Source organism: Frankia sp. BMG5.60, assembly GCF_059428125.1.
The window spans coordinates 57,672-171,720 of record NZ_CM182091.1 but is presented as its reverse complement, the minus strand read 5'-3'; the positions used below and the strand labels follow the sequence as shown (position 1 = coordinate 171,720).

Genomic DNA, 114,049 nt, shown 5'->3' with positions numbered 1-114,049 from the left:
CCCGTGGGCGCCGAAGGTGCAGGCCCAGGTGCTGCTTGACACGGTGTTCGACTGGGCGGGGCCGCAGTCGACGGGGGCGCTGCTCGGCGTGGTGCTGCTCGGCGGGGCGCTCATCGGCCTGACCGCCCGGCCGGTCGGCCGCCGCGAGCTCGCGGTCAGGGTGACCGGCCGGGTGCCGGGCCGCTACCTGGCGGCGATCTGGCTGCTGCCGCTGGTGCTGGCGTACTTCGTGAACATGTTCGGCGGCAGCGCGTACGCCGAGCGGTACACCGGCATCGCCCTGCCGGCCTGCCTGCTGCTGGCCTCCCTGGGCATCGCCCAGCTTCCGGGCACGCGGTTGCGAGCGATCGTGCTCGTCGTGGCCGTGTTCAGCGGGCTGGTCGGCGGCTGGCAGCTCGCCCGCACCGAACGCACCCAGGCCGGGGAGATCGCCGGGCGGATCGTCGCGCTCGCCCGGCCGGGCGACGTGGTGGCCTACTGCCCCGACCAGCTCGGCCCGGCCGTGCACCGGGCGCTGGTCCGGCACGGCCCGCTGACAGTCCGCGAGATCGTGTACGCGGACAACACCGGCCCGGCGCTCGTCGACTGGGTCGACTACGCCGACCGGATGCAGCGGGCCAACGGCACGACGTTCGCCGCCGAGGTCAACGAACTCGCCGGCCCCGACCACGCGGTGCTGCTCGTTCGCGCCGACGGGTACCGGTTCCTGGAAGGCGCCTGCGCGGTGCTGTCCGACCAACTCGCGACCCTGCGCGACCGGACCGTCCAGGTCGAGCGGCGCGACCTCTACGAGGGCGCGTCGCTGGAACGTTTCTCCACCCTGCGCTGACCGGCACTGCGCTGACCGGCACTGCGCTGACCGGCGACGCCAGGCTCACCGGCGACAGCGGGCTCACCGGCGACGCCAGGCTCGGCGCTCCCCTGACCGGCGGCGCTCCCCTGACCGGCGGCGGCCTGGGCGGGCACGCCCGCGATCGGGCCGCCGCGGCCGGAACCGAGGGCCGCGGCGGCGAGGATCAGCAGGCCCATCGGCAGCGTGTAGTGGTTGAAGAACGTCTGCTTGTTCATCAGGTTTCCGGTCAGCAGGACCAGCGCGGCCCCGAGGCAGAACCCGGTGGCGTCGCCGCGCGCCCGCCAGGCGGCGGCGTACGCGGCGACCAGCGCCACCGCGGCCGGCGCGAAGCCGAGCGTGACCCCGAAGTGCGACGCCCAGCCCGGCACGGACAGGGAATGGGCGAGCACCCGGTAGTGCAGGTTCGTCCAGACGGCGTCGTCGACGAAGTCCCCGGGCCCGGCCAGCACCCACGGGACGACGAGCAGCGCGCCGGCGCCCGCGGCCACCACCGTGCGGCGCGGCCCGAACCGCGGCCAGGCCGCCGCGACCGGCAGCAGCAGGGCGATGTGCTGCTTGGTGGCCAGCGCGAGGGCGAGGGCGACGACCGCCGTGCGCCCGTGGCCGCCCCGGACGGCCAGCACCATGGCCGCGAGGCAGGCGACGAGCAGCGGCTCGGTCCACGACTGCTGCAACGCGTACATCGACTCGGGCAGGATCACGACCAGCAGCGGCAGCACGGCGACCGCGACCACCCTCCCGTCCGCGCCGCCCCGACCAGCACCGCCGCCCCGACCAGCACCGCCGGCACGGACCGCCCCGTCCCCGCCGCGCGGGCCGGTGGTGAGGCCGCGCGCGCAGATCGCCGCCACCGCGAGCGCCAGGAGCAGGCCGTAGCGGACGTCGCCGAGCAGCAGCCGCGGCGGTGCGAGCAGCACCGAGGTCAGCGGTAGGTAGGGGTAGACGTCGAACAGGCCGTCGACGGGGTAGGCGGCCCGGCTCTGCGCCCACTGCTGGCGGTACATGTCCGCGCCGTGCGCCAGCCCCGACGTGGAGACCTGCAGCAGGTGAAACACGTCGATGCGGGGCGCGGGCGCCGCCCGGATGGTGGCGACCCCCGCGGCTCCCGCCAGGCCGAGCACGACCCAGAACAGCGCGGGCGAGCCGAGCACCCGCCGCGCCGCCGCAGGACCCGCCGCCGCCGGTCTCCCGCGGGCCGGTTGTGCGGACAGCGCTGCCAGGACGGCGGCGGCGGCGAGCAGACCGGCGACGATCGCGAGCGCGTCGGCCACGGCGGCCAGCGGCCCGGCGGCGTAGTAGCGGGGATGGCGCACGATCGGGCCCAACCCGACGGTGATCGCGACGAGCAGCCAGCCACCGACCCATGCCCGCCCGCGGACGGCGGCGATGCCCGGGGACGCGGGCACGGCCTCCGAGGCAGCGATGGCATCCGAGGCAGCAGCAGTGGCGACAGCGGGGGTAGCCGGCGCGGGCCCGGAGGTTTCGGACAGCGGACGGTGACGGACGGTGGCGAGCGCGGCGCCGGCCGTGCCGACAAGGACGCCGGCCATCGCCCAGGCACCGTACCGGCCGTCCTTCGCCGCGATGCCCCAGGCGACGGCGCACCAGCCGACGAGGATCGCCGGCAGCGTCCGATACGGATGCGGGTCGACACCTTCGGGCCGTGCCGCGGCCGGCCGCCGCGGGCCGGATGCAGGCAAACCCATGCCCGCACGATGCCAGAGGCAGGCCGGGCAACGGCCGGCGGAGTCACCCGATGGCCGGGGGCACAGGGGGAATAGTCCGGATGTACCACGGATGATCGTGCCGGCGACCGCGAGGGGGTGCGGGCGGGTCACACCCGTCCGCATGCAAGACTTCCCCCCGAGGCCGGTCCCAGGGTCCGGCGCCCCCGATGGCCGATGCCTGGCATCCGGCCGCGGGAGTGACCATGAAGGTGTTTTGAGGAGAGGTCCGGCACAGTGACCGAAAAGCCAGAGGTAGTCGTCATCGGAGCCGGGCCGGCAGGTCTGTCCGCCGGCTGGGAGCTGGTGAAACGGGACGTGCCCGTGACGATTATCGAGGGTGACTCGGTCGTCGGCGGAATCAGCCGTACCGCGCAGCGGGACGGCTGGCGTTTCGACATCGGCGGCCACCGTTTCTTCACGAAGGTGCCCGAAGTCGAGAAGCTCTGGCACGAGATCCTGCCGGACGAGGACTTCCTGCTCCGGCCGCGATCGAGCCGCATCTACTACAACGGGAAGTTCTTCGACTACCCCCTGAAGGCGACGAACGCGCTCGGCGGGCTGGGCCTGGTGGAGGCGGCGCGCTGCATCGCCTCCTACGCCGCGGCCCGCGTGCGTCCGCCGGCCGACCAGAGCAACTACGAGAACTGGCTGGTTGCCCGCTTCGGCTGGCGGCTTTACCGCACGTTCTTCAAGACCTACACCGAGAAGCTGTGGGGCGTTCCGGTCAGCGAGATGCCCTCCGACTGGGCGGCGCAGCGCATCAAGAGCCTGTCCATGATGAACGCCATCGTGAACTCGGTGCTGCCCAAGCGGAACCAGACGGACATCACCTCCCTCATCGAGGAGTTCCAGTACCCCAAGTACGGGCCTGGAATGATGTGGGAGACCGCCACCGACAAGATCGTCAAGCAGGGCGGTCGGGTGGTCTTCGAGGAGAAGGTCCGCAAGATCCACCACGAGGGTGGTCGCGCGACCGGCGTCACCACCACGGTGACCGGCGGATACGGCCCGGGCGCCGGCGCGCCGGAGTCGTCGCGCACCGACATCGGCAGCGAGTACCAGTACTCCGCCGACGAGATCATCTCGTCGATGTCGTTCTCGTCGCTGGTCCGCGTGATGGACCCGCCGGTGCCCGACCACGTCCTGGCCGCGGCGAACGCGCTGAAGTACCGCGACTTCCTCACCGTCGCCCTCGTGGTGCCGGAGTCGGCCGGGTTCCCGGACAACTGGATCTACATCCACTCCCCCGCGGTCAAGGTCGGCCGGATCCAGAACTTCGCCTCCTGGTCGCCGTTCCTGGTGAAGGACGGGCGGACCTGTCTGGGGCTGGAGTACTTCGTCTTCGAGGGCGACGAGACGTGGAGCAGCTCGGACGAGGACCTCATCAAGCTCGCCACCAAGGAACTCGTCGAGCTCGGGCTCATCCGGGCGTCCCAGGTCGAGCAGGGGTTCGTCGTACGGATGCCGAAGGCGTACCCGTACTACGACATGCAGTACAAGAACAACGTCGATATCATTCGGGCCTGGCTGGCCGAGAACGCACCGAACGTGCATCCGGTCGGCCGTAACGGCATGCACCGCTACAACAACCAGGACCACTCGATGCTGACCGCCATGCTGACCGTCGAGAACATCGTCGACGGCACGAAGCATGACGTGTGGGAGGTCAACGTCGAGGAGGACTACCACGAGGAGGTGTCGTCGTCCGGCGGCGCGGCCAAGCGCTGACGCCCGGACCGACCTGCTGAGCGCGGCGGCGCGGCCCTCCGGAACATGCGGGTGGGCCGAGCCCTCCCGCCGGCGAAGGACCTGGCCGGGACCTTCGGTCGTCGGCGCGCGGCACCTGTCGGCGTGCCGTCGGCGGCCGACCCGGCCAGAATGCGGGACGGTACGCTCCGCGCCCACCCGGCGCGCCCTGGCGGCGGCTTCGGTGGCCAGCCCACCGCCCCGGCATGCAATCCGCGGTCTGCCCCCCGCGCCCGCCCGGCATCGCCGCGGCGCGGGAGCTGCCGCACGAGACCTGCACCGGGTGCGGACCTGCCTGGTCGGCCGGATCGTTGCCCGGCTGACCCCGCCGCACCGCGGGCAACGTGGACGGAAGGGACTGACCGTGACGGATGTCGCGGTCCGGCCGGCGGAGCAGCTCCCCGGGCCGGTCGACCAGGTCGGGGACGCGCCCGACCGCGCGGGGCGGATGTTCGCGGTGGTCGTGGGGGTGCTCGTGGCCGCCGCGGTCATCGTGCGCTTCACCGCCAACCAGGCGCTGTGGCTCGACGAGGCGCAGAGCGTCGCCATCGCGCGACTCCCCCTCGGCGGGCCGGGCGTGACCATGTGGGACGGCCTGCTGCAGGACGGCTCACCGCCGTTGTACTACCTGGTGCTGCACGGGTGGGTCGCCGTGTTCGGGGAGACCAACCTCGCCGTCCGGTCCCTGTCCGCCCTGATCAACATCGCTGCGGCGTGGCCGCTGTTCGTGCTGGGCCGCCGGGTGGTGAACGCCCGCGCGGCGAAGGTCACCGTCGTGCTGTACCTGACCTCGCCGTTCGCGCTGTACTTCGGCACCGAGACCCGGATGTACAGCCTGATCGTGCTGCTCACCGCGCTCGGCGGGCTCGCCCTGGAGCGGGTGCTGCGGGCACCGTCGGTGCGGTCGGTGATCGGCCTGTCCCTCGCCGCCGGCTGCCTGGCGCTGACCCACTACTGGTGCCTGTACCTGCTGCTCACCGTCGCCGTGTGGCTGATCGGGCTGCTCACCCTGCGCCCCTGGTACCGCGCTCGTCGCGCCCGCCAGCTCGGCGTGGCGTCGGCGACCGGAGCGGCGTCGCCTACGGCGCCGGAGTCGCCGACGGGGCTGGTATCGCCGACAGGGCTGGCGTCGCCGACAGGGCTGGTATCGCCGACAGGGCTGGTATCGCCGACAGGGCTGGGGCCGTCGCCGAGCGGACCGGTCTCCTCGATGGCGGGGACGGCATCCATGGCAAGGCCGGGAGTCGGGGCGGCCGACGGCGGCCCGGCGGCCCGCCCCGCTGGCGCGCGCAGCCATCGTTCGTCCGGCCGGTCCCCGTCGTCCGGCCGGTCCCCGTCGTCCGGCCGGTACCTGACGGCCCAACGGCGCGGGCCGGTCTACGGGCTGCTCGGCATCGTCGGCGGCGCGATCGTCTTCTCCCCGTGGCTGCCGAACTTCTTCGACCAGCTCGCCCACACCGGCACCCCCTGGGGCGAGCCGGCCAGCTACGCGGCGATCTCCCACGCCTACGGCCAGTGGGCCGGCGGACCGACGACCCTTGGCCGCCTGCTGCTGTTCCTCATCACGGGCCTGGCCGCCGCCGGGGTCGCGGGGCGCAGCCCCGGCGGCCGGTTCATCCTGATCGACCTGCGCGGTCTCGAACCGGGCCGCACGATGTTCTTCCTGGCGACGGGGACCCTCGTCGTCGCGGTGACGGCCGGCAAGCTCGTCGGCAACGCCTGGGCCGACCGGTACACGGCCACCGCCTTCGTCCCGTTCCTGCTCGTCATCGGCCTGGGTGCCACGGTCATCGGGGACCGGCGGGTGTTCCATGGGGTCGTCGCCGTCGCGGCCCTGGTCGGCCTGCTGGCCGGCACCACCGACATCCGGCGGGAACGGTCGCAGGCCGGCGAGGCCGCCCAGGTGCTCCAACGGCTCGCCCGACCCGGCGACGTCATGCTGGTCTGCCCCGACCAGCTCGGCCCGGGTCTCGCCCGCACCGTCCCGTCGTGGATGAAGGTGTACGTGGTGCCGACCTACGCGCCACCCGACCGGGTCGACTGGGTGGACTACGAGGATCGCAACAAGAAGGCCGACGGCCAGGCGATCGCACAGCGCGCGCTGACCGAGGCCGGCCCGCAGCACACCGTCTTCCTCGCCGGCTCCGGCTCCTACCGGACCTACGAGGAGCTGTGCACGCAGGTCCGCGGAGCCCTGCAGAACGCCCGCCCGCACGCGGACGAGGTCATGGAGCAGGGCCTGCCGGCGAAGGTGTACGAGAACTACTCGCTGCTGCGCTTCCAGGCGCAGTGACCACCGCACGGGGGACGTCCGCCCACCCCGGTCCGACGCCGGACTCGACCCCGGCGACCGGGACGGGGACGCCCCCCGTGCACGAAGCCACCGCCGTTCCCCTCGCCCCCGCCGCCCAGCACCATCCCGCGCCGCAGCACCATCCCGCGCCGCAGCACCATCCCGCGCCGCAGTACGACCCCGCCGGTCCGTACCACCCCGCCGCCGACCCGGATGACCCCGCCACCGGCCCGCACAGCCCCACCGGCCCGCACAGCCCCACCGGCCCGCAGAGCCCCACCGACCCGCATGACCCCGCCATCCAGCGGGACCGCGGCCGAGCCGCGTCCCGCCGGCGCGCCCCCTCCCGGCGCGGCGCCCCCTCTCGGCGAGGCGCCAGATCCCGGCGCGCCGGCGCGTCCCGCTGGGGTGCACTGACCCGCCGGGACGACCCCTGGTGCCTGCGGGAGGTCGTGCTCGCCTGGCTCGCCGCCCGTCTGGTCGTCGGCGCCGCCCTGGCGATGACGAGATTCATCGCCGACAACGCCCGCGGCGACCAGGGCGCCCGACTGCAGACCACCGACCTGCTCGGCTGGGACGCCGGCTGGTACAGGACGATCGCCGAGGTCGGCTACAGCGGCGCCGGCAACGAGAGCCGCCGCTTCTTCCCACTGCTGCCCACGCTGGTGCGGATCCTGTCCCACCTGCCGGGCGCCGGGAGTCATGTCGGCATCGTGCTGCTGCTGGTGGTCAACCTGTGCGCCCTCGGGTTCGCCCTGGCGCTGGTCCGCCTGGCCCGCCTCGAGGGACTCGGGTCGGACGCGACCTTCCGGCTGATCTGGCTCGCCGCCCTCGCGCCGCCCGCGTTCGTCCTGGTCATGGGATACGCCGAGGCGCTGGCCGGGCTGCTGGCAGTGGCGGTGTTCCTCGGCGCGCGCGGCCGCCGGTGGGAGCTCGCGGCCGCGGCCGGCCTGCTCGGCGGGCTGTGCCGGCCGCTCGGCGTGCTGCTGGCCGTCCCCGTCGCCGTGGAGGCGGCCCGCGGGCTGCCCTGGCCTGGTCTGCGTCGCCTCGGCCCCCCGCCGGACACCGCGGTGCACGGGGCGAGGCGGGCCACCGCAGTGAACGGGGCGGGGCGGGCCACCGCGGCGGGCGGGACCGAACGGGCCACCGCGGTGAACCGGGCCGGACGGGCCGCGTCGGCGAGCGGGGCCGAACGGGCCGCGTCGGCGGCCGGCATCGGCCGGTGGGACCTGCTACGCCGACTGGTGGCTGTGCTCGCGGCACCGGCCGGCGCCGCGATCTACGTGCTCTGGTCAGCCCGAACCTACGGCGACGGCCTGGCGCCGTTCACCCTCCAGCGCGACGAGGCCCGCCACGGCAGCACCGGCAACCCCCTGTCGGTGCTGTGGCACGCCGCCCGCGGGGCCTTCTCCGGCGAGCTGGGAACGGGCCTGCACGTGCCCTGGCTGCTGCTCGCCCTGGTGGCCCTGGTGGTGATGGCCCGGCGGTTGCCGGTCTCCTACGTGCTGTGGAGCGCGTTGGTGCTCGCGGCCGTGCTGACCGGCAGCAACCTCGACTCAGCGGAACGCTACGTGTACGGCGCCTTCCCGTTCCTGCTGGTCGCGGCGCTGGTCACCGCCCGCCGGGAGGTCTTCACGTTCGCGCTCGTCGCCTCGACCGCGGCGATGACGCTCTACGCCACGCTGGCCTTCACCCTCTCCTACGTCCCCTGAGGCCCGCTACGTCCCGAGGCCCGCTACGTCCCGGTGCGCTACGTGCCCCTGTGGCCGACGTTCCCCGAGGCGTTCTACGCGCTCTGAAGTCCCGCCCGCCGCTGATGCGCCGGCCAGCCCGCCGTGTCATGATCGGCAGGTCGGCACGAACCCGCAACAGCCGGGCCCCCAACGCGCCGTAGTCCCTTGCGGGAGGTAGCGGGACGGTTAACGTGGTGAGGCCGAACGGTGGCCCTGTCCCCCGCCGCAACGGGGCATCCGCACCTCACGCCCGTGCCCGTCGCGCCGTCCGCCACGTTCCATCGTCGGCGACGTCCCAACGTCGGCGACGTCCCATCGTCGGTGAAACGTCCCATCGTCCGCAAAGTCGAGGTCAGGTCGCTTTGGCTGGGGTCGAGCTGGAATACCAGAAGCTGTACATGCCGCCGGGCACGGACCGCCGGGCGGCCGTGCAGATTCTGACGATGCACGCCGAGTTCGGCGACTGGGAGCTGGAGCGCCTGCGCCTGTTCCCGGACGGGTCGCGCCGCGTCGTTCTGCGCCGCCGCCGGCGCCCGGGCGGTCTGCCCGGCTATCTGCCCACCTGACGCCGGTCAGCGGCCGACCTCGCGGCGGACCTGCGCGGGAGTGCGCACCTCCACGGCGTCCGGGGTGATCCCGTGGGTCTGCAGATGTCGCCCGGACAGCGCCCAGCCGGCCGGGACCGCCGGCGGGCCCGGCTGGCCGGCGTGGTCCGGGCCGGCGGGCTGGCCGAGGGACCAGACGTCGGCGCGGAACCACAGGTCGCGCCACCGGGCGTCCTCGTCGGCCCGCAACTGGACGAAGCGGCGGCGCAGGACCTGACGGGCGACCTGCGCCGCGGTACCCGGGCTGTGCTCGAAACCGCCCGACGGCTCCGTCCGGTCGGCCACCCACCGGCTGCCGTCCGAGCTGACCTGCACCAGGTAGGCGAAGGTGACCGAGGGGCGGTCCGCCTCGGCCTCGGCGGGCGGGCGCAGGCCGGAAGCGGACAGTGCGTCGTCGGTCACATCCACCATGATGTCACGCAGCGACCTCACCAATTACACGATGCGTGACGCTTCGCGGGGAACGGTCGGGAAAGTCCGCGCGATTCCCGCGTCGCGCGCCCTGGCCAGCCTCGGCTCGCCGGCACGCAGCCACGGGAACGCCGCCGGGCCGACGGCCAGGAGCCGTCGACGCCGACCCGGTCCCGACCCGGTCCCGACCCGGTCCCGCCCAGGTCCCACCGGGGCCAGGCGTCTCCCCCGGTTCGAGCAGGCCCGATGGTGGGGCACCGGACCGCCCCACCCTCTCTCCCACCGCCAAAAAAGCACTAATCATTACTCGGATACTGCTATGGTGTGCCCGAGCCGATCAGTGACGTGCGTCACTGAATGCCCTGCCCGATCATGTCCGAGTCGGTGGAGCGAGCATGGTAGATCACTTGAACTTCGTCCTCCTGGGCCTGGGGAACGGTGCCGTGTTCGCCGCCCTGGCGTTGGCACTCGTCGTGACCTACCGAAGCTCGGGAGTGCTCAACTTCGGCACCGGCGCCCTGTCGTTACACGCCGCGTACACCTACGCCCTGTTACGCGACGGGAAGGTCCTGGTGCCGATCCCCGGTCTGCCGGAGTCGATCGACCTGTCCGGGCCGGTCGGGCTCTGGCCGGCGATCATCATCACGGTCGTGTACGAGGCCGTGCTGGGCGCGCTGCTCTACGTGCTGGTGTTCCGCCCGCTGCGGGCCCACCTCGCCGTGGCCAAGGCGGTCGCCTCGCTCGGGATCATGGGCCTGTTCACCGGCGTCATCACCATGCAGGTCGGCGGCGACCAGATCCTGGTCGAGCCGATCCTGCCGCGCCACACCTGGCGGATGGGCGGCCTGCACCTGCTGTCCGACCGGTTCTGGTTCGTCGCCGTCATCGTGCTGATCGCCGCCGCCCTGGCCGCAGTCTACCGCTTCACCAGGTTCGGCACCGCCACCCGCGCCGCCGCCGAGACCGAGGTCGGAGCGCTCGTCAGCGGCCTGTCGCCGGACCTGATCGCGCTGGCCAACTGGATGATCAGCGCAGCCGTCGCGGGCGTCGCCGGCATCCTGATCGCCCCGTTGGTGCCGCTGGTACCCGGGACGTACACGCTGTTCATCGTCCCGGCCCTGGCCGCCGCCGTGCTCGGCCGGTTCTCCCTGCTCGCCCCCGCCGTCCTCGGCGGCATCGGCATCGGCGCGCTGCAGTCGGAGGCGGTTTACCTGCAGAGCCGGGCCGACTGGTTCCCCAGCAGCGGCGTCGCCGAGCTGATCCCGCTGGTGATCGTGCTCGCCGTGCTGGTCATCCAGGGCCGGCCGCTGCCGACCCGCGGCATGCTCCTGGAGCGGACGCTGGGCCGCGCGCCGCGCCCACGCTCGGCCTGGAAACCCGCCCTCGTTCTCGTGCCGCTCGCCGCCGTGGCGATCTACGTCGCGAACGACAGCTACCGCGGCGCGCTGATGGAGACGTTCATCGCCGGCGTGCTCGCGCTCTCGCTGGTCGTGGTGACCGGTTACGTCGGCCAGATCTCGCTCGCCCAGCTCACCCTGGCCGGCGCCGCCGGGTTCCTGCTGTCGACGTTCAGCCACGCCTGGCACATCCCGTTCCCGATCTCGCCGATCCTCGCCGCGCTCGGCGCCGCCGCCATCGGCGTGCTGGCCGGCCTGCCGGCGCTGCGGATCCGCGGCATGCTGGTCGCGGTCGTCACGCTGACGCTGGCGGTCGCGCTGGAGGCGATCTGGTTCCGCAACAACGACCTCAACGGCGGCACCGGCGGCGCCCCGATCGCGAACCCGTCGATCTTCGGCCTGGACCTCGGGATCGGCACCGGCAGGGCGTTCCCGCGCCCGGAGTTCGGGCTGCTGTGCCTCGCGGTGCTGACCACGGTCGCCATCGGCGTCGCCCACCTGCGGCGCAGCAGGCTCGGCTCGGCGATGCTGGCGGTCCGCGCCGACGAGCGGTCGGCCGCGGCGGCCGGGATCAGCGTGGTCCGGGTGAAGCTGCTCGGCTTCGCGATCGCGTCGTTCATCGCCGGCCTCGCCGGCTGCCTGACGGCCTACAAGCAGACCACCGTCACGTTCACCTCGTTCAGTGCCCTGCTCGGCCTCAGCGTCTTCACCACGGTCTTCCTGGCCGGGATCACCTCGGTGTCCGGAGGGCTGCTCGCCGGGGCGCTCGGGATCGGCGGCGTGTTCTTCGTCTTCCTGTCCCGGACGATCGACATCGGCGGGTGGTACGGCATCGTCAGCGGCCTCGGCCTGATTCTCGTCGTGATCCGCAACCCGGACGGCATCGTCGGCCCGGCGCACCTGGCGGCCGAGAAACGCCGCCGCAGCCGGCTGGCCGCCGGCCCGACCGCCCCGGCCCCCGCGACAGCCGATGACGGTCCGTCGGCGGACGGGGAGCGCGCTGCGGTCGGAGCACGGCTGTCCATCTCGGGGGTGGGCGTCACCTACGGCGGCGTGACCGCGCTGTCCGACATGACGATCGACGTGGCGCCCGGGACCATCGTCGGCGTGATCGGCCCGAACGGCGCGGGCAAGACCACGATGATGGACGCCACCTGCGGGTTCACCGCGGCGGCCGGCGAGATCACCCTGGCCGGGCAGCGGCTCGACGGCCTGCCGCCGCACCGCCGGGCCCGCCACGGGCTCGCGCGCACCTTCCAGGGTCTCAACCTCTACGAGGACCTCACCGTCGAGGAGAACCTGATGGCCGGCCAGCACGCCGCCCGCCCGGGTGCGCCGTCGCTGGACGAACTGCTCACCTCGCTCGGGCTGTGGGAGCAGCGCGGCCGGGGGGTCGGCGAGCTCTCGCAGGGCCAACGCCAGCTCGTCTCGATCGCTCGCGCCCTGGCCAGCGGGCCGCAGGTGCTGCTGCTGGACGAACCGGCCGCCGGGCTCGACCCGACGGAGAGCGCGTGGCTGGCGGTGCGGCTGCGGGCGGTGCGTGACCGCGGCGTGACGATCGTGCTCGTCGACCACGACATGCGCTTCGTCCTCGACCTGTGCGACACCATCCACGTCCTCGACTTCGGCCGGCAGATCGCCGGCGGTCCCCCGCCGGAGATCCGGGCCAACCCCAGGGTCGCCGAGGCCTACCTCGGCTCGATCCACGCGGTGAACCCGACCCACCCGGCGAACCCGACCCACCCGGCGAACTCGACCGGGCCGGCGAACTCGACCGGGCCGGCGAACTCGAACCACCCGGCGAAGGAGATGGCGTCATGACCGTGGCGCTGACCTGCGAGGGACTCTGCGTCGGCTACCAGCGCACGACGGTCGCCCGCGGCATCGGCATCTCCGTCGGCCGCAACGAGATCCTGGCCGTGCTGGGCCCAAACGGCGCCGGGAAGACCACCCTGCTGCTGACCCTCGCCGGATTCCTCGCGCCGACCGCCGGCTCGATCACCGTCGGCGGGAAGGACGTCAGGACCGGTTCGGCCCGCCGCATGAACCGCGCGGGCGTGGTGCTGGTGCCGGACACCCGGGCGCTGTTCACGAACCTGAGCACCGTGCAGAACATCTCGATCGCCGACAGGAAGGGCGGCGCGACGGTCAGCGGGGTCCTCGACCTGTTCCCGCAGCTACGCACCCGCGCCAAGGTCAGGGCCGGGATGCTCTCGGGCGGCGAGCAGCAGATGCTCGCGGTCGCCCGGGCGCTGGTCCAGGGGCCGCGGGTGCTCCTCATCGACGAGATGAGCATGGGCCTGGCCCCGATCATCGTCGAGCAGCTCATGCCGCTGGTCCGCACGGTCGCCGATGAGACCGGCACCGCGATCGTCCTCGTCGAGCAGCACGTCCACCTCGCTCTCGGCGTCGCCGACACCGCCATGGTCCTCGTGCACGGCGATGTCTCCCTGGCCGGCAAGGCCGCCGAGCTCCGCGACGACCCGGCCGCGCTCGAGGCGGCCTACCTCGGCGCGACCGGCGCGCCCGGCAACTCCGCCACCGACGACTCCGCCACCGACGACGAGGAGACCACCGCCCTACCGAGGAGCACCGAGAATCCGCCGGCATAGCGGGACCGCGATGGCGCGGTGACCCGGCGGCACGGCGAGGGAACCGGAAGAACGCCGGCTGACCTTCGACACGCATGTTCGTCAAACCAGCGGAGCATCGGGCCGGGCGACACCCGCAAGGTTCCGGCCGCACGTCTCCGCGCAACCAGCAGGAGGGTCATATGGACCTGTTACGTCCGGTTCGCCGGAGCGGCTGGCTGATCAGCGGCGTGCTGGCGCTTTCGCTGGCTGTCACGGCCTGTGGCGGCGGTGACAGCGGTGGCGGGTCCCGAGACGCCGCCGGGGGGACCCCGGTCGCCGAGGTCCTCGGCACGCCGAGGCCGGCCAAGGGCGAACCCGTGAGGATCGGACTCATCAGCGCGTCGGCATCGGACAGCATGCTGTCCGCGCAGTTCCAGCGGATCGAGCAGGGCATGCGGATGGCCCTGAAGTACACCAACGAGTACCGCGGCGGCATTGCCGGCCGCCCGGTCGAGCTGTTCGTCTGCCAGGGCGGCGAGACACCGGCCGGTACCCAGGACTGCGCCAACCAGATGGTCAACAGGAGCGTCTCGGCCGTCATCAGTCCGTTCACGGCGAACGGCGCCTCGGTGGTGCCCGTGCTGACCGCGGCGAAGATTCCCTACGTGTCACTGAGCGGCACCTCGTCCGAGGAGCTCACGACGCCGGGCGCGTTCTCGCTGACCGGCGGGTTCTCGGTGGGGCTGGCCGCGTTCGCCGCCTACGCCCACGAACACGGCGTCAAGAAGATGGCGATGCTCGCCATCGACGGACCGGCGGTCCTGCAGGCGGTCAACGGCATCGGCGGCATCGTCTTCAGGAACGCGGGCGTCGGCTTCCAGACCATTCCGGTACCGGTCGGCACCGCCGACATGACGCCGCAGATGCAGGCGGCGGTCAAGGGCGGCGCGGACGCGGTCAGCATGGTCGGCGACCTGACGTTCTGCACCTCCTGGCTGCAGGCCTACCAGACGCTCGCCCTCGACCTCCCGCGCTACATCATCAACACCTGCATCGATCCGACCACCCTGAAGGCCTACAAGTCGGTCCTCGCCGGCTCGGTGATGAGCGCGTCCGCGACCACCGACACCGCGACCCCGGATGCGACGCTCTACGGCGCGATCACCAGGACCTACGACTCGAAGGTCGACCCGGACCCGGCCGTCAGTGTGGGCCAGTCCACCGGCGTGATCACGCTGCTGTCCTTCGTCAACCTGTTCAAGGGCTTCACCGGCGACCCGACTCCCGCCGCCATCACCGCGCAGCTCAGGACCGCGAAGAACGTGCCCCTCTTCCTCGGCAACGGGACGACCTACACCTGCGACGGCAAGGCCGTCCCGATCCTGCCCGACGTCTGCTCCGCCGAGAGCCAGATCGGCACGGTCACCGAGGACGGGACGGTCAAGGACGCCGCGGTGGTCGAGACGACCAGGCTGTTCAAGCCCTGACCGCGCCGCCCGCGGGTGCCGGGGGGAGTGCCTGGCCTGGCGGGTCCCGGCGGCCTGAACCGCCCGGACCCGCCACCTGACGGCGCGTCGCGGGGTCCGGCCGGGTGGGCCGGCCCGGTTGCCGTCACTCGCCCCGCCCGACCGGCGCTCCGCTCCGTCGCGAAGCGTCCAGCAGGACCGGCCAGACCTCCGGGGCGACCTGGTAGGCCGGGTAGAACGTCACCCGGTCGTAGACGCCCGTCAGCTTCGCCCGTAGCTGCCTGCCGACCTCGTCGGGCGTGCCGACGACGGAGAACGCGCGCAGCACGTCGTCGTCGATGAGGTCGCCGAGCTCCGCCCACCGGCCCTGCTTCGTCAGCCGGGTGAGCTCGGGCTGCAGGTCGCCCCAGCCGTGCACGGTAGGCGGGCGTCGACGCGTAGAAGGCGATCTGGCCGCGGGTCCCGGCCGCCGCGGCGGCGAGTTCGGTCTCGTCGCGGCCGACGGTCACGAAGCTCGGCCCGGCGATGGTGAACCCGTCCAGTGCGCCCTCCCCGTCCGGCCCGGTCCTGCCGGCCTTCGCTCGGCCGCGGCGCAGGGCCGGGAGGGTGACCTCCTCGATGTAGCGGGAGGTGGTGAACGGGTGGATGAGGAAGCCGTCCGCGACCTCGCCGGCGACCTCCGTCATCAGCTCGTTGACGCCGGCGAGGTAGACCGGCGGCGGGCCGTAGGCGTGCGCCTTCGGCGAGAAGAACGGCGTCATCAGGGTGTGGGTGTAGAAGTCGCCGCGGAAGTCGAGCCTGGTGCCGTCCTGCCAGCAGGTCCAGATCGCGCGCATCGCCAGCACCAGCTCACGCATCCGCGCGGCCGGGCGCGACCAGGGCATCGAGAACCGGCGCTCGACGTGCGCCTTCACCTGCGAGCCCAGCCCGAGCACGAACCGGCCCTCGCTGGCCTGCGCCAGGTCGAAGCCGATGTTCGCCAGCGTCATCGGGGTGCGCGCGAACGCGATCGCGATCGACGTGCCGACCGTCGCGGCGCGGGTCGCGTTGATCGCCTGCAGCGACAGCAGGAACGGGTCGTGCTGGGTCTCGCCCACCCACAGCCCGCCGTAGCCGGCGTCCTCGAGCGTCCTGGCGGTGTCCGGGATGGTCCTCAGGTCGCCACCGAGATTCGAGTCGATCTTCACCGTTCTCCCTTTCGCGGACCGGGCGCGTGCTCAGCCGATGAGAAGGCGCCAGGTGGGCGGCTCGCCGTCGACCTCGCGGACGATCGCGCGGCGCTCCAGGACGCGCAGGTGGGCGAGCGCCTCGGCGAGGGCGGCGCGCTTCATGAAGCCTTCGATCCGGTCCCAGGGGCGGGACCAGGTCATCTGTCGGCAGACGTCCCAGGCAGTCGCGGTGCCGTCTGCGGCACGCAGGGCGGCGAGGACCTCACCGAACCGCTGGTCGTGGTGGTCGCGCAGCTCGGCGAGCCGGCCGGTCAGGTCTCCGAACCGGTGCTCGTGCGCGGGCAGCACCTCGGCGGCCGGGAAGGCGCCGGCGTCGTCGAGCTTGTCGAGCGAGGCCAGGTAGTCGCCGAGCGGATCCGCGTCCCCGACGGGCGAGAACGGGATGTTCGGGGTGATCCGCGGCAGCACGTGGTCGCCGGAGAGCAGCACCGAGTTGGCCGGCTCCCAGAAGCACAGGTGCCCCGGCGAGTGCCCGGGGGTCCAGACCGCCCGCAGGTCCCAGCCGGGGATGTCGGGCCGATCGCCGTCCGCCAGGAGCACGTCGGGCAGCGACGGCGCGGGCATCGGCCCCGGCGGGAGCACCACCCGATTGAGCGTCTCGATCTCGGCCGCCGGGGCTCCGGTGCGCGCCAGCAGCCGGTTCATGCCGGCGAGCATCTCGGCCGGCTCACGCGGGAACTGGTTCAGCAGCGCGGCGTCCGCGGGGTGCAGCGCCACCCAGGCCCCGGACTCCGCCCGGATGCGGCCGGCGAGGCCGTAGTGGTCCGGATGCATGTGGGTGGGCATGACGCCGCGGATGTCGCCGACCCGGTAGCCGGCGACGGCCAGACCCGCGCCGAGCGCGTCGAACGCCTCGGCGGTGTCCCAGCCCGAGTCGACGAGGTACCCGCCGGTGTCGGTTTCGAACAGGTAGACGAACACGTGCCGCAGGCCGGCGGTCGGCAGCGGTACCGGGATGCTCCACAGCCCGGGCCGCAGCCGCTCGACGGGTGGCGGCGCGATGCTGGGCGGCTGCGTCAGCGAGGTCATCGGTCCCGGCCCACCGCGGGCGGCAGGGGGACATGCGGGAACAGCTCGTGGAACGCGCCGATACGGATGCGCTCGCTGGCGACCGGGTCGACGCCGTCGAACAGCTCGTGCAGGGTCTTCTGGGTGTGACCGAAGGTGCCCTCGAAATGCGGGTAGTCACTGCCCCACAGGACGTTGCGCCAGCCCATCGCCACGTGCGCGGCGACGGCCGAGGCGTCGTGCTGGAAGGACGCGTAGACCTGGTCGAACAGGAACTCCGACGGCGGCCTGGACAGCACCGGGCGCACGGCGGCGCTGTGCTGGCGGTAACCCTCGTCCATCCGGTCGGCGATGAACGGGCCCCAGGTGGCGCCGCCCTCGGAGACGAGGACGCGCAGCTCGGGGTGGCGGTCGAGGGCGCCCGCGGCGATGAGCTGGGTGACGGCGCGCTGGCCGCCGTAGGTCGTCTCGACGTAGTTGAGCACGGCGCCGCCGCGGCCGCGGTAGTAGACACCGGTGCGCTCGGTCGGGTCGTGCGGCTCGGTGCCGATGTGGAAGCCGATGACCATGCCGGTCTCGGCGAACGCCGCCCACAGCGGGTCCCACTCCTCGTCGTTCCACAGCGGCCGGCCGAGCGGCGGGCGGGTCGGCAGGAAGCCGACGGCGAACCCGTCCGCGCTGGCGCGGCGGATCTCGGCGACCGCGTCGTCGACGTCGAGCAGCGGGATCGACGCCGCGCAGACGAACCGCGGCGAGGAGCGCTGGAAGTCCAGCGCGAACTCGTTGAGCGCCCGGACGCCGTAGCGGACGACCTTCGGCGTGCGGATGTTGAACGTCCAGATGCCGAGCGACGGGTAGATGACCTCCGCCCAGATGCCCTCGTCGTCGAGGTCGGTCAGGCGGTGCGCCGCGTCGTTGCCGCCCAGGGCGCGGCGCAGGAAGTCGTCCTCGGTGGAGTCGACCGGCCGGGCGTTGATCCCGAGACCCTTCTTCTTCGGCGCGCCCGGCGCCGGCCGCGGCATCTCCCGACGGAACTCCTGGCCGTCGATGTAGATCGTCTCGAACTCGCCGCCGGGGTCCTTCACGCTGCGCGGCAGCAACTCCTTCACGTCGTCCGGCAGGGACGAGAAGAGGTCCGGCGGCTCGATGATGTGCGAGTCGCCGGAGTTCGCCCAGATCTTGCCCTCGGTCACGTCGGCCATGGTTCCCGTCTCCTCCATGATCGCTGTCTCCTCTCCGGGCCGCGCCGAGTGTCGACGGGGCCCGTCCGTCAGACCTTGCGGTCGACGCCTGCCCACAGCTCCGCCCGGATGGCGGCCTTGGACAGCTTTCCGGTCTCGGTGCGGCGCAGCGCCGCGCGGAACTCGACGACCCGCGGGCACTTGTAGCTGGCGAGCCTCGACCGGCAGTAGGCGATGAGCTCGGCGGCCAGCGCATCGTCGGCCCGGACGCCCGGCTCGGGCTGGACGACGGCGCGGACCTGCTCACCCCACTCCACGTCGGGGGCGCCGACGACCGCGACGTCGGCGACGGCCGGATGGCCGAGCAGCGCCGCCTCGACCTCCGCCGGGTAGACGTTCGTGCCGCCGGTGATGATCATGTCCTTGGCCCGGTCGGACAGGAAGAGGAAGCCGTCGGCGTCCAGGTGGCCGATGTCGCCGATGGTGAACGCGGAGCCGCGGTACACCTGCTCGGTCTGCTCCGGGTCGTCGCGGTAGGCGAACGTCCGGGCGCCGGCGTCGATGTAGACGGTGCCTCGCTCGCCGGGGCCCAGGTCGTGGCCGTCGGCGTCGAGGATGCGGACCCGCACGCCGCGCACGGGCCGACCGACGGTGCCGGGCCGGGACAGCCAGTGGTGCGGCTTGGCGATGGTGGCGGCGCCCTCGGTCCCGCCGTAGGTCTCCCAGATGACCGGGCCCCACCAGGCGAACATCTGCTTCTTGACCTCCGGCGGGCACGGCGCAGCCGAGTGCACGATCACCTGGAGGCTGGACGGGTCGTAGCGGTCCCGGACGTCGTCGGGCAGGCGCAGCAGCCGGACGAACTGGGTGGGCACCATGTAGCCGGTGGTGACCCGGTACTTCTCGATCAGCCGGAGCGCCTCCTCCGGGTCGAACCTCCTCATGATCACCAGCGCCTGGCCGACCTGCAACGCGCCCATGAAGAAGCCCTGGCAGCCGCCGTGGTGCATGCCCGCGGAGATCAGGTGGGCGCCCTGCAACGGGAGGAACCGGAACGCCTGGCCGAACAGCTTCATCGAGTCGGCCAGGTCCGCCGGGTCGACGTCCGGCATCGACGACGCGTTGCGGGCGATCGCCTTGGGCTTGCCGGTCGTCCCCGACGTGTAGATCAGCGGCGTCCCGACCCGACGGTCGGCGGGCTTCGTCGTCGGGTGGCCGGCGACGAGGTCCTCCTGGCGGCGGTAGCCGGGCAGCTCGCCGCCGACGCTGACCAGCAGCGGCACCGAGACCACCCGGCCGGCGCGCTCGGCGTACTCGGTCGAGACGACCAGCGCCCTGGCCCCGGCGTGCGCGACGATCGCCTCGATCTCGGCCGCGGCCGCCATCGGGTTGAGCGTGGTGAGCCGCCAGCCGGTCTCGCTGGCCGCCAGCATCCAGACGATCATGTCGACGCCGTTGGGCAGGACGGCGGCCACCACGTCGCCGTAGGTGAGGCCGGCGGCCCGCCCCGCGTGCACCACCTGGTGCGCCCGGCCGGCGAGCTGCGCGTAGGACAGCACCTCGCCGGTGGGGCACGCGGCGATCGCGGGCTGGTCGGGATGGTTCTCGGCGATGTGCCACACGCCCAGTGGGCGGTCCCAGGGATGCTTCATCGGCCCACGCTTCCCGTCCCGGGTTCCAGCACCTGACACCCGGCTCTAAAAGAGGCTTATATTTACTCTACTAAAGGGTCGGTGGTCCGCGTCAACGGTTGCCGCGACCCACCTCGCCGGCCGGGCCCGTCCGGCGGCCGTGCCGGGGCCGGAACCAGCGATGAGTTGCCAGGAGGCAGGCATGGCGATCGCGATCAGCGAGGAACACCGGGAGCTGGCCCGCACGACGCGGGCCTTTCTGGCGTCGCACGAGGCTCGCGCCGCGAACCGCGCGTTACTGGAGGCCGAGCAGGAGCCGCTGCCGGAGTTCTGGAAGGAGTTCGCCGACCTGGGCCTGCTCGGCCTGCACCTGCCCGAGGAGCACGGCGGTGGCGGCGCCGGGCTCGCGGAGCTGGTGGTCGTCGTCGAGGAGCTGGGGCGCGCGGGCGCGCCCGGGCCGGCCGTCCCGACCGTGGTCGCCGCCGCGGTGATCGCGGCGGCCGGGACCCCGGCGCAGCGGGCCAGGCTTCTGCCGGGCCTGGCCGCGGGCGACACCGTCGCCGCGGTCGCTCTCGGCGGCCCCGGCACGGGCAACGACCTCGTCCTGGCCGACGGCGTGCTGTCGGGTGGCTCCGGGGTGGTGCTCGGCGGCGGGTTGGCGTCGCTGTTCGTGCTGGTCGTCGGCGACGACGTCGTGGTGGTGCCGGCGGGCGCGGCGGGGCTGACCGTCGAGGTGCCCCCCGCGCTCGACCCGGCCCGCCGGTCGGCCCGGCTGACCCTGCGGGGGGTGGCGGTCGGCGACGACGACGTGCTGGCCGGCGCGGCCCGGCGCGCCGAGGCCCTCGCGCGCACGCTGTTCGCCGCGGAGGCGGTCGGCGGGGCGCTGGAGGCGGTCGAGGTCGCGACGGCGTACGCGAAGGTGCGTGAGCAGTTCGGCCGGCCGATCGGGATGTTCCAGGCGATCAAGCACCATCTCGCGAACATGCTGGTGGCCGCGGAGCTCGGCACGGCGGCCGTCTGGGACGCCGCCCGGGCCGCGGGCGACGGGTCGCCGCCGGCGCAGTTCGAGCTGGCCGCGGCGACGGCCGCGGCGCTGGCCATCGAGGCGTTCGCGGCGAACGCGTCGCTGAACATCCAGGTGCACGGCGGCATCGGCTACACCTGGGAGCACGACGCGCACCTGCTGCAGCGGCGGGCGACGACGCTTCAGGCGGTGCTGCGCCCGGGGGCGGCCGCCGCGGACGTGACCCGGCTGGGCCTGGCCGGCGTGGCCCGCGAGTCGACGCTGGACCTGCCGCCGGAGGCGGAGGCCGCCCGCGCCGACGTGCGGGCGTTCGCCCGGCAGGTGGCGGCGCTGCCGGCGGCGCAGCAGCGCGAGCGGCTCATCGACACCGGGTACGTCCAGCCCCACTGGCCGAAGCCGTGGGGCCTGGCGGCACCCGCCGGGCTACAGCTCGTCATCGACCAGGAGTTCAGTGCGGCGGGGGTCCGGCGGCCGGCCTACGGCATCACCGGCTGGGTGATCCTGACCCTGATCCAGCACGGGACGCCCGAGCAGATCGACCGGTACGTGCACCGCGCGCTGGCCCAGGAGGAGATCTGGTGCCAGCTGTTCAGCGAGCCGGCCGCGGGCTCCGACGCCGCCGGCATCCGGACGAAGGCCGAGCGGGTCGAGGGCGGCTGGCTCGTCAACGGTCAGAAGGTCTGGACCAGCGGCGCCCAGTACTGCCAGCGCGGCTTCGCCACGGTGCGCACCGACCCGGCGGCGCCCAAGCACGCCGGGGTCACGATGATGATCATCGACCTCGGGCACCCCGGCGTCGAGGTCCGGCCGCTGCGTCAGCTCACCGGCACGGCGGAGTTCAACGAGGTGTTCCTCACCGACGTGTTCGTCCCCGACGCCGACGTCGTCGGCACGCCCGACAGGGGCTGGTCGGTGGCCCGGGCGACGCTGGGCAACGAGCGGGTCAGCATCGGCGGCGGGGTCTCCGGCGGGTTCGAGGTCGCCGACGTCTTCGACCTGTACCGGGAGCGGGGCGCGGGCGTCCCCGCGGCGGCGGAGCGGGTCGGCCGGCACGTCGCCGAGGGCCACGCCCTGCGCCTGCTGAACCTGCGTCGCGCGGAGCGGGCCGTCGTCGGCGGCGAGCCCGGCCCCGAGGGCAACATCACCAAGCTGGTCCTCGCCGAGCGCGGCCAGACGGTGGCCGCCCTGTTCCTCGACTTCGCCGGCCCCGAGGCGGCGTTCGCCGAGGGTCTCGGCGCCGCGGCCGGGACCTCCGCCCTCGCCTGGCGGGGCATGACGATCGCCGGCGGCACCTCCGAGATCACCCGCAACCAGATCGCCGAGCGCATCCTCGGCCTGCCCCGCGACCCCCTGCTGCGGTAGTCCCACAGCCGAGCGGGCGCCTCCACGGCGCCCGCTCGGGCACATCCACCGGCCCGCCGCCTCGTCGTCGGCCGGCGGTCAGCGGCTCCCCGCCGGCCGGGCCGTCAGAAGGCGACCTCGGCGACGGTGCGCAGCGCCTTGTCGTCGGCGAAGCGGATGAGCAGGCCGGTGACGCCGGAACTCGCCCACGCGGCGAGCTGGTCGGCGATGGCGGCCGGCGGCCCGACGAGGGTCAGCTCGTCGACGAGGGCGTCGGGGATCGCGGCGGCCGCCTCGTCGCGGCGGCCGGCGAGATAGAGGTCCTGGATCGTGTCGGCGTCCTGCTCGTAGCCGTAGCGCCGGATCAGGTTGGCGTAGAAGTTCTCGCTACGCGCGCCCATGCCGCCGAGGTAGAAGGCGAGGTTCGGGCGGACCTGGTCGCGGCAGGCCGCGACGTCGTCGCCGACGGCGACCGGGACCGCCGGGCGGATGTCGAACGGCACCGCGGCTGCGTCGGTTCCGGTTCCGGTTCCGGCGCCGGAATCGGCTCCGGCGGCGGTGTTGCGGGCGGCCGCGGCGGTGATCAGGTCGCCGTAGATCTCCTTGAGGCGGTGCGGGCTCCACATCAGCGGGAGCAGGCCGTCCGCGATCTCCGTCGCCATCGCGATGTTCTTCGGGCCCATGGCGGCGAGGTAGATCGGCAGCTTCGTCTTCGGGAACCCGGGGCGCAGCGCCTTGCCGAGGCCGGTGGCGTCCGGGCCGTCGTAGGGGATGCTCAGATGGTCACCGTGGAACTCGATCTTCCCCTGCTCCTCCAGCAGCTTGCGGATGACCGTCACGTACTCCCGGGTACGCGCCAGCGGGAAGCGGAACGGCCGGCCGTGCCAGCCCTCGACCACCTGCGGGCCGGACACCCCCAGGCCCAGGCTGAACCGGCCCCGGCTGAGGTGGTCCAGGGCCCAGGCGGTCATCGCCGTGTTCGACGGCGTGCGCGCGTCGAGCTGCATGATCGACGAGCCGATGCGCAGGCGCTCCGTGTGTGCCGCGACCCAGGTCAACGCGGTGACCGCGTCGCCGCCGTAGGCCTCGCCCGTCCAGAACGAGTCGTAGCCGAGCGACTCGATGAGCCGTGCGTGCTCGGTGAGCTTGCGGCCGTTGTAACCGCCGGACATGACGCCGATGCGCAGGCTGGTCGTCATGACCGCTGCTCCGCCCGCTCGGCCGCCGACTCCTCCTGGCGGATGCGCTCGATCTCGTACTCGATCATCGCCTCGAGGGTGCCGCGGGGCGGGGTGGGCAGGGCGACGACCGGCTCGTCGCGGGTCGGGAGCAGGACGACGGCGGTCGCCGGGGAGGTCACGACGCCGCGCTGGTTGGTGCAGCCGAGCTCGATGTGGACCTCGTTGCGGCCGTCGACCTGCCGCTTGTCGACGACCCTGCCCCCGACCCACGTCGTGTCGCCGACGAAGTTGAACCGGCGGTGCTGCGCGGAGAGCTTCCACAGCCAGCCGTCGTCGCCGACCCAGTCGGTCAGCAGGTGGCACAGCCACGTCTCGCGCATGCCGCCGTAGTCGTAGGACGTCGGCAACCCCAGCTCCTGCGCCCGCGCCGGCTCCCAGTGCAGCCGCTGCACGGTGTCCGGGATGTTCAGCGCGTTCGGCGGGTACAGCCCCGGGGCCTTGCGGCGCACCTGGTAGGCGAGCCGGAAGGTGCCGGGCGGGGTGAGCTGCATGCCCCAGCCCAGGTGCCAGACGACCACGTCGGTCGTGGTCAGCGGGCCCTTCACCTTCGTCGGCAGCTCCGCGCCGATCTCGACGTCCTCGAAGAACCGCGGGGTGCCGCCGCGCCGTGTCTCCGCCGCGTACGCCGCGTCGATCTCGGCGAGCTGCTCGGGGGTGTACGGCTCGGGCAGCTCGCGCTCCTTCCCGCGCTCCCGCGAGGTGTGCCGCTCCGCGTTCACCCACGTGCCGCGCTGCAGGCAGGCGAGCTCGCCGCGGTCGTTGCTGTAGATCGTCTCGTTCGTGACGTGGGCGGTGCGGCCGCCGAACGAGCTGCGCTTCGCGGTGACGCCGACCTGGGAGTGAATGGTCCGGGCCCGGTCGCCGAGGGCGAACGGGCGCCACCACTCGAACTCCATCACCGCCTGGTAGGACCCGAGGCCGGCGAACGGGTCGCCCTTGAGCAGCGCCTTCGTCTCCGGGTCGGCCTTGCGGACGATGTTCTCGCCCATCGTGTACAGGAAGGTCGGCGGGGCGATCAGCGTGCCCCAGCGGGTGCCCTTGGCATACTCCGGGTCGCAGTACAGCGGGTTGTCGTCGCCGTAGCCGTAGGCGAAGTGCCGGGAGCCGTCCCAGGTCACCTCGTGGTTGTGCGGCCGCCCCGCGCCGGGACGCAGCACGCCGACGCGCCGGCGGGACCGCGCGATCGCCGCGTCGGTGAGCACCCCGAACCGCTCCGCGCCCGCCGCGCCGTCCGCGCTGTCGACCTTCTGCGCGCCGTCGGCCTTCTGCGCGCCGTCGACCTTCTGCGCGCCGTCGACCTTCTGCGCGCCGTCCACGCCGTCCGCCATCTCCCTGCCTCCGTCCGCCGCCAGAGGGTGGCTCGCCGCCGACGCCGCGGGCCGGGCACCGGCGAACCGCGAGTCGGGCCGCGCCAACCGAGCGGCCGTCTATGGGTTGAAAGTCATCGTGCATCTGCGCACGCTCAGCGGCGTTGGGTGCCGACCCTGAGCTCGCGGTAGGGCACGTTCCGGCTGGCGTCGGCCTCCTTCGGCAGGCCGAGGACCTGCTCGGAGATCACGTTGCGCTGGATCTCGTCGGTGCCGCCGCCGATCGCGCCGGCGAAGCTCCAGTAGTAGGTGGCGTGCAGCCGGCCGTCGTCCGGGGCGTCGGCGTCGACCAGGGTCGCGTCCGGACCGACGAGCGAGAGCATCAGGTCGCGGTAGCGACGGCCGTGCAGGCTGATCGCCAGCTTCAGCGTCGACCCGGCGGCGCCGGGAAGCCGGCCGGCCTGGGTGGCCGCCTTGACCCGCTGCGCGTTCAGCCGGATCACCTCGGCCTCGACGTAGTAGTCGGCGAGCGCCTGGCGGATCACCGGGTCGGCGCCGCGGCCGCGCTCCCGCGCCAGCGCGATCATCGCCTCGGGGGGCAGGAAGAAGCCCGCGCGCTGGTTCGGTGCCGGGGCCGCCAGGACGTCGGCGACCACCCGGTCGAGGTTGCCGGACCGGCGGCCGCCCTCGACCAGCCGCAGGCCGGCGAGGCCCTCCCCGCCGAGGCCCGAGCGTTCCAGCATCAGCGTCGTGCGGGCGACCCGCCAGCCGTCGTCGACCGCGCCGACCACCCGGTCGGCGGGCACCCGGGCGTCGGTGAGGAAGACCTCGCAGAAGTGCGCGTCGCCGCTCATCTGCCGCAGCGGCCGGACCTCGACCCCCGGCTGGTCCAGATCGATGATCAGAAAGGTGATCCCGTCGTGCTTGGGGACGTCGACGTTGGTGCGGGCGAGCAGCATGCCGCGGTCGGCGCTCAGCGCCCCGGACGACCAGACCTTCTGACCGTTGACCACCCACTCGTCGCCGTCGAGCACCGCCCGGGTCGACAGGCTGGCGAGGTCCGAGCCGGAGCCGGGTTCACTGAAGAGCTGGACCCACGCCTCCTCTCCGGTCGCCAGGCCGGGCAGAAAGCGCTCCCGCTGCTCGGGCGTGCCGTGCGCCAGCAGCGTGCCGGCGCCCAGCCCCTGGCCGACCCCGACCGGAGCCCCGATCACCCCCGCCGCGGCCAGCTCGGCCAGCACGGCCCGGGCATCGTCCGGTGCCATCCCGAGGCCACCAAGGCCGGCCGGCCAGGAAGGGTAGGCGTACCCGGCGTCGGCGAGCCGCCGCCACCACGCGGCGAGCGTCAGCGAGGTGTCCCAGTTCGCCCGTAACCACTCGCGCACCCGCGTGCGCGGGTCGCTCGCGTCGGCGGCCTCCACCGCCCCCCGTTGCGTCATGTGCTGCGCCGTCACGTGGTTCTCCCTCTGTCGAGACGGACACTCGCCGCTGGACTTCCGCCGGCCGACCCGCGGGCTAAATCCGGCTTCTGTTTAGTCTATTAAAGGGCTAGAGTAGCCGCTCGGACGCCGCGTCGTCGAGCTGAACCTGATCGCCACGTTCAACCTCAACCGGTTGCAGGCGTGGGCGATGAAGGACAACGAGCCGGAGGAGGACGAGCGCGGCGTCATCGTCAACACCGCGTCGATCGCGGCGTTCGAGGGCCAGATCGGCCAGGTCGCCTACACGGCGGCCAAGGCCGGCCTCGCCGGGATGTGGCGGCACCATCCGCCTCGACGCCGGCCAGCGCTTCGCCCCCAGGTAGGCGGGCGACCGGGTCGCGCGCGCAGCGGTGCGCCGACGCGGCGCCGGGCTCAGGAGTACAGGTCGACGCGCTGCTTGTTGCGGCGGTCGGGGTAGTGCATGAGCAGGTTCCAGTGCTCCTCGGCGGCGGCGGCGTCGCCGTCGGCGACCAGGCCGAGGAACTTCCGGTACGACCTGATCGCCCGACGGCGCTCGGCGGCGGTGGCGTGCTGGCCGGAGCGGCGGTAGTACTGCGCGATCACCTCGTGCAGGAGCTGGCCGAGAATCGACAGGGACGTGTTGCCGGCGTTGCGCAGCAGCGTGTGGTGCACGGCGGCCGCGGCCTCGCCGAACGCCGTCCCGTCGTCCTCGACGCCGGCCGCGGCCGCGGCCGCGTCGATCGCCGCGGTGAGCTCGGCGAGCGCCTCGGGGGTGTGGCTCGCGGCCAGCCGGCCCGCCAGCGGCGGCTCGACCACGGCGAGTGCGTCGTGGACGTCGGTCAGCGCCACGCCCTCGATCTGGAGCAGCAGGGCGAACATCCTGGTCATGTGCTCCACGGTCGGGGTGGTGACCCGCGGCCCGCCGCGGCGCCCGCGCAGCACGGTGACGAGGCCCTCGGCCTCCAGGATCCGCAGCGCCTCCCGCAGGGTGGTGCGGGCGATGCCGAAGACCTCCATCAGCTCGTCCTCCGGCGGGAACCGGTCTCCCGCCTTGAGCTCGCCGCGGGCGATCTGCGACCGGATCGAGGCGGCCACGACCTCGGAGGTCCGCGCGCTGCGTTCGACCCGGCGCGGGATCCGTACCGGCTCCACCCCGGCCGCGGCAGCGGCGGCAACGGCCTCGGGCGGGGTCATCGGCACTCCTTGAACATCGCAGGGCCCGCCGCGGTGGCTCGGGCACGTCGCTGGGCTCCTGAGCCCAGATTATCAGCGCAGAGATTGGTCCCTTTTCGGGCCGGCCCTGGCCACGCGTCCGCCGGGGGCACGACCGGGCGATCGGGGGCTAGGTCGCAAAAAGAGATTATGGTTTACTCGCTTTCCGAGCGGTCGTCCTGACGGGCGGGCCGACCGGTGGACGGAGGCGCCCTGATGGAGTTCGTCTTCACCGAGGAGCAGGACGGGCTGCGGTCCATGGTCCGGGACCTGCTCGCGGAGACCTCGCCCGAGGCCGAGGTCCGTCGGCTGATGCAGACCCCGGACGGCTTCGATCCGGCCGTCTGGCGTCGGCTCGCCGAACTCGGGCTGACCGGGCTCGCGATCCCCGAGCAGTACGGCGGCGCCGGCTTCGGGCCGGTCGAGGTCGGAGTCGTGATGGAGGAGGCGGGCGCGGCGCTGCTGTGCGCGCCCTACCTGTCGACCGTCGTGCTCGCCACCGAGGCGCTGCTCACGGCCGGCGACGAGGCCGCGGACAAGGCGTACCTGCCCGGCATCGCCGACGGATCGCTGCGCGCGACCTTCGCCACCGAGGAGCGCCGCACCGGTGCGCCGCTCGAGGCGACCGCCTCGCCGGCGGACGGCGGCTGGCGGGTGACCGGCACGGTCGGCCACGTCGTCGACGGCGCGAACGCCGACGTCGTGTTGGTGGTCGCGGCGGCGCCGGGCGGGCCGAGCCTGTTCGCTGTCGAGGCGGACGCCGCCGGCCTCACCCGGACGGCCACCGCGACGTTGGACGCCACCCGCCGGCAGGCGAGGGTGGCCTTCGACGCGGCGCCGGCCCGGCTGGTCGGCGCCGCGGGAACCGGCGCGGCCGTGCAGGTCCGGGTGCGCGACGTCGCCGCGACACAGCTCGCCGCCGAGCAGGTCGGCGGCGCGCAGCGGGTGCTCGACATGGCCGTGGAGTACGCCAAGCTGCGGGTCCAGTTCGGCCGGCCGATCGGCTCCTTCCAGGCGATCAAGCACCGGTGCGCCGACCTGCTGCTGCGGGTCGAGTCGGCCCGCTCGGCCGCCTACCACGCGCTGTGGGCAGCGGCCGACGGCGCGGCGGGCCTCCCGGTGGCGGCCCGGGTGGCGGGGGCCTACTGCTCGACGGCGTTCTACACCTGCGCCGAGGAGAACATCCTGATCCACGGCGGCATCGGCTACACCTGGGAGCACCCCGCGCACCTCTACCTCAGGCGGGCGGCCGCCGACCGGGTCATGTTCGGCGACCCGGCCACCCACCGTGGCGCCCTCGCCGACCTGCTCGGCGTGTGACGCCCGTCGCCGGGGCTGCCACGCCCATCGGCCCGTAACTGCTCGTCCCCGCAACCCCTCGTCCCGCCGCCGTCAGGCGAACCGTCCGGGCGGCCGGCGCGCCGAACTCCCCTGGAGGCCAGCCCGCATGAGCTCCACCCCACACGACCAGGCCACGGGAGACGGTCCGTTAGCCGGACTGTCGGTCGTGGACCTGTCGACGACGATGGCGGGCGCGTTCGCCACCCAGTTCCTGGCCGAGGCCGGCGCCGACGTCGTCCTGGTGGAACCGCCCGGCGGGAGCCCGCTGCGGGCGGAGGCGGCCTGGCCGGCGGTCGCCGGGGGCAAGCGCAGCGCCGTGCTCGACCACCACGACCCCGCCGACCGGGCCCTGCTCGACGGGCTGATCGCCCGGGCCGACGTGCTGGTCACGACCATGCGCCCGCGCACCGCCGAGCGGCTCGGCCTCACCGCCTCCCGGCTCGTCGCGCTCAACCCGCGGCTGGTCAGCGTGGCGATCAGCGGCTGGGGCTCGACCGGACCATGGGCCGACCTCAAGGGCTACGAGGGCATGGTGATGGCGAAGCTGGGTCTGTTCCACGCCAAGCGGGCGATGGTCACCCGCCGCGGCCCGGCGTTCGTCTCCGTCCCGTTCGCGAGCTGGGGCGCGGCGCACAGCGCGCTGCAGGGACTGCTCGGCGCGCTCGTCGAACGCGAGTCCAGTGGGCGGGGCCAGCACGTCGAGGCCGACCTGGTGCGCGGCGTGCTGATGCTCGACACGTGGGCCTGGTTCCAGCGGCTCGTCGCGCTGCGCTGGCCGGACGCGTTCACCTCGGTCGCGGCGACCACCGCGGCCGGCGAGCCGGTGGGTGGCCTGATCTACCCGCTGCTCGTCGGCCCGACGAAGGACGGCCACTGGCTGCAGTTCGCCCAGGTCCAGCCGCGGCTGTTCGGCGCGATGCTGCAGGAGTTCGACATGATCGAAATGCTCGCCGACCCGAAGTGGAAGGGCTTCCCGTTCCTGGAGACGCAGGAACTGCGCACCGAGCTGTGGGAGTACATGCTGGGCAAGGTCGCGTCGCGCACCCTCGCCCAGTGGCGCCACGTCTTCGACACCAACCCCGACATCAACGCCGAGATCTTCCGCGCCGGCGTCGGCGCCCTCGATCACCCGCAGATCCGCCACGACGGCCGCGACGTCGTCGTCGAGGACCCCGAGCGCGGTCCCGTGCGCCGTCCCTCGTCCCTCGTCCACGTCGACGGCGGGCCGCTCTCGCCGCCGCGTCCCGCGCCCCGCCTCGACGAGCACGGACCCGTCCTGCGCGCCACCCACGCGGCCGGCACCAGGGATCCGGCCGCCGTCGCTGCGGGCCAGGCCGGTACGGCCGAGCCCGATCCGCCGTCGTCGGGGCTTCCGCTGGCCGGCCTGACGGTGCTGGAGTTCGGCGTCATGTTCGCGGCGCCGTTCGGGGCGACGATGCTCGCCGACCTCGGGGCACGCGTCATCAAGGTCGAGTCCCTGGAGGGCGACGAGATCCGCCGGATCCTGCCGTTCCCGGAGGCCGGCGGCGCCCGCGTCGTGCAGGGCAAGGAGAGCGTCGCCCTCGACCTCGGCACCGACGAGGGCCGGCGCCTCGTCCACCGGCTGGTGCGGCACGCCGACATCGTGCTGCAGGGCTTCCGCGCCGGCGCGGCCGAACGGACCGGGATCGACGCGAAGACGTTGCGCGAGATCAACCCGGACCTGGTCTACGTCAACGCCCCCGGCTACGGCACCGACGGCCCGTTCGGCCATCGTCCGGCGTACGCCCCGTCGATCGGAGCGGCGATCGGCCTCGCCCTCGCGGAGGCGCCGGATGCCGCCAGCGCCACCGGCACGATGCGCGATGTCAAGCTCGCCGCCAACCGGCTGTTCGCCGCGTCCGCGGTGCTCAACCTGCAGGCCGACGGAATCGCCGCGCTGGGCGTCGCGTCGACGATGCTGCTCGGCGCGCTCGCTCGGCGCCGCGGCCGCCTGCTTCCCCCGCTGACCGTCACCATGCTCGGCACCGGCACGCACGCCCTGCTCGACCGGGTCGTCGACTACCCCGGCCGGCCCGCGTCCCCGACCGTCGACCCGGACGGCTACGGGTTCCACGCGCTGTACCGGATGTACCCGACCGCGCGCGGCCTGCTGTTCCTCGCCGCGCCGAGCGACCGGGAGTGGCGGGAGCTGGCCGCCGCGCTCACCGACACGGCAGGCGCGGACACGGCAGGCGCGGACACGGCAGACGCAGTCGCGGCAGACGCCGTCGCGGCAGACGCCGTCGCGGCGCTCGGTGACGACGGCTATGCCACCGCCGCCGGGCGCGCCGAACGCGGCGCCGAGCTCGCCGCGCTGCTGGCGACGATCCTCGCGACCCGCCCCGCCGCCGAATGGGAACGGCTGCTGACGGGCGCCGACGTCGGCGCCGTCGAGGTCGCCGAGGTCGAGCCCGAGCAGCTCCTGCTCACCGACGAGACCCTCGGCGCGGAGTACGGCGCGCTGGCCGACAGCCCGGTGTTCGACGAGCACCTGCGGATCGGCCCGCCGGTCCGCTTCTCCCGCTCGGCGACCCAGGCCCGGGGCGGCTGCCTGACCGGCGCCCACACCGAACCGGTCCTGCGTGAGCTCCTCGGCCTCGGCGACGGCGAGCTGGCCAGGCTGCGCGACAGCAAGGTGATCGGCTGACGTCCGCCTCGGACGTCGTGCCCGGGCGGCCGCGGGCGACCTCGCCGGTCGCGACGGCCACCCGCGTTTCCGGAGGGCAGGAGAGCAATGACCCACAACGACCCGTACATCCGACCATGAAGGACCAGACCGCGATCGCGGGTATCGGCTACACGCCATACTACAGGCGGGGACAGTCGCTGCCGCAGACCGAGACCGAGATGGCCTGCAAGGCCATCCTGGCGGCGTTGGCGGACGCCGGGCTGACCGTCAACGACCTGGACGGCTTCACGATCTACTCCAGTTCGATCGACCCGGCGACGGTCGGCTCGATCCTCGGCGTGCCGGAGGTGCGGTTCGCCGCGACGCTGACCTCCGGCGGCGGCGGGATGGCCGGGTCGCTGGGCCTGGCGGCCGCGGCGATCGTCTCCGGCCAGGCCGAGGTGTGCGTCACCGTGATGACGCTGCAGCAGGCGGCCCGTCGCCTCGGCGGCACCCAGGTCGAGGGCGGCGGCGGGGGCGGCGGCGGGGGCGGGGGCAGCCCGTACGGGGCCGGCCGGATCTCGCCGGGGGCCGTCCTGGCCGCCGGCAGCGGCCTGATCTCCCCTGGGAACAGCTTCGCGCTGCTCACCCAGCGGCACATGAGGCTGTACGGCACGAAGCGCGAGCACCTCGCCGAGGTGGCGATCTCGCAGCGCGAGAACGCCATCAAGCGGCCGACGGCGATCCGCCGCGATCCGCTGACCCTCGACGACTACTTCAACACCCGGATGATCTCCGACCCGCTCTGCCTGTTCGACTACACCATGGAGACCGACGGCGCGGTCGCCGCGGTCATCACCTCGGCGCGGCGCGCCCAGGACCTGCGTCAGCCGCCGGTCTACATCATGGGTTCGGCGAACGGCGGCGCCGGCCGGTGGGGCAGCGCCATCTTCAGCTACTTCCAGATGCCGGACGAGTACTTCGCCTCCAGCGGCCATCGCACCGTCGCCAGGCGGATGTACGACATGGCCGGGGTGGGACCCCAGGACGTCGACGTCGCCCTGCTCTACGACCACTTCTCGCCGCTGGTCATCATGCAGCTCGAGGACTACGGATTCTGCGGGATCGGCGAGGGCGGCCCGTTCGTCGCCGAGGGCAACATCCGGTTCGACGGCGGCACCATCCCGGTGAACACCCACGGTGGCCACCTGTCCGAGGCCTACATCATCGGGATGACGCACGTGCGCGAGGCCGTGGAACAGCTGCGCGGCGTCGCCGTGAACCAGGTCGAGGGCGCCGAGATCGCCCTCGTCACCGGCGGCCCGGCCGGCCTGCCCGTCAGCGGCACCCTTCTGCGGAGGTAACGATGACCCAGCTCCAACGGGGCGTGTTCCCCGCGCGCCTGACCGACCCGATGGCCGACGAGCGCACCCAGCCGTTCTGGGACGCGGCCCTGGCCGGCCGCCTGAGCATCGCCCGGTGCGACGCCTGCGGCACATTCGTCTTCCCCGCCGAACCGTTCTGCTTCACCTGTCAGGGCGACGCGTTCACCTACACCGACCTGCCGGGAACCGGCACGATCTACACCTTCACCGTGGTCCGCCACCCGCTCGCCCCGCAGCTAGCCGACGTCGTGCCCTACGTCTCCGGCGTCGTCGAGCTGGACGGGACGCAGGGGGCCGGCTGCCGCATCATCGCCAACATCGTCGACTGCGACCCCGAGACCGTCCAGATCGGCGACCGGGTCCGGATCCGCTTCGACCCGATCACCGACACCTACGCCGTTCCCCGTTTCGTTCCCGACGCCGGCTGAAGGACGGGGACGACACCTTCGCCGCTGGCCCGTCCAGAACGGTCGGTCGGCGGCCCCTCCACGGGCCGGGCCGGGCTGGACGGGCCGGGCTGGACGGGCCGGGCTTGGACGGGCCGGGCTTGGACGGGCCGGGCTTGGACGCGGAGTCAGCAGGCGCGCAGGAAACGGTCCAGGACGCGAACGCCGAAGCGCAGGGACTCGACCGGGACCCGCTCGTCCACGCCGTGGAACATCCCGGAGAAGTCCAGGTCCGCGGGCAGGAGCAGGGGGGAGAACCCGAAGCAGCGGATCCCCAGGCGGGAGAAGGACTTGGCGTCCGTCCCGCCGGAGAGCATGTAGGGGACCGGCCGGGCGATCGGGTCCTCCGCACGCAGCGAGGCGCCCATCGCCTCCACCAGCGCCCCGTCGAAACCGGTCTCGACGGCCCCGTCGTGGACGACCCACTCGCGGCGGATGTCCGGTCCGAGGATCTCGTCGAGCTGGCGGATGAACTCCTCCTCCTGGCCCGGCAGGTAGCGGCCGTCGACGTAGGCGGTGGCCTCGCCCGGGATGACGTTGACCTTCTCGCCGGCCTGCAACTGGGTGGGGTTGACGGTGTTGCGCAGCGTCGCGCCGATCATCCGGGCGACCGGGCCGAGCTTGCTGACCGTGGTCTGCAGGTCGTCGAGGTCGAACTCGACGCCGAGCGCCTCCCCCAGCTCGTTGAGGAACACCCGCACCGTCGGGGTGAGCACGAGCGGGAACTCGTGGCGCCCCAGGCGCGCCACCGCCTCGCACAGCGCGGTGACCGCGTTGTCGTCGCTGATCATCGACCCGTGCCCGGCCCGGCCGGACGCGGTCAGCTTCATCCAGGCCAGGCCCTTCTCGGCCGTCTCGATGAGGTAGAGCCGCAGGTCGTCGGAGACGGTGTAGGAGAAGCCGCCGACCTCGCCGATGGCCTCGGAGCAGTCGGCGAACAGCTCGGGATGGTGCTCGACGAGCCAGCGGGCGCCGAGCACGCCGCCGGCCTCCTCGTCGGCCAGGAAGGCGACGACGAGGTCGCGCGGCGGACGGCGGCCGGAGCGGGCGAGGTCGCGCACGACCGCGAGGGTCATCGCGTCCATGTCCTTCATGTCGACGGCGCCACGCCCCCACAGGCAGCCGTCGACCTCCTCGCCGGAGAACGGCGACACCCGCCACTGGCTGGCGTCGGCGGGCACCACGTCGAGGTGGCCGTGGATGAGCAGCGGCGCGCGGGACGGGTCGGTGCCCTCGATGCGGGCCACGACGCTGGTGCGCCCCGGCTCCGACTCCAGGATGGTCGGTTCGATCCCCACCTCGGCGAGCTTCGCGGCGACGTACTCGGCGATCGGCCGCTCGTGGCCGTCACCGTTGCCGCGGTTGACCGACTCGAAGCGAAGCAGGTCCCGACAGAGCTCGACCACCTCACCCTCGGCGTCCGGTGCGGTCACTGGCAGCCGGATGCCACCGGTCGGGTCGGGGGACGAGGACGGCGCGCTAGGCATGCCTCCAGTCTGCCCCGCCCGGGATGCGCATGCCGACCGCGGACCGTACCGTGAAACATTGTCGTAGCCGACCAGCAGCATTGCGTCGCCGCGTTCCCGACCGAGATGGCCCCACGGTGATCGCCCGCAGCGTGATCCGCGGCGGGGAGCGTGATCCGCGGCGGCGACCGCGATCCGCCCGTGGGAGGTCCCCCGTGACCGTCTACCCCTGCCCGCGCTCCGACCTCGCCTGCGCCGAACGCTTCCTCAGCACCGGCGACCTCGACTACCACCTCCATGTGACCCACGGCTACCGGGCCGTCTGGCGGATCGTCGCAAGCCTGCGCCCGGATCACCCGCTGCCGATCGGACCCCGCCCGACCCGCCACGTCCCCGACGGCCTGGTCGAGAGCCAGGGCTCCCCCACCCCGGGCGTGTCCCAGGGCATCCCCGCTCTGGGCGGGTCCCACGGCACCCCCACCGCGGGCAAGCCGGAGGCGACCCCGCAGCTCGAACGCGCGCCGGCCGCCGACGCGACAACGGCGGCTCGCCGAGGTGCCCACGCCCGCACCCGCAGGCACATCCGCACCCGTTCGCGGGCAGGCGCCCGAGCGGAGAAGGCCGGCCGCGCCGGCGCACGCAGCCGGGCAGGCGAGCAGGCGAGCCGCTGACCCCAACCGCTGCCTGAGCGGGCACGGGTCGGGCCCAGCCCCGTTGCGACGCGGGCCCGGGCAACGCGGTCGGGGAGCGGCGGGCAGGGAACGGCGGGCAGGGAACGGCGGGCAGGGAACGGGGTCAGGGAGCGGCGGGCACCAGGGCGCCGCCGGGCAGGCCGGCCGCCAGGTGGGCCTCGTACGACGGCCGCCAGGCCGCGGCGGCGGCGGGTCCCTGTGGGCCGTCGCCGGGCCGTCCCGCGACGGTCCGGTCGAGCTCGTCGAGGCAGACCGCCCAACCCGCGGCGTTGCGGGCCGCGGCGGACCGGTCGTCGAGCACGTTGACGAGCACGAGCCGGGTTCCCGCCTCGCCGGATGGTCCCAGCGTCAGGTGCAGCTCGTCGCCGCCCCAGGTGAACGCCAGCCGGCGCGGCGGCTCGAAGACCAGCACCCGCCCGGACGTGTCCGCGAGATGGGGGTCACCGGAGAAGGCGACGAGGCCACCGGCCCGCGGTTCGATCGTGACCCGCGAGGGGAACCAGTGGGCGAGCTCGTCCGGGTCGCTCACCGCCCGCCAGACCCGCTGCGGCGGCTGCGCATAGTCGCGTTCGAACTGCACCGCGGGTCGGCCGTCATGGTCGAGGAAGCTGCCGAGGTCCATCAGGTCTCCTCCGTCCAGGTCTCCTCCGTCGTGCCAGGTCTCCTCCGTCGTGTCCGCCGCCGCGTCGCGACGGCCACCCGAGCCGGTTCAGGGCCGCGTGCAACATGGCCGGTGGGACGCGCACCCTCGGTCGAGCTCGGCCAGCGGCACGGATCGCGAGTGTAGGGCCGGCGCCGCCGACGGCACCACCCTCTCCACCGGCTGCGACGACGGCACCGTGCGGATCCTGCGAACCACCACCGGCACCGCCACCGTCACCGAACCCCACCGCCTCGCCCACGGCGGCTGGGTCAGCACGGCCTCCTACCCCCGGTGGCGGGGCGGGGATGACACGCGGAGGTGACCCGCGGCGCGACGGAGGCCGCCCGATCTGACCCTTTGCGACCGATACGAGTGGATGTGGCACCGGGTCCATGGGGGTGATCGACACGCCGCGGTTACATCGATGTCTTCGAAACATGTCCGGGGCGAATCTGATGATGTCGACGGCGCGCGCCATGTAGCGAAGACGAAAAGTTTCCGGGTCAACTACCGTCCACGGCTATTCATCACCACTGCGGCTGGCTAGCGTTCCCGCGACCGCATCGGGCAGACGAATTCGCGGCCAGGATGGGTGGTGGTGGGACGATGACGGCTCCGCCGGGCGAGATGATGGTCGAATCCGTTGCCGCCCCGCCCGTCGTTTCGACGGAGGGTCGCTCGCTGTGGCGATCCGGCTGGATCAGGCTGAGGCGCGACAAACCCGCGGTGATCAGCGGAGTCTTCCTGATCCTCCTCGCACTGATCGCTATATTCGCACCGGTCGTCGTCTCGCTGCTGGGGCATCCGCCGAACGAGCCGCACTACGACCTTCTTGATCCGAACACCGCCGCGCCGCGGGGGCGTTTCGGCGGGATGAGCTGGGATTACCTGCTCGGGGTGGAGCCGGTCAACGGTCGGGACATCTTCAGCCGGACCGTCTACGGCGCGCGGGTGTCACTGCTGGTCGCGCTGCTGGCGACCGCGACAGCGGTGATCATCGGCACGGTTCTCGGGATGCTCGCGGGGTATCTCGGCGGGCTGTGGGACACGATCATCGCCCGACTGATGGATCTGCTGCTGTCCGTGCCGTCGGTGCTGTTCGCGATCGCGATCGTGGCGGTGATTCCGAACAAGGCGTTCGGTCTGTCGGGTTCGGGGCTGCGGATCGGGGTACTGGTCTTCGTCATCGGGATATTCGCCTGGCCGTACATCGGGCGCATCGTCCGCGGGCAGGTGCTGTCGCTGCGGGAAAGGGAGTTCATCGAGGCGTCCCGCTCGCTCGGCGCGGGGACGTTCACGGTGATGTTCCGGGAGCTGCTGCCGAACGTCGCCGCGCCGGTCCTCGTGTATGCGACGCTGCTCATTCCCACGAACATTCTCAACGAGGCGGCGCTGTCCTATCTCGGGGTCGGGGTCCGGCCGCCGACCGCCTCCTGGGGTGATTCCCTGGCCGTCGCCTCGCACGGCTGGTACAGCATCGAGCCGATCTTCATGCTGGCCCCGGGGCTGGCGATCTTCGCGACGGTGCTCACGTTCAACCTGCTCGGCGACGGCCTGCGCGACGCCTTCGACCCGCGCGGCGGTCGGTGACCGCGTTCCACCCGCGGCGCCCCCGCGGCGCTGCCCTCCGGCTTCCCGCGCCGGTCATCCCGCGGGACATCCGGGCCGACCACGCCCGCAACGCGGCGGGGCCGGCACACGTGTGAGGGAGATTCAGTGAAACGGCGTGCAAATCTCATCCGGATGGGGGCGCTCGTCGCCGCCACCGGGCTGGTGCTGGCCGCGTGTGGCGGCAGCAGCGGGGGCGGCGGGTCCAGCGGCCGCGCGACCGGTGGCGGCGCGACCTCGTCGTCGGAGGGCGGTTCGTCGTCCGGGAGCGGTTCGTCGTCCGGGAGCGGTGCGTCGTCCGGGAGCGGTGCGTCGTCGGGGAGCGGTGCGTCGTCGGGGGCGAGCGACGCGGTCCTGCACACCTCCGACAAGAAGGGTGGGACGCTGCGCGCTCTGAACGACTCCGACTGCGACTACTGGGACCCCGCCCGCACGTACTACGCGAACTGCTGGGACCAGCAGCGCTGGATCTCCCGCCAGCTCGTCACCTACGTGCCGCAGCCGGGCACGCCCAAGCTCACCGGTGACCTGGCGACCGCGGTGCCGACGTCGACCGACCTGAAGACCTGGACGTACACGCTCAAGGACGGGATCAGGTTCTCCGACGGCACGCCGATCACGTCGAAGGACATCAAGTACGCCGTCGAGCGGGTGTTCGCCACCGACGTCATCAACGGCGGCCCGACCTACCTCATCGACTACCTCGACGACCCCGCCGCCCCCTACCCGGGCCCCTACAAGGACACCGACCCGAACAAGCTGGGCCTGAAGTCGGTCGCGACCCCGAACGACAAGACGATCACCTTCCACCTGAACAAGCCGTTCGCGGACTGGAACTTCGTCATGGCGCTGCCGGGCGTCACCCCGGTGCCGAAGGCCAGGGACACCGGCGCCAACTACACCTTCAAGCCGGTCTCCTCCGGCCCGTACCAGATCGAGAAGTACACCCCGAACAAGATCATCACCTTCGTCCGCAACCCGAACTGGGACCCGAAGACGGACACGGTGAACAAGGCGCTGCCGGACCGCATCGAGGTCACGATGGGCCTCGACCTCGACGACGTCGACAACCGGCTGCTGGCCAACAGCGCCGACTTCTACGTCGGGCAGACCGGCGTGCAGATCAGCGCGCAGAACAAGATCCTGGGCGATCCGTCGCTGCGCAAGGACCGGACCACCAACGACGTCACCGGCTTCATCCGTTACCTGTCCGTCATGACGCAGGTCAAGCCGTTCGACAACGTCCACTGCCGCAACGCCGTCGCCTACGCCCTCGACAAGACCGCCCAGCAACTCGCCCGCGGCGGCCCGGTCGGCGGCGGGGCGGTCGCCTCGACGATGCTCACCCCGCCGCTGAAGTACTACAAGTCCTTCGACCTGTTCCCGACCGCGGGCAGCAAGGGCGACGTCGCCAAGGCCAAGCAGGAGCTCACCGCCTGCGGTCAGCCGAACGGCTTCTCCACCACGCTGGCCAGCCGCAGCAACGGCAAGGAGGTCGCGCAGGCCGAGGCGGTCCAGGCGTCGCTGGCGAAGATCGGCGTCAAGGTGGCGATCAACAAGAGCGCCCCGTCGCAGTACTTCTCCTCGACGATCGGCATCCCGGCGAACGTCCACAAGAACGGCATCGGGCTGGCGATGGCCGCCTGGGGCCCGGACTGGCCGACGCCGTACGCGATGCTGAGCTCCATCGTCGACGGTCGCAAGATCCTCGCCGCCGGAAACAGCAACTACGCAGAGCTCAACGACCCGGCGGTCAACTCCGGCCTCGACGACGGCACCGCCACCACCGACGAGGCCAAGGCCCAGCAGATCTGGACCGACACCGACAGGGCGGTCGTGAAGTCCGCCGCCTACATTCCGCTGGTCTACGACAAGGCGCTGAACCTGTTCAGCGACCGCACCACGAACATCTACTTCACCTCCGCGTACGGCATGGCGGACTTCGCCCAGTTCGGCGTCGTCAAGTGAACGGCGTCGACACGTCAATGACGTCGAGTAGATGACGTCGCGTGACTGAACGGGTCCGCGCCGGTGGCACCCCGCCACGGGTTTCCACCGGCGCGGGCCCGGTCTCGAACCACTGTCCGTGGTGCCAGCGGGTCCGTGGTGTTCGTGGTGTTCGTGGTGTTCGAGTCCGAGTCCGAGGGAGGTGACGTGGCCAGGTTCATCCTGGGCCGGCTGATCGGCGGCATCGTCATCCTGTGGCTGGTCAGCGTGCTCGCCTTCGTGCTTTTCTTCGTCGTCCCGAAGGCGCTGGGCAACAATCCTGCGGTGCTGTTCGCCGGGCGCAGCCCGGACCCCGCCACCATCGCCGGGGTGACGAGGAAACTCGGCCTGGACCGGTCGTACGTCGACCAGTACTGGGATTTCCTGCGGGGCGTCTTCGTCGGCCGCCACTTCGACTCCGGCTCGGATCGAAGCTGGTGCCCGGCGCCGTGCCTGGGGTATTCCTTCCGTAACGACCAGCCGGTGTGGTCGGAGATCGTCGACGCGCTGCCCGTGACGGCGTCGCTGTCGATCGGCGCGGCCGTGCTTTTCCTCGTCGTCGGCGTGAGCACCGGGGTGTTCTCGGCGGTGCGCCGCGGCGGCCTGTTCGACCGGATCGCCGCCGCGGTGTCGCTGGCCGGCGTGTCGCTGCCGGTGTATTTTACCGGACTGTTGCTGTTGCTGCTGGTCAGCTACAAATGGCACATCATCGACAACGTCCATTACGTGGACTTCACCCACAATCCGGCCCTGTGGGCGTGGAACCTGATCCCGGCCTGGCTGGTGCTGTCGCTGCTCTACACAGCCAACTACCAGCGGCTGACCCGGGCCAGCATGATCGAGACTCTGGGTGAGGACTACGTCCGGACGGCGCGGGCGAAGGGCCTCACCGAGCGCACGGTGATCGGAAAGCACGCGCTGCGCCCCGCGCTGACTCCGATCGTCACCATCTTCGGCCTCGACCTCGGGGTGCTGTTCGGCGGCGCGATCCTCACCGAGCACACGTTCGGCTTCCGCGGTCTCGGCGCCATCTCCATCGACGCGGTGAACACCCAGGACCTGCCGGTGACGATGGGGGTGACGCTGTTCGCGGCCTTCTTCATCATCCTGGCCAACGTCCTGGTCGACGTCGCCTACGCGTTCATCGACCCGAGAGTGCGGCCGTCATGACCGACACCACGTCCGCCACCGAAGCCCCGACCCCCGCCGCGGCGCCGGCGCCGGCGCCGGCGCCGAGCGGCACGCCGTTCCTGGAGGTGCGCGATCTCACGGTCAGCTTCCGCACGGACGACGGCGTCGTGCACGCCGTGGACAAGCTCAGCTTCTCCGTCGAACGCGGCCGCACGCTCGGCATCGTCGGCGAGTCCGGCTCCGGCAAGAGCGTCACCAGCCTCGCGATCATGGGTCTGCACCGGCGTGGCCGGCGGGTCAGCGTCTCCGGGGAGATCCGCCTCGACGGCGAGGATCTCGTCACCGCGCCGGCCGAACGGGTCCGTGGGCTGCGCGGCCGGCGGATGGCGATGATCTTCCAGGATCCGCTGTCGTCGATGCACCCGCAGTTCACCGTGGGTGAGCAGATCGTCGAGGCGTACCGGGTGCACAACCGGGTGAGCAAGTCGGCGGCCCGCCGACGCGCCGCCGAGCTGCTCGACCTCGTCGGCATCCCCGAGCCCGCCCGGCGCCTCGACGACTACCCGCACCAGTTCTCCGGCGGCATGCGGCAACGCGCCATGATCGCCATGGCGGTGTCGTGTAACCCGGAGCTGCTCATCGCCGACGAGCCGACCACCGCCCTCGACGTCACCGTCCAGGCGCAGATCCTCGACCTCATGCGCGAGCTCCAGAAGGAGTTCAACTCGGCGATCATCATCATCACCCACGAGCTCGGCGTGGTCGCCGAGATCAGCCACGACATCCTGGTGATGTACGCCGGGCAGGCGATGGAGTACGGCGGAGTCGAGGAGGTCTTCGCCCACGCCGAACACCCCTACACCTGGGGCCTGCTGCAGTCGATCACCAGACTCGACCGCCAGCTCGAGACCACGCTGCGCACCATCCCGGGCAGCCCACCGAGCCTGATCAACGCGCCGCCGGGCTGCCCGTTCCATCCCCGCTGTACCTACCGCGAGCTCGCCGGCCCGGCGACGAGCACGACGCGCCCGCCCCTTGCCGAGACCACCCCCGGCCACCAGGTGGCCTGCCACCTCCCGGTCGCGGAACGCCGGCGACTGCTGCGTGACGAGGTGCTCCCGACGCTATGACCAACAATCTGACCACCGACACTCCCACCACCGATATTCCCACCACCGACACTCCCACGACCGATCCCCCGGCCACCGGTACTCCGGCCAGGGACGCCCCGGCCACCGGTATTCCGGCCAGGGACGCCCCGGCCTCGGTGACCCGCGAGGGCGCTGCACCGACGGAGTCCGCCGGGCCACCGCCCGGCGACGGCATACCGGCATCGGCTGCCGAGGCCGGCAGCGGGCGGGGCCGCGCGGCGGGCGGCGGCGATGAGCTGGTACGCGTCACCGAGCTGACGAAGTTGTTCCCGGTGCGCCGCGGGACGCTGGTGCGCCGCGGCGCCGGCGCGGTGCGTGCCGTCGACGGAGTCAGCTTCGCGATCGACCGCGGCACGACGCTCGGCCTGGTCGGCGAGTCCGGCAGCGGCAAGTCGACGACGGGACGGCTCATCTCCCGGCTGCTCGAACCGACGTCGGGTACGGTCGTCTTCGACGGGCGGGACATCAGCCACCGGTCCACGCGCGAGCTGCGCCCGATGCGCCGCGACATCCAGATGATCTTCCAGGATCCGTACTCGTCGCTGAATCCCCGCCACACCATCGGTGCGATCGTCGCCGCGCCCCTGCGCATCCAGAAACAGACGCCCCGCGGCGGCATCCGCGCCCGGGTCCGGGAACTGCTCGAACTCGTCGGCCTCAACCCGGAGCACTACAACCGCTACCCCAACGAGTTCTCCGGCGGGCAACGCCAGCGCATCGGCATCGCCCGGGCGCTGGCCACCCGCCCCAAGCTCATCATCGCCGACGAGCCGGTGTCCGCCCTCGACGTGTCCATCCGCGCGCAGATCATCAACCTGCTCGACGGCCTGCGCACCGAGTTCGGCCTGACCTACCTGTTCATCGCGCACGACCTGTCGATGGTGCGCCACATCAGCGACCGCGTCGCCGTCATGTACCTCGGGCAGATCATCGAACTCGCCGAGCGCACCGACCTGTTCTCCGGCGCCCTGCACCCCTACACGCACGCGCTGCTGTCCGCGGTGCCGATCCCCGACCCCACCAGCCACCGCCGCCGCGAACGCATCCGCCTGCGCGACGAGGTGCCGAGCCCGCTGAACCCGCCGGCGGCCTGCCGCTTCCACCCCCGCTGCTGGAAGGCCCAGGAGATCTGCCGCACCGACGCCCCGCCCCTGCTCGAACGCGCCCCCGGCCACCAGGTCGCCTGCCACTTCCCGGAGAAACGCGACGTCGTCTGACCTGCCCCGCCGCGCGCCCCCGCGCACCGGGTCAGACGGCAGGCCCAGCCCGGTTCGGCTCGGCTGCCGGCAGGACGCGGTGAGGTCCGCGGACAGTGAGTCCGAGCGGGGCCCGCAACGCGTCGATCAACGTATCGAGGTCCGCCGCAGATGCGGCGGCCTGGCCGATCGTGGCGGCCACATCCGCCCGCGCCGCGACCGCGACGATCTCGGGCAGCTCCTCGCGCCAGGGAACGCTCGCCACTCCCCGGCCTGGCCGCCGGTAAAAGTAGTGGCAGGTCATCAGCAGGCCGGTCACCCGTTCCACCGCGCCGTCGGTGGGCCCGACGACCTCGAAGCTGCGTCGAGCAAGCTGGGGATTGTGCACGCTCATGGACGTCGCCGCCCCGCCGAAGTGATCCCGCCAGCCATAGTGCAGGACACCGACTCCGGTCTGCAGCGCGGCGCCCATGCACAGGCAGCAGGGCTCGACGTTGGTGTAGAGGACGTGCTGCTGGAACGAGCCCTGCATGGGTAGCTGGGCGAGCGCGTTGACCTCGGCGTGCGCGATCCGCGTGTTGGCGAGCTGCCCGGGAACCTGGATGTCCTCATGACGGGTGCTTCGCGCCTGCCCGACCGGTGTGCCGGACCCGTTCAGCACGACCGCGCCGACCGGCAGGCTCCCGGCCCGATAGGCCTCCCAGGCCAGGGACATCACCAACCGCCAGGGGAAATCCACCCGATCAGGATGGCAGCGCCGTCGGTTCCTCGAACCGCTTCGCGCACACCGGAACCACACCTCGCGCCCAGCCCTCAACCCCGATGATCACGGTGTCCCGCGGCGCAACGGTTCCGCGGAACCGCGCCACGCCCGAGCTCCGGCTCGGCTGCCGCTTCCCGGACACCTCGCCGACCTCGGCCACCTCGAAGGCCCGAAGCACGTCGGGACGCCGTCTGAACCCCGCAACGTCGTAGTACGCGCCGGTCAGGTGAAGCGGCACCCGCTCGTCCCAGTGCGCCTGGTTCAGCCGCCACCCGTCCGATTCCAGGTGGCCCGATGGCCCCTGGTCCGAGACTCCCCGATCCGGGGCCGCGCGATCCGCGGTTTCCTGCCCGTGGGTCACTGCGGCCGGCGCCAGACGGAGACATGGGCCGGGCTGGTCGAGGTGAAGGGCTCGCCGTTCCATCCCGCCCATCGCTCGGCGAGTTCCAGGCCGGCGAGGCGGCCCATCAGATCCAGCTCGCTCGGCCAGGCATATCGGATGTCGACCGGGTAAGTGCCGACTCCGCCCGGCCCAAGGACGAGGTGGTGACTGCGGACTCGCTGGGAGACCGGGTCATGGAGCGAGACGTTCAGTCGGGTCGTCTCCCCGCGCAGGCCGTCCACCTGTATGCGCTGACCTCGGTCGTACCGGGTGACGTCCGGGACGAACGCCTCCATGACGAACAGGCCGCCCGGCCGCAGCGCGGCCGCCACGTTCGCGAAGCAGCGCACCTGCGCATCCTGGTCGGCCAGCGCGAAGAAGGTGTTGAACACGACGTATACCAGCCCGAACGGCCCACCCGGGGCGTCGACCTCGGCGAAGTCGCCGAGCACGACGTCGACCTCGGACCCGCCGGGCTTGTCCCGCAGCCGGGCGACCATCCGCGGGGAGGCGTCGATGCCGACGACGGTCGTCCCCCGGGCCGCGAGCGGCAGGGCGAGGCGCCCGGTGCCGACGCCGAGTTCCAGCACGGGCCCGGCGCCGACCCGCGTGCGCAGGAAGTCGACCGCCACGGCCACCTCGGGTTGCCTGTCCGGCGTGGAATACCACTCGTCGTACACGTCGGCGATGTGTTCGCCGTAGGCCGCCGGGTCATGGTCGGTGTAGCCGAGAGGGGCCATGGCCGTCAGGTTGGCACGCCGCCGTGACCCACCGCATCCCATTTTTGGCAGCACGCTGGCCGCCGGCTGGCGGGGCGTGGGGCATGGGGGCTCGCCATCGGTCAGGCTGTGGTGGCTCGGTCAGGCTGTGGTGGCTCGGTCAGGCTGTGGTGGCTCGGTCAGGCTGTGGTGGCGAGGTCGGGTGGGGGTTCGCTGTAGGGGTTGCGGCGGGGCCGACGCCGAGGGTCGATGCGGTAGGGCGGGCGGAATTCCGGGCGGCGGTCGCCGGCGAAGACGATGTCCCAGCCGTCGTGGTGGACCTGGCGATGGTGGGCAGGACACAGCAGGAGGAGATTGTGCAGGGCGGTCGGCCCGCCATCGCGCCAGTGGATCACGTGATGCGCCTCGCACCAGGAAGGCGGCCGATCACAGCCCGGAAACGTACATCCTTGATCGCGGACGGTGAGGGCGCGGCGTAGGTGCGCGGGAACGGTACGGGTCAAGCCGTGTTGACCCACTATCTCCGACCTGGACATCCCTCCAGGGATGATCACGGGCAGGTCGGGGGTGAGCTCCGGGGACACCGTCACCTATTGCGATCCCTCTAGGGATGATCACGGACCGGGCCCACCTCTGGCGCCCCTCATGTCAGCTACCGCACCGTTGCGATCCCTCCAGGGATGATCACAGACCGGGGGGTCCGGCCATCCACCGCGGCCCCTGGTTCACGTTGCGATTGAGGTGGTGCCCGTTCTTCGGACAGTGATCCCTGTGGGATAATTGATCCGTGGACGGATGATATTGATGGCGCAGTCACGCAGGCGGTTCACGCCGGAGTACAAGGACGAGGCGGTGAAACTCGTCCTCGATTCGGGTCGGCCGGTCTCGGCGGTCGCGAAGGATCTGGGTATCAACGAAGGCACGCTCGGCACCTGGGTCGCGTCCTGGCGGCGCGCGCACGAGAACAGCGAGGACGAGCCGCTGACGATGTCGGAACGGGCCCGGCTGCGGGAGCTGGAGAAGGAGAACCGGGAACTCCGGATGGAGCGTGAGTTCCTCTCAAAAGCGACCGCCTTCTTCGCACAACGCCATCAGTGACCGACAAGTATCAGCTGATCGCCGCGGAGAAGGACTGCTACCCGGTACGAAACATGTGCCGATGGCTTGCGGTGTCCGCATCCGGTTTCTACGACTGGACCCGCCGGCCCTCCCCGACGAGCACGCGACGTCGCGACCACCGAGATCAACGCCTGCTCCGCCCGCCGGCGACGCGTCAACAGCCATTCCGGGAAGTACGACCCGGACCGCAATTTCGGAATCGCCAGATCGATCGTTCCCGCCCGGGTGTCCCACTCCCGCATCCGGTAGCCATTCCGACGATTCGTCCGATCCGGTGATATCTCCCCGTACTCGGCGCCACAGACCCCGTCCGCCTCGGCGCCCATCAACGCCTCCGCGAACGCCTTCACCATCGAGCCCAACAGATCCGGACTCGCCGCCACCAGCTCCTTGCCGAACCCCTCGGCGTCGGTCACAGTCGGACGCACGGCCATCGCGTTTCTCCTCATCGGGTTCTTGGTCGTTCTCGAATGAGGATCACGCGGTGGTCGCTTCACGTCACGGACCGCCACTCCGGCGAGTCGTCAGACAATCACACTCCGTACACCACGTCCGTGGACTCCACTCATCAGGTGATCAGGCGGCCAGTGTATCCGGCGGCGACGAGTTCGCGGTAGGCGTCCCGGACGTGGTCGGGGACCGGTTGCGGGATGGCGTAGCCGCGTTCGGCGTAGAGCCAGATGCGTTGGGTGTCGCCGACGAGCATGGACACGACTCGGTCGGTGTCGCCGATGCTGGCCACGTAGTCGTCGAGGCTCATGGGTTGGGATGCACACAGCACGTCGACGTCGGGCCACAGTTTGCGGCAGGTGGCGAAGGCGCGGCGCTGCTGGTAAGGCCGCGAGATCAGGGTGACGGATCTGGGTGTGAGGCCGTGGGCGGTGAGGAGTTCGCGGGTGTGGGTGATGTTTTCGCCGGTGTTGCGTGCGGTCGGTTCGACGAGGATGGCGGTGTCGGGGACGTCGAGGGTGAGCGCGTGTTCGCGGTAGTGGACAGCTTCGCCGCGGGGGAACGTGGCGATGGTCGTGGGCGCGTTTGCGCCGGTGAACACGATCCGGGGGAACATGCCGCGGTGGTAGAGGGCAGCGGTGCAGGTCGCGACGCTGAGATCGTGGCTGCCTAGACCTATCCCGACGTCGGTGGGGTGTGGGCCGTGGTGCATGTCGTGGTAGTTCCAGAGCACTTCGACCGGGCCCCGTAGCGCGGCGGGCAGCGGGGCGGCGGTCACGGGCGGTCTGCGGAGTCGGGGATCTGGAACCGGTAGGACCAGGCAAACCGGGATGCCGGGTGCACGCCGACGGCGTATTCGACGGGGGTGTCCTCGACGGTGTAGGTCGTCCGGTGCAGCTCGACGACGGGTTCGCCGGGTGGGAGCTGCAAGGTTGCCGCTTCCTCGGGGGTGGGCATCCGTGCGTGTAGTTCTTCGTTGATCCAGACGGGTTCGAGGCCCTGGTCGGTCAGGACCCGGAATCCGCCACCGGGGCCGGCGGGGCCGGCACGGTCGTCGGTCAAGCGGGTGCCTTCGACGTGTTGGGGTCGGTAGTAGCTGGTCAGCGTGTGCGTGGGCGCGTCGTGTTCGCGGATCAGGCGTGCGCGTTCGTAGACGTCGGCGCCCTGGTCCACGCCGAGTGCGGCGGCGACGTCGGGTGGCGCGGGAACCCGGCGGACCGTCTGCGTCTGGTCGCCGGGCTCCCAGGTCCGGCCGGATGCGACCCGGTCGGCGGCGAACGCGACCAGGTCGGCGCCTTGCCATTTCGCCTTGTCGTAACGGTCGATCCCGAGCCGGCGCAGGGGTGGCCGGGATCGGACGTAGACCCCGGCTCCTGCGCGGCCGCTGACCAGACCCTCTTCCTTGAGGCGGGTGACGGCGAGCCGTGCGGTCTCCGACGCAACGCCGTGGTGCCTGGCGAGTTCGGCGGTCGAGGGAAGCGCTGTCCCCGGAGCCAGGTGCCCGGATGCGATCTGCTCGCGGAGATCGGCCCAGATCCGGTCAGAAGCCCCACGCTTACTGCTCATCGGCCGAGTGTAGATGCTTCCTAGGAAGGTCTTGACCTACCTAGACCTACCTAGGAAGGTGGGGGACGCTTGATACCTACCTAGGAAGGTTGGTTCCCCTGGTGCTGCCGGCGCTGGGCGGAAGGTGGCCGACTCCTGTCGTCGCCTCCACGGAAGGGGGCTGGTTGTGGCCGGGTGCGAAACGGAGGCCGGGTGCGAAGCAGTGGCCGGGTTCGGGGGGTCGGGTGACGGCGTGCCGGTGGGGTCGGTTGTCCGGTGGGGGTTGGCGACGTTCGGTGCGGGGCGGCGGCTGGAGGGGCTGATTGGCCCGTTCGATTCGCCGGCGGCGGCGCAGCGTCACGCGCGGGAGAGGTGTTACGGGGACTGGCTGGTGGCGCCGATGTTGTGCATGACCGATGTGGAGGGGGTGCCGGCGCTGTGAGCCTGATCGGGGGCGACGGCCCGGACGATGTCCGCTACCGCTGGCTGCCGGAGGTGGAGTTGCCGGACGCCGATGGCGTGCTGGTCTGCAAGGAGCCGACCGGTGACGAGGTGCCCAGGATGGAGGCGGAATTCTGGCCGTTGCCGACGAGGGTGCTGGTCGAGGCCGCGTCTTATCTTGCTGGGGAACCGGGGGCAAGAACGGTGATCGTGCACCGTCGGGGCGCGGATCGGGTGGCGCCGCGGTTGGCAATGGTGGTGGGTCTGCGGCTGACGACGCAGTCCGACCGGCGGGGGCTGGTGCTGTCCGGCGGGTCGTTGGACGGGTTGGACGCGACCTTTCAGGGGCGGCGGCTGGCGGCCCATGAGGTGCAGGTGTGGGAGTCGGGGGAGGTGTGGGTGTCCCGGCGGGTGTGGGAGGTCATGGCACCGGACCGGTATGAGCAGTGGGTAACCCGGCGGCAGGTGCTCGGTCTGGATCGGCGGCCGTGACCGCGTCCGGCGGCCAGACCGGTGGCGGGCCTGTGGGGCTGCCCTCGCTGGTGGAGCGGCTGAGCCTGGTGCTGTCCGCACGGATCGCCGGGGAACTGCCCGACGCCGACCGCGCCACGGTGGAGGTGGTGGTGGATCGGGTGTTGGAGTTGCTGTCCCGATCGGCGGCGGTGAACCGGTCGCATCCGCTGGCGGACGCGACCCTGTATCTGATGGCGCATGCGTTGGAAGACCAGGATCTACACCGGTCGTTGGCCGGTATCCGGTTGCAGCTCCCGGGGCTGACCGTGGATACCGCGGCATTCCACCGCGAGGCGGAGTTGCTCCGCTGGCTGGGTCGACGCGGGAGACCTTCGCAGGATTGATCGCAGCATTGTGAGCTGGTGACGGGTCAGAGGTCACGCCTACCCGTCACCAGGGGGAGGGCCCCGTGCGTCTCGTCCACGCGGCGGGGTCCTCTCCCCCTCGTGACCGGCACGCCGGCCGGTCACGGAAGTCGGCCCCGGACCGGTAGGCGCCCCCTCGCACCGGTCCGGGGCCGCACTCATGCCCAGACGAACGCCTGAACCTCGATCACGGTGGGGTGGCCGCGGGACGGGCAGGGCACACCGCGGGGGTTCACCGGGCCCTCTCCAGGTCTGGTCCGGGTTTTCTCCGCGTGCACTCCGGGCCGTGCACTCCGGGCGGGCTCCGGGCTGACGCGTGGTGTACTCCGCGTCCACGCCGGCGGAATTCCATGGAATAACCGAATCTGCACCGTTCCAAACCAGTAAGCGCGGCGGCAGGGTAGGTGGTGCGGGAACCATTCCGGTTTCCGCTTTTCCCTTCCTGACCCTGAGGGTATTCCTGTGCGCTGCCGCATTCTTCGCCGATCATGTGAACGGGCCCGGCGGGCGTCGGCCGTCGTTTCCATCCCACCGGATGGGAACATGCGTTCGACTCCGATGGTTGGGAGCGGTGCGGGTGGGGCGCTGGTCGTCCTGCCCCGGTTCGCGTGTGCTGTGACGCCAGGTGGACGGGCTACCCCGTGGGACCGCGGTGACGGTCCGGGGGGTCGGGCTCGGGGCGGGTCTCTGACTGCCGTCCTGTTCCCGTCGACCCCCGCGCCCGCCGGTCGCCTGCGGCCGGCCGGCGGGGTCCGCCCGGAAGCGGTGTTCCCCTGATGCAAGCTCGACGTGACGGCGTGAACGACTCCGGCGGTGCGCCGAGGCTCACCGGAGAGAGGTTCCTGCCGTTCGACGATGAACCGGACGGCGGCCCGGCCGACCCGGACGGCGCCGTACCGGATGCGGTGTCGACGATGGTGCAGCCGGCAGGATCTCCGATGCCCGCGGACGGGCCGGCGGGAGGGCTTCCCCCCACGGAAAGATCATCAATTGCGGATCATGTGGCGCGGCTGCTGGCACGTGCGCCGCGTCTGACGGAGCAGCAGAAGATGGATCTTCGGCGGCTGCTAGGTCCTCCAGCCCGGTGGGGCACATGATCGAATGGCGGTGCCTCAACCGAAGTGTGAGCTGCTCGACCGTGAGCTCGCCGCTGGCCAGAGCCGCGCCGGTGGCCTGGCACACCTCGTGGACATCACGGGCGAGGGCGACCTGTCGGCGCGCCTCTCTGGGCGCGAGGGACAACCGGTCCCGCAACCAGCCGGCGGTGTCCACCGCCCCCTGCCGCAGCGCGAACCCCCGAACCTGCGCCTCGACCAGCAGGCGACCACGCGCGGCCGCCACCCGCCCGACCAGTCGGCAGACCCCCTCCATCAGCGCTTCCAACCGGCGTCCGACAGCCGCCAGGTCGCATCCGACAGCAACCCGTCGAGCTGCCCGCCGATCACCGCCAACCGGGCCGGTGGCGCCGGCCCGTCTCCCGTATCGTCCTCGAAGCCCATGGATCAACGGTAGGCCAACGCGCGCCCGATGTCGAACATATGTTCGTCTGCGTGAACAGACTGCCTCGGCAACCCGGACGGGCGATCCCTACCGTGTGCGGCCCTCGGCCGGCAGGATGAGCGGAATCAACTCGGTTCCGCTGTTCCTCGACTCGAAGGGTGGCGCACCCATGTCCCCGCACGCGACTGATGCCCAGCCCCTCACCGGATCGGCACCCGGGGCGGCGCACGCCGGGCACCCCACCGGTCCGTCGTCCAGGGTGGAGCCTCAGCCGGAGGTGCTGGTGCGGCGGGAGGGCCCGGGCGGGCGGCTCGGACGACTCACCCTGAACCGGCCGCGGGCGATCAACGCGCTCACTCCGGCCATGGTCGGCCTGCTCGACGCGGCGCTGCGGGACTGGGCGGACGACCCGACGGTCGCCGCCGTCGTCATCGACGGTGCGGGCGAGCGCGGGCTGTGCGCCGGCGGGGACATCCGGGCGATCCGCGAGGCGGTGCTCGCCGGGACACCCGAGCGAGCGCTGGCGTTCTGGGCCGACGAGTATCGGCTCAACGCCCGCATCGGCAGGTTTCCCAAGCCGTACATCGCGATCATGGATGGGATCGTCATGGGCGGCGGCATCGGCGTCTCGGCGCACGGTGGGGTCCGCATCGTCACCGAGCGGTCGGTGCTGAGCATGCCCGAGGTCGGCATCGGCTTCATCCCCGACGTCGGCGGCACCTGGCTGCTGTCCCACGCCCCCGGTGAACTCGGCACGCATCTCGCGCTCACCGCGGCCCGCATCGGCGCCGCCGACGCGATCACCGCCGGCCTGGCCGACCACTACCTGCCCGCCGACCGCATCCCCGACCTGCTCGACACACTGCGCCACGCCGCCGACCCGGCCGCCGCGCTCGCCGCCTTCGACTTCGCCGCCCACACCCCGTCTCCCGGGCACCTCACCACAGACCGCGCGTGGATCGACGAGCTCTACCGCGGCGACGAGGTCACCGAGATCGTCGCGGCACTCGCGGCGAGCCCCATGCCGGCGGCGGCTGCCGACGCGGCGGAGATCGGCAGCAAGTGCCCGACGTCGCTGGCCGTCACGCTGCGCGCACTGCGGGCCGCCCGGTCGATGACGAGCCTCGAGGCGGCGCTCGACCAGGAGTACCGGCTGGCCCGAGCGACCCTCACGACGGCGGACCTCGTCGAGGGCATCCGGGCGGCGGTCGTCGACAAGGACCGCAACCCCCAATGGTCACCGGCCAGCATCGACGAGGTCGACCCGGCCGAGATCGACCGATTCTTCGCCTCCGTCGATGACGAGCTCAGCCTCGCCGCCGCCCAGCCCGACACCGCCGCCCAGCCCCCCGTGCCCGCCCGCTGACCCGGCGGCGGCCGTCCGTCGCCCGTCCGGTCGTCCGCCCGTCCGGTCGAACGGTCGAACGGTCGACCACGGTGCGATGCGGTCGTGGCGCCGGCGCACCGCGTCGCCGTACCGGCCCGATCGGCTACGCAGCGTCTACTGTCAGCCCCGGCGGGAGCGCGCCCGGCCGCGCCCTGGCGGACGCCCCAGCAGACCTGCCGACGGGAGGAGGATCACCGTGCCCACGATCACCGTAAGGGACGGCGCCGAGATCTTCTACAAGGACTGGGGTTCCGGCCAGCCGGTCGTGTTCAGCCACGGTTGGCCGCTGACCGCCGACGTCTGGGACAACCAGCTCAAGGTCGTCGCCGACCACGGGTACCGAGGAATCGCCCATGATCGCCGTGGTGGCGGACGGTCCAGCCAGACCTGGGACGGCAACGACATGGACACCTATGCCGACGACCTCGCCCAGGTCATCGAGGCGCTCGACCTGACCGACGCCGTCCTGGTCGGCCACTCCACCGGAGGCGGCGAGGTGGCCCGCTATCTGGGCCGGCACGGCTCCTCCCGGGTGGCCAGGGCCGTGCTGCGAGGCGCGGTGGCGCCACACCTACTCGGCACCGACAGCGATCCCGGGGGCGCGCCGATGGCGGTCTTCGACGGACTGCGCGCGGGATTGTCCGCGGACCGGGCGCAGTTCTACCGGGACCTCGGCGAACCCTTCTACGGCAACAACCGCGACGGCGCAAACGTGTCCCAGGGCACCCGCGACGCCTTCTGGCTCATGTGCATGACGGTCGGGGTCAAGGGCGCCTTCGACTGCATCGCGGCGTTCTCGGAGACGGATCTGACCGAGGATCTGAGGAAGATCGACGTTCCGGTGCTCCTCTCGCACGGCGACGACGACCAGATCGTGCCGATCGAGGCGTCGTCGTACCGCTCGGTGAAGCTGATTCCCCACGCCACGTTGAAGGTTCACCCCGGCGCTCCGCACGGCCTGACCGGTCGGTTCGAGCAGGACTTCAACCGGGAACTGCTCGACTTCATCGCCGGTTGAGGAGGCGTCGTGACCAGCGCGAATGATCTGACCAGCCGCAACGCCGAGTTCGCCGCCGCCGGATTCAGCGCCCAGCTGAGCATCAACCCCAGCGGCAACATGATGGTCGTCTGCTGCGTCGACCCCCGTGTCGATCCGACCCGCGTGCTGGGCCTCGAACAGGGCGAGGCCGCGGTGATCCGCAATGTCGGCGGGCGGATCACGCCCGCGACGCTGCGCACGATGACGATGCTCGGCAAGGTCGGCCAGGCCAACCGGGACGGCCGTCCCGCCGGCGACTGGAACCTGGTCATCCTGCACCACACCGACTGCGGCATGGCGGATCTGGCCTCCTTCCCCGAACTGCTCGCCGACTACTTCGAGATCCCCGCTCGCGAACTCGACGCCAAGGCGGTCAGCGATCCGGTCGCCTCGGTCCGCGTCGACGTCGGCGTCATCGAGCAGGAGATCCGGGCCAGCGGGTTCCTGGTGTCGGGACTCGTCTACGACGTCGCCACCGGCCTGGTCCACACCGTCGTCGCCCCCACGCCGGTCCGCAGCGAGTAGATCGTCGCTCAGGCGGTGATGCGCGCTTCTCGCTCGGCAGAGCACCGCACTCTTCGAGACCGCGTTGCAGCCGGCGCCGCTATTCGAGAATGTCGGCGTCGGTCCTGGCGACGGACGGGCGGTGGTCGGCCTGGCCACTCCCGGTCCCAGGCCCGGGCGGGCGGCGGCGCAGGAGGTAGATGTCCATGATCCAGCCCTTGCGGCGGCGGGCGGCGGCGCGGGTGCGGGCGATGGAGCCGCCGACGTCGGCGACCCGGCCGTGCATGAGCATCTCGTCGGGCGTGCCGAGGTAGGCACCCCAGTAGATGTCGAGGTCGGGGTCGTCGAGGGTACGGAAGGTGGTGTCCGCGTCGAGCATGACGACGACGTCGTCGACCCCGGGCGGGAACCCCTCGGCGAGGCGTCGGCCGGTGGTGATCTCGACGGGGCCGCCGATGCGGTTGAGCACCAGCCGGTGGCTCGCGGCCAGCGCCTGCACGCTGGTGATCCCGGGGATCACCTCGTAGTCGAACGCCACCCGGCCGCGCACGGCGACCCGCTCGACGATGCGCAGCGTGCTGTCGTACAGCGACGGGTCGCCCCAGACCAGGAACGCGCCACAGCCGTCCTCGGGCAGCTCGTCGAGGATCATCCGTTCGTAGAGTTCGGCGCGGCGTTCGTGCCAGTCCTCGACGGCGGCGGCGTAGGCGGCCGAGTCCGCGGGACTGCGGTCGCGGCGGGGGTCGCGGGCCTCGACGACGCGGTAGTCGCCGGCGCCGACATGCCGGTCGAGGATCTCCCGGCGCAGCCGGACGAGGTCGTCCTTGGCCGCGCCCTTGTCCAGCACGAAGAACACCTCCGCCCGGCCGAGTGCCTTGACCGCCTGAATCGTGAGCTGGTCGGGATCCCCGGCTCCGATCCCCACCACCAGGATCGTGCGCATGCCCACCATCCGTCCGCCCGGGCGCCTGACCGCCTGACCGCCTGCTCGACCCGTCCCTGTCAGACGGCGCCGGCCTCGCCGCCGGACGGCCCACCGGCGCTCGGGATGATCTTGCCGGGGTTGAGGTTGTGCCCCGGGTCGATGCCGTCGAACAGCACCGAGAGCAGACGCACCCCAGCCGGGGAGATGTCGTCGCCGAGCCACGGGGCGTGCTCGACGCCGACCGCGTGGTGGTGCGACAGGGTGCCCGCGAGGTCGAGGAAACCCTGCTGGATCGCGGACTTCACCGTGTCATAGCCCTCGATCGCCTCGAGGGTCACCGGGGAGGCGTAGGCGAACGTGAAGTACAGGCAGGCACCGGAGTGGTAGGAGTGCGACAGGTGGCACATGATCCAGCCGTCGACGCCGATCTCCGCGAACGCCTTGTTGGCCCGGGCGACCACCCCGCGGTAAAGCGGACCGAGCTGGGACCAGGAGGTCGACGTCTCCGACACGTCCGCGACCGCGCCCTGACCGAGCAGGAAGTCGCGGATGTAGGGGGTGTCGAACTTCTTCTGGTCGTAGAGCTGCCCGGGACCGGTGCCGACGCAGATGCCGCCGTGGCGCCCGACGATCTCGCCGACGAGCTTGCGCTGGGCCTTGACGTGCGTCGGCGTCCCCTCGAAGCCGATGAACGACAGGCACATCGCGTCCAGGTCGTAGTTGCGGACCCGGCGCAGGTACTGCTTCAGCCCGGCGGAGACCAGCCCCGAGGCGAGCGAGCCCTTCTTGCGGGTCGCGAAGGAGAACCGGGTCTCGTTCGCGTCGGACACCCGGGTGACGGTCGGGCTGGCCTCGCTCTCGGCGATCTCCCGCATGGCCACGAGCGCGTCGTCCCAGGTGGGGAAGAAGTAGCCGAGGATGACGCGCTCCTGGGGCACCCGGTGGACCTGCACCGTCGCCTCGGTGATGATGCCGAGCCGGCCCTCGCTGCCCAGGATCATCTCCCGCACGCTCGGCCCGGTCGACTGGCTGGGCACGGCCCGGGTCGCGAGGACGCCGGCGGGGGTGACGACGCGCACCGCTCGGGTGATCTCGGCGATGTCGCCGTACTTGTCGGACTGCATGCCCGACGAACGGGTGGCGATCCATCCGCCCAGGGCGGAGTGGGAGAAGCTGTCCGGGAAGTGGCCCAGCGTCCAGCCCTGGGCGTTGAGCTGCTCCTCCAGGTGCGGGCCGAGCGCGCCGGCCTGGATGCGGGCGAGCCGGGCGTCGGCGTCGATCTCCAGGACGCGGTCGAGGCGCCCCAGGTCCACGGAGATCACCGGCCGGGTCTCCGCGCGCGGCGCCTCCAGGCTGCCGGAGATGTTGGAGCCGCCGCCGAACGGGATGACCACCGCGTCGGCGTCGAGCGCCGCGGCGAGCACGGCCCGCACCGCCTCCTCGCCGTCCGGGTAGACGACGGCGTCGGGCAGCCGGCCGAGGTCGGCGTTGCGGATCCGGACCAGGTCACGCAGGCTCTTGCCGTAGGCGTGCACCACCCGCATGTGCCCGTCGGTGTGGACGTGCTCGGCGCCGACGGCGGCGACGAGCGCCGCGCACAGCGGCTCCGGCAACGTCGGCTCGGGGATCGCCAGGTCCGCGAAGGCCGGCGGCTGCGCGGGTGGGCGGGTGATGTCCAGACCGATGTTCGTGCGCACGAACGGCGCCAGGTCGGGCTTGTCGCTGTGGCTGAAGGAGACGCTCTCCCGGCCCCAACCCCACCACTTCATGTGCTCGACCAACGCTGGCTCCTCGACGACGACGACGGACGTTCGGACGGATTCGGGACTCACGATGCAACCGGCGGCGGGGGCGGGGGCGGGGACTGCAGCGACGACGACGGGACCGCGGCGGTGCCCGGCGGGCGGGTCAGGTGCCCGCGAGCCGCGCGACGACGGGTGCCAGCGCGGTCAGCGAGTCGAGGGCGACGCCGATGGTGCTGATCCCGAACCGCTCCCGGCGTTCGACGAGGTCGTCGACGATCTGGTCGACCGAGCCGCACAGCGCGTGCGGGGTGGCGTACGCCTGCTCGGTGGTCAGCCCGAAGCCGGCGGCGAGCTGCTCGACGATCTCGCTGCGGTTGTCGGTGACGATCGCCAGGTGGATGCGCACCTGCAGGGTGAGCTCGTCCCACCGGGCGCCCGCGGCCTCGCGGATCCAGCCGATCTTCTCCTCGGTGGCGGCCGTCGTCGCGTTCGGGCCGAGGGAGGCGTCGATGACCCCGCCGACCATGTTCATGTTCAGCCCGACGACGTCGGCCTCCCGTGCGGCCAGGGACAGCAGCCGCCGCCCGCCGCCACCGATGACGATCGGCGGGTGGGGGCGCTGCACCGGCTTCGGCGTGCCGCTGAGCCCCGCGACCTGGTAGTGCGTGCCGTGGAAGGTCAGCGGGCCGTCGGCGAACATGCCCTTGATGACGGCGAGGGACTCGGCGAGGCGGCTGATCCGCACCCCCGGCGGGTCCAGCGTCAGGCCGGCGCGCTCGTAGTCCGAGGTCATCCAGCCGGCGCCGAGGCCGAGTTCGAACCGGCCCCCGGACAGCGCGTCGAGGGTGGCCGCCTCCTTCGCGAGTACGACCGGATGCCGATAGTCGTTACTGAACACCATCGCGCCGATGCGCAACGTGGTCGTGGCGTCCGCCGCCGCCATCAGCGCCGCGATCGGGGCGACCTGCTCGTCGAGGTGGTCGGAGACGGTCAGCGTCGTGTACCCCAGGTCCTCGACCTGTCGGGCGAGGTCCGCCCACGACCGGGCGTCGACCTGCTCGGGCGAGGAACACTGGATGTTGAACCGGAAGGGCCGCTTGTACGGCCCGCCGGAGATCTCCGTCACCGCTGCCACTCCTCACTCCACCGACCCGGTCCCCGCCAACGTGGTCACTCCGCCGACGTGGTCATTCCATCGATGCGATGACGCCGCCGACGTGGTGACGCCGCCGACATCGTCACGCCACCGACATCCTCACTTCACCGAGCATCGTCACTTCACCGAGCATCGTCACTTCACCAACATCGTCAACGCACCGGGATGCTCCCGGACGGCGTTCCGGCGATCGTCGCGGGCGGGAGGATGCCAAGATAGCCCGCCCCGCATCGGTGCGCCGCCCTCGCCCAGCCCCCCGCCGCCACCCGGCCACCCGGCCGCACGCCCGCACCGACCGCACGCGTCACTGGTCCGCGCGGCGCAGGGCGCGCAGCTCCTCGCCGGCCGCGCGTACCTGCTCCGGGCTCGGCGGCGGCTCGCGCAACGCCTGCACGGCCGCCTTGCGGTCCTCACCGGTCAGCCGGTCGAGGTACAGGGTGCCGTCGAGATGGTCGACCTCGTGCTGGAAACAGCGGGCCAGCAGGCCCTCGCCGGCGTACTCCACGGCCGCGCCCGTGACGTCCACCCCGCGGACGCTCGCCCGCAGGGCCCGCGTCGTCGGGAAGTGCAGGCCCGGCACGGACAGGCAGCCCTCCGGGCCGTGCTGCAGCTCGCCGTCGGCGGCCAGTTCCAGCACCGGGTTGACCACCACGCGGGGCACGCGGGGCACCGTGACGTCCCGCGGGTCGTAGCCGACGTCGAACACGAACACGCGCAGGCCGACGCCGATCTGCGGGGCGGCCAACCCCACGCCGGGCGCGTCGTACATGGTGTCGATCATGTCGTCGACGAGCCGCGCCAGGGCGGCGTCGAACGTCGTCACGAGTGCCGTCGGGGTGCGCAGCACAGGGTCACCGACGGTACGGATGGGGAGCACGGCCATGGCGGACACTGTGTCATAAGGCGGCCCACCGCCGAGAGCCCACCGCCGGACGCCGGTCACCTGCCCGCAACAATGGCCGCGCCGGAAGCCACCACAGCGTTCGACCATCCGTCGGACCGGGCGCATGACACCGGACGGGTAAGCCGTGGACCGGCCGACCACAGAGGCGTTCCTCTCCGCACCGCCGCTCTCCACCATCACCGTCCTGTCGTCAGGTCACCGTCCACTCGTCAGGTCACCGTCCACTCAGCAGGTCACCGTCGCCGTCGCTCCTCACCGCTGCTCTTAACCGGTCCTCTTCACCGTCGCGGTGACCGGACGGACTCCTCGTCTCCCGGCCAGGATTCCCCGTTCGCCCGCCGGCCGGTTTCCATATCTTGGAATGTCGGTCCGTCGGATTCCCGAGCCGAGGCGTCCCGCGTGGCGGTGACCGGTGACCGGACGGCGTCCTGGAACCGCGCGGGGGCCACGGGACCACCGGGCGGGGACGGGGGAGATGATCGGGGCGGCCGGCGGGGCCATGGTCCGGGAGCACCGCCGGCCGGCCGATCGTTGTCCGGAGGTGGACGTCATGCAGGACCGCCGGCCCGCCGGTACCGGCGGTACCGCCGCGGCGCCGGCCGCCGCCGCGCCCGATGCGGGCCCCGCCCGGCCTGACCTCGCCGCGGCCGGGATCGCCGAGCTGCGGGCGCTCGGCGAACGGGTCACCCCGGCGCGCCGGGCGGTGCTGCGGGTCCTCGCCGGGACCAGCGAACACCTCTCCGTCGACGACGTCCTCGCCCGCGCCGACGAGATCGTCCCGGGGCTGCACCGCACCACCGTCTACCGGGCGGTGGAGACCCTCGGTGAGCTCGGCCTGGTCACCCACGTGCATCCCGACCACGGGCCCGCCGTCTACCATCTCGCCTCGTCCCTGACCGGCAGCGGCCACCTGCACGTGCGCTGCCGCCGCTGCGGGCAGATCAGCGACGTGCCCGCCGACCTGCTCGACGGCGTCGCCGATCGGCTCGCCCGCCAGATCGGGTTCCGGCTCCAGCCCGACCACGCCGCGCTCACCGGCCTGTGCCGGACCTGCGCCGCCGCGACCGATCCGGCGCGCCACCCGCGCTGACCTGGGCTGACTCGCGATCCCGGGGCCGGCGTAGTCTCACACGAGGGCGTAATCCGTCCCTCGTAGGAGACAGCGCTGGTAGGGACGGCGGCGGTCCGCCGTCCGAGGGAGGCCACGAACGATGCCGGTGCAGCCCAGCCCGGTGGTGATGGGCATCGAGACGTCCTGCGACGAGACCGGCGTCGCGCTCGTCCGCGACGGCGTCCTGCTCGGCGACGCGCTGTCGACGAGCATGGACCAGCACGCCCGCTACGGCGGTGTGGTGCCGGAGATCGCGGCGCGGGCCCACGTGCAGGCACTGGTCCCGTGCGTGCGCGCGGCGCTGGCGTCGGCCGGGCTGACCGCGGCCGACATCGGGGCGGTCGCGGTCACCGCGGGCCCCGGCCTCGCCACCGCGCTGCACGTCGGGGTGTCCGCGGCGAAGGCCTACGCCACCGCCCTCGAGGTGCCGCTCTACGGGGTGCACCACCTCGCCGGCCACCTCGCCGCGGACCTCGTCGACGGCGAGCCGCTGCCCGACCCGCTCATCGCGCTGATCGTCTCCGGCGGGCACACGTCGCTGCTGCGCGTCGGTGACCTGGCCCGGGACCCGATCGTTCATCTCGGCGACACCCTCGACGACGCCGCCGGCGAATGCTTCGACAAGGTCGCCCGGGTGCTCGGCCTGCCCTACCCGGGTGGGCCGGCGGTCGACCGCGAGGCGGTCGGCAACGACCCGGCGGCGCTGGCGTTCCCGCGCCCCCTGACCGGCCGCACCGATTCGCCCTACACCTTCTCCTTCTCCGGGCTGAAGACGGCCGTCGCCCGCTGGGTGGAGGCCCATCCCGACTCCACCGTCCCCGCCGGGGACGTGATCGCGTCGTTCCAGGAGGCGGTGGTCGACGTGCTCACCGCCAAGGCGATCCGCGCCTGCCGCGACCACGAGATCGGTGACCTGCTCATCGTCGGTGGGGTCGCGGCGAACAGCCGGCTGCGGGCCCTGGCGGCGCAGCGGTGCGAGGCGGCCGGCCTGCGGCTGCGGATCCCGGCCCGCAAGCGCTGCACCGACAACGGGGTGATGATCGCCGCCCTCGGGGACCTGCTGGTCCGCTCGGGGGCCGCGCCGTCCCGGCCGGACCTCGCGGCCATGCCCGGCGCCTTCCTCGACCAGGCCCAGCTCGGCGTGGCGCACCCGGCGCAACGCGCCGCCTGACGCCCACCACCCGGCCCCGACCGACTCCGTCCGTCCGACCTCCAGTCCATCCGACCGGCACCCACTCCGTCCGGCCGGCACCCACTCCGCCTGGCCGGCACCCACTCCGCCTGGCCCGCTCCGTCCGCCCCACGCACCCGGGAGACCTCCGACGATGCATCTCGGTCACGACGAACTGCATCCGCCGCACGCGCACGGCGGTGGCGGCGGGCCAGTACCGCTCGGGCGGGCGCCGCGCATCGGCGTCGGCGGCCCGGTGGGCAGCGGCAAGACCGCGCTCGTCGCCGCGCTGTGCCGCTCCCTCGCGCCGAGCCTGCGTCTCGGCGTCGTCACCAACGACATCTACACGACCGAGGACGCCGACTTCCTGCGCCGCGCCGGGGTGCTGGACCCGCGGCGGATCCGCGCGGTGGAGACCGGCTGCTGCCCGCACACGGCGATCCGCGACGACATCACCGCCAACCTGGACACCGTCGAGGATCTGGAGGCCGACACCGGCCCCCTCGACCTCGTCCTCGTCGAGTCCGGCGGCGACAACCTCACCGCGACATTCAGTTACGGACTGATCGACCGGCAGATCTTCGTCGTCGACGTGGCCGGCGGCGACAAGGTACCGCGCAAGGGCGGCCCTGGGGTCACCCTCAGCGACCTGCTGGTCATCAACAAGACGGATCTCGCTCCCCTGGTCGGCGCGGATCTCGGCGTCATGGCCCGCGACGCGGCGGCGGCCCGCGGCCCCCGCCCGGTGCTGTTCACGTCGCTGACCGCCGACCCCGCGGCCAGCGACGTGACAGCCTGGGTGCGGGCCCAGCTCGCCGACCTGTCCCCGCACGGCCCCCGAGGCACCGCCCCGGCCGCCGCCGGGTAGTCCGTGCGGGCCGCGTCACCGTGAGCCGGCCCCGGTCCGACCGCCGGACCAGGCCCGGGGCCGCACGCCGGCCGCCGGGCGAGCGCGAGGGGAGTCGCGATGCCAGCAGCCGTGCCGCCGGTGCACCGCAGGACGATCGAGATCGAGGTCCACCAGGCCGACGACCTGCTGATCGCCCAGGCGAGGCTGCGCGACACCCGGCCCTGGCATCCGGACCCGACCCGAGTGCTGCTGCACGACATGCAGCTCGCCCTGCACGTGCGGACGGCGGACCTGACGATCGTCGCCGTCGAGTCGGGGATGAACGCCTTCCCGCACACCGAGTGCCCGCTGATCAGGCCGAGCTTCGACCGCCTCGTCGGGCTGTCCGTGCGCCGCGGGTTCACCCGCGCGCTGCGGGAGACCGTGTCCGGCGTCCACGGCTGCTCCCACCTGCACGAGCTTGCCCGCGCCGCCGGCCCCGCCATCATCCAGGCGACGTTGAGCGCCGCCGACGCCCGCCGCCGCGGCCTCACCCCCGGCGCCGAGCCGGCGGACGCGCCCGCGCCGACGGACGCCCAGACCCCGGCCGCCCAGACGGCGGACCGGGCCGCGGGTTCGGGTCCCGTGGTGAGCGGACGGCAGGCCGCGGCCCTCACCGGTACCTGCCACATCTGGGCGCCCGACGGCATCGCCACGCGGAAGCTCGCCGCCGGCTGGCGCCCGGGATTCGACCCCTACCCTGCGCCGCCGCTGACCGCCTACGAGCCGACCTGAACCGCCCCGCCCGCCGGCTTTTGCTTCCGCCGGCCGGCGAGAAATCGTTGCCGTGCGAACGAGAATGTCGTGACATTCCCGCGCGTCCGAGGCGGCCGCGAGAAAGGAGAAGTACGGACTAATTCCCGCGTGTCGCGAGTACGACGAAATGCGGCGGAAATCGGGTTTCGAGCGCAGGCTCATAAGTGCTCCAACAACCCAACCGCCTTCACTCACGCGACACACGGGAGAACTCCTCATGGCACTTGTCTGGCCCATTCAGAAGTCCGGTGACGCCGGCCTCACCGTGCAGCTCGTGCAGTATCTTCTCGGCGCGCACGACCTGCGTGTCCCGGTTGACGGCGCCTACGGCCCGCGGACCGCGACCGCCGTGCGCAATTTCCAGGCCCGACACGGGCTGACGCCCGACGGGCAGGTGGGCCAGCGCACCTGGCCGGTGCTGATCGTGCCGGTGCGCTCCGGTTCGCGTGGCCAGGCCGTCCACGCCGTGCAGGACGCCGCTCACACGCTCGACCCCCACTACCAGCCGAAGCTGGCGCTGGACGGCGAGTTCGGGCCGCGCACCGACGCCTGGGTGCGGCACTACCAGTCGACCGTCCACGCCGTCGTAGACGGCGAGGTCGGCCCCACCACCTGGAACCACCTGGCCAAGGGCGACCGGGCAAGCTGACCGCGCCCGCTCACCCGCCACGCGGAGCCGACCGGCCCCTCCCCCGCGACCGTGGTCCGCGAGGGCGGGGCCGGTCGGCTTCCCGTCCGGTGCCAGACCCTCCCGCCCAGCTCAGCCGCCTGTCCTCAGACGATCGTCGGCGGGCGCTGAGCGCGGAAGACGTGTCGGTGCCTGTTCGGCGGTCTCGGGCGTGGTGAGCGGCGGGACCGACCTGATCTGCTGGCCGCCTGCCGCGTCGCCCTCGCGGCGGGCCAGACCGTGCAGCAGCAGGCCGGCGAGCTGGGCGTAGGCGTCGGCGTCGGCGAGGCCCGTCTGGCGTTCGATGGTGCCCTGCTGGATGCCGACCATCGCGAGCGTGGCGACCTGCCCGACGAACCGCGCGTCGACCTCCCGGAAGACGCCGACGGCCACCCCCTCGGCGACCAGGGTGCGCAGCTTAGCCGCGGCGATGCTGGTGTTGCGCTCGTAGATGGCGCGGGCGGGCGGGAACGCGGCGAGGTCGGCGCGGAAGGCCGCGGAGGCGGGGCGCAGCTCGGCGGCGACCCCGTCGAGATAGCGACGCAGCCGATCGGCCGGATCGGGCGCGTTGCGAAGGCTGTCGTCGATGCGCTCGGCGGCGCTGCGGAAGAAGTGCACGACCACGGCGACCGCGAGCTGTTCCTTGCTGTGGGCAAGGGTGTACAGCGTCGACTTCGAGCAGCGCAGCCGGCCGGCGAGGTCCGCGAGGGTGAACCGGGCGAACCCCTCCGCCAGGAAGATCTCGACGAGGGCGTCGAAAAGATCCGACTGGCGGCTGGTCCTCGGTCCACCGGCCGCCGCGGCCGACCAGGTGTCGACGTCCCAGTTCACCGTCATGATCGATCAATCTACCCCAGCGCGGGACGGTACCCAGGTACTCTGTGCGGTACTGTCGTCTCCGTCGCACGGCACGCGCGTCGGCGACGCCCCGGTTCCTCGGTGACATCCCTGGAGGCACGCCATGCCGGCCGACCGCCTACTCCCCTCCCCCGAGGCCGGCGAGCTGATCGACCTTGTCCGCACGATCGGCGAGAAGGAGATCGAGCCGCGCGTCGTCGACGACGAGGCGCAGGCCCGCTTCCCCCGCGAGGTCTTCACGATCCTGGGCGACGCCGGCCTGCTCGCCCTGCCCTACCCGGAGGAGTTCGGCGGCGGCGGCCAGCCCTACGAGGTCTACCTGCAGGCGCTGGAGGAGATCGCCTACCGCTCGGCGTCGGTCGCCGTCGGGGTGAGCGTGCACAGCCTGAGCTGCTTCCCGCTGGCCTACCACGGCACCGACGACCAGCGCGCCGCCCTGCTGCCCCGACTGCTGTCGGGCAAGCTGCTCGGCGCCTACTGCCTGTCCGAGCCGCACGCCGGCTCCGACCCGGCCGCGATGACGACGGCCGCCCGTCCCGACCCCGACGGCGGTTACCGGCTGTCCGGGACGAAGGCGTGGGTGACGCACGGCGGCGCCGCCGACTTCTACACCGTTTTCGCCCGCACCTCGGCGGACCGCTCCGGGGGCATCTCCTGCTTCCTCGTCGACGCCGGCACCGCCGGCATGGACGTCCACCCGCCCGAGCGCAAGATGGGCCTGACGGCCTCCCCGACGACGCAGATCGGCTTCGACGAGGCCCCCGTGCCCGCCGACCGCCTGATCGGCACGGAGGGCAACGGCCTGCGGATCGCGCTGTCGGCCCTGGACGCCGGCCGGCTCGGCATCGCCGCCGCCGCGGTCGGCCTGGCGCAGCGCGCCCTCGACGACGCGGTCGCCTACGCCAAGGAGCGCCAGGCGTTCGGCAAGGCGATCATCGACCATCAGGGCCTCGGCTTCCTGCTCGCCGACATGGCCGCAGCCGTCGAGTCGGCCCGGGCGACGACCCTGGCCGCGGCCCGCCGCCGCGACGCCGGGCTGCCCGCCGGCAAGGCCGCGAGCATCGCCAAGCTCGTCGCGACCGACGCCGTCATGAAGGTCACCGAGGACGCCGTCCAGGTCTTCGGCGGCGCCGGCTACACCAAGGACTACCCCGTCGAGCGCTATATGCGCGAAGCCAAAATCATGCAAATCTTCGAAGGAACCAACCAGATCCAGCGCATGGTGATCAGCCGCCACCTCGCCCGCTCCTGATCAGAAGCTGTTTTCGCTGGTCACAGCTCCAATTCGGGTCCGGTCGGCGGTTCGGTCGGGGCCGGGGCGATGTCCGGCGGTGTCCGGCCCGATCCGGTCGTTTCCGGCTGGCTGCGGATAGGGCGCGGATGAGAATCCGTCGGCTCCGGAGCCGGCGAGACCTCGGGCGTCTCGCTCTCGGCGGCCAACGCCGCGTCGATCCGCCGCCGGGCGGCCTCGTCTCCACCGGAGATGCACCTCGCGTAGACGAGCAGGCACACCCGCACGGAGTGGCCCGCCCACTCCGCAACCTGAGTGACGGGGACGCCGGCGTTCAGCCAGCCGGACACGGCGGCGTGCCGCAGGTCGTAGGGCCGTCGCGCCAGCGGCGATGCCTGCTCGGCTGGCGTGAGCGCGATCTCGCGGGCCTGCCGCCACCTCGCGAGGTACCGGATCGCCTTCACCGGCCCGTCCTTTCCCGACCGGAACAACCGACCATCGGCGGTCACCCCGAACGTGTCGATATGGCGGCGCAGGATCGCGACCAGCGGCGGGTTCAACGGCACCGGCCTTACTTCTCCTTTCGCCCGGTGCTTGAGCTCGCGAGGCTGGCGCGGTCCCTCCGGAGCATCGGACCAGCGAGGCGAGATCTCAGGATTGTTCGCGTCCACGAGTGCCTCACCCCAGCCGGACGCCGGCAGCGTCAGCTGGTCGAGACGCAGTTCCTGGAGTTCGCCGGGTCTGAGCGCGGCGTGGTAGATCGTGGCGTAGAAGGCTTCGAGATCCGGGGCATTCTCCACGACGGCCGCGAACAGGCGGCGTGCTTGATCGGCGTTAATGACGACGCGCCGATCGACTGCAACAAGCTTGCGCGGCGGCCTCCAGTCGAGACCCACGAGCGGATTGGCGTCCAGGTCACCACGCGCCACGGCATATTTGACTGCCATCTCGAAGATCTGCCGGCGGCGCACAATGGTGTTCCCCGCTGCCGGTCGGCCGTCCATTCTCCGAGACAATGCTGCGACGACCGCGCGGGTGATCTCTGGGTCCGCCAGGTCCGTGACCGGCCGGCTATGTTGCTCCATCCAGTCCAGCACCCCCACCCAACCAGCAGGCGGCGTCGCCTCACGTCTGCGGCCGTCCCGACCCGGGACGGAACGCGCGCCGGTGTTGAACGACCAGCCCGCCAGGGCCTCACGAACAAGCCCCGCGAACTCCGCCGGCACGGGAGCATCGAAAAGGGCCTCCGTGGCAATCCCAAGTCCCTGCGCGATCGAACGCCGGCTACCGGGAGCCTGCCGCTCCTCCCACTTCGCATCGGTGAACCCCCGAGCCACCTCAAGCCACGTGCGCGGCACCGGGGGCGGCTCAGCGGCTCGCTGGGCGAACACCTCCCGCACCGGCAGCCCGGTCGTGACGTCGAACGCCTCCCCCTTCTTCACTGCGGCGAAAATCTCCGCCCGACGCGCCTCAGCCGCCCCCTTCGTGACAAACGAGCGGGAATTCTCCGAGGGGCGCCCGGCGACCCACCACCGGGCCTGCCACGTCGACCGCTTCTTCCCCTTCACCTCACGAACGGCCCACACCCGAACATCGAACGACGTCTGCGGGTCCGCCCCATCCCCGCCGGGGCCGCCGTTCCCAGCGGACCCACCAGGAGCGCCGGTGCTCATCGGCCCGGGTCGCGAGTCAGGCCGTCGAGCCAGGCATTCAGATCGTCCCGCGCGACCCGGATCTGCCCGTTCGGCAACTTGATGACCTTCGGCCCGGTCCCCTTACGCTGCCAGTCGTACCAACTCGACCGCGGCAACGGCCCCTCAGGCCCACCAAGCTCACCAAGCACCTGCTCGAGAGTCAGCAAGACCCGCTGATCCGTCCGGGCCGGCTGCTTCTTCCCTTGGACAGGCCTCGCCGGCCGGCTCGTCGGACCCTGTCGGACCTCGCCGCCACTCTCCTGCCTGGTCAAAGCACTGAGCGCAGGACTGTCTTCCACTGGAACCACGGCAACTGGATACGGATGCCGGCCCCGGCCGCTCGCAGATTCAACGAGGGACGGCGAACGGCCGGAGGGATCGCCAGGCCCGTGTGAGGAACACTGCATGGCTCGACAGTGTCGGCAGCGATGACATCGCCGCTGTCACCATAACCGACATCAACGACCACACCGCAGCGATTCAGCACATCGGATCGACACCGATGTAGACATCGCCATCCCCGTGACGATCAAGGGCAACCGCGGACGCCATGGCTCGGGCTCGCCGCAGCCGACGCGGCACCGGCACGCCGATCGAGCCTCGACCCGATCGCCACCGCGTAGACGAAAGGTACGTGTCGGAGGGGGGACTCGAACCATTACCCCACCACTGGTCACCCTCTCCGATGACCTCGTTCTCGCAGGTCGGCAGGGGTACGACCGATGAGCGCGCTGACCGGCGAGTACACAACGAATCATATCGAAAGTCGCGTCACGACGGATACGCTTCGGCCGGCTGCCAGGCCGGGGGCGGCGGCTCGCGGGGCGACCGTGATCATGGGCGGGATTGTCGGTCAGAGTTTCCTGCTCGCGTTCGGGAACGTGTGGCTGCTGGCGTTGCGGCTCGGGGTCCCCGGATATGTCGCCCCGCTGGTCGCGCCGTCGGTCGACCTGTCAGTGGTCGGCCTGCTCGGCGTCCGGCGCGACGATGGCCACCGCGTACGGCGGCGGCATCCGCGGGTCCCACATCTGGTGGGGTGGTTCACGGTCACGCCCGCGACGACACCCCGTCCTGGTACTTGGCGACGGCCAAGATCGGTGGAGCGGTAGTATCGGCACACGGGCTGCGGGGGGGATGCAGCAACGCCCCGCACGCCCGGCAGCACACGAAAGAAAGCGCCCCATCGCGGCCCTCTTCCCAGAATGGACGGCTCTCGTCGTCCAGCAGCGGCAACGGACGCCGAACAGAATCCATCGCCAGTCGTTCGCTCATGGCGCTGCCCTCCACTGGTCCGCCGGTATCTGTCGCCTGGTGTGCCGTTCAAGGCCCGATCACGCACACCGGCCCGGTTCGCCGACCGCACGCCACTGAAGCGGCGATCTTCGACGAACCTCGACCAGCAGGCCCCACCATGTGATCACGCGGCCTCGGCCCGGCGGAGTCCAGCGTGCCCTACCTCCCCAAGATGATCGTCGGCGCCGCCGGCTTCGCAGCCCTCGCGGTCACCGCCTGGCGCTCACATGCCGCGCCCCGCGTGGCCTACGTCTTCTTCGCACTCACCGCCCTGATCGCCCTGGTCCTCACCCCACACCAGCCCACCGCCCTCGCCGCCGGCATCGCACTTCCCTGGCTCGCCCACACCGCCACCCGCCGCACCTCGGCATGATCACCGTAACATCTACAAGGCATGGCATCCGATCACCGGTCGATCACTCGACTTCCATGACATCATCGTCTCGGTCGACCGCACGGCTTCGACATTCGCGGCCGAGTTCGTCTCGGAGGCGAAAGGGGCGGCGATCGCGGGTAAATGTTCGGTGAACGGGTGGGATGTTGACTGGGCGGGCGTATGACCGGGTGTCGGTCGAGGGTCGCGCTGCCCGCACGTTGAGGAGATGTTGTCGCGACATGCCGGGTCGGCGCGTGAGGTTCCTGTCGGTGGTGGTGTGTGCTGGGCGCTGTGTCCCTCGCGCCGACGGTGGAAAACGCCGACGTGGCGTACTGGCGTGCTCGTGCCGAGGTTGCCGAGGCTAGTGCCGAGTGCGCGCAGGCTACTGCCGAGGAGCTGCGGGCCCGGGTCGAGGAGTTGTCCGGGCAGGTCGCGGTGCTGTCCCGGATGCTGTTCGGTCGTTCGTCGGAGAAGAGTGGCCCGTCGTCGGCCGCGGGTGGTGGAGCGGATGAGCGGCCGGCGTCGAGCGGGCAGGCTGGGAAGCGCGGCCAGCGTAAAGGTAGCAAAGGGCACGGGCGGCGGGACTACTCGCATCTGGACACCCGTGAGGAAATCCACGACGTGCCCGCCGCTGAGCGGGCCTGTTCCGGGTGCGGGGCGGTGTTCGAACCGTTGGGGAGCGAGGACAGCGAGCAGGTCGACTGGCGGGTGACGGTCACCCGGGTCGTGCACCGCCGACGCCGGTACCGGCGCCGTTGCGGCTGTCCGGGGCCGCGGACGGTGACCGCCCCGGTGCCGCCGAAGCCGGTCGGCAAGGGCCGGTTCACCGCCGGGTTCCTGGCCCGGCTGCTGTATGAGAAGTACGTGCTGGGCCTGCCGTTGCATCGGATCGTCCGGTCGCTGGCGGCGGAAGGGCTCGACCTGGCCGAGGGCAGCTTGTCGGGTGCGTTGAAGGACGTGCACGCGCTGCTGGCCCCGCTCTGAAGCTGCCCCGGTTTCGTTCACAGGTAGGGCTTTGAACGGCTATGCGGCTTCATGGTACTCGTAGAAGCGGGTTTCGTGTTCGTGGGGGCTGAGATATCCGTTGGTGGAGTGGCGGCGTCGCCGGTTGTAGAAGCCTTCGATGAAGTCGAAGATGGCGGTCCGGGCCCGGTCGTGGGTGGCGAAGCTGGTGCGGTCAAGAAGTTCACATTCGAGGGTGGCGAAGAATGACTCGGTGACTGCATTGTCGTAGCAGTCGCCGGCGGTTCCGACGGAGCGCCGGACCTGGTGCCGCTCGCAGATCCTGGCGAACTCTCGAGAAACGTATTGACCGCCCTGGTCGGAGTGGTGAATGACGCCGGGGGCGGGACGGCGGTGTCGGAGTGCCATGGTGAGCGCGTCGGCGACGAGCGGGGTTTTCTGCTCGTCTGCCATGGACCAGCCGACGATCCTGCGGGAGTACAGGTCGAGGACGACCGCGAGGTAGAGCCAGCCCTGCCCGGTCGGGATGTAGGTGACGTCGGCGGTCCAGACCCGGTTCGGGGCCGGGGCGGTGAAGTCACGTCCGACCAGATCAGGCGGCAGATGGGCGGCCCGGTCGCGGCGGGTCAGGCTGACCCGCCGGCGGCGGTGGACCCCTTGCAGGCCAGCCTGTCTCATCAGCCGGGCGACCCGCTTACGGCTGGTCCGCACGCCGGCGGCGGCCAGGTCGGCGTGGACCCGTGGGGCGCCGTAGGTCGCCCGGGACGCCGCATGCACCGCGGTGATCTTTGTGGTCAGGGTCTGATCCTCGGCGGAGCGGGCGGACAGGCCGCCGCGGCGACGCCAGGCGTAGTAGCCCTCGCGTGACACACCGAGCACGCGGGCCAGGACGGAGACTGCATGGTGTGTTTTCTCCGCGTCGATCAGAGCGAACGTCATCTCCGATCGGTCTCCGTCGCGAAGAAAATTGTTGCCTTGCGGAGGATGTCACGTTCCTCGCGGAGCTGCCGGTTCTCCTTCCGGAGCCGTTTCAACTCCTCACGCTCGGCGGCACTCAGCCCGTCGGCCCGTGCGCCTTCCTCCTGTTCGGCCTGGCGTACCCAGTTACGGATTGACGGCCCCGACGGGCCGTATTCCTTGGCCAGCGCCTCGGGTGAGCGGCCAGCCCGGACAAGTTCCACCATCTGCCGGCGGAACTCCTCCGTGTACGGCGGTTGTGATCTCGACACCTGCACTCCTCCCTGGGACCATTATCCCAAAGAGCCCAGGTGTGAACAGAAACGGGTCAACTTCATCACGCCCTTCATCAGCTTCAACGGCCTGGACACCTCCGCCGGATCCGGGGTGTTGCAGCCGGTTGCCAGGAACGTTGCCGCACCGTCGAAGATCTCGCACAGCGCCGCAGCGAGGCCCATGCCAGAGGTGACGTGCTCCAGCGCCAAGGCCGAAAGGTGGAAGGAGGAGAACGCGGGGTTGCTCCACTGTTTGTTCCACGCCTTCAGCAGCCGGATGGCCCGGCGTCGGGTGCGACGCAGCGCGACCGTGTCGCCGTTGAGCAGCGCGACGTGGGCCTCCGGGTCGGAGGCCTCCCAGCGTTCCATGTCCAGGTTCGGAATCCACAGCCCGTTACCGTTACGGCGAGTGAGGGCGAGGACAAGGTCGACGGAGGGGTCCTGGCCGTTGATCGGCGCACCAAAGGTGATCTTCGGCCCCCGCTTCGAGGTGCCGCACCGAGCCTTCGGGTAGATCTGGCGCACCTCGGGACCGAGGAGGGCACACAGGTCAGCGACGATGTCGTTGGGCGTCTCCCCGCCGCCCTCCGGGCCAAGCCGCGGATAGTGCACGCGGTTAAGGACCAAACCGCCGTCGCCGTCGGTCACCGGGTCGTTAACGGTGAACTGGGCGAGAGACCCGGACGCGTAGGTGCGCAGCGCCCCGGGGAAGCCCAGCGCAATCTTACGGATCAGAGCGAGTCGGTCACGGGCCTCAGCCAGCGTGCGGTCGTCAGCGGCAATCTTGCCGCGGATGGTGGTCAGGTAGTCGTCGGTGTACCCCACTGCCAGTCCTCTCGGTGTGGTGGGCGGTAGTCGCCCTCTCACACCGTCTGACGCCGAACCTCGCCCATCCGTCCGGTCAGTCGGCGCAGTCCCGGCAAAAGTCCGACGTCCGGCTGGCGGAACCTGTCAACCTCTTTGAGGCAGGATGTTGTGGAAATTAGCTGGTCTCGGCCTCTGCCTCCGGTGTCTGGTCTTCGTCGTTCTGGGGTCGGTTGATCCAGGCGGGTTCGGGCATGGCCGGTGGGCTTGGCGGGCGGACGAACCGTTCGGGGTGCGCGGTGTAGGCGGTGTCGAGGACGGCAGCGCGGGCCCGGCGGACCGCGGGCGCCTGGCCGTGGTGGACGACGGCCGGGGTGAGTAGCCCGAGCCCGGAGTGACGGTGATCATTGTTGTAGTGGTCGAAGAACGCCCGGCACCAGGAGCGGGCGGTCTGGATGGTGTCGAAGGAACCCGGGAAGTCGGGCCGGTACTTCAACGTTTTGAACTGGGCCTCGCTGTAGGGATTGTCGTTCGACACCCGGGGCCGGGAATGGGAACGGGTCACGCCGAGGTCAGCGAGGAGCAGCGCGACGGTCTTCGAGGTCATCGAGGTGCCCCGGTCGGCGTGGATCGTCAGCTGACTCCGATCGATCCGCTGCTTCTCACAGCTGGCGATGATCAGATCCTCGGCGAGGGTGGCGGATTCCCGGTCAGCGACCATCCACCCGACAACATAACGGCTGTACACATCCAGGATCACATACAGGTAGAAGTAGGACCATTTCTTCGGGCCGCGGAGTTTCGTGATATCCCAACTCCACACGGAGTTCGGTTTCTCGGCGACGAGTTCGGGTTTGACGTGGGCGGGGTGCGTCGCCAGGCGGCGGCGCTCACCGGTCTCACCGCGTTCGGCCAGCAGCCGGTACATCGTGCGCTGCGACGCCAGGTAGACCCCTTCGTCGAGCAGGGTCGCCCAGACCTGCGCCGGGGCGGCATCGACGAACCGGTCCGAGTGCAGCACCTCGACCACCCGCTCCCGCTCCGCCGGTGACAACGCCGCGGGCTGCCGGCGCTGGCGGTGCGGGATCGGCGCCGGCCGCGGCGGGGCGGGGGATTTCCGGTGCCGGCGGTAATGCGTCGCCCGCGCCCGGCCCAACGCCGCGCACGCCGACGCCGTACTCACGCCGGCCTGTTCGGTGAGGCGGGCGAGTCCGTCCTCGATTATCCGTTCCGCCTGGTCGGCGAGTTCGGGTCGTCGGTGGTCCCGGGCATGCCCTCGGAGAGTTTCTCCAAGAGCTCGGAGACTTTTCCCTGGACTTCTATCACGAAGCGGGCTTTCGCCAGCTCCTTTTCCAACCGTTCCTTCTCCACCCGAAGTTTCGCCAGCTCCCGGTCCCGGTCGTCGACCGCGGGCCGGCCCTTCGGCTTCGACATACCCGCCAACGCCCCCGCGTCGCGGGCCTTACGCCACTCCACGAGATGCGCCGAATACAGGTTCTCTCGGCGCAGGATCGCGCCTTTCGCACCCGGCCCGGTCGCCGCCTCGTACTCGGTCAGGATCCTCAGCTTGTACGCCGGCGAGAACGACCGCCGCCGCGCCTTCGGCTCGACCTCCGGATCCGGCCGCGACCGGTCGGCCTCACGATCTCCCACCCGACCATCATCGACCAGGCCCCGCCTGGCCGTCACCGACACCACCACGATCTTCTTCTCCCAACCCCGCCCCGGTCACAAGATGGTAGCTGCTACCTGACTCACCTCATGCTGACAGGTAGGGTGGCGATGCCGATTCCGGTGGCAAGTGCGGCAACCGCCTGACTTCTGGGCCCATCGTGCGCGCCCGGGTGCAGATTGGGCGGGACCGGGGCTCGGACGCGATCCTGGCGGGGAAGAAGTTCCTCTGCGTCGGCAGTCGGAGTTCCGTTGGGCCGGGGCAGCCGGTGGACGGTGAAGGCGATGTCGGCGAGCTTGCTGGCGATGGGTTGGTTGTCCCAGACCAGCAGCTCGACGCGGCCGAGGTCGGCGACACTCCTTCGGCTGCGCCCGGGCACCGCGCCCACGGTCGGGACCGGAGCTCGCGAGCCGGACCGCGCACGTCTTCCAGATGCCGGCGATGACTGGAATGCCGAGGTCCCCCGGCACGTTGCCGTGCTTCTCTCGGTCCGTCTTCGGGCCGGACGACCGTGAGCGGGGTGGCGCTGCGTCGTCGTGACGACCATGACGTTCTGGCTCTGTCCGCGACGCGCCGCATACTGTCACTGAAGGTATCCTGACGGCCACATTTGGCAAGATGGATGGATGACGTTCAAGGTCGCCGTCGTCGCGCCGGATCGGGTGCCCGAGATCTTCGCCGGTGGCTACGCGGATGCCTGCGCCGCGCTCGACCTACCCCCAGTCGACGACGGCTACGTGCTGAACCTGGTGTCCTCGCCGGCCGCGCGCCTGACCGTCATCACGCGGGATGCGGGCCGGGTCGGCGTGACGAGCGAGGACGGCTGGGCCGAGGTCACGCCAGCGGGTGACGGGCAGTGGGTGGAAGTGTGGGATGGCTGGCCCGAGGAGTTCGATCCCGGCCCGCACTGCCAGTTCTGCGGCGACCAAAATCCTGACTGGATCTTCCCCGGCGTCGAAGTCGACGTCCTCCTGGGAGCGGGCTCCTGGGGGGAGCACGAGGTGCTCGGCGAGGAGGTCGGGGGGCGGGGCCGGCTGGCACGCGTGCGACGCCTGCCGTGAACGGATCGATGCCGGTGACTGGATCGGGCTCGTCGACCGCTACGGCGAGCTGGGCGCGCCGCTCACGGTGCAGGCGGCCTGGCGGCAGTTCTGGGCCCACCGGACAGCGGCCCAACCCGCGCCGACGTTGCCGTGGACCGCAGTGCGGCGCCGACGGATCGCCCACGCGATCCGCGCGCACTGGGACACCTTCCTCGACCATCTCGACCTGCCCGTTGTGGGGTCGGCAGGAGCCCGCGACGCCGTCGCGCAGCGGGTACTCGACGCAGCCCGCCACTACCTGAGCAGGCCGCCGACACGGAGCGGCTGGGTCCGCTCCTACCCCGCGTCGGGGGCCAGGGCGGCTGCTGTGCGTGGAGGGCGACGGGTGGAACCTCGTCGCCCGCACAGACGCGTCCGCCTACCTGCTCACCGACGCCCTACCGAACCTGATCGTGGCCGTCGATCGTGGCCCGCAGCTGCCCGCACTCCTGGCGGGGCTTGATGCCATCGCGCAGCGCCGCGGCGTCGATGGGCGTCCGGACTCCCTCTCATAACTGCCTGCCGAGGTGGGGTCAGTTCCCGGAGCGAGTAAGCCGATGAAGCGGCTTCTGGAGATCCGCCGACGAGGCCTGCACGACCATCGGACCGGTGGCGTCAAAGGGCGAGATTCGGCGGCTCGACGGCGTGGGGGTGCTGCGGGCTGGCGACGGGCATCGGTGACTGGCCGGCAAGCACCGGTGCGGACGGCGCGCGGCGGGGACCGGTTTCCGGGTCGGTGGCGGGGGTCTCGAGGGCTTCGGGGGCATAGGCGGTGACGAGGGTGGCGAGGGTGATGAGGGTTTCGGTGCCGTCGAGGTTGAGCCAGGGGTGGTCAGCGAGGATGCGGCGCAGGGTCTGTGGGGATCGAGTGACCGCGGCGGAGAGGGCGGTGTTGTCGACCTGCAGGGTGCCGTGGCGGGGGTCGTGGAGGCGGAGGATGCCGTCTGTTTCCTCCCTGAGGACGGGAGTGCGCCAGCTGGGTTTGGGCGCTTCGTCGACTGCGGGGTGTGCGTGGTGTAGGCCGAGGAGGTCGTAGTCGCCTTCGGGTGCGTAGCGCTGGACGAGGTACAGGGCACGGGCATGCTGCGGGTGGGTGCCGGGAAGGCGGAGCAGGTAGGTGATGGTGGATCCGCTCTGGCGGGTGGCGGCGCGGTAGGTGTCGACGATCCAGGTCTGTTCGTTGTCGCCGAGTGTCGTGTTCCCGGCGGGTGGGGCGGCGGGGCGGAAGAGGGCCTGATGGGCGAGGAGGGTCTGGACGGCGAGTCCGCAGCGTTCGGCGATTTCCGGGAGAAGAAGGGCTGCGCTGCGCGTCACGTCTAGGGCGCGAGCGAGGTCGCGGCCGTCGGGGTTCTTGCCGATTCGGGTGTTCGCGCCAAGCAGGCGGCTGGTCGTGTGGGCCAGGTGGGGAATCTGGTGACCGTCGGTTCCGCGGGAGGTGGTGTCGAGGAGGAAGGGGCGGATCTCGCGCCAGGAGCGACCGGTATCGGCGGCCCGCTCGCCAGCGATATCGAGGCGGGCGCGGTCGGGGCCGCGAGTCAGGGCGGCGGCGCGGCGGGTGAGGATCGTGGTCCGGTCGCTGATCGCGATGGCGAGGTTGGCGAAGCCGAGGAGGGCCTGCTGGCTGATGAGCGCGTCGGGTTGGCTGAGTTGGTGCAGCGTCCGTCGGACGTGGTGGATGTGGCGGTCGAGTGGCGGTGCGCTGGGGTCTCCGAGGAGCGGGCCGACGGAGTCGAGGGCGTGGTCCCCGGTCGGGTGGAGGCGTTCTCGGGACATCCGGATGGGGCCGGCGAGGGCGCCGAGTCGGGTGAGGACCTGCGCGGCGGGGATGACCGAGGGGACGTTGGTCTGGAACGGTGCGAGCAGCGGTGGGAGGGCTCGTGCGGTGAGTGCGGCGGCGAGGGTGATGTCGGTGAGTCGGGTCATCGCGCCGCGCACGGCGAGTGGGTCGCCGAGGATGACGGCGTCGAGGCTGCGGTGACGGCCGGCGCGGTCGACGTGGGAGGCGAGGAGGTCGTGGGCGGCGCCAAGGTTGTCGGCGGCTCGATGCCAGAGGGTGCGTCCAGGGGTGGGCTGGGCGTAGAGCTGGTCGGCGATCAGTGCTGCGGTGACGAGGCGGTTGACGAAGGTCGTGGACCGGCCGGAGCCGCCGAAGGGGGCGTCGAGGAACTTGGCGTGGCGTCCGGCGGTGGCGAGGAGCCGGCCGATGCCGGCGGCGTGGTCGAGGATCTCGCCGACGCGGGCGCTGGGCCGTGGCGGGTTCGCGGCGGCCGTGGTGGCGATGCGGGCTGCGGCGTCGGCGAGGCCACCGTAGGTGAGGGCGTCACGCATCGCTCGGCGCGGTACGAAGCGCGCCGGCCGACGCGGCGAGGTGGGGGTCCGGGTCGGCCGGGTCCTCCTGACCGGTCAGGCCGAGGGCGTGCAGCAGGTCGGTGGTGCGGACGCGGTAGAGGCGGCCGTAGCGGCGGACCGGGCAGGGGAACTCCTCGGTGCGGGCGAGGTTGTAGGCGAGGGTCCGGCCGAGTCCGAACAGCTTCGCGGCGGTGGGGAGATCGATGACGGGTGGGAGGCGGCGCAGTCGCGTGAGCTGCCAGTCGGTCCATCCGTTGCCCTCGAGGCCGAGGGCGTGGAGGAGGTCGGCGGTGCGGACGCGGTAGAGGCGGCCGTAGCGGCGGACCGGGCAGGGGAACTCGTCGGCGCGCGCCAGCTCGTAGGCGAAGGTACGGCCGATGCCGAACAAGGGTGCCGCCGTCGGCAGGTCGAGGACGAGAGGTAGGCGTCGGAGGTGCTCCGGTGATGGCGGCGCAGGCATGTGGGTGGCCTTCTCTCGGGTTGAGGTCAAGTCGATAGAGCCGGCGGGCAGTGGTGGGCCGCTAGTCCTGCTCACAGGCCGGGAGTTGGCGGTCCCGGCCAGTCGGGGAGACCAGGGGGCGTAACAGCCGAAGCTGCTGACGGTGTCGTCGTGGTTACCGGTCCGGCTCGTGGACGCTGCTCTGGCTCCGGCCGCCTGGCGGAGGGGGTGGTTGCGGCGGGGGTTGTTTCGGTCTGGCGTGGCAGCAGTGCGGCCGGCTCGGTTTCGGGCTGCGGCGGTTGGCGGGGCGGGGCTGAAGGTGGTGGGGCTGCGGGTGGTGGGGCGGATGCGTGTAGCCGCTGCGGGTCGATGGTGAGGGCGCGGCGGAGGGTGCGTTCGGGGAAGCGGGCGAGGAAGGCGACGGCGCGGCTGGGGCGGGGGGTGATGTGCCAGTCGGCGAACCGGGCGTGTGCCTCGCGGGAGGCTTCGTCGAGGAGTTGGCGGACCTGGACGGCGTCGGTGGCGGCGGGATCCCACCGCCAGGTCCTCGCGTCGAGGTCGGTGTCGGTGGGTGCGGCGCGGTGTAGCGCGTCGGCGAGGGCGGTGGTGTCGCCGTGGGCGAGGCGGGCGCGGATGTCGTCGGTGACGGCGGTGGGCAGGGCGCGTTCGACGAGTTCGCGGGGGTGGCGTTCGTCGGGGGTGCCGAGCAACCAGCCGTTGCGGTCACAGACCGCTTTCAGCGCGGTGTCGGTGAGATCCACCGGATGGGCTGGGGGCGGGAACCGGCGGGCGAGGCTGCGCAGGTCGGCGAGGCGGAGCGCGCCGGGTCCGCGGAGGGCGAGTTCGGCTGCCACGGTCGGGTGGGAGGCGTGCAGCACACCGAGGGCGAGCAGAACGGCGTCGCTGCGGCCGCGGGCGCTGCCGGCGCCGGCGAGCCAGCGGCGGCCTTCGGTGGCGGTGCGTACCGCGGCGTCGAGGTCGCCGAGGGCGTGCTGGATGCCGAGCCAGCCGACGAGGTCGGTCCGCTGGGGTCGCAGCGCGGCATCAGGTCCGTGCACGGCCGCGGGTTCGGTCAGGATCACCCGGGCGGGGATGCCGTGCGTGAGCGCGTTCGCGACCATCCACAGGCGGGGCAGATCGGGATCGGAGAACGGCGCGTTCTGCCGCAGGTGGGCGCGGGCGAGGTAGGTGTCGAGTGCCAGTGGGAGGTTGGCGCCGTCCAGCGCGTTCAGGGCGGGCTTTCCGTCGACGCGCCCGGATCGTGCGCCGTGCTGGCCGCTGGCCGCCGCAGCGGAGTGGGTCCGGGCGATGAGGGTGCCCACGCCGAGGGCGACGCCGAGGAACTGGTCGGGATCGAGTCGATGGGCGACGGCGACGCGCCGGACGGCCGCGAGCTGCGCGCGGACCGGCCGGCGGCGCGTCTGGCGGGCGGTCTCGTGTAATGCGGTGAGCAGCCGGGTGGGTGGCACGGTCGGCAGCCCGGTGGCCGGTCGGGGGATGGCGCGTAGCTCGTTGATGACGTCGGTGGCGCGGCGGCGGAGGTCGCGGTCGCTGGTGGCGGCGGGTGGGGTGTGGGCGGGCCACATGCTCGCGGTGCGGGACAGGCCGAGGGTGCGGTCGTGGGCTGCGGCGGCGCCGACCCGCCGGGGTCTGGTGCCCGTCCACGGCGTGCGGGCGCCGGCGAGGTCCCGCTGGCCGCGGGGGCTGTTCTCCCGGTCGAAGAAGCCGTGGTCCCGCCGACCGAGCGCGGCGCTGTCGGCGTCCGCGGGCAGGCCGCGGCCGGGCAGGTCGTCGTCGGCACGGCTCATGGCAGCTCGTCCGGCCGGTTGGGGGTCGCGGCGTTGGCGCGTTCGCGGGCGAGGCGGTGGGCGCGGATCCATGCGGCGGCGGCGAGTTCGGCGGGTTCGGGTTCACCCCAGCTGCGCACGAGCAGCCAGCCGTCGCGGCCTTCGCGGAGCTCGAAGACGGTGCTGATCGTCCGCAGTGCCACGACACCGCTGTGCGCGAGCTGGCCGATGATCCGCGACGCGGTGGGGGCGCCGGCGAGGTGGCGTTCCAACGCGACGGCGGCCAACGCAAGCAACGCGTCGGGGTCGTCGCCGAGCCGGTCGGGGACCGTGAGGACGACGGGCCGGCCAAGCACGCTGATGTCCCAGCCGGGTTCGGGTGTGGTCATGAGAGTCCATCCAGATCAGGGCCGGTCGGTGCCTCCGGCTGCGCGGCATCCGGCACTGGCGACGGCGGCGTGGGCACTGGCGGTCGGTCTGCCGATGGCCCGTTCGGTGCGGATCCAGATGGCGGCTGGCCGGGTGGCGGTGGTTCAGGTAGTGGTGGCCCAGGCGGTGGCTCGGGCGACGGTGGCTCGGGCGGCGGCGGGGTGGGAGATGGTTCGGGGGGCGGTGGGGCCGGTGGTGGTCCGGGTGGCGGTGGGGTGGCGTGAATGTTCGGGAGGTTGGACAGGTGCAGGGCGGCGAGGGCCGCGAGGGTGACGGGGGGTTCGGTGCCGTCGATCCCGCGGACCAGCGGTCGCAGGGCACGGAGAAGATCGTCGGGGCGCAGGGTGAGTGCGGCGGCGAGGTCGTCGGCGTCGACGTGCAGCCAGCCGAAGCGGGGGTCGCTGACCGTGGCGGTGTCGCCGTGCCAGGTCAGCGACACCGAGGCCGGGGGTTGCGCGGGTTCACGCCAGGCCGGCTCCCGCGACGGTTGGGCGCCTGGGCCGCCGTTCGGCCCGCGAGTGGGCCGGCCGGCGGCGTCGGGGGCCCAGACCTGGGCGGCGAGGGAGTGCTGGGCGGCGGCGTAGGCGGCGGGCAGGGTGGGGTGCGGGCCGTGGAGGACCAGCGCGCCGCGTTCGACGGCATGCAGGTAGCCCCACCACTCGATGACGTGGACCGCGGGCGGTGGATACGGCGGGCCCGGGCGGGCCGCCGACGGCGGGATGCCGGCGATCTGGGGTCGGGTGACGGCGCGGAAGCCGAGGACGTCGCCGAGGTCGATGATCTGCGGTAGCTGCAGGCCGCGGCCGTGCGGGCCGCGTTCCCATTGCAGGTACGACCAGCCGTTGGGCGCGGTCGACTCGGGCCAGAAGGTGGCGACGTAGACCGCGGCTCCCGGCGGCGGGGTGAACGGAAGGTCCAGCAGCAGCCCGCTGGGGTGCAGCCGGGCGACCTTCAGCCGCGGCCCAGCGAGGTCGGTCATCCAGGGTCTGGCCGGGGGCGGAGCGCCGTAGATCGGTGGCGACGGATCGACCGAGGCGTCCGATGGTCCCTCCCCGGACGGTGCAGAACCGGGATCGGAGCCAGGGTCGGGCCGTGGCGCAGACGCCGGGCCCGAGAAACGCCCCGGCGCAGGCCTGCTCACAGGTCCAAACCCATTGACCCGAACCCGGGGCCCTCAGGCGGCTCCGGAAGACGGGGAAACGGAATGCCAGGCGGGCCCGGCGCCTCCGCGGCGGAAGGCAGACCGAGGACGTCCGCGGCCTGCGGGGCCTCGGCGAAGGCCGGGTGGGCGGGCCAGAACGGGGCGTCGGGGTCCAGGACCCGATCCGCCGAGAGCAGCGCCTCCCGGACGAGCGCGCCCACCACCGGCGGGTTGACGTCGGGCATCACCGCGATCTCGCGAACCGCGACCAGGATTTCGCCGGGGATCATCGGCACCCGGTCGACGCCACGCGCCAGGAGCAGCCGGTCAATGGTCGGCCAGGCTGTGCCGGTCAGCGGGATCACGTCGTGGACATCCAGCCGGTAGCTGGCACGCGGATCGTCGGCCGGCTGGACGTCGTAGGCGAGTCGGCCCGCGTCGTCGACGGCGCGCAGGACTGTTCCCCGCTCGAAGCGGGGGTCGTCAACGGTGGCGACGGTCGCGCCGAAGGTCAGGACGACCGGACCGTCCGGCCCGTCGACTGCGGTGTCCTTCGCCGCCAGCGTGTCGCGGACCCGCGCGGCGTCGGCATACAGCACGTAGTCGGATCGCCGGTGGCCGGGATGGCCGGGCAGGTCGGCGACGTCCGGGCGCCACAGGTAGCCGGCCGTCCGACCGCCCCGCACGACTGGCCCGCGGACGGTACCGGTCGCGGTCAGCCCGCCCGGGAGATCGATCTGAATCCGGGTGCCCCCCGAATAGGGCGGGATCAGGGTGAGGGCGCGCAGCGCGAGGCGTTCCCGGTTGACGTCGAGGAAGGTCTGCTGCGCGATGGACATTTCGGTGCGGTCCCCTGGCCGGTCGATGACTCGGTCGATCACTCTGCGGACCGCGTCGTCCGACCTGGGGTCCGATTCCGCCGGGATCGTGGCGTCACGACCGGCGAAGATGACGTTCCCGTCCAGGCTGACCCGGTAGGTCAGGGCATGCTCGCCGCCACCTGGGCCGTCGCCGCCACGGGTCGCGGCGACGATGTCGACCCGGTAGGGGGCGTGCTGCCACGTCCGAAGCGGCGGATCGACGTGGAGCAGCCGGCCGTAGGTGGCCGGCTCGCGGCCGGCCAGGTCGACGCGGCTGGCCCGCCACGGCCGTTCGTCCCAATCCAGGCCGATGTCGAGGAGCAGCTGCGCCTGCGCGACCTGCCAGCCCCCAAACGGCCCGGGAAGAACCAGATCGTTGCGCGGCGACGACGAGGCGAGCGTCGCACCGACGGCCTGCGGGAGCGGGAAGCCGAGGGTCTGCTCGAGGTCGGCAAGACTCGGTCGGGCGACGGTGACGATAAGAGGCGGCGGGCCGTCCTCAACCGGCCAGCGCACCAGCTGGGCCGTGACGGTGCGGGCGCCGTCGGCTCCCCTGGTCGCCAAGAGCCGCCACCAGCCGGCCGGCACGGCAATCAGCGCCGGCGCAGGATCGGCGAGGTACAGGAGGGAGCCGCGCGGGTCCCCGGGAATGGGGGCCGTCATCCACCGACTCCCGTCGGACCGGCACCGAGGCCCGGCTGGATCGGCGGCGCCTGGGGCGGCACGCTCGGCAATGTCCGCGCCGGTGCGGGAGCCGGCGCCGGCAGGTCGACGTCGGCGGTGGGATCGGACACAAGACTGGCCCGCACCGCCGCGGCGGGACTGACGATGCCGCCGCGCAGGAATCCGCGCGGGCCGAACAGGCTGCCGGGCAGCAATGCCGGGTCGGGGTTCCACTGGTAGGACCGCACCTCCTGGCCGGCGCCCCGGATCGCCGCGCTGACCGTGCCGGTGAGAGTCCGTCCATCGGGTAGACGCACCTCGACGCGCTCGTCCACGCGGAACGGCCCGGGATTCTCCGCGACCAGGCTCAGCAGCTCGTCGCGGCGCGCGAGCAGAACCTGGTGCCCGGTGGTCGGCGGCGCGTCAACGTCGGGGCTGGTCAGCATCGCGATCAGGCCGCGGATCGTGTCGCTGCTGCGCACCACGAGGTCCGCAGGCACCTCGATGTCGTTCCCGGCCACCAGCACCCGGTTGTTCAGCGACAGCCGGTAGGTGAGGTCCCGGCGCCCCTCGTGAACGTCCCGGCCGAGCGCAAGGACGTCCAGCCGGTAGGCATCGGAAGAATCTTCGAGACCTGCCTCCTCCCAGCGCAGCAGCGGCCGCGACCGGGCCAGGGACTCGGCGTAGCTGACCAGTCGCCGGCCGGGCAGCCGAACCAGATCCGAGCCGCGGGGAACCCGGCCCTCGTCCGGATCCGGCCGGTCGGTTCCGCGCGCCGCAACGAGGACGCCTCCCACCGTCGCGCCCAGCGGCACGACGACAGCCGCCAGGCGCAGGGCCTCATGGACTTCGTTCCCGAGCGCAACTCCGACCAGCGGCTCCAACTCCCAGCTGGACGCGGCGGTCACCGTGTACGCCGGGACGGAGAACAGCGCATCCGCGTTCGACCCGGCCGGGCGATGCACAGCGACGCACAGCCGGGTCGCCGGGTCGACTCCGATCAGCCACTCCCCCGACAGCGTCTCGAGAACAGCAACCCGCTGATCGACGGCGCCACCGCCGGCGACGGTCTGCGACACCCCAGAGGCGCCGATTCGGATCCGCGGAGCGGCGGAGATCTGCTCGGGGCGGGTGAGTTCGCCGCGGCGGACGACGGACGTCCTGCGCCGAGAGGCGGTCACGGTTCGCGGGGTGCTCTGGGGCGGGTCCTCGATGGCGATCACTCGCCCGCTCCGTTGGGATCACGCCGCCGGCTCCAGCGTCCGCGAATCACCGGGCCGAACCGGCGGTGCTCATCCGGGTGTACGGCGCCAACCGGGGGCGGGACGGGCCTCGGGTCGCCGGCGGCCAGAGCGCGCAGCGCCGGGTCCCGGAACCAGTAGCGGCCATACAGATGGACCGGCGGCAGCGTGTTGTGCAGTAGCAGAGCCTGGCCCGGGGCCACCTGGCGCAGCAGATGCGCCGGCAGCAGCTCCAACCTGGTCGGGGCGTCGCTGACGCCCTGGCGTCCCCCGCCCGGCGCGGTGTCACTGGACACGCTTCGCGCGGCCACATGCTCCTGCCCGAGCAGCGACGCCGCATAGTCCAGAGTCGACTTGTCCGACAGCCCGGAGAAGAAGACCTTCGTGAGCGCGTTGGACACGATGACATCGGCCTTGGTTCCGTAGGCCGCGTCGATCTGCGCCTTGCTCTGATAGACGAGCATCAGCTGAATGCCCATGCCCGCACACGTCGAGATCCGCCCGGGCAGGTTCTGCATCGGCCAGTTCCCGGCCTCGTCGATGACCACGAGCAGCGGCGGATCCAGCGGCTTACCCGTCGCCCCGACCCGGGCATACACCGACCGGATCAGATCATCGACCAGCCCCCCGAGCACCGGCGCCAGACGCTCCGCGCCGTCGAGATCCGCGCACAGATAGACCGTGTTCGCACGCCGCCGCCGCGCCCCGTCGCCGGGCGGCACGGCGGCAGAACCGACGTCCTCGGCGAGCGGACCGTTGTCAGCGAGCGGACCGTCGTGACCGACCAGACCGTCGTCGGCGAGCGGACCGTCGTCGAGGAAGGGCTCGCCGTCTGCGAACGAATCTGCGTCGAAGTCGGAGAAGGGGTCGACGTCGGTGAAGGGGTCGAAGGGGTCGAAGGGGTCGGCGGGATCGTCGTCGAGGAGCCAGTCGAGATCGATCTCGGAACCATCGGCGGAATGTCGCACCGACGGTTCCTGCCACGGCCGGATCATCTGCCGGGCCACGAGGAACACCGACGAGACCTGCTTGGGATCCGTCTTCCACACTGCGCTCAGCCCGGCCAGCACCTGCTCGCCGTCGGCCCGGATCACCGGATCGTCGTGGCGGGCGAACGCCTGCGCGAAACGCAGCACCCCGTCGCGGTCCATGCTCGTCGTCCACCCGACCACCGCGTGCATCCCGAGCCCGGCCGTGGCCGCGACCCAGAACAGCAACCCGAGGAGGTCCTCACCGGCGGCGGTCCAGAAACCCATGTCCGACCCGGCCGACGTCCAGTCGGTGCTGTTCGCGATCGACCGGGCCGCCAGCCGCGCCCCCGCCAGATCAGTCGACTGCGCCAACGGCGACCACGTCGCCGACAGCTCGCCAGTGATCCCCGTCGGGTCGAAGACCCGCACCTGCCCGAGCGCCCGCCGCCGGCGCACCGTCGCGCCCAGCAGGTCGGTCTTCACCGACAGCGCGATCAGCGGACCGTCCCACTCCAGGATCGCCGGCACCGCCAACGCCGCGGTCTTCCCACACCGGGTCGGACCGATGACCAGCACCGCACCCCGATCCCCACGCCGACGGTCGACATAGCGGCGCAGCAGCCGCGGCACCGCCTCGTCCACCGGCATTGAGGCGTCCTCGGTCGCCACCAGCCGGCTCACGCGACCGCGACGGGCCCGGCCGAGGATCACCCGGCCGGCCACCGGCCGGCGCACCCACATCGGGGCGATCTCCCACAGCCGCGCGAACCGCGCCTCGGGATTCAGGCCCATCCGACGTCGACGGGCGACCCCGACCTCGCCCTGCAACAGCCAGAACAGCGCCGCGCCGAGCAGCAGCGCCCCGGTGATCGGAATCGCGGTGGCGATCCAGTACGCCGTCGGTCCCGGTAGCAGAAACGCCTGGTCGTCGGGCCAGGCCAGCGCCGGATCCCCCGGATGCAGGGCAAGAAGCGGCACCGCCACCAGCGCCGAACCCAGCCCCACCGACATCGGCTCATGCGCGCCGAACAGCACCGCCGCGATCTGCGCGCCCACCCACACCCCGCCAGCCAGGGGCATCATCGCGGCGAGGAGCAGCAGCACCTTGGGATTCGTCAGGAGCCCGCCGGTCGGCTCGCTCGGCGCGATCATGCCGACCTTCCCTCGGACACAGCCGTGGCAGGCACCGCGGGCCCGACGGTGCTCCCCGCAGGAGCCTGGCGAGGCACGGGGAGGACCGCGGCCTGCAGCGCACGGACAGCCGCGTCCCGACGCAGCCGCACCCCGCGATCGCTGATCCCCGCCCGCTCGGCGACCTGCGCCTGACTGCGCCCGACGATCGCCAGCTCCGCGAGCAGCCGCAGGTGCGCCGGCCGGACACCGCCGTCGCGGCCGTCGGCCAGCACGGCGAGCAGCTCCGCGCACGACCCACCCCGCGGCCATCCGCCCACCGGCCGCCCATCCAACCCCACCGGCAGATCCGGCAAAAGATCCAGATAGACGGTGGACCGCTCCGTCAACGGCCGATACCCGAACACCCGAGAGACCGCGTCCCACACCACGTTCACCGCGATCTTCCGAGGACGCCGATCCAACGGAAACGTGCCGATCACCAGCCACGCCGCCCCGACCAGCTCGGCCAGCACCTCACCGAACGCCGAACCTTCCACCGACGCACCGGTTACCGCGGCGCCACCCGCACGCCGCGCCCTCTCCGCGGCGCGCACCGTCAACGCGGGCATCACCCGCTCCAACACCACCCGCGCCGCCGCCCGATCCCCCTCCCGCGCGTAGGCAATCAGCGCCGCCAGACGCCCATCGGCCACCGGCACCGCGACCGCCCGATCCCGCCCGCATGCCGCGAGCAGCCCGGCGACCGACTCGCAGTGCATGGCGAGCACGGGATCGGCGGCCCAGCGGCGCAGTCCGTCCGCCGCCTCAGCCCCGACGGCCCAGCGCTCCCAGTCCCGCTGCCAGCGTTGAAGAGTCGCCGTGCGCGGCTCGAACCGCCGGCGATCGACGTCCGTATCTGTGTGGTTCGACATGACACCCGACGGTCCGAACCAACAGCATCCGCACCGTCATCGCAGGAGACATCGCCCAGGTCATCGCCAAATTCGCCCGCATCCGAAACGTCATCGTTGCCGTTATTCCAGCGCCGAACAGGTCCACCCCATCCACCGTCCCTGGGCGGGACGGCGAGACGGCTGCCCGCGCACGCCAGCGGCTGCCGTACCAGCTCGAGGAGGCGAATCTGGCGGCGTTGCAGGTGTCGTGACGGACAACAACTGCGACGTCATTTAGCAAGCTGAACCAGGCCAGAGATGACGAGGTCCCGAGCGCCTGCTTGAGCTGTCCCCTGGACCGATGGCGGCCCTGGCGAGCGCGCCGCCGATCTCCATCCCATCCGCAGGCGCAGCTCTTCCGCGTATCAGCACAGTCGACTTCGAAAGATCTGTGGTTTATCCGCTGACGGAGAATATCCGCTTTGTCCCGCCGAAGAAAATCGAGCCATACATCGGCAACAGTACGAACGCGGATGCGGATGCGGATGCACCACTCGAGATCGACTTTCGCCCGGTTCTCTCGTTTGACGGTTTACTCGTGCCGATCCTCGCGTCGCTCTCCTTGCAGGAGCGAGCCGAGATAGGCGGCTGCTACTCAAGCGCAGCTCCCAACAAGCCACTCAGTCTAGCGGTCCACGCTGCATCTATGCACACGCCATCCCAGGGATCTGATGGCGTTACCAGCGCGAGCGGCTGGCTCGGATCGCCCTCAGCCCGTCTTATGCCCAACGGGTGGCCCAGGGGTCCTCGGGTGGTCCGTCATTCAGGGCTTGTTGGGTGAACATCCAGGCGATCAGAAGGGGGTCCTCGGGTGCTTCCGGCATCAGGTGGGGGCCGGGAGGAATGCGGTCAGCGGGAACGGCGACGGGCTCATCAGGGATGAGATCGTCGTGGGCGACGACGCGAGGTGGAGGCAGCCGGCGGCTCCAGCGTTGCCGAGCGCCCTGGCGGGTACGGCCGGTAGCCCGACCGATCTGGCCCCAGTCGGCGCCGGCCGCGACGGCATCGGCGACCGCCTGGTCGCGTTCGGCGTCCAGGCGTTCTTCACGTTGGGTCAGGACGGCGAGATAGGCCAACGCCACGGTGCGGGGGCTGACGTGCCGTGGTGGGAGCCATTCCGGGTCAAAAGTTCTCACACCTCAACAGATTAGCCACCTTCGGCAACGGATGTTGCCGATCACCCCGACAACATCCGTTGCATCAATTTTTGAGCCCCCCGGGACCGGACACCCCCATCGATGACAGTGTCCGCCCCTTCCTTATAGGCGCGACAACCCGTATTTCCGACAACAATCATTGTCGAAACATCGTCCCGCATGCGACAATCACACTTGTCGTCCTGGATACGACAACCATACTTGTCGTTTTGTGCGCGACAACCACACTTGCCGTCGGCTCGGCGGATTCACTGCCCGCCCGGCTGGAGCGGTAGCCGTGCACGGAGAACGGGAGTGAACGCCGTCGCCGCGATCCTGGCCACGGCCACGGTCCCGGTCCTCGTCGGACTGCTGCTGCGCTACCTCCCCGACGCGGTTCTGACCCTGCTCGCCGGCCTGATCGCCCTGTTCAGCCGCAATCCCGTACGCAGCCGCCGCGCTATGGCGCTCCTGCGCCTCCTGCGCGCCCGCACCGACAACTCGCCCCACCCACCACCATGATCGACACCATCGCGAGATGGTGATCACCAAACGAGGCGTCGGATCGACCGCCCGCCGCGATGCGCCCGTCACCTAGACTGGCGAGCAGTAACAGTTTTTCGCGCACGGATGCTGCGCGTCGCGAGTGCGCGGGGTCGACTGCCAGCCTTGGTTCTGTCGCCAGGAACAGAGAGTGCCTGGCTGCGAGAGGTCAAGCGGGCTGTGCCCGTCCACAACAGGAAGCAGGAAGGCGGATCCGGTGGTGTCCAGGGCGCTCACGCGCACGAGGGATGCGGGACAGACGATGCTCGCCACGCTCGGTCTGTCCGACGGCGCAATCATGATCATGGTGGTGGTAACGGTGGTAGCCCTCTTTCTGGCGTGGGTGGTCAGCAGTGACGCGCGTACCCGGCGGCTGTCCAGCCTGATCCGGTCACGACGGGCAGGCACGCGGCGATGACAACAGCGGACGACCGGATATCCCGGATCGAGGCGGCCCGGGCGGCCGAGGTGGAACCGCCGGCGGTGAGCAACTGGGCCCGCCGACACGCGGATTTCCCGGCACCGTCGTACACGACAGGACAGGATCTCTACTCCGTCTCCGCGCTCGCCACCTGGCTCGACTCACGGCGCATTCCCCGTAACGCCCTGCACAGCAAGGAGCCGCTCGGCACGACCTACGGCCAGCGGTTCCGGAAGAACCTTGGCCTCCCCTCACCCACCCCGACCGAAAGGGTCCCACGACACAGCGTGATGCAGACCGACGACGCACTGGCGAAAAACCTCTGGGACCCGCTCGAAAAGATCTGGGGCCCCGTCGACTTCGGAACGAACCTCGAACTGGTGCTGTCCCTGCTCGACCTACGTCGCTCGGACACCATCCACTGGAAGCAGCTAACCAGCACAAAAGGAAGAATCGGTGATTTCCTCGGGAAGGTGCTGCCTAGGCAGGTGGAACGCTCACCCGGCCTCTCCGGTGTTTACGCCGGGATCCGGCAGGAGCGATGGCCTGACGAGGACCTGACACAGCTCATCACCATCATCGAACGCGCCGCCCCACGCGAATCCCCGGACACCATCACCGGCGACACGTTCGAGGCCGCCGCCTGCCGGTTCCTCCTCGAAAAGGTCGCCGCCACCCACGGCCGACGAGGAAAGGAGTACTTCACTCCACCGCCTGCGACACGCGTGATCATGGAGCTAATCAATCCACAGCCCGGTGAACGAATTTGCGACCCCTGCTGCGGCACGGGTGAACTCCTCGTAGCCGCGGGCATCCACGCCCAGCAGCCAGACCACGCCACGCCCGACCCCCAGCTGCGCGGCTACGCTCTCGATCACCAGTCCTGGCGGCTGGCCACGCTCAACGCCGCCATCCACGGGCTGACCGTCGATCTCGACGGCCATCCCATCAAGCCGCTCTGGCTGCGGCACTCACCAGCCGTCCACGACGTCGTCGTGATGAATCCGCCGTTCAACACGTCCGGCTGGAGCGACGGCGACCCCGCCGAACAGCCCTACTGGGAGTACGGCCCGCCTCCAGGACACAACGCCAACTTCGCCTGGCTGCAGTACGCCGTCTCGATCCTCGACGAAGGCGGCCGCGCAGCGGTCGTGATGCCCACCATCGCCGCGACCATCGACAAAGCCGGCGAAGGCGCGATCCGCGCAGCAATGATCACCCGAGGAGTTGTGCGCTGCATCATCGCGCTCCCCGACCGTCTGTTCCGCGAGACCTCCATACCGGTCGCCCTGTGGATCCTCGGCAGACCGATCAGCAGCCAGCACGACGTGCTGTTCATCGATGCCCACCGAACCGGCGTCATCGTCGACCGCACCCACCGAGTACTCGCCGACGCCGACCACGCCCAGATCACCAGCGCCTACCAGGACTGGCTCCGCAGCCCCCCCGGCACCTACACCGGAGTGGCCGACTTCGCCGCCACCGCCACCCCCAGCCAGATCCGAGACCACGGCTACCAGCTCAACCCAGCGACCTATCTCACCACCGACCCGCCCGCCATCGACCTCCACGACACCACAGCCACCCTGCGCGCCCTGCAACAGGAACTCGACTACCAGCACGAACAAGCCGCCTACGCCGACAACGCGGTCGCCCGACACCTCAGGTGGATCAATCTGTGAACACACTCCTCGGCCCGGTGCCCGACACCTGGACCGCCACTACCATCGGCGACACCTGTCTCGTCCAGGCCGGCCCCTCCGGCACCACCTACCGCCGCGCCGACCGAACCCCCACCGGAACCCCGGTGATCACACCGATGGACATCCGGGACAACCAGATCATCCTCGACAACTGTCACACCGTCGGCCCCGAGACCGTCTGCAGACTCAGCCGCTACACCCTGCAGCCCGGCGACATCATCTGCACCCGCATCGGCGAAACCCGACGCCACGCCCTCGCCGACGAAGACCACACCGGCTGGATAGACCACACCCGCTGGCTACTCAGCGCCGCCTGCATCTTCATCCGCCCACAGCAGGCGGTACTCCCCAAATACCTCGACCACTACCTACGGCACCCCCTCATCCAGACCTGGATAACCCAGCGCATCACCGGAGCCGCCGTCCCGACCATCACCGCCGAAACCCTCCGCACCCTCCCCCTCGTCCTGCCGCCCCGCGAGAGCCAGCACGCGGTAGCCGACACCCTCGAAGCACTCGACAAAAAGATCACAGCGCACAGAAAGATCGCCCAGATCGCCACGGAGATGCGCGACACCCTCACGCCCGCACTCCTCACCGGCGCTATCTCCCCGGACGGAACGACGCCCTACGACTGACCCAACCCCCATCAAGATCAGCCGATGGCGGCTGGTCGCAGCTCGTCTGGACCAGCCCGCCTCGTCCGAAGGGACGATTCACTGACAAGATCAGATCAGATCGGGGCGGCGGCGGTAGGGCTGCCGGAGCACCAACCACGTTTCCGCGATCACGCGGAGATCTCCTGGCCGCTCCAGCGCAACAACCGCTCGCTGGCCAGGACGCCGGGATGGTCGTCGCCGAGGACCCCGCGGCGAGCCGCGGCGTCCTCGCCCGACACGCGCGCCCCCCATGATCTCCGAGGTCGGCCGGCGAAGCGGTCAAGGTTGATGGGGTTGCTGTCGTGGAGGTGAACTCCAGGCACCGCAGCTCGACCTGATTGATCGCGTCTTCGTCGACATCAGCAACGACCGCACCGACCCGCCCTTGTCTTGGGGGCCTGCCGGGCTCGAGAAACGTCCCGCTTCCGCCTTCCGGATCCGGCAAGCTTATTCACACAGCGCAGGTGAGTCCGTCCGCTCCGGAGAGGACGCTGCCGCGAGATGCCGACAATCGATCGCGACGCCGTCCTCGACGCCACCGACCTCGCCGCCCTCGCCACCGAGATCTGCGGCGAACCCCACGGCCGCAGCCGCGGTACCCGCTGGCACTGCCCGAACCCAGCCCATCCAGACGAACACCCCTCGATGGGCATCTTCCAGGGAGTCCACGGCCGGTGGCGGTGGAAATGCCACGCCTGCGGCGAAGGCGGAACCGCCATCGACCTGCTCATGACCGGCGCCGGCATGACCGTGCGAGACGCCCTCCTACACCTCGCCGACCGGGCCGGCATCCCCGCCGTCCAGCACTCCGCCGCCCACCGTCTCCGCCGAACCGCCCAGCTCACCCCGAGGCCAGCGATCGAACGGCCCGCCGCGGTGAACCCGGCGATCGGCGAGCTCGTCGCCGCCGCCGCCGACCTCCTCTGGCAACCCGTCGGCAGCGGAGCACTCCGCTACCTACACAACCGCGGCTTCACCGACCCGCTCCTCACCGCGAACCGCGTCGGCTTCGACCCCGGACCCCGCCAGTTCCCTCGCCCGGACGGACTCCCCCACCAAGGCCCCGGCATCGTCTTCCCCGTGCTCCACCCCGACGACCACCGGCCCGTCTACTACCAGCTCCGCTACCTCAGACCCACGCACCGCCGCCGCTACGACCAACCCGCCCAGGACCTCGCCCCCAACCCCAAACTCGCCCACCTGATCACCGACGGACCCACCCACCCCGCCATCACCGTCATCTGCGAAGGCTTCCCCGACGCCCTCACCGCCGCCCACAACGGACTCGCCGCCGTCGCGCTCCTCGGCACCGGCCACGCGAGCCTCACGGGCACCCCAGCCCTCGCCCGCCGCCTCGCCGACGAACGCCCCAACTCCACGTTCGTCATCTGCTTCGACGACGACACCGCCCTGAACCACGACAAGACCCCCGCCGGCCAGAACGCCGCCCTCCGCCTCGCCGACGAACTCGCCCAGCGCGGACAGCTCGTCCTCAACATCCAACCCCCCACCGGAATCAAGGACCTCAACGCCTGGTGGCAGCACGACCCCGACACCGTCCGCGTCGCCTTACGAAGTCTTCCCGAGGCGCTCGAGATCCCGTTCCCGACGCCCGCGCTTAATGGACCTGATCTCACCAACACTCCGTTGTCGGACGTGCCCGAGGGCCCGTAAACACCCTTGGCCGCAGTCCCCGCGCCGACGGACGAGATGATGGTAAGGACCGCCAGCACAGGGCAAGCTCGGTGGTCCGGCCAAGAGACCCGGGCTCCACGGAAAGCGCCGCGGAGAAGCGTGCCGGCTCTGTCGCCGCCAATCAGGATGTCCCCCCACACCACAGGGCGGAACACAGGTGTCAGACCCACGATCTTGACGCCGTCCACGGCGCACAGGCGGATGCCTGAGGCACAAGTGCGAGACGGCCGCCGCGTGAGCCCCGCCCCGCAGGGCACCTCGGCCCGGGCCGACAATCACGGGTCATGGGCCTGCCTGCTGCGGTACGTGATGCCGTGGACGCCTACCTGCTCGCGGTCGATGCCATAGATCCCGATCTCGTGGAAGGCCTCTACGTGATCGGGTCCGCGGCCCTGGACGATTTCCGTCCCGGGGCCAGCGACGTCGATTTCGTCGCCGTCACCACCACGGCCCCCGCAGACCAGCAGGTCGCGGCGTTGACCCGCATCCACGCCCACCTGTCCCGCCGCCCGCTCCTCGACGGGATCTACACCACGTGGCTCGACCTCGCCCGAGATCCTGGACAGGCATCGCCAGGACCGCATGCCCACGGCCGACGGTTCCATCCGCACTGCGACCACCAACGCCACCAGGTCACCTGGCACAGCCTGGCCCGCCACGGCACGGCAATCCGCGGCCCCAAGCCTGCCGAGATCGACATCACGGCCAGCCGAGAGGAACTCGCTCGCTGGACGCGCGGCAACCTCGACGGCTACTGGCGGCGATGGTGGCGCCGCGGCTCACGCCTACCCACGCCCGCCGGCCTGGCCTGCCTCACCTCACAGGAGTCGGCCTGGGGCGTGCTCGGTGTCAGCCGGCTCCACCACACGCTCACCACCGGTGAGATCATCTCCAAGGCGGCGGCAGGAGAACACGCACGGACCACCTTCGAACCACGGTGGCATCGCATCATCGACGAATGCCTACGCATCCGGCGCGCCGATCAGCGCCGGTCCCTCTACCGCAACCCCCTCACCCGACGGACCGAAGCGCTGACCTTCGTAGATATGGTCATCAACGACGCACCCCGACCCACGGGAACCGGCTCACCGCTCTCCCCGCCCTCAACCCGCCGGTATTGACAATTTCTCACTGTTGATCGGTTCGGCCTGGATAGCGAATGATGCGGGCTCTTTGCCGTCTCGACCTGCGCCGCGCGCTGCCCTGCGCCACGCGGGAGACGCTGGATCGGGTGAAAGTGCTCGGGTTCAGCTAGGACTGGTCGGGTTCCGTCGTCCGGTGTACCCAGTCCAGATATGGCTTCGCCCCTTCCAGGATCGGCACCGCGATAATTTTCGGATTACTCCACGGATGGTGGGCCAGCAGGTGCGCCTGCAAATCCGGGTATCGATCGGTACGAGTCTTCAGGAGGAGCTGCCACTCCTCGCCGGACCCGAACTCACCCTGATGCCAGAACACCGAGACCACCGGCCCGACGATCTGCGCACCCGCGGCCAGCCGCGCCCGCACAGCGGACCGAGCCAGGTCCACGGCCGTCTCACGGGTCTCCGTCGCCGTCGACACCTGAGGCTGATGCGGCGGCCGCGTTGGTTCGGCCTTGATCGCCGGCGCTCGTGACAGCGATTTCAACCTCTGACTAACATCCCATCCGGCTGGCGGGTCAGGTGCTGTCGCATCACGGCCTCGCTCGTCTCGACCGCTGCCATCAGGTCCGTGCGCAGGCTCGCAGGGATGATGCCGCATCCGATACCGGCAGACTGCGCGACCGTGAACAGTTCGCCGCGCTGCTCACGACTGAGCGCGGCACGACATCCTTCATGATCGAGGATGCTGCGAGCGGCGATCCCGTCGCCGACAACCAGCGCCTCTTGGACGAGGCGGGCGGCGGCCGGGTGAGCGGCGGGTGATGTAGCGCTGCCGGCGAGGTCGATCACGCTGAGTCCGAGCCGGGTCTGGAACACGACGAGGTCGGTCGCCGCGGGCACCTCAAGATAGTTCTGGACCATGAGCACGACGGCGCGGTCGGCCGTGCGCCGGGCGGATCGGTGGCGCAGCACGGTCAGGCAGGCGGCGACGGCGCGTTCCCAGGGTTCGGACGTCTCGCTGTCGTCGAGAATCGCTTGGGCCGCGGTGAGCCGGCCGGCGGCGCAGTGTGCGAGAACGGCCGCCTGCCGTCCGTCGAGCAGGCGCCGGCCGACGCCGCGCTGTTCCTCGGCGAGCGTGGCGGCGCGCTCCCACCGGCCGGCGGTGGCGAGTGCCCTGGTGCCGTCTGCGAGCAGGACGGCCCACAGCCAGCGGCACAACTCGCGATGCTGCTCCTGCGGCGCGGCGAACTGCTCCCCGGAGATGGGGATGCCGTCGACGATAGTGTCGCCGCGGTCCCTGATCACACGGAAGAGCGCGTCGAGCAGGTCATGGGCCCGTTCGCCGTGGCCGTCGCGGATGTGTAGGCGGGCGAGGTTGACCAGGGGCTCGAGCGCATGGCGGGCTGTCCGCCCGTCCCATGGCCCGGCCCCGTGGTAGACGTCGAACTGCCGCCGGCACAGGGCGCGGGCGAGGTCGGGCAGGCCGACGTCGCTCGCGATCAGGGCTGCCTTGTTGTGGGCCTCGGCCGCCAGCGTCACCGCATCGGGCCCAGAGCTGGCCGTCGCGGACCGCGCGAGGGCGCTCACCTCACGGATTCGCGTTTCGAGCGGCGCGCAGATCGGTCGCGGGCGGGCGACGAGCGGGAACCGTCGGCCGGCCGAGATCAGGCGGTTCATCGTCACTCCCACGAGACCGCGAGCGAGGTGTGCCGGCGATTGAGAAGGAACCGGCCGGGGCGGGTTGCTTCGCGGGCCCCGTCGGGGTGGAGTTCGATGCGGACGTCGCGGGCTCGGTAGTCGCGGTTCCAGCGACGGATCTCGTCTGCGACCCGCTGGGCGAGCCCGTCGCTGTCCGGGCCGTGGGCGAGGATGCCGACCTCGTTCATCGTCGTCCCGTCGGCTGCCCGCGCAGCGGCGCGCAGGGTGAGGTAGGCGACGCTGTCCTTCTCGATCGTGGCCATCGCACCCCAGCCGAACTGCGGTGTCACCAGGCCGCGCTCGACGGCCCGGGGCTGGACGGGCATGCGCGTGAGTCCGCCGTCCAGGGAGCAGGCGAGCCACAGGTCCATCCACTCGAACGGTTCGGGGGCCGCGAACAGCACCCCGGTCCAGACTCCGGCTGCGGGCTGGTCGAGCACGCCGAGCAGATCATCCGGGTCGAGGGTGTGCTCGCGGAAGAGCTGCACGGTGACGTCGCCGTCGTCGGTCAGCTCGGCGATGCGCCGCGGGTCGTCGCCGATGCCCCGCAGTGGCATGAACGAGGCCATCTCGATCGAACGGCTGTGCCAGACGCCGTCGCCCCGGTCGAAGGCGATCGACCGGGCCACCGCCCCGCGTAGCCGCACCGGCACCACCAGCCGGCCGCGCGGGGCCACTTGGTCGAGCCACGCTGGGGGCACGTCGAAGGCACCCACAGTAGCGATCAGCCGATCGTGGCAACCGCCGGCCGGAGCGCCGAGCGCGCCATCGCCGAGTACAACCTGCACGTCCCCGCGGGCAGCCTCGGCCAGGTTCCGTCGGGCGCCGGCGACCAGGTCCTCGTCCACGTCGATCGTGGTGACCTGGCCCTCGTCGCCGGCCAGATGAGCGAGTAGCGCCGAATTGTAGCCCGTGCCCGCGCCGATCTCCAGGACCCGCTGTCCCGGCTGTACGTCGAGCTGTTCCAGCATCATCGCAACGATCGTCGGCTGGGACGCGGCGCTGATCGACACGCCGGCGCCGTCGCGTTTGGTGTAGACCGGCTCGTCGGCGTAGGCATCCTCGAGGGTTACACCTGGGAGAAACAGATGCCGCGGCGCCGCGCGCATCGCGGCCTCCACCGCGTCACTGCGCACCGTACCCGCCTCGCGCAGCCGGTCGATCAGCTCATGGCGCAGCCGAATGGCCGCAGCCGTGTCCCCGACGGGGCTGTGCGCGGCTTCGGCGGCCGGCGCGCGGTCGGCGGGCTTGGTGGGCGCGGGCGCCGTGACACCGGCGATGTCGTCTTCCGCCATGACTGCCTCTTTTCCCAGGGTCGCGAGGGTGGCCTGCTCGGCGTAGGCGAGGCCGAGCCGATTCCAAAGGAAGATCACGTGATGGGTGAGGACGGCGCGCAGGCCGCGTTCCAGTGCTCCGCGCGATGCGAGGTCGGCGAGCTGCTGTCCGGCTCGGTCGAAGCCGGCGGACCAGTCGGCCAGGCCGGCGAAAGGGCCGCGTTCGGCCAGCCGGCTTCCCGGGCCGGCGTCGACGGTCATGAGCCGGCGAACGGCGGACGTCAGTGCACGGCGGCGTTCGGCGGAGAGCGCCGTCGTCGCATCCGCCGGTCGGTGCTGGGCGACTCTGGCCCAGACGTCGCCCTGTTCGTACCAGTCCAGGCCCGCGCCGCGTAGCAGCACACTGGTCAGCAGGACGGCCAGTTCACGCCGGCCCAAACCGGGCTCGTCCCGGCCGGACGGGCCGGACGGGCCGGACGGGCCGGACGGGCCGGCGAGGTAGTCCAGGATGTGGCGACTGTCCTGGGCAAACAGCTCGTGCGCCACGTCCATACCGGCGGCTCCGCCGAACGCGACGGCCTCCGGTTCGTAGATCCCCGCCGTCCAGCCGACCGCGTGCCCATCCGCGACCAGCTCGTCGAGCAGGTGGCCGATGAGATCGCGGGCTTCGTCGGTGGCGGGGAGGTAGCGCAGCCGCCAGGTCGGCATCTTGCGGACGAAGAACCATCCGGCGAGCTGGCCATCCGCCAAGGCCGCGAGCAATGCCGGGCGCAGGTGCCGCACCGCGGCAAGTTCCGCGGAACGTCGGTCGGTGAATTCGATGACGGCCTGCTGCCAGACGCCAGGATCCATCAGGTGGGATCTCCCGTCCGGGCCAGTCAGTTGATCAGTAGGCATGCGTCCCAGCCAGAGTCGGAGGGCGGGTCGTTCTCGACGCCGTGCAGGGCCAGACCGATTCCAGCGAGGCCTTCGAGCAGGCCGAGACGGTCGAACATGGCCGCCCCCGGCCCGGCGGCGAGGTCGGAGCCGGCTCCGTCGGCGCGCATGGTAGCGAGCACGTTGTCGAGCAGGCGGGGAACGCAGGCGGCGAGGTCCGCCGTGGTCGCGTCCGCGGCGACGTATCGGGCCAGGTGGAGCAGCCCGGCGTGGCCGTGGCAGAGCGACGCGTCGACGGTCGCGGCGAGCTGGGCCGGATTGAGCAGGGCGCTGGCGAAGGCCTGTTCCGCCATCTGCTGACGCTCGGTGTCGGCGGTGGCCAGGGCCGCGAGTTGCTGGGCCCGGACCAGACCAGGAGTGCCGTAACACCAGGACAAACGCGCCGGTCCGGGCAGGGCCACCCGGCCGGCGCGCAGCTGCGCCCGGGTCACCCAGTACGGCCACCACGGGCCGGACTCGCCGTCCTGACGCCAGTGGTCAAGCCAGTCGCAGATCCGCCGGATCGCCTCACGCTGACCGTCGACGAGGATGCCCCGCCGGGCGGCGAGGGACAGCATCGCCAACGGACCGCCGATCCCGTGCGCCATCCCAACGTTGCCGTGCCCGCCCGGGAACTCGGGTGCGAGGCGGCCGGTGGGGGCGAGGTCGGTCCACCAGCCGGGCAGTGTCTCGCCGTCGTCGGTGATGGGTTCGGTGAGTCGGACGAGGTACTCCAGGATGACGCGAACGAGGTCCGCTGTCGGGTCGCGGCGCAGCAGATGCGCGCCGATGCCGGTAAGGCCGCGGATGGTGTCGAACTCCGCCAGCGCGGGGAGCTCCCCGGCATCGATGCGCTTGTGGGCGCGGTCGAGACGCCGCCGGGTGGCGGTGGCAATGCGGCGGTCGAGAAGCTCGAGCGCGCGGGCGTAGCGACCGCGTGGATCCGCGGCACCGTGCAAGGCGAACGCGAGCGCAGGGGCACCGTGGTAGAGGTGGCTGCCGTCGCCACCGCTGATCTCCTGCCGGGTGGCGAACCGGAGCCAGTCGTGGGCACGCTGCCAGGACGCTAGTTCGCCGCGGGCGCGTTCGACATGGAGCAGCGCGATTCCGGCCGCGCCATGCGCGAGCGACTGCGGCCACCAGCACGAGGTAGCACCCAGGTCCCCGACGTCGGCGGGTGAGGCCAGGCGATTGGCGATGAGCGCGCTGAGTGCCGCCGCGCCTTCCCGGTGCTGGCCGGTCATGTGCCGCTCCGGCTGGCCGGGACAGTCGCGTAGGTGCGGGCGGTCCAGGACAGGGCCGCGGCGCGCGCCAGGTGCAGGCCGGTCCGTTCCTCGGCAGGGTCGATGCCGACGGCCCGGATGTGATGGGCGTGCAGCAGCGCGATGAGCACCGCGTCGGGGTCCATGTCCCAGGTTGCGGCGAGCAGTGCCCGGTAGCCGGCGAGCGCCCGATCACGGCGCTGCCAGCCGTCGATGACCTTCGCCCCGCCTGGCGCGGCCCGCAGCGTCGCCCAGCCGTCGCCGGGGTCGGCGAGCCGGACCGCTTCGGTTAGCAGGTCGCGTGAGGGTGTGGCCGGCGACGACGGTCTCGCGTGCCTGACAAGCCAGCTCATGCCGGCGTCCAAGCTGCCGGTGAATCCGGCGGCGATCGCCACGAGGTGGGCCGCGGCCAGCGCCAAGGCCGACGGTCGGTTCGCCACTCCGAACTGAGCGACCAGCGTCTGCGAGTCGGTGGCGAAGACCTCCTCGGCGGCTGCCATCCGGGCGCCGTCGCCCCACCGGCCGACTTCCGGGCGGTAGGTGGCGAACTGGACGTCGCGCAGCAGGCCCAGACTCCGAAGTCGGCTCGCCCAGGCGCTGACGCGATGCGCAGCGGATCCGAACTCTGCAGCGTCGGTAAGCGCGATTCGCAGGCGGAGGTGCCACTGCCCGTCCGGATCGCGGTATCTGATGAACCACCACGGGGGTGTCTCGTTCCACGTCGCGAGCAAGGCGGGCAGATGCTCGCCGAGGACCTCGGTCTGCCGCGCCGGGTGCCCGTACAGCTTGGCGTACAGCCACGGCGACACTCCAGGAAGATGATCATGATCGCGGTTGAACACACGCGGCCGAGACGGGACGGTCCGCGGCGGCGCCGCCCGATCCGCGGGAGAGGTGGCGATCAGCGGGACCACGATCTCGTGGGCGCGTCCCCCGAACCAGCCATACGCCTCCGGGGCCGGAGCCTCGGTCACCGAGGCGACTTTCACTCGGTCCAGATGATCGCGTAAGAGCGCGCGATGGGCGGCTTCCCGCAGATCAAGGCACAACTGTCGGTCGCCGTTGCCCACCAAGACGTGGTCCGGCAGCCGGCGACGCACTTTCCACGCGGCCCATGCGTCCTCCCAGGCCGGCCAGGATGCGCCGCGCCCGGGAAGGGCCGCCGCGGTCAGGCGCCAGCGGGCGGGAGACAGCACCGCACGGCGATAGATGAGGCGCGGCAGGAACGGCAGGCGGGCAGCCGCGCCCCAGTCGACGTCGGAGACGACGGCGGCCTGCGACCGGACGATCTCGGTGAGGAAACGGGCCAGCGGCGGGGTGTGGGCGCGCAGGTCGAGGGCGTGCAGCATTGTCGGTTCCACCGGCCGTCCCCGGGACAGCGAGATCAGCGAAAGCCGCCGCCCGTCGCTGGTCACCGCCAGGTCCGACAGGGGGATCACGTTGTCGGACGGCTCGCGATGCTCGCCCAGACCGACCACGGCGGGCAGCAGTTCCGGAACACGGGTCACCTGCGCGCCGCGCGGGTCCGGCGCCGCGAAGGACAGCTGTGCGGGCAACGCGGCCGGATCGTCGACGGACAGCTCCGCGAGAACGCTGGACAAGGGCTCGCGCTGCGCGCCGGTGAACGTTTCGAGGAATCGGCCGGTCATCGTTCCGGCGGCACGCGCCATCGAGACGACGGCCAGCTGGAAGGCACCGCCGTCCATCGCGGCCCTCGACTCCGCGTGCAGCTGGAAACACAGCTCGACGTGTGGCGGCACGCGCATCCGCGTCGGATCCTGCATCGCGAGTTCACCGAGCAGACCATCGTCCAGAACGATCTCCTGGCGTCCATCCAGCGCAGCTTCCTGGGCCAGGGCAAGTAGCCGCTCGTCACGGGTGGAGTGCGACGCAGGCTCCTGCCGTTCCCGGGCGCCGTCTCCCGGGTAGCCGGCCGGAAAGCCCAGCCCGACGTCGGCATCCACCACCTCGAGGAGTGGCACGTGGCTGCCGATGCCATAGGTCTCGAAGAAGCGGATGTGGAAGGACTGCCACGCTGGCGGGCCAGACGGGTAGCGGGCCAGGCGGACCAGCGCCGAGGCGGCGGACTGCACCTCCTGCGCCACCTCCCGCGGGAGGACGACCGTGCAGTCCATGAGGAGATCCACCGCCACCGGCGGACGCTCCGATACGCGCAGGGCTGCCATACGGCCCGACGCCTCCATCCGGATGCGACGCGCGGCCGCAGCCGTCGGGGCATGACGGTGGCCCGCCAGGTCCGCCCTGATCTCTCGCAACCGGTCGAACGTCTCCGCCACTTGCGCGATGTCATCGGCGCTGGCGGCGGAAAGTTGGTCCACGAGATGTCCGAGCGCGTCGGTGATGGTGCTCAGCGCGCGCAGGCCGCTGACCAGCACGCGCCGTTCCACCAGGTCCGCCACCAGGTCGACGATCGTGTCCGTCGGCGCGGCGGGAAACTCGGCGGCGAGCTTTGCCGCGAGGTGCTCCCCGCGGATCGGTGACCGCGCCGCCTCGACCGCCAACCGCACCGCCGCCGTGTACCTCAACGACACTTCGACCGGCCAGGCCCCGGTGCCGCCGGCCGTCTTCGATCGGGCATCCGCCTGGTAGGGCACGACGAGACGGCTGCCGCGCGCGAAGGCCACGTTGCTGGCCATCAGCGGCAGACGCTCCAGCAGCGGGCGGCATAACTCCAGCCCCGCGATTACCTCGTCGAGCCAGCCCGCGTCGACCCGGGCAACACCGCGGTGATCTTCTCCCCAGCGGACCATGACCCCGAGACCGAACGAGGCGGGCGCCACCCCGGCGAACAGGCCGAACGGCGTCGCGCGGCCGGTCATCCGCGCCAGGTAGCGGGCCGTCGAGAGCACCACCCGCCGAACGCGGCGAGGTTCTGGATGTGCAGCCGCGCAGGCCACCTCGACGGCCCGCGCGAGGCCGGGACTGGCGAGCTCGATGGCTGTGGCGATGTCGTCATTGGCCCAAACCTGACGCAGCCACCCGCACCAGCGCTCCACCTGGCCGGGAGAGTGGTCGTTCGGTTCGGGCCAAGCCGGCAGCGCCAGGACCGCATGCGTGGCGGCGCGCAGGAGTGGAGCATCCGCGCAGCGGTAAGGCCGCCCGCCGTCGCGCGACGTCATCTGCCCCTCTCCCGTCTGTTGGTCTCGATGGCCCGGCAACTCGATCAGCCCATGTTCGTAGCGCACGCCTTCGGGCAGGTGGAACCACATCCGTCGTCGGTCAGATTGATCAGTGCCGCAGCCGTGTCACCTGCCTCGATGACGCGGATGTCCAGGTCGAACGGGTCGACCTCGATCTCGACCGGGCTGCCCTGCGTAGTCGTACTCATCGCGTTTCCTCCACTGTGGCGTCTCTGCCGACTCCGGCTCGGACTGACTGACCTAACGGATCTGCCTTGCACGTTCTCGACCACGTCGAGAGGGTCGGTCGCCAACGATCGGACTCTCTGCTATCTGCTGCTGACGCAGGAGTTCGGGCAGGTGGCGCCGCAACCGCCGTCCGTCGTGAAGAGCAACCCCCTGATCCCGTCGCCGGCCTCCGCGACGCGGATGTCCAGGTCGAACGGGTCCAGGTCGAACGGGTCCGGCTCGAGCATCTGGTCGGCTCGCGGGTCGGACGGCAGCTGCGACGAGCCCCGTGCGTCGACCATCGCCCGCGGGCGCGCCACCGATGGCGTCGAAAGATGAGTCAGCACAACACGACCTCCTTCAAGGATCTTCCGTTCGCGATCAACAAGTGACCGCGGATAGGATCGCATCTATTCGCATAACTAGCAAGAGTCGGCGCGCCGTCGCCGGCTCCGGCCGATGCCGCAGCACTGCCGGGAACCATCTATGCGGCAGGAGAACTGGACTACAGTCCAGCATGTTGACCGATCCGCGGCACGGGAGCGATACTCCCGGCGAGACGGATAACAATGAATAGGAGAGGATGACTCCCATGGCTCTACAGCAGGTGGCCGGCAGTTGCGATGACGTGCAGACCTGCCCCGGCGTGTTCGTCGAGGGCGACGACGTCGTGGTCCAGGGCTACGAGATCGGCGGCGACACGCGCGCCCAGCTCACCCTCGCGGCCGACGAGACCGCCGTGCGCCTACCCCGCCAGCTGATTCTCGACGCGGCCCGCCGGCTGACCGAGGGCGTATGACTCCCGCGCAGCTCGTCGCGCTCTACAGCAGCTTCACCAGCGAAGCCGTGCGCCTCGAGACCCGCCAGTACTATGCGGTGCCCGGCGACGCCGACCGCCAACGCGCCTACCGCGAAGGCCTACCGCTCCCCGCCCGCCCGGCGAAGTCTGCCACCGTGCAGCTCATCCGGGACGCCGTCGCCGCCGGCAAGACCTTCGCCCGCGTCCACATCGTCGACCAGCCCCTGAGCGACTACGTCCGCTACGAGTTGGACGCCGCCTACCCGGAGAACCACGCCGCCGGCGAACAGGTCTGGATCGTCGACCGCACCAGCCACCCAGACCTTGCCACCGCCCACCGCGACTTCGCCCTGTTCGACCGCGACACCGACCATCCCAGCCTCGTCTGGTACGACTACACCCCCGACGGCCACCTCGCCGGCTACACCCCCGGCACCCCGGGCGACCTCGCCGCCTGCACCAGCCTGCTCACCCTGGCCCGCGCTCACGCCCTGCCCTATGCCGAGTTCATGACCTCAGAATTCCGGAAGTCCCACTAACCACGGATGAGCGGCTTCGGCACCCCCGCCCTACGCGAACGTCTCGGACGCTCGCTCGGACGCCTGCGCGCCGCCACCGGACTGTCCCAACCCCAACTCGCCCGCCACCTCGGCTGGTCACAACCCAAGGTCTCCCGCGTCGAAGCGGGAAAACAGCGCATTACCCTGCGCGACGTCGAACAGTGGTGCCAGGCCACCGGCGCCACCCCGCAGCAACACGACGAACTCCGCGCCCTCGCCGAAGAAGCCCTCCTCGGACCGGCGTCCTGGGACAAGGCCGGCGACCCCGCCACCCTGCGCCAGACCACCGCCGACACCGAAGCCAAAGCCGGCCTCATCCGCAGCTACCAGCCCGCCATCCTCCCTGGCCTGCTTCAAACCGCCGCCTACGCCCGCCAGGTGTTCTCCGCCGGACCAGACGGCCCACCACCCGACCTCGCCGAACGCATCCTGGCCCGCCTCGAACGCCAGCGGATCCTCTACGACGACGCCAAGCGCCTGGAATTCGTCATCCCAGAAACCGTGCTCCGCTGGCCCTTCGGCTCCCCCGCCGAACACGGCGAACAACTCGCCCGCCTCGGCGAGATCATCAACCGGCCCAACGTCGACCTCCGCATCCTGCCGATGGCCGCAGCACCCGTCTGGCGCACCAGCGGCTTCGTCCTCTTTGAAAACCTCCCCGACACCGACCCCTTCGTCCACATCGAACTCCTCACCCGACCCGTCAACATCGACGACCCCACCCAGGTCAACACCTACCGCCAAGCATTCCTCCGCCTTCACCACGCCTCCGCCACCGGCAGACGCGCCGCAGAAATCATCGACCTGGCGAGAACAGATCCGTGAGGCGCCCTCGCCGAAGCCGGCTGCGCGAAACCGCCCGAGTGCGGGCAGGCACACTGAAGACCCGCGCCACCGGCCACCTCGGAGACGAAGCAACGATGATGGACGCGCGGCGGCACGCTGGCCAGACCCGCGACGACATCGTCGACGAGGAGCCGTCCCTGTCTCGACTCGGCCTCGCCGCCCGACTCGAGCGATCGGCCTTCGACGGCGCCGCAATCCTCACCATCTGTGCCAGCGCCGCGGACACCCCTGTCCGTACCGGCGACACCGCAACCGCGTGAGTCTGCAGCGACCGGCCGTCGGCCTGTTGCATCCCGGGACGATGGGTGCGGCCGTCGGCCGGCAGGCCACCCTGGCGGCGCGGGTGCTGTGGCTGCCGAATGAGCGCAGCGCCGCGACGGCGGATCGTGCCACGGCCGCCGGACTGGAGCCGGCGCGGGATCTCGTTGCGTTGGTTCACGACGTGGACATCGTGATTTCCCTGTGTCCGCCGCAGTTCGCCGCCCAGGTCGCCGCAGAAGTGCTGGCAGCCGGTTTCCGCCGCGGGCTGTTCGTCGAAGCCAACGCGATCACCCTGAACGGATGGCATCGATCGGCGAGGCGTTCGCGCAGGCGGGGGTCCGCCTCGTCGACGGTTCGATCATCGGGCCGCCACCCACCGAACCCGGCACCACCCGCCTCTACCTCGCCGGCGCCCCCGAAGACACCGCCACCGTAGTGGACCTGTTCGCGGGATCAGCCTTGGCGGCGGTGCCGATCTCCACCCGACTCGGCGCAGCATCGGCACTCAAAACCGCACAGGCCGTGTTCCAGAAGGCCAGCCGCGCCCTCGCCGGACTCGCGCACGCCCTCGCCGACCATTACGGTGTCGCCGACGTCCTCACCGAGGAAGGACGACGGCGCAGCCGGCCCATCCTCGCCGAACCCGACTACCTGCCCTCCGTCGCCGCACGCGCCTGGCGATGGTCACCCGAACTCGCCGAAGCCGCCGCCGCTCTACGCGCCGCAGGCCTGCCCGACACCATGATCCGCGGCGCCGAAGAGATCCTCGACGCCTGGTCCACCTACCGCGACGCCCCACCCGACGAGGTCGACGTGCTCTTCACCCGCCTCCGAGGAGAAGGCGCCAAACCCACCGAGTAGCGCACCTTGAACACCGTGAACTCCCGCAGCCGCAGCCGCAGCCACCGCCGCCGAAGCCGCGTTCGCGGCCTCCCGCGGTTCGACACCTCAAGAATCGGCTGGCGTTCAGTTCAGAGCCTTGCCAGTCGGAGCGGCGTTCATGGCCGGCGCTCGGGCAGCGGTTGCAGTGAGGGCCAGCGGGTGAGCATGCTGTCGCGCATGGCCGCGGCGAGCTGCCCCAGTCCTTCCAGCTCGCCACCGTCAGCGGTCATCCCGCTGAGAACTCCGAGACGATAAACGAGCCGTTGGCGCGCCGTCGCCGTGCCCCAACGCCAGTCACGGCGCGGAATTTTGGCCAGCTGGTCACGGGTCCCCCGCCGGGCCCGCTCGACCAGCGCGTCGCCTCGCAGCAGCCAGCCGGCACATGCGTCGGTGAGATCGCCTGAGACATCGAGACCGGTCTCCTGGCGCCATACCGCACGGTAGGCGGCCTCCGCCGCTTCCAGCAACGGCCGCGGCGGGGCAGTGACGCACCAGCATGTCGGGAACCCGATACGCAGGTAGGCGAGTTCGGTGAGCCCGTCGCCCAGCACCGCCTGCTCGAAATCGATGAACCTGACACCGCTGCTGGTGTGCAGGTCGTTGCCAGGGCAAGGGTCGCCGTGCAGCAGGGCGCTGCCCGGGCAGCGTGCCAGGCGGCTCACGAGGCCGTCCAGCTCGGCGCGTACCCCGAGCGGCGCAGTAACGCCGAGCGCGTGGGCCAGCCGGAGGAAGAAGTCGACGTCGTCCTGGGTCGCGCCGGACCAGCCCGGCAGGACGCCCGTGTCCTCGACTCCTGTGGAAGCGTGAAGCCGAGCCAGCGCCTCGGCGTAGGCGACCACCCAGTCCTCCCGCGGCCGCTGATGCTCCAGATATTCCAGAGCCAGGACCCGCTGGTCCGGATCGGTACCGAGGAGCCTCGGCACCACGGGCGGGTCAACGCGGGACGCGAGCGTCAGCGCCGCGATCTCGCGGGCATACCTCTCGGCGGCTCCCGGCCCGTCGATGAACTGCTTGACCACCACGGGTATGCCGGACAGTTCCACCCGCCACACCCGTGACCGCGGACTGCTACCCAGCCGGCGAGCCCGCCGGGGTGAACCCAACTCGGCCCGCAACCTCTCCCCCAGCGGCAACGGCAACCACATGGTCTCCATCCTGACGAGTCGGCGTAGCGCGCATCGCCAGGACGCTCGAAGATCACGACCACCCGAACACCGGCCACACAGTCGTCACCCCTCTTGAGGCGTCATGCCCCCAGAACCGCGGCCAAGGGTCCCGCTCCGCGGGTAGCTCGAGCGGCGGGTGCCGGCGTGCATGGCGGTGTCGGTGTCGGCGAGGGTCCATTCGCCGGGGGTGATGAGGTGGTCGACGAGGGCGGTGTGGGGGCCGATGTGCCAGAGGGCGGTGAAGGGTGGGAGGTCGGCGAGGATGGTGGCTTCGGTGGCGGTGAGGCCGAGGTCGGTGAGGAGGTGGCCGACCTGTTCGGGGTTCTGGTGGAGGTAGACGCGGACGGAGGTGGTGTTGAGGAGGCCTTCGGCGATGCGGCCGGTGGCGCTGCCGGTGTCGACCTGGGAGTGCAGGTCGGCGATGGCGTGGGTGATGAGGATGTTCGCCGCGCCCCATTGGCGGCCCAGGCGCCACTGGTCCTGGAGGAATTTGACGATGGCGAGGTCGTCGAGGGCGATCCATGCTTCGTCGAGGATCATGATGGTGTGCTGCTGGGTCTGGCCGTACATGATGGTCTGGAGCCAGCCGGCGGCGGCGGTGAGGACGAGGCGTAGCGCGCGGCGGTGGGTGAGCAGGGCGGACAGGTCGAGGATCAGGCCGGGGGCGTGATCCCACAGGCCGGAGGTGGTGGGGCCGTCGCAGATGCCGCGCAGGTCGTGTTCGAGCATGGTGGCGCAGGCGTCGAGCAGGGGGCGGCGGCGGTCGAGGAGCTCAGCATGTGTGGTGTCAAGGTCGGTGGCGAGCCGATGGTCGGGGTGGGCGAGGAGCCGGCGGACGTCGACGAGGGTCGGGGTGGCCTGCTGTGTGGTCAGCTGGCGGGCGACGGCGGTGAGCAGTCGGCGTTGGCCGATGGGGAGTTCGGTCTGGTCGAGGGCGACGGTGAGCAGGGCGGTGAGGACGGCGGCGCGGCGGGCTGCCTGGTCGTCGAGCCCTTCCCCCGTCACCACAGTGTTGATGTTGGTGCTGGGTCCGGTGTCGAGGGGATTGACGCGGAGGTTTCCGCCGGGGCGCAGGCGCAGGGTGGCGAAGCCGAGGCGATCACCGAGACGGGTCCATTCGCCTTTGGGGTCGATGACGGCGGTGAACCGGGGTCGGCCGTGCAGCGCGGACAGGGCTGCGGCGCGGTGCACGTAGGACTTGACGATCGCGGACTTGCCGTAGGCGCCGGCGCCGGAGACGACCATGTTCGGTCCCTGGATGAGGCCGGCTTCGTAGGCGTCGATGATGTCGAAGTGAAACGCCCCACCGGCGAGCCGGTTGGCCCCGAGGAAGGCGCCGCGGTTGCCGAGATCGGCTTCGATCGACCAGGGGTTCACCACGCCCAGATGCGCGGTCGTGGCGACGTTCCACGGCAGCGCCAGTCGACGGTCTCCTGGTCTGCGTCGTCGGGGTCCTCGGCCGCGTCGGGCGGTCGGAGGGGGCATCAGGCTGCTCCGGTGAGGATGGGCCGGCGGGGCACGAGGCCGAAGGGGAGGGTCGCGGCCCAGGCGGTGTGATGCCGGCCGTGCAACGGGCGGAGGTCGACGATGCCGCAGCGGGCAGCCAGGTCGACGACGGCGGCGGAGGCGTCGGCGAGGTCGTCGCGGCTGGGCGCGGTGACGTCGAGGAGGCCGAGATAGGCGTACTCGGGGTAGCCGGCGGTGAGTTCGGCGTCGCGGCGGTCGATGTCGTCGTGTGCCTGGGTGAGGTGGACGGGGACGCGGAAAGCATGCTGGTCGCGCAGGTGGACGGCGGTGTCGATGGAGACGCTGTCGCTGTTGATGCGCCGACGGGAGACGCGCCAGGGCACCGGGGCCATCGCGACGGCGAGGGTGCGCACGCCCGGAACGTCGTGGAGCAGCGGGTCGAGCCAGCCTGGGCGTAGGCCGCCGGTGGGCCAGCCGGCGATCCAGAACGCGCGATGCCAGGTGGCGCCGATCTGCACCGCGTCCCACCATGCCCGCATCGCGAGGCCGCCCGGCGGCAGCTGACGCGTCGTCCGACGTCCGCCGGCTGCCAGAAGGCCGGCGCGGGTCGCGAGGCCCGCAGGCGAGGTGTTGTCCGGCTCGGCTTCCCGGTTGGCGGGCGCGGACGACACTGGGTCGGCGTGGTCCAGCACGGTCTCGGTGAGCTCGGCGGTGGACAACAGGCCGCGCACGTGCAGACCGGCGGTGGCACACCGGTCGGCGAGCGCCTCGGCGGCGGCCAGCGCGGTGTCCCGCAGATCAGCTTGGCGACTTCCCCGTGCCGGCCGAACGGTCAGCCATAGCCGAAGATCGTGCTGGGTGAGGGAAGGCTGCGCCTCGGCCAGCATCCGGCGGTACTCCAGCAACGCCACCAGTGGCCGAGACGGCTGCCGCGGCCGGGCCGGCCCCGCCGCATCCGACCGGAGGGGTGGATCGCCGGGGAGTTCCACAGCGGGTGCCGGTCCGGAGCGGACGGTCCACCCGAGCTGGGCCACGGGTGCCTCCCGCGCGAACTGGGTCAGCACTCGGGCCCAGCCGGCGACCTGCCGGTCCTTGCCCGCCCCGTCGAGCAGTCCGAACGGGCCACCGCGCACGTCGAGAACCACGGTGATCAGCCCGCTGCGCCCGTCGCGGACCAGGCCCGCCGGTTCCCCGGTCCGGGTCGGGACACGGCAGCCCGACGACGCCGTCACCAGCTCCATCGACCGCGGCAGGCCGGGAAGATTCGATTGCCCAGTCTCCCGACCGGCGGATCTCCGCCTCACCGCCGCCGACACCGACCCAACCTTTGCGCGGCGCACGCGATCGGGATCGGGATCGGGATCGGGATGTGCGCGACGTTCGCCGCGGGCGTGCAGCGCGTAGCCGACGACGACCGGTAGGAGATGGGCCAGGGGTTCTCCGCCAGCACGAACGAACGCGAGCAGCAGGCAGGTGGCGAGTGCCCCGACCCCCGCCGTCGTGCCGAGGCCGCCGCCCAGCAAGGTTGGACTTAACGCGAGTCCCCCGACTCCTAGCCCCACCAGGAGGACCTGCGAGACGCTGGCGCCGAACAGCGCCGTGCCCGCCCGGCGCGGGACGAGATGATGCTCCGGTCCGCTCATGATTCGGGCCGGCCCGCGACGGGACCTGTGTCTCCACCCGGCCGGGTGGGGCCCGCCGGCGGTCGGCGCCGCCAGCCGGGCGGTGCCCCGACGGGCCCCGGTCGAGCAGACCCGCCGCCGGCTGCGGTGGGCGTGCGTGGCGAGCCTGGGGGGCCGGCGGGCCCCGGAGGCCCGGCCGGTCCAGCCGGGCCCGAAGTGCCTGCAGGTCCGCGGTCGGGCTCGGCACCGCGGTGTGGTGGGGGTCGCCGCGGACCGGCCTGGCCCGGCTTCCCCTCAGAACTCGCCCGACCGCGCCGGTCACCGCCAACGGGCTCGGGACTCCCGGGTGTGCCGCCGTCGCCGCCCGGTCCGTCCGTGTCCGGTTGCGATCGGGTCTGCTGTGGTCTGGGCTGTTGTGGCCTGCGCCGCCTGCCCTGTCCCGGGTCGGGCAGGCTCCGGGGCTCCCCAGCGCCGCCCGGCCCACCCGATCCCGGTCCGCCCCGACCGGCCCCCGGCGGCGGCCCGGTGGCCGGGCCGCCCCGCCGGCCGCTCCCGCCACGCCCGATGCCGCCACGGCCGCTGAGTGCCTGTGCCCAGTAGGCGGTCTGCACCACCTGCATCGCCGCCCGAAACGGCGCCCTAGACACCCCCTGCGCTACCACGTACGCCTCCGCGATCGGTATCAGCCGCCACACGACAAACGGCATCAACGCGGCAATACCGATCACCGCCATGCCCGTCAGATATCGGCCCCACCCACTCGGCGTCGCCCGATCCTGGTCCGCCGCGATCAGATCCTCACCGACCCGCAACGCCACGTAAATCGCCGGTTTCGCGAAGGAGATCGCCACCGTCATCTTCACCATCTGACCCGCCGACTGCCGCGCCGACGGCATGGTCATCCCGGCGAACGACAAGGGCGCCAGCGCCGTCACGATCATCGTCAACGCGTTACGGACCACGAGTTCCAGATAGATCATCACCACCGCCAGAAACACCAACCCCGTGACCATCAGGCCTGGGATGTCTCGAGACGGCGGCAGCGATACGACATCCAGTATTTCCTTCACGCCGCCGTTGTCATACAGGACCGCGGCAGCGATGCCGTCCGTGAGAGTCAGCAGCTTGTCGACGAACCAGGGGAAGCCCAGGATTGCAAGCACCGCCAGCGGAAGATCCCGTACCACCCGCGCCAACGCCCGGCCCGGCTCCCCCGAAAACATGGCCGCCGCCACGCCCAGCGCAGTCGAGCCGGCCAGCAGGAGGCACGAGATCGACGCCACCGTCTGATAGGAGCCACCCTTGCCCAGGAAGAATGCCGCGGTCACCTCCGGACGTGTCGACGTCGATCCAAAACCGCCGATCAGCGACTTCGTCTCCTCTCCCAGAGAGTCGACGAACCAACCGATCATCACCTTGACGGCTTTCTCCGCTACCAGGCTGGGACCCTCACGCAGATAGCTGAGAAAATTCATCCGGGCGGGCCCATCAAGGTAGTAGCCGAGACAGTCAGACCCACCAGAAGCCTGAGATCGGGGAGCAGGCAGCCAGAGCGGCGAAAAATTGGGATCACTGGGCAAGCCAGGAGATCAGATCCGGGGCATAGACGATGGCGATGGCACCGCCTCCGCCACCCAGAAGCATGGCCATGCCGCGGATCCCCGATGGGCCCGCCCCGGTCATCCGCGATAGTCCGAGCGCCGCTCCCCCGATGATCGCCGTGGCAATGCAACAGGCCAACCCGACCTGCGCGCCCGTGTCCAGCAGATCCAGAATTCGGTCCTTGACCGGCAGATCATGCCAGTCCGGAACCACCTGGATCGGAACCGGCATCCGACCACCCGCCTGCGGCCGAGCGCCGTCCGCCATCACCGCCGTCGACGTCCACGGCCCCGGCATCGGCCCGGCCCCGGCCCGTCTGATCTCGGCCGAAGCTGGGGCGCCACCGCCGCAGATCGTCGCGACACCGCAGAGCAGGCCCACCATGATCCATCGCCAGCAGGCAGACCAGCGACGTCGGCCAGGACCGCCGCGCTGGTGAAGACCTGACGGTCCGCGTCGAATCACCATCAACACCTCCGGGAGTGCAGGTACCCCTCGCACCCCAGCTGTGTGAACCAGCACCCTCGAACCGGAAGGGCTCCCTGCCATCCGTGAACGAGCAGATGGTCAGCATGATCGAAAATCGCTTCGAGTCGTCGGTCCGCCGCTGCTCACCTCAGGCCGCGCACACCCGTGCGTCCATTCGTAAAGATCGTCCTAACGGCCAGTCCGACGCACCCGCCGCCACGGGATGTCGGAGGGCGGCATATCCGATGCCGCTGCCAGAATTTCTTCATCAATATCAAGATCGATGTCGACGCCAGTGACATACGCCAGATCAAGCATGAGTCGCACAGTCAGTAGTGGACTCATCCTCGAGCCGACACCTTCGGCCCCCCAGCGGACCATGAGTTTCGATGCGTTTTCAAGTCCTTCTTCAGAGGCATCTGGGAATGCATGCGCGAGGAATAGACGCATAATCTCCCTCGCGTCCCTTGGTTTGGCCATAAGGCGGTCTCCCTCAAATGCCTAGCGTCGAACATCGCAGATCATGCATCTTTTGAACACCGCGTCGGGGCGGAGCATCATTTGTGCACCACTCACCGCAGAACGGGATGTCTCGCCTCGGCCCATCTCCGCGTACTGCTTGGTGTTCATCAGGTCGGAGACAGCGATCTCCCAGTGATCCTGTGCAGTCCGCCAGTTATTCAGATGAGCTTGCCGCACAAACAGATCGACAAATTCGCGATCACTTGTGTTGCCGAGATGATATCGTCCGAGCCACGGTATCGCCGGGGGTGGTGCAAGCCTTTGCCTTATGGACTTCTTCTTGTAGCTACTGTTCGACACATGCGTATAACCTTCGATACGGCTGGAGATCACATGCCCGGCGAAACCACCGACCACCGCCGGCACAAACAGCCAGCCAATAATGGACACAAGCCAGAGGGTCTTACGACCCGAACCATGCGGAGGAGGGTCCCCACCCAGGAGTACCGTGTACGAGGGAAGTAGGCCGAAGAAATGTACCGCAAGAAGAAAGGCCGTGACACCCAGGATCGCAAAAGGTACGCCCACTTCGAGTATCCACTGCATAAACCCCGAGAATGCCGTGCGAGATCGATAATAGCGCCTGATTCGAGCTGCACCTTGCCGCGGTGGAGCGATCAGAATCGGCGGCGGAACAACCGGAACCGTCATGATCATATACTCCAGTTGTCCCCATCGCCAACCGAGGACAGCCTAAATTCTTTCCACCCGGCAACCATCAATCTCCCCCGAAGATATCGGACACCACGGAATCAAAAACTCATTCATAGTGTAGTACTCGGTCTTCTCTGCCCTTATTCGGCGTCTGCCGCCCGTGCGCGAGGTCCCTCGCCGACGGTGGCGCAGGACAGGCTGGCGCATACGGGGACCTGGGTCAACGGCGAGCACGAGGTCGACACAGACAGGAGAAGTGCGACCTCCGGCCGGGCCTGACTCGCTACGGATGTATGCAGGCCCGCGCCATGCCGGCTATCCCGGAATACCGGTCGTGCTGATCATTGTGTGCAGATTGGCACCGGGATCGAACACCGCATGCCGCACCCCGCGACAGACCTCCGACCCTGCCGATCAGCTGGCAGCGCTCCCGTTTTCGTGCCACGGAGGCTGGTGTAGGAGGACGCGATAGAGCTTTTCGAGGTCGGGGTCGGTGTCGCCGTCCCAGAGGGGGTCGGCTTGTTCGGCGCGTAGGTAGGCGTGGTACTCGGCGCGGACGGCGCTGCGGTCGCCGGTTTCGGCGTAGGCGCGCATCCGTTGGGCGAACAGGCCGGGGTGAGCGGGGAGCACGGCAAGACCGCGGCGGGTGGCGTCGAGGACGGCCGTGCTGTCGCCGCGGGCGAGGTGGAGGTCAGCAAGGAGGAGAGCCGCACGGACGACGGTGGTGGTGAGTTGGGAGCCGAGTTCGGCGTCGAGCCAGGGGTGGCGGGCGGGGGTGCCGCGGACGAGGTCGAGTCCGTCGGTGAGCGCGGCGATGGCGATCTCGGGGTGGTGGCGATGGGCCTCGGCGTGGTCGATGTGGGCGTGGAGCAGGTCGAGGTCGGTGACGACGGCCGGGTTCAGGGTGATGGTGGTGCGGCGGGTGGGCAGCCATTGGCGAGCGTGTTCGCCGGCGAGGGTGACGAGGATGCTGCGGGCGCGGCCGAGCTGGTTGTTGATGGAACGGGCCTGGGCTCCGGTGGGCCAGATGGCGGCTTCGAGGTCGGTGCGGGTGCGGCCGCGGTGGGTCGCGAGCCAGGCGAGGACTTCCAGGGTGCGTTCCCGGGCGAGCTCAGCGGGTGGGCGGCGTCCGTCGCGGGAGATGA

99 protein-coding genes and 5 pseudogenes (2 of these 104 only partly in view) are annotated in these 114,049 nt (G+C 71.4%); 49 read left to right on the top strand and 55 right to left on the bottom strand.

The features are described 5' to 3' along the window. A protein-coding gene (locus tag AC5R91_RS00730; protein ID WP_495395114.1) for a glycosyltransferase family 39 protein crosses the window boundary here: on the top strand, positions 1-829 show its 3' end. Its footprint begins 1,004 nt before the window's first position; only the last 829 of its 1,833 coding nucleotides appear in the window; its start codon lies beyond the left edge, outside the window; the stop codon is at positions 827-829. Here the strand turns inward: AC5R91_RS00730 and AC5R91_RS00725 are convergent. Further along, positions 787-2,559, bottom strand: coding sequence for a glycosyltransferase (locus tag AC5R91_RS00725; RefSeq protein ID WP_495395113.1), 1,773 nt, complete (start codon positions 2,557-2,559; stop codon positions 787-789). The two genes, AC5R91_RS00730 and AC5R91_RS00725, sit on opposite strands and share 43 nt — an antisense overlap. A 255-nt stretch (positions 2,560-2,814) precedes the next feature. Here AC5R91_RS00725 and AC5R91_RS00720 point away from each other — a divergent pair, with 255 nt between their 5' ends. From AC5R91_RS00720 to AC5R91_RS00705, 4 genes are all read left to right on the top strand, one after another. Beyond that, positions 2,815-4,308: an NAD(P)/FAD-dependent oxidoreductase gene (locus tag AC5R91_RS00720; RefSeq protein ID WP_495395112.1), complete on the top strand. Its 1,494-nt coding sequence runs from the start codon at positions 2,815-2,817 to the stop codon at positions 4,306-4,308. 382 nt (positions 4,309-4,690) lie between these two features. Next, on the top strand, positions 4,691-6,619 hold the full coding sequence (locus AC5R91_RS00715; RefSeq protein WP_495395111.1) for a glycosyltransferase family 39 protein: 1,929 nt from the start codon (positions 4,691-4,693) through the stop codon (positions 6,617-6,619). Positions 6,620-6,696: 77 nt separating this feature from the next. Further along, positions 6,697-8,331 carry a hypothetical protein gene (locus tag AC5R91_RS00710; protein ID WP_495395110.1) on the top strand — a complete coding sequence of 545 codons (1,635 nt, stop codon included), beginning with the start codon at positions 6,697-6,699 and terminating at the stop codon, positions 8,329-8,331. Between the two features lie 383 nt (positions 8,332-8,714). Then, a complete protein-coding gene (locus tag AC5R91_RS00705) occupies positions 8,715-8,918 on the top strand; it encodes a DUF5703 family protein (RefSeq protein ID WP_009737761.1) in 204 nt (67 codons plus the stop codon). Positions 8,919-8,924: 6 nt separating this feature from the next. Here AC5R91_RS00705 and AC5R91_RS00700 read toward each other — a convergent pair whose 3' ends face one another. Next, on the bottom strand, positions 8,925-9,389 hold the full coding sequence (locus AC5R91_RS00700; protein WP_495395109.1) for a hypothetical protein: 465 nt from the start codon (positions 9,387-9,389) through the stop codon (positions 8,925-8,927). 374 nt (positions 9,390-9,763) lie between these two features. Between AC5R91_RS00700 and AC5R91_RS00695 the strand changes: the two genes are divergently transcribed. The 3 genes and pseudogenes from AC5R91_RS00695 to AC5R91_RS00685 all read left to right on the top strand — a co-directional run. Then, positions 9,764-12,586 carry an ABC transporter permease subunit gene (locus AC5R91_RS00695; RefSeq protein WP_495395108.1) on the top strand — a complete coding sequence of 941 codons (2,823 nt, stop codon included), beginning with the start codon at positions 9,764-9,766 and terminating at the stop codon, positions 12,584-12,586. After that, entirely contained in the window at positions 12,583-13,377 is a 795-nt protein-coding gene (locus AC5R91_RS00690; protein ID WP_495395107.1) for an ABC transporter ATP-binding protein, read from the top strand. Before AC5R91_RS00695 ends, AC5R91_RS00690 begins: the two co-directional genes overlap by 4 nt. A 74-nt stretch (positions 13,378-13,451) precedes the next feature. After that, positions 13,452-14,654: pseudogene (locus AC5R91_RS00685) on the top strand (ABC transporter substrate-binding protein); the annotation flags it as partial. Positions 14,655-14,689: 35 nt separating this feature from the next. Here the strand turns inward: AC5R91_RS00685 and AC5R91_RS00680 are convergent. The 4 genes from AC5R91_RS00680 to AC5R91_RS00665 are packed head-to-tail and all read right to left on the bottom strand — an operon-like array spanning position 14,690 to position 19,874. After that, positions 14,690-15,991 carry a TIGR03617 family F420-dependent LLM class oxidoreductase gene (locus AC5R91_RS00680; RefSeq protein ID WP_495395105.1) on the bottom strand — a complete coding sequence of 434 codons (1,302 nt, stop codon included), beginning with the start codon at positions 15,989-15,991 and terminating at the stop codon, positions 14,690-14,692. Positions 15,992-16,021: 30 nt separating this feature from the next. Next, positions 16,022-17,062 (bottom strand): MBL fold metallo-hydrolase, encoded by a 1,041-nt coding sequence (locus AC5R91_RS00675; protein ID WP_495395104.1) that lies wholly within the window; start codon positions 17,060-17,062, stop codon positions 16,022-16,024. Further along, the gene (locus tag AC5R91_RS00670; RefSeq protein ID WP_495395103.1) at positions 17,059-18,261 is read right to left on the bottom strand and encodes an amidohydrolase family protein; all 1,203 of its coding nucleotides are present in this window, start codon (positions 18,259-18,261) and stop codon (positions 17,059-17,061) included. The genes AC5R91_RS00675 and AC5R91_RS00670 overlap by 4 nt, the downstream gene beginning before the upstream one ends. Positions 18,262-18,311: 50 nt before the next feature. Beyond that, positions 18,312-19,874, bottom strand: a complete 1,563-nt coding sequence (locus AC5R91_RS00665; RefSeq protein ID WP_495395101.1) for an AMP-binding protein — start codon at positions 19,872-19,874, stop codon at positions 18,312-18,314. Between the two features lie 181 nt (positions 19,875-20,055). Between AC5R91_RS00665 and AC5R91_RS00660 the strand changes: the two genes are divergently transcribed. Beyond that, positions 20,056-22,239 carry an acyl-CoA dehydrogenase family protein gene (locus AC5R91_RS00660; RefSeq protein ID WP_495395099.1) on the top strand — a complete coding sequence of 728 codons (2,184 nt, stop codon included), beginning with the start codon at positions 20,056-20,058 and terminating at the stop codon, positions 22,237-22,239. A 104-nt stretch (positions 22,240-22,343) separates the two neighbouring features. On the opposite strand, the gene AC5R91_RS00655 is transcribed toward AC5R91_RS00660, so the two are convergent. From AC5R91_RS00655 to AC5R91_RS00645, 3 genes are all read right to left on the bottom strand, one after another. Continuing rightward, on the bottom strand, positions 22,344-23,417 hold the full coding sequence (locus tag AC5R91_RS00655; RefSeq protein WP_495395098.1) for an LLM class F420-dependent oxidoreductase: 1,074 nt from the start codon (positions 23,415-23,417) through the stop codon (positions 22,344-22,346). Continuing rightward, positions 23,414-24,787, bottom strand: a complete 1,374-nt coding sequence (locus AC5R91_RS00650) for an FAS1-like dehydratase domain-containing protein (protein WP_495395097.1) — start codon at positions 24,785-24,787, stop codon at positions 23,414-23,416. The genes AC5R91_RS00655 and AC5R91_RS00650 overlap by 4 nt, the downstream gene beginning before the upstream one ends. A 134-nt stretch (positions 24,788-24,921) precedes the next feature. Next, positions 24,922-26,220 carry an acyl-CoA dehydrogenase family protein gene (locus AC5R91_RS00645; RefSeq protein ID WP_495395096.1) on the bottom strand — a complete coding sequence of 433 codons (1,299 nt, stop codon included), beginning with the start codon at positions 26,218-26,220 and terminating at the stop codon, positions 24,922-24,924. 112 nt (positions 26,221-26,332) lie between these two features. On the opposite strand from AC5R91_RS00645, the pseudogene AC5R91_RS00640 reads away from it, so the two are divergent. Continuing rightward, positions 26,333-26,521 (top strand): annotated as a pseudogene (locus tag AC5R91_RS00640) (SDR family NAD(P)-dependent oxidoreductase); the annotation flags it as partial. A 98-nt stretch (positions 26,522-26,619) separates the two neighbouring features. On the opposite strand, the gene AC5R91_RS00635 reads toward AC5R91_RS00640, so the two are convergent. Next, positions 26,620-27,402, bottom strand: coding sequence for a FadR/GntR family transcriptional regulator (locus AC5R91_RS00635; protein ID WP_495395095.1), 783 nt, complete (start codon positions 27,400-27,402; stop codon positions 26,620-26,622). A 234-nt stretch (positions 27,403-27,636) separates the two neighbouring features. On the opposite strand from AC5R91_RS00635, the gene AC5R91_RS00630 reads away from it, so the two are divergent. The 4 genes from AC5R91_RS00630 (at position 27,637) to AC5R91_RS00615 (ending at position 33,203) form a co-directional block, all read left to right on the top strand. After that, positions 27,637-28,740, top strand: a complete 1,104-nt coding sequence (locus tag AC5R91_RS00630; protein WP_495395094.1) for an acyl-CoA dehydrogenase family protein — start codon at positions 27,637-27,639, stop codon at positions 28,738-28,740. Positions 28,741-28,867: 127 nt separating this feature from the next. Further along, entirely contained in the window at positions 28,868-31,429 is a 2,562-nt protein-coding gene (locus AC5R91_RS00625; RefSeq protein ID WP_495395093.1) for a CoA transferase, read from the top strand. Between the two features lie 116 nt (positions 31,430-31,545). Continuing rightward, positions 31,546-32,754: a thiolase C-terminal domain-containing protein gene (locus AC5R91_RS00620; RefSeq protein ID WP_495395092.1), complete on the top strand. Its 1,209-nt coding sequence runs from the start codon at positions 31,546-31,548 to the stop codon at positions 32,752-32,754. A 2-nt stretch (positions 32,755-32,756) separates the two neighbouring features. Beyond that, entirely contained in the window at positions 32,757-33,203 is a 447-nt protein-coding gene (locus AC5R91_RS00615; protein ID WP_495395091.1) for a Zn-ribbon domain-containing OB-fold protein, read from the top strand. Between the two features lie 146 nt (positions 33,204-33,349). On the opposite strand, the gene AC5R91_RS00610 is transcribed toward AC5R91_RS00615, so the two are convergent. Further along, positions 33,350-34,708 carry a M20/M25/M40 family metallo-hydrolase gene (locus AC5R91_RS00610; protein ID WP_495395090.1) on the bottom strand — a complete coding sequence of 453 codons (1,359 nt, stop codon included), beginning with the start codon at positions 34,706-34,708 and terminating at the stop codon, positions 33,350-33,352. A gap of 194 nt (positions 34,709-34,902) precedes the next feature. Between AC5R91_RS00610 and AC5R91_RS00605 the strand changes: the two genes are divergently transcribed. After that, positions 34,903-35,358 (top strand): hypothetical protein, encoded by a 456-nt coding sequence (locus AC5R91_RS00605; RefSeq protein ID WP_495395089.1) that lies wholly within the window; start codon positions 34,903-34,905, stop codon positions 35,356-35,358. Between the two features lie 124 nt (positions 35,359-35,482). Here AC5R91_RS00605 and AC5R91_RS00600 read toward each other — a convergent pair whose 3' ends face one another. Then, the gene (locus tag AC5R91_RS00600) at positions 35,483-36,001 is read right to left on the bottom strand and encodes an SRPBCC domain-containing protein (RefSeq protein ID WP_495395088.1); all 519 of its coding nucleotides are present in this window, start codon (positions 35,999-36,001) and stop codon (positions 35,483-35,485) included. A 627-nt stretch (positions 36,002-36,628) separates the two neighbouring features. Here AC5R91_RS00600 and AC5R91_RS00595 point away from each other — a divergent pair. The 5 genes from AC5R91_RS00595 (at position 36,629) to AC5R91_RS00575 (ending at position 43,115) form a co-directional block, all read left to right on the top strand. Next, positions 36,629-37,612, top strand: a complete 984-nt coding sequence (locus tag AC5R91_RS00595) for an ABC transporter permease (RefSeq protein WP_495395087.1) — start codon at positions 36,629-36,631, stop codon at positions 37,610-37,612. Positions 37,613-37,738: 126 nt separating this feature from the next. Further along, positions 37,739-39,598, top strand: a complete 1,860-nt coding sequence (locus AC5R91_RS00590; RefSeq protein ID WP_495395086.1) for an ABC transporter substrate-binding protein — start codon at positions 37,739-37,741, stop codon at positions 39,596-39,598. A gap of 186 nt (positions 39,599-39,784) precedes the next feature. Continuing rightward, a complete protein-coding gene (locus AC5R91_RS00585) occupies positions 39,785-40,786 on the top strand; it encodes an ABC transporter permease (protein ID WP_495395085.1) in 1,002 nt (333 codons plus the stop codon). Further along, on the top strand, positions 40,783-41,877 hold the full coding sequence (locus tag AC5R91_RS00580; RefSeq protein WP_495395084.1) for an ABC transporter ATP-binding protein: 1,095 nt from the start codon (positions 40,783-40,785) through the stop codon (positions 41,875-41,877). Before AC5R91_RS00585 ends, AC5R91_RS00580 begins: the two co-directional genes overlap by 4 nt. Continuing rightward, positions 41,874-43,115 carry an ABC transporter ATP-binding protein gene (locus tag AC5R91_RS00575; RefSeq protein WP_495395083.1) on the top strand — a complete coding sequence of 414 codons (1,242 nt, stop codon included), beginning with the start codon at positions 41,874-41,876 and terminating at the stop codon, positions 43,113-43,115. The genes AC5R91_RS00580 and AC5R91_RS00575 overlap by 4 nt, the downstream gene beginning before the upstream one ends. 31 nt (positions 43,116-43,146) lie before the next feature. Here AC5R91_RS00575 and AC5R91_RS00570 read toward each other — a convergent pair whose 3' ends face one another. The 4 genes and pseudogenes from AC5R91_RS00570 to AC5R91_RS00555 all read right to left on the bottom strand — a co-directional run. Beyond that, positions 43,147-43,809, bottom strand: a complete 663-nt coding sequence (locus tag AC5R91_RS00570; protein WP_495395082.1) for a deaminase — start codon at positions 43,807-43,809, stop codon at positions 43,147-43,149. 28 nt (positions 43,810-43,837) lie between these two features. Next, positions 43,838-44,095: a hypothetical protein gene (locus AC5R91_RS00565; protein WP_495395081.1), complete on the bottom strand. Its 258-nt coding sequence runs from the start codon at positions 44,093-44,095 to the stop codon at positions 43,838-43,840. A gap of 119 nt (positions 44,096-44,214) precedes the next feature. Next, a complete protein-coding gene (locus AC5R91_RS00560) occupies positions 44,215-44,979 on the bottom strand; it encodes a class I SAM-dependent DNA methyltransferase (protein ID WP_495395080.1) in 765 nt (254 codons plus the stop codon). A 158-nt stretch (positions 44,980-45,137) separates the two neighbouring features. Further along, positions 45,138-45,458 (bottom strand): annotated as a pseudogene (locus tag AC5R91_RS00555) (HNH endonuclease signature motif containing protein); the annotation flags it as partial. Positions 45,459-45,762: 304 nt separating this feature from the next. On the opposite strand from AC5R91_RS00555, the pseudogene AC5R91_RS00550 reads away from it, so the two are divergent. Next, positions 45,763-46,244 (top strand): annotated as a pseudogene (locus tag AC5R91_RS00550) (transposase); the annotation flags it as partial. On the opposite strand, the pseudogene AC5R91_RS00545 reads toward AC5R91_RS00550, so the two are convergent. The 3 genes and pseudogenes from AC5R91_RS00545 to AC5R91_RS00535 all read right to left on the bottom strand — a co-directional run. Further along, positions 46,185-46,511: pseudogene (locus AC5R91_RS00545) on the bottom strand (transposase); the annotation flags it as partial. The pseudogenes AC5R91_RS00550 and AC5R91_RS00545 overlap by 60 nt on opposite strands. Positions 46,512-46,645: 134 nt before the next feature. Beyond that, entirely contained in the window at positions 46,646-47,305 is a 660-nt protein-coding gene (locus tag AC5R91_RS00540; protein ID WP_495395079.1) for a YdcF family protein, read from the bottom strand. Then, on the bottom strand, positions 47,302-48,093 hold the full coding sequence (locus AC5R91_RS00535; RefSeq protein WP_495395078.1) for a GntR family transcriptional regulator: 792 nt from the start codon (positions 48,091-48,093) through the stop codon (positions 47,302-47,304). Before AC5R91_RS00535 ends, AC5R91_RS00540 begins: the two co-directional genes overlap by 4 nt. 262 nt (positions 48,094-48,355) lie before the next feature. Here AC5R91_RS00535 and AC5R91_RS00530 point away from each other — a divergent pair, with 262 nt between their 5' ends. From AC5R91_RS00530 to AC5R91_RS00520, 3 genes are read left to right on the top strand one after another with little or no spacing between them, the layout of a single operon-like run. Beyond that, complete coding sequence (locus AC5R91_RS00530; protein WP_495395077.1) at positions 48,356-48,514, top strand: hypothetical protein; 159 nt, start codon at positions 48,356-48,358, stop codon at positions 48,512-48,514. Next, on the top strand, positions 48,511-49,005 hold the full coding sequence (locus AC5R91_RS00525; RefSeq protein ID WP_495395076.1) for a hypothetical protein: 495 nt from the start codon (positions 48,511-48,513) through the stop codon (positions 49,003-49,005). Before AC5R91_RS00530 ends, AC5R91_RS00525 begins: the two co-directional genes overlap by 4 nt. Next, positions 49,002-49,370 (top strand): hypothetical protein, encoded by a 369-nt coding sequence (locus tag AC5R91_RS00520; RefSeq protein ID WP_495395075.1) that lies wholly within the window; start codon positions 49,002-49,004, stop codon positions 49,368-49,370. The genes AC5R91_RS00525 and AC5R91_RS00520 overlap by 4 nt, the downstream gene beginning before the upstream one ends. 1,391 nt (positions 49,371-50,761) lie before the next feature. Here AC5R91_RS00520 and AC5R91_RS00515 read toward each other — a convergent pair. Continuing rightward, a complete protein-coding gene (locus tag AC5R91_RS00515; RefSeq protein WP_495395074.1) occupies positions 50,762-50,890 on the bottom strand; it encodes a hypothetical protein in 129 nt (42 codons plus the stop codon). A 170-nt stretch (positions 50,891-51,060) separates the two neighbouring features. Between AC5R91_RS00515 and AC5R91_RS00510 the strand changes: the two genes are divergently transcribed. From AC5R91_RS00510 to AC5R91_RS00500, 3 genes are all read left to right on the top strand, one after another. Further along, complete coding sequence (locus tag AC5R91_RS00510; protein ID WP_495395073.1) at positions 51,061-52,257, top strand: enoyl-CoA hydratase/isomerase family protein; 1,197 nt, start codon at positions 51,061-51,063, stop codon at positions 52,255-52,257. 217 nt (positions 52,258-52,474) lie between these two features. Then, positions 52,475-53,296, top strand: coding sequence for an alpha/beta fold hydrolase (locus tag AC5R91_RS00505; RefSeq protein ID WP_495395072.1), 822 nt, complete (start codon positions 52,475-52,477; stop codon positions 53,294-53,296). A 9-nt stretch (positions 53,297-53,305) separates the two neighbouring features. Next, the gene (locus AC5R91_RS00500) at positions 53,306-53,842 is read left to right on the top strand and encodes a carbonic anhydrase (RefSeq protein WP_495395071.1); all 537 of its coding nucleotides are present in this window, start codon (positions 53,306-53,308) and stop codon (positions 53,840-53,842) included. Between the two features lie 79 nt (positions 53,843-53,921). Here AC5R91_RS00500 and cobF read toward each other — a convergent pair whose 3' ends face one another. The 4 genes from cobF to def all read right to left on the bottom strand — a co-directional run bounded on the left by cobF (position 53,922) and on the right by def (position 58,530). Then, positions 53,922-54,764 carry a precorrin-6A synthase (deacetylating) gene (cobF, locus tag AC5R91_RS00495; RefSeq protein ID WP_495395070.1) on the bottom strand — a complete coding sequence of 281 codons (843 nt, stop codon included), beginning with the start codon at positions 54,762-54,764 and terminating at the stop codon, positions 53,922-53,924. Between the two features lie 59 nt (positions 54,765-54,823). Beyond that, entirely contained in the window at positions 54,824-56,578 is a 1,755-nt protein-coding gene (locus tag AC5R91_RS00490; RefSeq protein WP_495395069.1) for an FAD-binding oxidoreductase, read from the bottom strand. A gap of 76 nt (positions 56,579-56,654) precedes the next feature. Beyond that, a complete protein-coding gene (locus AC5R91_RS00485) occupies positions 56,655-57,617 on the bottom strand; it encodes an LLM class F420-dependent oxidoreductase (RefSeq protein WP_495395068.1) in 963 nt (320 codons plus the stop codon). Between the two features lie 334 nt (positions 57,618-57,951). Continuing rightward, positions 57,952-58,530 (bottom strand): peptide deformylase, encoded by a 579-nt coding sequence (gene def / locus AC5R91_RS00480; protein WP_495395067.1) that lies wholly within the window; start codon positions 58,528-58,530, stop codon positions 57,952-57,954. Between the two features lie 496 nt (positions 58,531-59,026). Here def and AC5R91_RS00475 point away from each other — a divergent pair, with 496 nt between their 5' ends. The 5 genes from AC5R91_RS00475 to AC5R91_RS00455 all read left to right on the top strand — a co-directional run bounded on the left by AC5R91_RS00475 (position 59,027) and on the right by AC5R91_RS00455 (position 63,127). Then, a complete protein-coding gene (locus AC5R91_RS00475; protein ID WP_495395066.1) occupies positions 59,027-59,641 on the top strand; it encodes a Fur family transcriptional regulator in 615 nt (204 codons plus the stop codon). A gap of 121 nt (positions 59,642-59,762) precedes the next feature. Further along, entirely contained in the window at positions 59,763-60,833 is a 1,071-nt protein-coding gene (gene tsaD / locus AC5R91_RS00470; RefSeq protein WP_495395065.1) for a tRNA (adenosine(37)-N6)-threonylcarbamoyltransferase complex transferase subunit TsaD, read from the top strand. A gap of 154 nt (positions 60,834-60,987) precedes the next feature. Next, positions 60,988-61,701 carry an urease accessory protein UreG gene (gene ureG / locus AC5R91_RS00465; RefSeq protein ID WP_495395064.1) on the top strand — a complete coding sequence of 238 codons (714 nt, stop codon included), beginning with the start codon at positions 60,988-60,990 and terminating at the stop codon, positions 61,699-61,701. Between the two features lie 99 nt (positions 61,702-61,800). Continuing rightward, complete coding sequence (locus tag AC5R91_RS00460) at positions 61,801-62,457, top strand: DUF2889 domain-containing protein (protein ID WP_495395063.1); 657 nt, start codon at positions 61,801-61,803, stop codon at positions 62,455-62,457. Positions 62,458-62,695: 238 nt separating this feature from the next. Further along, positions 62,696-63,127 (top strand): peptidoglycan-binding domain-containing protein, encoded by a 432-nt coding sequence (locus AC5R91_RS00455; protein WP_495395062.1) that lies wholly within the window; start codon positions 62,696-62,698, stop codon positions 63,125-63,127. A 111-nt stretch (positions 63,128-63,238) separates the two neighbouring features. On the opposite strand, the gene AC5R91_RS00450 is transcribed toward AC5R91_RS00455, so the two are convergent. Continuing rightward, on the bottom strand, positions 63,239-63,982 hold the full coding sequence (locus tag AC5R91_RS00450) for a TetR/AcrR family transcriptional regulator (RefSeq protein WP_495395061.1): 744 nt from the start codon (positions 63,980-63,982) through the stop codon (positions 63,239-63,241). A 124-nt stretch (positions 63,983-64,106) separates the two neighbouring features. Between AC5R91_RS00450 and AC5R91_RS00445 the strand changes: the two genes are divergently transcribed. Further along, positions 64,107-65,255 carry an acyl-CoA dehydrogenase family protein gene (locus AC5R91_RS00445; RefSeq protein WP_495395060.1) on the top strand — a complete coding sequence of 383 codons (1,149 nt, stop codon included), beginning with the start codon at positions 64,107-64,109 and terminating at the stop codon, positions 65,253-65,255. A gap of 20 nt (positions 65,256-65,275) precedes the next feature. On the opposite strand, the gene AC5R91_RS00440 is transcribed toward AC5R91_RS00445, so the two are convergent. Together AC5R91_RS00440 and AC5R91_RS00435 are read right to left on the bottom strand one after the other, a co-directional pair. Continuing rightward, positions 65,276-66,634 (bottom strand): tyrosine-type recombinase/integrase, encoded by a 1,359-nt coding sequence (locus tag AC5R91_RS00440; protein WP_495395059.1) that lies wholly within the window; start codon positions 66,632-66,634, stop codon positions 65,276-65,278. A 269-nt stretch (positions 66,635-66,903) separates the two neighbouring features. Then, entirely contained in the window at positions 66,904-67,095 is a 192-nt protein-coding gene (locus AC5R91_RS00435; RefSeq protein ID WP_495395058.1) for a helix-turn-helix transcriptional regulator, read from the bottom strand. A 555-nt stretch (positions 67,096-67,650) separates the two neighbouring features. Here AC5R91_RS00435 and AC5R91_RS00430 point away from each other — a divergent pair. Then, a complete protein-coding gene (locus AC5R91_RS00430) occupies positions 67,651-68,037 on the top strand; it encodes a hypothetical protein (protein WP_495395057.1) in 387 nt (128 codons plus the stop codon). On the opposite strand, the gene AC5R91_RS00425 is transcribed toward AC5R91_RS00430, so the two are convergent. Further along, positions 67,976-68,182 (bottom strand): zinc ribbon domain-containing protein, encoded by a 207-nt coding sequence (locus AC5R91_RS00425; RefSeq protein WP_261574778.1) that lies wholly within the window; start codon positions 68,180-68,182, stop codon positions 67,976-67,978. The genes AC5R91_RS00430 and AC5R91_RS00425 overlap by 62 nt on opposite strands. Before the next feature lie 193 nt (positions 68,183-68,375). Between AC5R91_RS00425 and AC5R91_RS00420 the strand changes: the two genes are divergently transcribed. Both AC5R91_RS00420 and AC5R91_RS00415 read left to right on the top strand, forming a co-directional pair. Continuing rightward, positions 68,376-68,594: a hypothetical protein gene (locus AC5R91_RS00420; RefSeq protein ID WP_261574774.1), complete on the top strand. Its 219-nt coding sequence runs from the start codon at positions 68,376-68,378 to the stop codon at positions 68,592-68,594. Between the two features lie 282 nt (positions 68,595-68,876). Further along, complete coding sequence (locus tag AC5R91_RS00415) at positions 68,877-69,581, top strand: IS66 family transposase (RefSeq protein WP_495395056.1); 705 nt, start codon at positions 68,877-68,879, stop codon at positions 69,579-69,581. A gap of 39 nt (positions 69,582-69,620) precedes the next feature. On the opposite strand, the gene AC5R91_RS00410 is transcribed toward AC5R91_RS00415, so the two are convergent. The 3 genes from AC5R91_RS00410 to AC5R91_RS00400 form a co-directional block, all read right to left on the bottom strand. Beyond that, a protein-coding gene (locus tag AC5R91_RS00410) for an IS3 family transposase (protein WP_495392244.1) occupies positions 69,621-70,789 on the bottom strand; the annotation gives its coding sequence in 2 pieces (ribosomal slippage) (positions 69,621-70,531 and positions 70,531-70,789; 1,170 coding nt in all). Between the two features lie 21 nt (positions 70,790-70,810). Continuing rightward, a complete protein-coding gene (locus AC5R91_RS00405; RefSeq protein WP_495395055.1) occupies positions 70,811-71,617 on the bottom strand; it encodes a hypothetical protein in 807 nt (268 codons plus the stop codon). A gap of 157 nt (positions 71,618-71,774) precedes the next feature. Beyond that, positions 71,775-73,249 (bottom strand): IS3 family transposase gene (locus AC5R91_RS00400; RefSeq protein ID WP_495392209.1). Its coding sequence is split into 2 segments (ribosomal slippage): positions 71,775-72,818 and positions 72,821-73,249, totalling 1,473 coding nucleotides; the frame shifts between segments, so codons are not numbered across the junction. Between the two features lie 645 nt (positions 73,250-73,894). Between AC5R91_RS00400 and AC5R91_RS00395 the strand changes: the two genes are divergently transcribed. Both AC5R91_RS00395 and AC5R91_RS00390 read left to right on the top strand, forming a co-directional pair. After that, a complete protein-coding gene (locus AC5R91_RS00395) occupies positions 73,895-74,329 on the top strand; it encodes a hypothetical protein (RefSeq protein WP_495395054.1) in 435 nt (144 codons plus the stop codon). Positions 74,330-74,682: 353 nt separating this feature from the next. Beyond that, entirely contained in the window at positions 74,683-74,865 is a 183-nt protein-coding gene (locus tag AC5R91_RS00390) for a hypothetical protein (RefSeq protein WP_495395053.1), read from the top strand. 100 nt (positions 74,866-74,965) lie between these two features. Here the strand turns inward: AC5R91_RS00390 and AC5R91_RS00385 are convergent, their stop codons facing one another. The 10 genes from AC5R91_RS00385 to AC5R91_RS00340 form a co-directional block, all read right to left on the bottom strand. After that, positions 74,966-76,678, bottom strand: coding sequence for a hypothetical protein (locus AC5R91_RS00385; RefSeq protein ID WP_495395052.1), 1,713 nt, complete (start codon positions 76,676-76,678; stop codon positions 74,966-74,968). Then, positions 76,671-77,159: a helix-turn-helix transcriptional regulator gene (locus AC5R91_RS00380; RefSeq protein WP_495395051.1), complete on the bottom strand. Its 489-nt coding sequence runs from the start codon at positions 77,157-77,159 to the stop codon at positions 76,671-76,673. Before AC5R91_RS00380 ends, AC5R91_RS00385 begins: the two co-directional genes overlap by 8 nt. Before the next feature lie 71 nt (positions 77,160-77,230). Beyond that, the gene (locus AC5R91_RS00375) at positions 77,231-78,946 is read right to left on the bottom strand and encodes a hypothetical protein (RefSeq protein WP_495395050.1); all 1,716 of its coding nucleotides are present in this window, start codon (positions 78,944-78,946) and stop codon (positions 77,231-77,233) included. Further along, positions 78,943-79,314: a hypothetical protein gene (locus tag AC5R91_RS00370; protein WP_495395049.1), complete on the bottom strand. Its 372-nt coding sequence runs from the start codon at positions 79,312-79,314 to the stop codon at positions 78,943-78,945. Before AC5R91_RS00370 ends, AC5R91_RS00375 begins: the two co-directional genes overlap by 4 nt. After that, positions 79,311-80,333 carry a hypothetical protein gene (locus AC5R91_RS00365; protein ID WP_495395048.1) on the bottom strand — a complete coding sequence of 341 codons (1,023 nt, stop codon included), beginning with the start codon at positions 80,331-80,333 and terminating at the stop codon, positions 79,311-79,313. Before AC5R91_RS00365 ends, AC5R91_RS00370 begins: the two co-directional genes overlap by 4 nt. Positions 80,334-80,491: 158 nt before the next feature. Continuing rightward, entirely contained in the window at positions 80,492-82,018 is a 1,527-nt protein-coding gene (locus tag AC5R91_RS00360; RefSeq protein ID WP_495395047.1) for a hypothetical protein, read from the bottom strand. Further along, on the bottom strand, positions 82,015-83,241 hold the full coding sequence (locus AC5R91_RS00355) for a hypothetical protein (RefSeq protein ID WP_495395046.1): 1,227 nt from the start codon (positions 83,239-83,241) through the stop codon (positions 82,015-82,017). Before AC5R91_RS00355 ends, AC5R91_RS00360 begins: the two co-directional genes overlap by 4 nt. Next, positions 83,238-85,382, bottom strand: coding sequence for a type IV secretory system conjugative DNA transfer family protein (locus tag AC5R91_RS00350; RefSeq protein ID WP_495395045.1), 2,145 nt, complete (start codon positions 85,380-85,382; stop codon positions 83,238-83,240). Before AC5R91_RS00350 ends, AC5R91_RS00355 begins: the two co-directional genes overlap by 4 nt. Continuing rightward, positions 85,379-86,275 (bottom strand): hypothetical protein, encoded by an 897-nt coding sequence (locus AC5R91_RS00345; protein WP_495395044.1) that lies wholly within the window; start codon positions 86,273-86,275, stop codon positions 85,379-85,381. The genes AC5R91_RS00350 and AC5R91_RS00345 overlap by 4 nt, the downstream gene beginning before the upstream one ends. A gap of 740 nt (positions 86,276-87,015) precedes the next feature. Continuing rightward, positions 87,016-87,378 carry a hypothetical protein gene (locus AC5R91_RS00340; protein ID WP_495395043.1) on the bottom strand — a complete coding sequence of 121 codons (363 nt, stop codon included), beginning with the start codon at positions 87,376-87,378 and terminating at the stop codon, positions 87,016-87,018. 369 nt (positions 87,379-87,747) lie between these two features. Between AC5R91_RS00340 and AC5R91_RS00335 the strand changes: the two genes are divergently transcribed. The 6 genes from AC5R91_RS00335 (at position 87,748) to AC5R91_RS00310 (ending at position 93,574) form a co-directional block, all read left to right on the top strand. Continuing rightward, entirely contained in the window at positions 87,748-87,954 is a 207-nt protein-coding gene (locus AC5R91_RS00335) for a hypothetical protein (RefSeq protein WP_495395042.1), read from the top strand. Between the two features lie 283 nt (positions 87,955-88,237). Next, on the top strand, positions 88,238-88,393 hold the full coding sequence (locus AC5R91_RS00330) for a hypothetical protein (RefSeq protein WP_495395041.1): 156 nt from the start codon (positions 88,238-88,240) through the stop codon (positions 88,391-88,393). Then, positions 88,390-90,078: an N-6 DNA methylase gene (locus tag AC5R91_RS00325; protein ID WP_495395040.1), complete on the top strand. Its 1,689-nt coding sequence runs from the start codon at positions 88,390-88,392 to the stop codon at positions 90,076-90,078. Before AC5R91_RS00330 ends, AC5R91_RS00325 begins: the two co-directional genes overlap by 4 nt. Then, positions 90,075-90,737, top strand: a complete 663-nt coding sequence (locus AC5R91_RS00320) for a restriction endonuclease subunit S (RefSeq protein WP_495395039.1) — start codon at positions 90,075-90,077, stop codon at positions 90,735-90,737. The genes AC5R91_RS00325 and AC5R91_RS00320 overlap by 4 nt, the downstream gene beginning before the upstream one ends. A gap of 522 nt (positions 90,738-91,259) precedes the next feature. Next, positions 91,260-92,432, top strand: a complete 1,173-nt coding sequence (locus tag AC5R91_RS00315; RefSeq protein WP_495395038.1) for a toprim domain-containing protein — start codon at positions 91,260-91,262, stop codon at positions 92,430-92,432. Positions 92,433-92,737: 305 nt separating this feature from the next. Next, the gene (locus AC5R91_RS00310) at positions 92,738-93,574 is read left to right on the top strand and encodes an aminoglycoside adenylyltransferase domain-containing protein (RefSeq protein WP_495395037.1); all 837 of its coding nucleotides are present in this window, start codon (positions 92,738-92,740) and stop codon (positions 93,572-93,574) included. A 130-nt stretch (positions 93,575-93,704) separates the two neighbouring features. Here the strand turns inward: AC5R91_RS00310 and cutA are convergent, their stop codons facing one another. The 7 genes from cutA to AC5R91_RS00275 all read right to left on the bottom strand — a co-directional run bounded on the left by cutA (position 93,705) and on the right by AC5R91_RS00275 (position 102,402). Next, positions 93,705-94,016 (bottom strand): divalent-cation tolerance protein CutA, encoded by a 312-nt coding sequence (gene cutA, locus AC5R91_RS00305; protein WP_495395036.1) that lies wholly within the window; start codon positions 94,014-94,016, stop codon positions 93,705-93,707. Positions 94,017-94,078: 62 nt separating this feature from the next. After that, entirely contained in the window at positions 94,079-95,215 is a 1,137-nt protein-coding gene (locus AC5R91_RS00300) for a hypothetical protein (RefSeq protein WP_495395035.1), read from the bottom strand. A gap of 2 nt (positions 95,216-95,217) precedes the next feature. After that, positions 95,218-97,362 carry a methyltransferase, FxLD system gene (fxlM, locus tag AC5R91_RS00295; protein ID WP_495395033.1) on the bottom strand — a complete coding sequence of 715 codons (2,145 nt, stop codon included), beginning with the start codon at positions 97,360-97,362 and terminating at the stop codon, positions 95,218-95,220. A gap of 26 nt (positions 97,363-97,388) precedes the next feature. Then, positions 97,389-98,669 carry a lanthionine synthetase C family protein gene (locus tag AC5R91_RS00290; RefSeq protein WP_495395032.1) on the bottom strand — a complete coding sequence of 427 codons (1,281 nt, stop codon included), beginning with the start codon at positions 98,667-98,669 and terminating at the stop codon, positions 97,389-97,391. Further along, the gene (locus AC5R91_RS00285) at positions 98,666-101,827 is read right to left on the bottom strand and encodes a lantibiotic dehydratase (RefSeq protein ID WP_495395031.1); all 3,162 of its coding nucleotides are present in this window, start codon (positions 101,825-101,827) and stop codon (positions 98,666-98,668) included. Before AC5R91_RS00285 ends, AC5R91_RS00290 begins: the two co-directional genes overlap by 4 nt. A gap of 44 nt (positions 101,828-101,871) precedes the next feature. Then, entirely contained in the window at positions 101,872-102,036 is a 165-nt protein-coding gene (locus tag AC5R91_RS00280; RefSeq protein ID WP_495395030.1) for an FxLD family lanthipeptide, read from the bottom strand. 120 nt (positions 102,037-102,156) lie between these two features. Then, on the bottom strand, positions 102,157-102,402 hold the full coding sequence (locus AC5R91_RS00275; RefSeq protein ID WP_495395029.1) for an FxLD family lanthipeptide: 246 nt from the start codon (positions 102,400-102,402) through the stop codon (positions 102,157-102,159). A gap of 245 nt (positions 102,403-102,647) precedes the next feature. Between AC5R91_RS00275 and AC5R91_RS00270 the strand changes: the two genes are divergently transcribed. The 5 genes from AC5R91_RS00270 (at position 102,648) to AC5R91_RS00250 (ending at position 105,382) form a co-directional block, all read left to right on the top strand. After that, on the top strand, positions 102,648-102,854 hold the full coding sequence (locus tag AC5R91_RS00270; RefSeq protein WP_495395027.1) for a hypothetical protein: 207 nt from the start codon (positions 102,648-102,650) through the stop codon (positions 102,852-102,854). Then, entirely contained in the window at positions 102,851-103,393 is a 543-nt protein-coding gene (locus tag AC5R91_RS00265) for a DUF6879 family protein (protein WP_495395026.1), read from the top strand. The genes AC5R91_RS00270 and AC5R91_RS00265 overlap by 4 nt, the downstream gene beginning before the upstream one ends. A gap of 6 nt (positions 103,394-103,399) precedes the next feature. Further along, positions 103,400-104,239: a helix-turn-helix domain-containing protein gene (locus AC5R91_RS00260; RefSeq protein ID WP_495395025.1), complete on the top strand. Its 840-nt coding sequence runs from the start codon at positions 103,400-103,402 to the stop codon at positions 104,237-104,239. A 98-nt stretch (positions 104,240-104,337) separates the two neighbouring features. Next, positions 104,338-104,520, top strand: a complete 183-nt coding sequence (locus AC5R91_RS00255; protein WP_495395024.1) for a hypothetical protein — start codon at positions 104,338-104,340, stop codon at positions 104,518-104,520. 301 nt (positions 104,521-104,821) lie between these two features. Continuing rightward, entirely contained in the window at positions 104,822-105,382 is a 561-nt protein-coding gene (locus tag AC5R91_RS00250; RefSeq protein ID WP_495395023.1) for a DUF1932 domain-containing protein, read from the top strand. 137 nt (positions 105,383-105,519) lie between these two features. Here the strand turns inward: AC5R91_RS00250 and AC5R91_RS00245 are convergent, their stop codons facing one another. The 7 genes from AC5R91_RS00245 to AC5R91_RS00215 form a co-directional block, all read right to left on the bottom strand. Then, positions 105,520-106,548 (bottom strand): phosphotransferase, encoded by a 1,029-nt coding sequence (locus AC5R91_RS00245; RefSeq protein WP_495395022.1) that lies wholly within the window; start codon positions 106,546-106,548, stop codon positions 105,520-105,522. An 84-nt stretch (positions 106,549-106,632) separates the two neighbouring features. Then, positions 106,633-108,054, bottom strand: coding sequence for a putative type IV secretion/conjugal transfer ATPase (locus AC5R91_RS00240; RefSeq protein ID WP_495395021.1), 1,422 nt, complete (start codon positions 108,052-108,054; stop codon positions 106,633-106,635). Beyond that, a complete protein-coding gene (locus AC5R91_RS00235) occupies positions 108,054-109,679 on the bottom strand; it encodes an SCO6880 family protein (RefSeq protein ID WP_495395020.1) in 1,626 nt (541 codons plus the stop codon). Before AC5R91_RS00235 ends, AC5R91_RS00240 begins: the two co-directional genes overlap by 1 nt. Positions 109,680-111,227: 1,548 nt before the next feature. Further along, a complete protein-coding gene (locus tag AC5R91_RS00230) occupies positions 111,228-111,491 on the bottom strand; it encodes a hypothetical protein (RefSeq protein WP_495395019.1) in 264 nt (87 codons plus the stop codon). A gap of 426 nt (positions 111,492-111,917) precedes the next feature. After that, positions 111,918-112,046: a hypothetical protein gene (locus AC5R91_RS00225; RefSeq protein ID WP_495395018.1), complete on the bottom strand. Its 129-nt coding sequence runs from the start codon at positions 112,044-112,046 to the stop codon at positions 111,918-111,920. A 183-nt stretch (positions 112,047-112,229) separates the two neighbouring features. Beyond that, positions 112,230-112,901: a DUF6313 family protein gene (locus AC5R91_RS00220; RefSeq protein ID WP_495395017.1), complete on the bottom strand. Its 672-nt coding sequence runs from the start codon at positions 112,899-112,901 to the stop codon at positions 112,230-112,232. A gap of 417 nt (positions 112,902-113,318) precedes the next feature. Further along, positions 113,319-114,049: the 3' end of an AfsR/SARP family transcriptional regulator gene (locus AC5R91_RS00215; protein WP_495395016.1), read on the bottom strand. Its footprint extends 2,722 nt past the window's final position; the window shows 731 of its 3,453 coding nt (coding positions 2,723-3,453); its start codon lies off the right edge, out of view; the stop codon is at positions 113,319-113,321.

What these genes read in the sequence shown, in the direction of transcription:
- AC5R91_RS00350 (WP_495395045.1), bottom strand. Translation starts at nt 85,382, where the DNA reads ATGATCGCGCCGAGCGAGCCGACCGGCGGGCTCCTGACGAATCCCAAG.
- AC5R91_RS00265 (WP_495395026.1), top strand. Translation starts at nt 102,851, where the DNA reads ATGACTCCCGCGCAGCTCGTCGCGCTCTACAGCAGCTTCACCAGCGAA.
- AC5R91_RS00260 (WP_495395025.1), top strand. Translation starts at nt 103,400, where the DNA reads ATGAGCGGCTTCGGCACCCCCGCCCTACGCGAACGTCTCGGACGCTCG.
- AC5R91_RS00515 (WP_495395074.1), bottom strand. Translation starts at nt 50,890, where the DNA reads ATGGGCTTCGAGGACGATACGGGAGACGGGCCGGCGCCACCGGCCCGG.
- AC5R91_RS00675 (WP_495395104.1), bottom strand. Translation starts at nt 17,062, where the DNA reads ATGACCTCGCTGACGCAGCCGCCCAGCATCGCGCCGCCACCCGTCGAG.
- AC5R91_RS00370 (WP_495395049.1), bottom strand. Translation starts at nt 79,314, where the DNA reads ATGACCACACCCGAACCCGGCTGGGACATCAGCGTGCTTGGCCGGCCC.
- AC5R91_RS00625 (WP_495395093.1), top strand. Translation starts at nt 28,868, where the DNA reads ATGAGCTCCACCCCACACGACCAGGCCACGGGAGACGGTCCGTTAGCC.
- ureG (WP_495395064.1), top strand. Translation starts at nt 60,988, where the DNA reads ATGCATCTCGGTCACGACGAACTGCATCCGCCGCACGCGCACGGCGGT.
- AC5R91_RS00395 (WP_495395054.1), top strand. Translation starts at nt 73,895, where the DNA reads ATGACGTTCAAGGTCGCCGTCGTCGCGCCGGATCGGGTGCCCGAGATC.
- AC5R91_RS00385 (WP_495395052.1), bottom strand. Translation starts at nt 76,678, where the DNA reads ATGCGTGACGCCCTCACCTACGGTGGCCTCGCCGACGCCGCAGCCCGC.
- AC5R91_RS00325 (WP_495395040.1), top strand. Translation starts at nt 88,390, where the DNA reads ATGACAACAGCGGACGACCGGATATCCCGGATCGAGGCGGCCCGGGCG.
- AC5R91_RS00380 (WP_495395051.1), bottom strand. Translation starts at nt 77,159, where the DNA reads ATGCCTGCGCCGCCATCACCGGAGCACCTCCGACGCCTACCTCTCGTC.
- AC5R91_RS00270 (WP_495395027.1), top strand. Translation starts at nt 102,648, where the DNA reads ATGGCTCTACAGCAGGTGGCCGGCAGTTGCGATGACGTGCAGACCTGC.
- AC5R91_RS00695 (WP_495395108.1), top strand. Translation starts at nt 9,764, where the DNA reads ATGGTAGATCACTTGAACTTCGTCCTCCTGGGCCTGGGGAACGGTGCC.
- AC5R91_RS00245 (WP_495395022.1), bottom strand. Translation starts at nt 106,548, where the DNA reads ATGTGGTTGCCGTTGCCGCTGGGGGAGAGGTTGCGGGCCGAGTTGGGT.
- AC5R91_RS00250 (WP_495395023.1), top strand. Translation starts at nt 104,822, where the DNA reads ATGGCATCGATCGGCGAGGCGTTCGCGCAGGCGGGGGTCCGCCTCGTC.
- AC5R91_RS00570 (WP_495395082.1), bottom strand. Translation starts at nt 43,809, where the DNA reads ATGTCCCTGGCCTGGGAGGCCTATCGGGCCGGGAGCCTGCCGGTCGGC.
- fxlM (WP_495395033.1), bottom strand. Translation starts at nt 97,362, where the DNA reads ATGGATCCTGGCGTCTGGCAGCAGGCCGTCATCGAATTCACCGACCGA.
- AC5R91_RS00365 (WP_495395048.1), bottom strand. Translation starts at nt 80,333, where the DNA reads ATGACCGACCTCGCTGGGCCGCGGCTGAAGGTCGCCCGGCTGCACCCC.
- AC5R91_RS00255 (WP_495395024.1), top strand. Translation starts at nt 104,338, where the DNA reads ATGGACGCGCGGCGGCACGCTGGCCAGACCCGCGACGACATCGTCGAC.
- AC5R91_RS00655 (WP_495395098.1), bottom strand. Translation starts at nt 23,417, where the DNA reads ATGACGACCAGCCTGCGCATCGGCGTCATGTCCGGCGGTTACAACGGC.
- AC5R91_RS00660 (WP_495395099.1), top strand. Translation starts at nt 20,056, where the DNA reads ATGGCGATCGCGATCAGCGAGGAACACCGGGAGCTGGCCCGCACGACG.
- AC5R91_RS00285 (WP_495395031.1), bottom strand. Translation starts at nt 101,827, where the DNA reads ATGACGTCGCGCGACGGCGGGCGGCCTTACCGCTGCGCGGATGCTCCA.
- AC5R91_RS00375 (WP_495395050.1), bottom strand. Translation starts at nt 78,946, where the DNA reads ATGAGCCGTGCCGACGACGACCTGCCCGGCCGCGGCCTGCCCGCGGAC.
- def (WP_495395067.1), bottom strand. Translation starts at nt 58,530, where the DNA reads ATGGCCGTGCTCCCCATCCGTACCGTCGGTGACCCTGTGCTGCGCACC.
- AC5R91_RS00240 (WP_495395021.1), bottom strand. Translation starts at nt 108,054, where the DNA reads ATGCCCCCTCCGACCGCCCGACGCGGCCGAGGACCCCGACGACGCAGA.
- AC5R91_RS00620 (WP_495395092.1), top strand. Translation starts at nt 31,546, where the DNA reads ATGAAGGACCAGACCGCGATCGCGGGTATCGGCTACACGCCATACTAC.
- AC5R91_RS00690 (WP_495395107.1), top strand. Translation starts at nt 12,583, where the DNA reads ATGACCGTGGCGCTGACCTGCGAGGGACTCTGCGTCGGCTACCAGCGC.
- AC5R91_RS00475 (WP_495395066.1), top strand. Translation starts at nt 59,027, where the DNA reads ATGATCGGGGCGGCCGGCGGGGCCATGGTCCGGGAGCACCGCCGGCCG.
- AC5R91_RS00235 (WP_495395020.1), bottom strand. Translation starts at nt 109,679, where the DNA reads ATGAGCGGACCGGAGCATCATCTCGTCCCGCGCCGGGCGGGCACGGCG.
- AC5R91_RS00445 (WP_495395060.1), top strand. Translation starts at nt 64,107, where the DNA reads ATGCCGGCCGACCGCCTACTCCCCTCCCCCGAGGCCGGCGAGCTGATC.
- AC5R91_RS00670 (WP_495395103.1), bottom strand. Translation starts at nt 18,261, where the DNA reads ATGGAGGAGACGGGAACCATGGCCGACGTGACCGAGGGCAAGATCTGG.
- AC5R91_RS00225 (WP_495395018.1), bottom strand. Translation starts at nt 112,046, where the DNA reads ATGCTTGATCTGGCGTATGTCACTGGCGTCGACATCGATCTTGATATT.
- AC5R91_RS00650 (WP_495395097.1), bottom strand. Translation starts at nt 24,787, where the DNA reads ATGGCGGACGGCGTGGACGGCGCGCAGAAGGTCGACGGCGCGCAGAAG.
- AC5R91_RS00450 (WP_495395061.1), bottom strand. Translation starts at nt 63,982, where the DNA reads ATGACGGTGAACTGGGACGTCGACACCTGGTCGGCCGCGGCGGCCGGT.
- AC5R91_RS00430 (WP_495395057.1), top strand. Translation starts at nt 67,651, where the DNA reads ATGAGCGCGCTGACCGGCGAGTACACAACGAATCATATCGAAAGTCGC.
- cobF (WP_495395070.1), bottom strand. Translation starts at nt 54,764, where the DNA reads ATGCGCACGATCCTGGTGGTGGGGATCGGAGCCGGGGATCCCGACCAG.
- AC5R91_RS00290 (WP_495395032.1), bottom strand. Translation starts at nt 98,669, where the DNA reads ATGACCGGCCAGCACCGGGAAGGCGCGGCGGCACTCAGCGCGCTCATC.
- AC5R91_RS00220 (WP_495395017.1), bottom strand. Translation starts at nt 112,901, where the DNA reads ATGACGGTTCCGGTTGTTCCGCCGCCGATTCTGATCGCTCCACCGCGG.
- AC5R91_RS00615 (WP_495395091.1), top strand. Translation starts at nt 32,757, where the DNA reads ATGACCCAGCTCCAACGGGGCGTGTTCCCCGCGCGCCTGACCGACCCG.
- AC5R91_RS00560 (WP_495395080.1), bottom strand. Translation starts at nt 44,979, where the DNA reads ATGGCCCCTCTCGGCTACACCGACCATGACCCGGCGGCCTACGGCGAA.
- AC5R91_RS00725 (WP_495395113.1), bottom strand. Translation starts at nt 2,559, where the DNA reads ATGGGTTTGCCTGCATCCGGCCCGCGGCGGCCGGCCGCGGCACGGCCC.
- AC5R91_RS00425 (WP_261574778.1), bottom strand. Translation starts at nt 68,182, where the DNA reads ATGGATTCTGTTCGGCGTCCGTTGCCGCTGCTGGACGACGAGAGCCGT.
- AC5R91_RS00635 (WP_495395095.1), bottom strand. Translation starts at nt 27,402, where the DNA reads ATGACCCCGCCCGAGGCCGTTGCCGCCGCTGCCGCGGCCGGGGTGGAG.
- AC5R91_RS00315 (WP_495395038.1), top strand. Translation starts at nt 91,260, where the DNA reads ATGCCGACAATCGATCGCGACGCCGTCCTCGACGCCACCGACCTCGCC.
- tsaD (WP_495395065.1), top strand. Translation starts at nt 59,763, where the DNA reads ATGCCGGTGCAGCCCAGCCCGGTGGTGATGGGCATCGAGACGTCCTGC.
- AC5R91_RS00280 (WP_495395030.1), bottom strand. Translation starts at nt 102,036, where the DNA reads ATGAGTACGACTACGCAGGGCAGCCCGGTCGAGATCGAGGTCGACCCG.
- AC5R91_RS00310 (WP_495395037.1), top strand. Translation starts at nt 92,738, where the DNA reads ATGGGCCTGCCTGCTGCGGTACGTGATGCCGTGGACGCCTACCTGCTC.
- AC5R91_RS00630 (WP_495395094.1), top strand. Translation starts at nt 27,637, where the DNA reads ATGGAGTTCGTCTTCACCGAGGAGCAGGACGGGCTGCGGTCCATGGTC.
- AC5R91_RS00360 (WP_495395047.1), bottom strand. Translation starts at nt 82,018, where the DNA reads ATGACGGCCCCCATTCCCGGGGACCCGCGCGGCTCCCTCCTGTACCTC.
- AC5R91_RS00575 (WP_495395083.1), top strand. Translation starts at nt 41,874, where the DNA reads ATGACCAACAATCTGACCACCGACACTCCCACCACCGATATTCCCACC.
- AC5R91_RS00535 (WP_495395078.1), bottom strand. Translation starts at nt 48,093, where the DNA reads ATGAGCAGTAAGCGTGGGGCTTCTGACCGGATCTGGGCCGATCTCCGC.
- AC5R91_RS00665 (WP_495395101.1), bottom strand. Translation starts at nt 19,874, where the DNA reads ATGAAGCATCCCTGGGACCGCCCACTGGGCGTGTGGCACATCGCCGAG.
- AC5R91_RS00230 (WP_495395019.1), bottom strand. Translation starts at nt 111,491, where the DNA reads ATGCCGGTTCCGATCCAGGTGGTTCCGGACTGGCATGATCTGCCGGTC.
- AC5R91_RS00600 (WP_495395088.1), bottom strand. Translation starts at nt 36,001, where the DNA reads ATGGACCTCGGCAGCTTCCTCGACCATGACGGCCGACCCGCGGTGCAG.
- AC5R91_RS00330 (WP_495395041.1), top strand. Translation starts at nt 88,238, where the DNA reads ATGCTCGCCACGCTCGGTCTGTCCGACGGCGCAATCATGATCATGGTG.
- AC5R91_RS00510 (WP_495395073.1), top strand. Translation starts at nt 51,061, where the DNA reads ATGTCCCCGCACGCGACTGATGCCCAGCCCCTCACCGGATCGGCACCC.
- AC5R91_RS00460 (WP_495395063.1), top strand. Translation starts at nt 61,801, where the DNA reads ATGCCAGCAGCCGTGCCGCCGGTGCACCGCAGGACGATCGAGATCGAG.
- AC5R91_RS00300 (WP_495395035.1), bottom strand. Translation starts at nt 95,215, where the DNA reads ATGAACCGCCTGATCTCGGCCGGCCGACGGTTCCCGCTCGTCGCCCGC.
- AC5R91_RS00580 (WP_495395084.1), top strand. Translation starts at nt 40,783, where the DNA reads ATGACCGACACCACGTCCGCCACCGAAGCCCCGACCCCCGCCGCGGCG.
- AC5R91_RS00610 (WP_495395090.1), bottom strand. Translation starts at nt 34,708, where the DNA reads ATGCCTAGCGCGCCGTCCTCGTCCCCCGACCCGACCGGTGGCATCCGG.
- AC5R91_RS00345 (WP_495395044.1), bottom strand. Translation starts at nt 86,275, where the DNA reads ATGTCGAACCACACAGATACGGACGTCGATCGCCGGCGGTTCGAGCCG.
- AC5R91_RS00455 (WP_495395062.1), top strand. Translation starts at nt 62,696, where the DNA reads ATGGCACTTGTCTGGCCCATTCAGAAGTCCGGTGACGCCGGCCTCACC.
- AC5R91_RS00595 (WP_495395087.1), top strand. Translation starts at nt 36,629, where the DNA reads ATGACGGCTCCGCCGGGCGAGATGATGGTCGAATCCGTTGCCGCCCCG.